This window comes from Pseudomonas sp. NFACC43 (assembly GCF_900119645.1).
GTDB lineage: Bacteria > Pseudomonadota > Gammaproteobacteria > Pseudomonadales > Pseudomonadaceae > Aquipseudomonas.
In genome coordinates, this window is the sequence record NZ_FPKK01000008.1 from 114349 (window position 1) to 229691 (window position 115343).

Sequence of the window (115343 nt, forward strand, 5' to 3'; positions counted from 1 at the left end):
CGGGGCTGTCCACGTGCAACGGCGTCGGTTCGCTGAAGCCGGCCATCTCGGCCTGCCAGAACGCGTGGGCGGCGGCCATGTCGTGACGCTCCAGCCAGCTCATGTAGCCACGGAACGAGCGCAGGCGAGGGCGAGCCACCGGCTCCTGGCGCACGATGGCCTGGTAGATCGCCAACAGGTCTTCCATCAGCAGGCCGAAGCACCAGGCATCGGTGAGGATGTGGTGGAAGCTGCGCACCACGGCAAAGCGACGCTCATCCAGCTGGAACACCCGCAGGTGAGTCAGTGGTGCGCAGGCCATGTCGAAGCCTTGCAGGCGTTGCTCTTCCAGGGCCTTGTCCATCGCCAGGCGCTGCTGTTCTTCGTCGAGATCACGCAGGTCCTGCCAGTCGAATGCCCGATGGGTCTGACGGTACACGCACTGCAGCGGCTCATGGTCGTCCTGCCACCAGAACGCGGTACGCATCATCGGATGGCGCTCGAGGAACAGTTGCCAGGCCGCTTCCATCGCCGGACGCTGCATTACGCCGTCCCAGCTGTAGCGTTGCTGCATCAGGTAGATCCCGCTGTGAGGTTGCAGCAGGGTGTGCAGCAGCATGCCCTGTTGCATGGACGACAGCGGGTAGACGTCCTCGATGTTCGCCCAGTCCAGGGGCTCGGCGGCCAGGGTCGCCGCCTGCTTGTGGCACAGTGGGAAGGCCTGGCTGGCGGGGCGCAGGTCAGGCGTGTCGGTCAGTTCGGCGAGTTCGATCAACCGTTGCACAAGCCTTGGCGCCCAGTCGGCCGCCAGCGCCCCTTGGCTGCGCAGGTGCAGGCAATCGTCCTGCCACCAGGCGTCCAGGGTCAGGGGGCACGAGGCCGCCGGTGACGGCGCCGCCTCGACCCGGGCCAGGATGCCACGCTCTTCGCGATGGCTGTCCAGATCGCCCTGCCAGCGGATGGCGATGGCGGCTGGCGGGAGGTCGCGCAGCGGTTCTTGCAGGTAGGTATTGTCCGACAGATAGCGCAGGGCACCATAGTCGACACCATGCTGAGGATACGCCCGCATCTGCCCGACCAGGGCTTGCAAGCGTTGCAGCCGGCTGTCGCCTTCGGGCTGGAGGAAGTACGGCACCGCCAGGGTCAACGGCCCCAGGATGCGCGCCGGGTCGAAGTCGGCCACGGCAATCGGTGCGTTGGCGGGCAGGCGCTCGACCCGGGGACGAGCCGCCTGTACGCTCAGGGCCAGCAGGCCTTCGCCGCACACTTCACGGCAGTGCTCGGCCACGGCGCTGGCCAGCAGGCTGTTCCAGTCCAGTTGCAACACCTCGCCCAGGCGCTTGAGGGCCGTCGAGGTGGCGGCCGGCAGCGTCTGTTCGACCACGCTGGGCGGTTGTTGGCCGTCAGGCAATTGAAGTGGCTCCATGCCGGCGTATTGCAGCCAATGCTCCCAGGCGTCGTCCAGTCCATCACCCTGGGCATGGGTCTGCTGGTGGCGGGTCCACTGGCTGAAATCACCGCCGACGTGGGACAGGCGCACCGGCCGTTGGTAACGCAGTTGGGCCAGCGCCAGGTTGAGGTCGTTGAGCAGCAGCTCCCAGGAGGCTTCGTCCAGGCACAGCGGGTGCGCGGCCAGCAGCAGGAATGGCTTGCCCGCCACCTCCAGCAGGCTGGCATGCAGGGTCTGGCCGGCGTCCAGCGCCAGTGCGTCGACGCCGGCCTGGGCCAGGGCCTGCAACTGTGCCGGGTCGTTTGCCGCGAGTGTCCCGGTGGTGACGGCCGGGGCCTTGGCCGTTGCCAGCACCCGTTGCTGCCATTCCCCATCCGGTTGGGCCTTGAGTGCCAGGCGCAATGCCTGGTGGTGATGTTGCAAGGCGCCGATGGCCTGGCTCAGCAGCTCGCCGTCGACCGCCTGGCTCAACGCCACGCAACGCCAGGTCGCCTCCAGCGGCCCCTGTTGCAAGCGGGCCAGTTGCCCGGCGGCCAGTGGCAGCTCATGACCATCGGCGTTGCTTTCGGCCACGCCATGGCCGGCGTCGGCGCCCAGTACACGGGCGATGTCGGCGATGGTGCGGTTCTCGAACAACTGGCGTGGAGTGAGCTTCAAGCCTTGCTGGTTGGCCCGGGCGATGATCTGCAGGTTGATGATCGAATCGCCGCCGAGGGCGAAGAAGTTATCGTGTACCCCGACACGTTCGAGCTTGAGGACATCCTTCCAGATCTGCGCCAGCAGCGCCTCGACTTCGTTGCGTGGGGCCACGTGGGTGGCGCTGTCGTCGCTGGACTTGTGGGGGATCGGCAGGCGCTGTACGTCGACCTTGCCGTTGCGGGTCAGGGGCAATTCATCGAGGGTGATGAAGTGCGCCGGCACCATGTAGTCCGGTACTCGCGCCCCCAGGTCGTTACGCAACTTGGTGGCGGACAGCGACTGGCTGGCCACCAGGTAGGCCACCAGGCGCAGGCTGCCGTCCAGTTCCACGGCACGCACCAGGGCTTGCTCGATCAGCGGCGACAGGCGCTTGAGCTGCGCTTCGACTTCGCCCAGCTCCAGCCGGTTGCCGCGGATCTTGACCTGGCTGTCGATCCGGCCGAGGAACGCCAGTTGACCGTCCACCTGCCAGCGTACGCGGTCACCGGTGCGATACCAGCGTTGCTGGTCTTCATCGAGCAGGAAGCGTTCGGCGGTGAGGTCCGGCCGGTGCAGGTAGCCCCGGGCCAAGGCGCCGTTGATCAGCAACTCACCGCAGACGCCGGTCGGCACCAGACGACCGTTGGCATCCACCACACGCACTTGACGATTGGGCAGCGGCCTGCCGAGAGCAATGCTGCGCAGGCCTGCGGGCAGTTCGGTGGCAATCGCCCCGACCGTCGCTTCGCTCGGGCCATAGTGGTTGAACACCCTGAGCCCTGGCGCCAGGTGGTTCACCTGTTCCAACAACCCCGGGCTGAGAGCGTCGCCGCCAAACACCAGCAGGGTGCGGGGCAGCAACCGGGCATCGGGAAGCGCCTGCAACAGGCCGGCCAGGTGGCTCGGGGTGATCTTCAGCACATCCACCGGGTGCCGGTCGAACAGTTCAGCCAGCGCCAATGGGCTGAAACCGCTGTCTTCATCCACCAGCAGCAGGCTGCCGCCGTTGCACAGGGCACCGAACAGCTGGGTGTGACCCAGGTCGGCGGCGATGCTGGACAGCAGGCCATAACGGGCCGCCGCCGGAGGGTTGAGCACCGCGTGCACGGCTGTCAGGTAGTCGACGATGGACTGGTGTTCCACCACCACTCCCTTGGGTGTGCCGGTGGAGCCCGAGGTGTAGATCACATAGGCGGCGTCCGTCGGGCTATGGGCCACGGCGGGTGGCGTAGCCGGCTGGCTGGCGATGGCCGCAGCCTGTTCCTCCAGCCAGAGGGCCGGCGTGCGTTCGGCCAGGCCTGCGAGCAGTGGCGAAGGGGCGGCGCCTATCAGTAGCGCGGCGCGGCTGTCCACCAGCACATCGGCCAGACGTCCGGCGGGCTGCTTGATGTCCAGGGGCAGATAGGCCGCGCCGGCCTTGAGGACACCCAGCAAGGTGACCACGAAATCGACACTGCGCTCCAGGGCCAAGGCCACCACGCTGTCCTGGCCGATACGCCGGGCGCGCAGATAATGGCCGAGGCGGTTGGCCTGCTGATCCAGCTCACGGTAGGTCAGAGCCACCTGACGGTCCCGGACCGCCAGCGCCTCGGGGTTCGCGGCCGCCTGCTGTTCGAAGCGCTGGTGCAGGCAGGCCAGGGGCACCGGCAGTTGCACACCACGTCCCTGGACCCGCAACTGCTGGCTTTCCTCCGAAGCCAGCCATTCCAGCTCGCTGACGCGGCGCTGTGGCTGCGCGGTCATCGCCAACAGGATGCTGCGCAACTGCGTCGACAGTATCGTCACCTCGGCATCGCTGAAGCGGCTGCGGTCGTAACTGATCAGGTAGTGCAGCTGCTTGTCCGGCATCACGATCAGCGACAGCGGGAAGTGGTTGCGGCCCTGGGTGAGGGTCAGGCCTTCGACCTGCTGGTCGTTGGCCGGCGCGCTGAAGCTCAGGCCACCGGTGTCCTGGTTGAGGGCATCGGTCACCGGGAAGTTTTCGAATACCAGGATCGAATCGAACAGCGCCTGTTCAGCGGCAATGCGCGACATGGACTTGAGCTTGCCCAGGGGCAGGTAGGCGTGGTGGCGCAAGTCGCTGTTGGCCTGCTGCAGCTGTTGCAACCAGTCCACCAGGGCCGGGCCCTCGGACCATTGCACGCGCAGCGGTAGGGTATTGATAAACAGCCCGACGGTGCCGTCCACCGCGGCCAGGTTTTCAGGACGGCCGGCGACGGTGACGCCATAGACCACGTCGTCACGCCCCGCATGCTGGCCCAGCAGCAGCGCCCAGGCGCCCTGGATCAGGGTGTTGATGGTCAGGTCGTTCTGGCGCGCGAAGTGCGACAACCGCTCGGTTTCGCTGGCGTCCAGACGGCTTTCCCGCTCGGCGAAGGGGACGCCCGAGGGCGCTGCCTGGCGTTCGGCGAAATGGGGCAGCGGGGTCGGCTCGCTGACATCGTGCAATTGCTCGCGCCAGAAGCCTTCGGTGGCGGCCATGTCCTGCTCCGCCAGCCAGGCGATGTAGTCGCGATAAGGCCGGGTCGGCGCCAGGTTGGCAGGGCGGCCGTGAGCCTGTTCGTAATAGAACGCCAGCCACTCCTGAACCGCGATGCCCACGCTCCAGCCATCCATGAGAATGTGGTGGAAGGTCCAGATCAGGTGCCAGCGCTCGGGGGCCAGGCGTACCAGGCACACGCGCATCAGCGGCGATTCGTTCAGTTCCAGGGGCTGGGCCCGTTGCTCCAGCGCCAGTCGCTCCAGGGCTGCCTGGGGTTCGGCCTGGTCCTGCCAGTCCAGTTCGGTCAGGGGCAGCGCCACGTCCTGCTGCACCACTTGATAAGCATCGTCCAGCTCTTCCCACAGAAAGGCACTGCGCAGCACGGCATGGCGCTGCATCAGCGCCTGCCAGGCGCCGCGAAACGCGTTCAACTGCAGCGGACCGTCCATTTCCAGGCTCAATTGCTGGTAATAAACCCGCGAATCCGGTTCATAGACGCTGTGGAACAACAGGCCGTGCTGGGTCGGCGAAAGGGAGTAGATGTCTTCGATGTTGTTCATGCTTGCTTGGTCCATTTCAAAGGCTTGAAACACAGTGAGCGTCAGTCAGGGGGCCGCGGTGGTCGAGGACCCCGCGGCCGCATCGCTCGCTAGCTTTGGGAATTCGGTTTGGTCTTGAGCTTGCCCAGCAGCTTGTCCAGGGATTTCTGGTTCAGCGCCTTGGCCAGCGGGAAGTCCGATGGCATCAGCGCACCGGCCTGGGGATCGAGGCAGTGCTCGACCAACACCTGCAAACGTTCCAGCAGGCGAGCGGGCAACTGGCGGTCGATGGCTGGCGTGACGCTGTGCCACTCGACGCGCAATACGCCTTCCTCCAGCCAGGCCACCACTTCCCGGCCATGGGTCACCCGGTTGGAGGGAGCCACGTCCGGTGGCGGAGTCAGGCTGCTGGGGCGCAACCAGCCCTCGGGCGTCTGCTCATGGCCCAGGTAGTTGAACAGTACGTCGCCGCTGCTGGCCGGCAATTGACCCCGCTGGCGCAGCAGCCCGTAACCCAGGCCCTGGCCCGGCACGGCGCGCAAGGCTTCCTTGGCGTTACGCACCTGGTCGCCCGGGGCGCCGCTGGCATTGACCCGCAATGGGTACAGCGTGGTGAACCAGCCGACGGTGCGGCTCACGTCCAGGCCGTCGAATGGCGCATCCCGACCATGGCGCTCCAGGTCCACCACGATGTCGCTGCGGCTTTCCACCTCGGCCAGGGTCGCGGCGAGGGCGGCGATCAACAGTTCTTCCGGTTGCGTGCGGTAGGCCGCGTGGGCCTCGGTCAGCCATTGATGGGTACGAGTGGCATCCCAGCGGGCTGACAGGGTCTGCCGTTCGGCCACGGTGGCCACAGGCGCCGGGTTCGCTCCCGGCTGGGTGCTCCAGTAGCGCTGTTCGGCGCTGACCTTGATGGCATGGGCCTGCAAACGCTCCGCCCATTGACGGTAGGACGTGGTCTTGGCCGGCAACGTCGGGTTTTCGCCGCGTTCCAGGGCCGGGTACAGGTGCTGGAAGTCTTCCAGCAACGGCGTCCAGGAGACCGCGTCCACCACCAGGTGATGGGCCACCAGGTACAGGCGTTGCGGTGCGCCTTCCAGCAGTGCGGCGGCAAACAGCGGACCGTCCTGCAGGTCGAGGCTGCGGGCCACGTCCAGCAGCTGTTCGGGATGTTCGCAGCAGGTCAGTCGTGCAGGTGCCACGGGCGCGATGCGCACTTGCCATTGTCCCTCGACCTGGGCGAAACGCAGGCGCAGGGCGTCATGGTGGGCCACCAGTCGGTCCAGGGTGGCCTGTACCACGGCCGCGTCGAGACGTCGCTCGCTGTCGGCCAGCACCGACTGGTTCCAATGGCCGGCCTCGGGCTGCTGTTGATCGAAGAACCACTGGTGCAGCGGCATCAGCGGCATCGTACCGGTCACATCACCCTGTTCGGCCTGGCTCAGCAGGGCCGTGGTCACCTGGGCCAGCGCCGCCGGGGTCGGCGAGCGGAACAGGTCCCTCGGGGTGAGGGCATAACCCTGCTCGCGCAGGCGGGAGATCAGTTTCAGGCCAAGGATCGAGTCACCGCCCAGGGCGAAGAAGCTGTCCGAGGTGCCGACCTGCTGTCCACCGGTCAGGGTTTCGCCGAGCAGTTCGCCGAACAGTTGGCAAAGCAGGCGCTCCAGGTCATTGCGCGGTGCCGCGTAGTCTTTCTGGGTCTGCGGCAAGGGCAGCGCCGCCAGGGCCTTGCGGTCTATCTTGCCGTTGCTGTTCAACGGCAAGGCCGGTACTTCGACCCATACCGAAGGCACCATGTACGCCGGCAACTGGGCCGCCAACAGGTTGTCCAGTTCCGATTGCACGGCGCTGCCGCTGTAGAACGCCACCAGGCGGTTGTCGATGACCAGGGTGCAGGCAGCGGTGATCGCCGGCAGGTCCAGCAGGGCCGCATCGATTTCCCCCAGCTCGATGCGCTGGCCCCGCAGCTTGACCTGATGGTCGAGACGTCCCAGGTATTCGATGTTGCCATCGGCCAGGAAACGGCAGCGGTCGCCGGTGCGGTACAGGCGGTCGCCGGCCACGAACGGGCTGGCGAGGAAGCGTTCTTCGGTCAGGTCCGGGCGTTTCAGATAGCCACGGGCCACGCCGACGCCGCCGATGTACAGCTCGCCGATGCTGCCGATGGGCAATGGCTGCATGGCTTCGTCGAGGATGTACAGGCGCAGGTTGGCGATGGGCTTGCCGATCGGCACGATTGTGTCGTCTGCCGAGCAACGCCAGACCGAGACGTCGATGGCCGCTTCGGTGGGGCCATACAGGTTGACCAGGGCGGCCGGGTGCTGGCCCATGAAACGCCGCACCAGGTCCACTGGCAAGGCTTCGCCGCTGGCGAACACCTGGCGCAGGCTGTGGCAATTCACCAGGCTCGGTTCCTCGACGAACGCCCGCAGCATGGACGGCACGAAGTGCAACGTGGTGACCTGTTCCTGCTGGATCAACTGGCTGAGGTAGGCCGGGTCACGGTGGCCGTCCGGACGGGCCACCACCAGGGTGGCGCCGGTGATCAGCGGCCAGAAGAACTCCCATACCGACACGTCGAAGCTGTACGGGGTCTTCTGCAGGACCCGATCATTCGGGCCGATCGGGAAGGCGTCCTGCATCCAGTACAGGCGGTTCATCAAGGCGCCGTGTTCGTTCATCACGCCTTTTGGCTGGCCGGTGGAACCGGAGGTGTAGAGCACGTAGGCCAGGTCATTGGCGGCGACGCTGATGGGTTCGAACGCCGGGGCCTGGGGCAGGGCGTCGAGGGTCCAGGCCAGGTGCCCGGCCGGCAGGCGCTCCAGCCACTGCGCCTGGGTCAGGGTGACCTTGGCATCGGCGTCCTGGATCAGGAAGGCCAGGCGCGCGGCCGGCATTTGCGGGTCCAGCGGCAGCCACGCGGCGCCGGCATGGACGATGCCGAGCAAGGCCACGACCATTTCCACCGAGCGCTCCATGCACACCGGCACGATGTGCTCGGCGCCGATACCGACGGCGCGCAGGGCGCGGGCGACGGCCTGGGCACGCTGGTCCAGTTCGGCATAGCTCAGGCGTTGGCCTTCGAACACCAGCGCCGGGGCGTTGGGGCTCAGGGCTGCCTGCTGGCTCAGGGCCGTGTGCAGGTTGGTCGGGCCGCTGTAGTGGCGGTCAGTGGCGTTCCATTCGACCAACTGGCGTTGGCGCTCGGCTGCCGCCATCGGCGTCCATTCCCCGAGACGGGTCTGTGGCGCGTCGAGCATGGCTTCCAGCAGTTGCTGCCATTGCGTCAACCAACGCCGGGCGGTGGTTTCGCTGAACAATGCGGCACGGTATTCCAGCAACACCGACAGCACTTCGCCGTCGTGCACTTCCCAGTTCAGATCGTACTTGGTGGCCTGGGCGGTCACCGCTCGTTCGCTGACGTGCAGTCGCGGCCAGTGCCGGCCGCAGGCATCGGCGTTCTGCATGGCGAAGAGCACCTGGAACAGTGGCGTCTGGCCGAGGCTGCGGGAAGGCTTGAGGTGGTCCACGACCTGCTCGAACGGCACGTCCTGGTGCTGCTGGGCGTCCAGTACGCGGTTGCGCACCTGGCTCAGCAAGCCTTCGAAATCCAGGCTCGGATCGAGATCGGCGCGCATGACCACGGTGTTGACGAAGCAACCGATCAAAGGCTGCAGCTCGGCGAACGGCCGCTGGGCCACCGGACTGCCGACCCGCACATCGCGCTGGTTGGCGTAGCGGCCCAGCAGCAGTTGTGCCGCACTCAGCATCAGCATGTACAGGGTGGCGCCGCGTTGCTGGGCGAATAGCCGCAGACGCGCTACCAGCGCTGGTGGCAGTTGCAGTTGGACGGCACCGGCGGCCGGCGCGAGGTGGTCGGGACGACCTTGCTCGGTGGGCAGGTCCAGCAGGTAATCGCCATCCTCCAATTGGTTGCGCCAGTATTCCAGTTGCTGGCTGAACAGGCGCTGCTGGGCGGGTTCGCGTTGCCAGAGGGCATAGTCCGGGTATTGCAGGGCCAGCTCTGGCAGTACTGTCGCGGTGCCCTGGCATTGGGCGGCGTAGAAGCGACCCAGCTCATCCAGCAGGTTCTGGCTGGACGCATCGTCGGTTGCGCAATGATGCACGGTGAGCAACAACAGCGACTGGTCACCGCCACTGCGCTGTATCAAGGTGGCGCGCACGGGGATTTCGCGGGCCAGATCGAACGGACGTCCGGTTGCTTGGCGCAGGGCATCGTCGGTCAACTGCTGCCAGGCGGCGTCGCAGGCAGCTTCCAGCACCGTTGCCTGCAGCGGGACGTCGACCTGCCCATCGACCACCAGCATCAGCTCGCCGTCGGTGTCGCGCACGATGCGGCTGCGCAGGATCTCGTGACGTTGGATCACGTTGTTCAAGGCTACCTGCAGGGCCTGGGTATCGAGTTCGCCGTCCAGCTGCACCGCGCTGACCACGTTGTATTCACCGCCACCGGCGCTCAGTTGTTCGAGGAACCACAGGCGCTGCTGCTCGAACGACAACGGCAAGCGCGCCGGGCGTGGCGCCGGGACGAAGGCCGTCGCCGCTTGCAGGGGATCGCCCAGCAAGGCGGCCAGGGCTTGGAGGGTCGGGTGTTCGAAAACGGCCCGCAGCGGCGGTACCGTGGCGAACTGTTGGCGCAGGCGGGCGAACAGTGTCGCCGCCAGCAGCGAGTGCCCGCCAAGGTAGAAAAAGTGGCTGTCGCGACCGATCTGCGCCGCCGGCACCTTCAGCAGTTCGGACCACAGGGCCGCCAGTTGCCGCTCGGCACCGCCGCGTGGCGGATCCAGCGCCTCCGGCGCGGCCTGGATGTCCGGCGCCGGCAACGCCTTGCGGTTGAGCTTGCCGTTGTCGGTCAACGGCAGTTCATCGAGCACCACGAAGGCCGAGGGCACCATGTAGTCGGGCAGGGCTGCGCCAATGGCCTTGCGCCAGGCATCGATATCGGCCTGCTGTTCGCAAGTGACGTAGGCCACCAGGCGCTTGTCGCCGGGCACGTCTTCGCGAGCCAGCACCACGGCCTGGCGCACGCCTGGTTGCGCGCCGAGCAGGGTTTCGATTTCCCCCAGTTCGACGCGGAAGCCACGGATCTTCACCTGATGGTCCATGCGTCCGAGGTATTCGAGCTGGCCATCGGGCAACCAGCGCACCAGGTCGCCGGATTTGTACATCCGCGCACCGGACAGGGACGAGAACGGGTCTTCGATGAAGACCTTGGCGGTCTGCTCGGCGCGGTTGAGGTAACCCAGGGTCACGCCGGCACCGCCGATGTGCAGCTCCCCCGGGACGCCCACCGGCATCGGGTTGAGGAAGGCATCGAGCACGTAGGTGCGCACGTTGGCGATAGGGCGGCCGATGATCGGGCGCTGGGGGAAGTCGTCCACCGCGCAACCGGTGGCGTCCACCGTGCATTCGGTGGGGCCGTAGGTGTTGAAGAAGCGGCTGCCGGCAATCGCTGGCAGGCGTTGCCACAGCTGGGTGTCCACGGCATCGCCACCGAACAGCACGAAGCGGGGCAGGTACACCTCGCCACGTCGCACGCCTTCGCTTTCCAGCAAGGCCTTGAGCTGTGCCGGGGTGCACTCGAAGGCCTCCAGGCGGGTCTCGCGAAAGAACTGCGCCAGCGCCTCGGGGTCGTAGCGCACGTCTTCCGGCGTCAGGTACAGGCTATGGCCGTCGAGCAGCAGGATCAGCTCGGCCACCGAACTGTCGAAGGCGAAGGAGTAGTTGAAACTGGTACGCATCGGCTGGTCGGTGTAGCGCCGGTACAGGCCATGGATACGTGCCCAGGCCAGGTTGACCACCGAGGCCTGGGTAACCAGGGTGCCCTTGGGCTTACCGGTCGAGCCGGAGGTGTACATGATGTAGGCCAGGTCTTGCGGGCCGGAAAGCGGCGCCGGGTTGCTGTCCGGCTGGTGAGCGAACAAGGCCGCGTCGCTGTCCAGATGAACGCGTGGCAGCCCGGCCCCCAGTTGTTCCAGCAGCCCGTGCTGACCGAGGAGCAACGTCGGCTGCGCGTCTTCGAGCATGTAGGCCAGGCGGTCCGCCGGGTAGCTCGGATCCAGCGGCACATAGGCGCCCCCGGACTTGAGGATGCCCAGCAGGCCGATCAGCAGTTCCAGGGAGCGCTCGACACACAGCGCCACCGGGCTATTGGCGCCCACGCCACGCCCGCGCAGGTAGTGCGCCACCTGGTTGGCCCGGCGGTTCAGTTCGCCATAACTCAGGCAGCGTCCTGCGAAGGTCAGTGCGTCACGCTCCGGAGTTCGCTCGGCCTGTTGTTCGAACAGTTGGGCGAAGGTCAGGTGGCGCGGCACCTCCATTTCGGTGCGGTTCCACTCGACCACGGTGCGCTGCCATTCATCCGCCGTCAGCAACGGCAACGCTGCCACCGGACGTTGCGGTTCGGCGAGCATCCGCTCCAGCAGATGCTCCAGGCGGGCCAGGGTCTGGCGGGCGCTGTCGGCCACGAACAGGTCCAGGGCGAACATCAGTTCCAGCTGGATCGGCGCATCGGCCGGACACAGCACATGCAGGTCCAGGTCGCATTCGGAGTGGCGCAGCGGGGTGTCCAGGGCCTCGAATGCCAGCCCGGGGAAGCGCAGGCGCGATTCCATGGCCAGTTGCTGGGCGACCATCACCTGGTACAGCGGTGCATGGCTGAGGCTGCGGGGCAGTTGCAGGCTGTCCACCAGTTGTTCGAAAGGCAGGTCCTGGTGCCGCAGGCCGTTGCGCAGCCGCTCGGCCACTTGTTGGACCAGGGCGGTGAAGTCCGCTTGTGGCTCGAAGTCGGCGCGGATCGCCAGGTTGTTCAGCAAAATACCCAGCAGGCCTTCGGTGCCCGGCTGTTCACGGTGGGTCACCGGGGTGCCGACCAGCACCGTGGCGTCGCCGCTCAAGCGGTGCATCAGTACGGCGAAGCCAGCGAACAGAACGGTGAATGGCGTGGTGCCGAGGCGACTGGCAAAGGCCTGAACTCGCTTACTGAGGTCGGCGCTGAGTTCGCGCTGGACGATCCCGGCGCGGTAGCTCTGCACCGATGGCCGCGGATGGTCGGTGGGCAGGGCCAGCAGTGGGCTGCCTTCGCTGTCGCGGCGATCCAGGGTGGCGGTCCAGTAGTCCAGTTGGCGCTTGAGTTCGGCGCCCTGCAAATGCTCCCGCTGCCAGAGGGCGAAGTCGGCGTATTGCACCGGCAGCGCCGGCAGCTCGGCGGCGGCACCGTTGCAGCGGGCTTCGTAGCCCAGGGCCAGCTCGCGCAGGGCGATGGTGGCCGACCAGGCGTCGGAGACCATGTGGTGCAGGGCGATGCCCAGCACATGTTCATCCGGCGCCAGGCGCAGCAAGCGGGCGCGCAGCAACGGCGGGCAGGCCAGGTCGAAAGGCTGTTCGAAGGTCTCTTGCAGGGCATTGAATTGCGCACCCGCCCGAGCGGTGGCGGTCAGGCCCGACAGGTCCTCGAAGGGCAACGCGATGTCCAGGGTTGCGCTGATGCGCTGGCACGGTACGCCGTCGACGCTGTGGATGCCGGTGCGCAGGATTTCGTGGCGAGCCAGCAGGTCGTTCAGGCTGGCGTGCAGCGCCTGGACATCGAGTTCACCCTTAAGGTGCAGGGCGAACGGGATGTTGAACAGGGTAGTGCCCGGTGTCAGTTGCTCGATGAACCACAGTCGTTGCTGCGAGAACGACAACGGCAGCAACGCCGGACGCGGCTGGGCCTTGGGGGCACTGATGGGCGCGGCTTGCGGTTCGGCGGCCTGGGCCTGGCGGGTGGCGATGGCCACGGCCAGCAGGGCCACGGTGGGATGCTCGAACAGCACACGCAACGGCAGGTCGAGTTTGAAATGGGTACGCAGGCGAGCCACGATCTGGGTCGCCAGCAACGAATGCCCGCCAAGGGTGAAGAAGTTGTCTTCCACCCCCACTGTGTCCCGACCCAGCACCTCGGCCCAGATCTTCGCCACGCTGCTTTCCAGGTCGTTGCGCGGGGCGATGCTTTGCCGGGTGTCGCCCTGCCAGTCCAGTTCCCGTGCGGCGAGGGCCTTGCGATCGACCTTGCCGTTATTGTTCAGGGGCAGTTTGTCCAGGCAGACGAACGCGGCCGGCACCATGTACGGTGGCAGCTGCGCCCGCAGGTGTTCACTCAGGCCGTCGCTGCCCTGGGCCTGGTCATGGGCCGACCAGTACGCCACCAGCCAGGCTTCGCCGACGGTATTTTCCCGCAGCAGGACTGCGGCTTCGCGCACGTTTTCATGCTGCGCCAGACGGTGTTCGATTTCGGTCAGTTCGATGCGGTGCCCACGCAGCTTTACCTGCTGGTCACGGCGGCCGAGGTATTCGATCACGCCATCTGCACGCCAGCGTCCCAGGTCACCGGTGCGATACAGGCGTCCTTCGAGTTGCGGATGGTCGATGAACGCCTGCGCGGTGCGCTGTGGATCGTGCAGGTAGCCACGGCCGACGCCGACGCCGCCGACACAGATTTCCCCGGCCACGCCAACCGGCACCGGGCGCAGGTAATCATCGAGCACATACAGGCGGTTGTTGGCCGTCGGACGGCCGATGGGCATGTGGCTGACTTCGGCCGCCGGTGCTTCGAAAATGGCCTGGAACGCCACGTCATCGGCGCATTCGGCCGGCCCGTAGGCGTTCATCAAGGCAATGTCGGGAAAGCGCGCGAACCAGTCCCGGGCCACGGTCGGTGGCAGGGCTTCGCCAGTGGGCAACACCCAGCGCAGATCGGGCAATTGCAGGTCGCACGGGCACAGGGCGAGCAGGGTGCGCATCAGGCTCGGAACGATCTCCAGCACGCTCAGGCGCTCCTCGGCCAGGACCTGTAGCAGGCGCTGCGGGTCGTGGGCGACTTCGTCCGCAAGGATATGCACGGTAGCGCCGAGCACTGGCGCGGCGAGGAACTGCCACACCGAAATGTCGAAGGCCACCGAGGCGGTCTGGGGAATCCGGTCGTCGGCGCCAAGCCCCAGGGCCGGCACTTTGCCGAAGATATTATTGAGCATGCCCCGTTGCTCGATCATCACGCCCTTGGGCGTACCGGTCGAGCCCGAGGTGAACAGCACGTAGGCCAGGCTGTCCGGGCCGGCGAGGGCCGGCAAGGGCGCGTCGTTGCCAGATGCCCAGCAGGCTTGGGCGAACAGGGCTTCGGGGGCCTGGTCGAGGCCGCTGAGCAATTGATCGAGCAGGCCGCTGCAACCTTCGCTGGCGATCAGGAACGGGGCACGGGACAGGCCAAGGATTTCCCGCAGGCGCTCCGGCGGATGATTGACTTCCAATGGCAGCATCGCCGCGCCGGCCTTGAACACCGCCAGCATCATGGTCAACAACGCCAGGCCCCGGGGGGCCAGCAGCGCCACCAGGTCACCCTCGCTGGCGCCGGCGGCGCGCAGGGCATGGGCCAGGCGGGTGGAAAGCCGGTCCAGCTCGGCGTAGGTCAGGGATTCACCGGCGCAGACCGCGGCCACCTGCCCACCTCGCTGGGCGACCTGGGCGGCGAACAGTTGCGCGTAGCTTTGATCCAGGGGGAACTCATGGGGATTGACCGCCCATTCGCCCAGCAGTCGCTGGCGCTCTTGTGGGGCGAGCAGTTCGAAGCTGCCTAGGGGCGCGTCGGGCGCGGCCAGCATGCTGTGCACCAGGCTGGCGATGTGACCCAACAGGCGCTGCACGGTAGCGGCATCGAAGCGCTCACGGTCATAGGACACCCGGATACCCAGCTGTTCACCGGGCAGGATCACCACGGTCAGGCCGTAGTGGGTGTGCACGCTGTGGTCCATGCCTTCGAGGCTGAACTGGAAGCCCCCTTCGAGGATCTGCTCGTCGATGGGGGCGTTCTCGAACACCAGGATGCTGTCGAACAGGGTTTCGCCGCGAGGGAAATCGCTCCAGCCCTGGATGTCGGTCAGCGGTGTGTGCTCGAAGTCGCGCATGTCGACATTGAGCCCCTGCAAGGCTTGCAGCCAATTGCCGAGGGCAGCGTCCGGGTCCACTGAAACCCTCAAGGGCAAGGTATTGATGAACAGGCCGATCATTTCAGCCACACCGGTCAGGTCGGCGGGCCGACCGGCCACGGTGACGCCGAACACCACGTCCCGTTGCCCGCTGTAGCGCGACAGCAGCAACGACCAGACCCCTTGGAAGAACGTGTTCGCAGTGATGCGGCGCTGGCGGCAGAAAGTGGCCAGCGCCTGGGTTTGCTGTTCGTCCAGGTGGATCAATTGATCGTCCACCAGCACCGCATCGGTGTAGCGGTCGCGGCTCACGCCGTTGTCCACGGTCAGCGGCGTGGGCGCACTGAGACCTTGCAGCTGGCCGCGCCAGAACTGCTCGGCCTTGCCGGCATCCTGGCGCTGCAGCCATTGGATGTAGTCGCGAAAAGGCCGCGGGCTTTTGAGTTCCGGCGTGCGGTCGTTGCACAGCGCTTCATAGACCTTGAGGAAGTCCACGGTCACCAGGGAAATGCACCAGGCATCCATCAGGATGTGGTGGAAGCTGCGAATGAACTCGTAGGACTCGTCGGCCAGGCGCACCAGGCGGAAGCGGATCAGCGGTGGCTTCGACAGGTTGAAGCCAACTTTCTGTTCGTCCTCCAGCAGTGTGCGGATCCGCGCTTCCTGCTCGTGGGGCGCCAGGCCGCGCAGGTCGAGGGTGTCCAACGGCACCTTGACCTCCCGGTGGATCACCTGCACCGGTTGCTTCTGGCTTTTCCATTGGAAGCTGGCACGCAGGGACGGGTGCAGCGCTACCACCCGACGCCAGGATTCGAGGAACGCCACTTCGTCGATGGCCCCGCCGATGCGGTAGCGATCCTGCATCAGGTAGACGCCGGAGTCTTCATGCAGCAAGGAGTGAAACAGCATCCCCTGTTGCAGTGGCGACAGCGGGTAGATGTCTTCGATCGGATTGCTGGTGGTTTTTTCGGTGGTCATTGAAAGCGTCCTGCGTAAAAAGGGGCGACGGCGGCACGGCGGCGCAAGGAACCGGTCACAGGTCGGCCTCGTTCAGTTCGGCCATCAGGGCTTGCATTTCGTCATCGGACAGGCCCGAGGCGCTGAATTCGGTGCTCTCGGCCACGGGCTCGACGGCGTCGGCGGCCAGCGGTTGCGCAACTTCGGCCATGGCCGCGATGGTCTGGCGTTCGAAGACTTGCTTGGCCGACAGCGCGATGCCTTGCTCGTGGGCCTGGGCCACCACTTGCAGGCTGAGGATCGAGTCGCCGCCGATGGCGAAGAAGTTGTCGGTGACGCTCACGGTGGACAGCTTCAAGACCTTGGCGACGATGGCTTGCAGGGTGGTTTCCATGGCATTGCGCGGGGCCACGTGGGCGCTTTCGTCGAACTGGTCCGGATCAGGCAACCGGCGAATGTCGAGCTTGCCGTTGGGGGTACGCGGGAAGGTCGGCAGGGTCAGGACCTGGGCCGGCACCATGTACGAGGGCAGGCGCTCACCGAGGAAGCGCTTGATCGCCTCCGAGTCCGGGGCGTAGCCGTGGGCGGCCAGGATGTAGGCGAGCAGGCGCTTGCCGGCGGCGTGCTCCTGGACGATCACCGCGGCTTCGCGTACGTCGCTGTGGCTGCACAGCTGGCGTTCGATTTCTCCCAGTTCGATGCGGTAGCCGCGAACCTTGACCTGATGGTCCTTGCGGCCAAGGAACGCCAGGCGCCCATCCGCCAGCCAGCAGGCCAGGTCGCCGGTACGGTAGGCGCGGGTGCCGTCGGCCAGGGTGACGAAGGCCTTGGCGGTTTCTTCGGGTTTGTTGCGATAGCCACGGGCCAGGGTCGGGCCGGCGAGGACGATTTCACCTGGCTCGCCGATGCCGCAGGCAACGTCCTGTTCGTTGAGCAGGCGCAAGTCCATGCCGGCGATGGGACGCCCGATGCTGACACTGCGGTTGGGTTCCAGAACTTCGTAGGTGGCCCATACCGTGGCTTCGGTGGGGCCGTATTCGTTGACCATTCGGGCTTGCGGCAGGATCTTTCCGTGTTGCGCCACCAGGGACGGCGGACAGGCTTCGCCGGCGACGATCCAGCATTCGAGGCTGTCGCTCCCGCCGCTGCGCTGCAACTGATCGAGCAAGGCCTGGTACAGCGATGGCAGCGACAGGCCGTGGCTGACCTGGTGCTCTGTGATCAATTGGGCCAGGCGCGCCATTTCCAACTCTTCGCCGGTGGCGGGCAATACCAGGCGTCCGCCCTGGGCCAGGGTCCAGAAAATCCCGGCGACCGAACTGTCGAAGGCGAAGGAGGACAGCAGCAGATAGGCCCGCACCGGCGTCTCATAGGCGGCCATGCGCACCTGAGTGGAGAAGCTCAGGGCACCGTGAGTGATTTCCACGGCTTTGGGCGCACCGGTGGAGCCGGAGGTATAGATCAGGTAGGCCAGGTCGTCCGCTCCTGGCGTCGGCAGGGCTGGCAGATGGCTGGCGTCCTCGGCGCTCAGGTCGTCGAGCACGAAGCGTTGCAGGCTGGCCGGTACGCTGTCGGCCAGCTCGGCGCTGACCACGATATGGTCGATGGCGCTGTCGGCGAGCATGTAGGTCCGTCGGTCGGCCGGGTAGGTCGGGTCGATCGGCACATAGGCTCCGCCGGCCTTCAGGACCGCGAGCATGGCGACAATGGCGGCATTGCCGCGCGGGAACACAATCCCCACGGGCACCCCCGGGCCGATGCCGGCGCCGACCAGTCGATGAGCCAGGTGTGTGGCGCAGGCATCCAGGCGGCTGTAGCTCAGCTCGCCGTCCTGGTCGCTGAGGGCGATGGCATCCGGCTGCTGGCGAACGCGGCGGGCAATCAGTTCCACCAGCGTCAGCGGTTCGATGTTCGGCCGGTTCGGCTCGTTCGCCACCACCTGCGACTGGAGCGGTCCACCAAGGGGCAGATGGGCCCAGGCCCGTTGCGGTTCCGCCAGGGCACCCTGCAGCAATTGCAGCCACTGCTCGGCCAGGCAGGCGGCGGCTTCGGCGCTGAGTGTGTGGCGATCATAGACCAGATGCGCCTGCACGCGGTCGGGGAGCTGGCGTACGTTCAGGCAGGCCTTTGCCGGTGCCATCACCGCCCCGGCAAAACGTTCCCGGGCATCGCCGCAACGCCAGGCGAAGGCGTAGTCCGCAGAGAGATCGTGGGTATAGTAGTCCTGCCAGCCCATGGCTCGTTCGACGCAGGCACCGACCTGGGTGCTCTGCTCCAGCAACGTCGCCTGGGCATCCAGTTCGAGGCTGACGGGCAGGCATTGCTCGAACAGGCCCAGGGCGTTTTCCAGTTCCGGGCCACGGCTTTCATGGACCACGGCAAGGGGAACCTGTTGCTGGCCCGCCAGCCGCCCGAGTACGACGGCCCATGCGGTCAATGCCAGGTTCGCCGTCAGGGTCGGGTGGGTGGCCAGGACGGCGGGCAATGTCAGGTCGTAGCGGGCAGGGGCGAAAGCGCCGGCGCTCGCCGCTTCGAGGGACAACTGCAAGGCCGCCTGTTCGGTTTCGCTCGATGGTTTCCAGAAGCTGACGCCGGGATGATCCGGTTCGTCTTCCACCAGGCTCCAGCGCCATTCGGCGTAATCGGCATATTGCAAAACGTCCGACAGCGGCGCGGTGCTGTCCTGCAGCAATGCACCGGCCAGCCACTTCAGGCTGGCCAGATCCAAATGGCTGCTGGCGGCCGCCAGGTCCAGCACGCTTTGCTCACCGGGCAGGCGCACCAGGGTCACGTACAAGGGCGTCGCCCAGTCGCGGGCCTGGATGGCCAGTCGCTTCAAGGCGCTGTCCTGTTCGGCGGGGCTGTGTTGTTGCAAGTCCAGCAGCTCCACTTTCAGGGAGCCAGTCTCGTCGATCACCTGCACCGGATGGCGCAACCCCGGCACCGGCATCAGGCGTGTGCGCAAGATCTCGTTGTCGGCCACGAGCGCGAGCAGGCGCTCGTTCAACGCATCGACCTCCAGCGGCAGGGACACCGCCCACTGTAGATGGCAGCTGAACGAATGGGCGGCCACGCCGTTGAGGTGGGGATATACCGATGCCTGTTGCGGCGAAATGCGAAAACCTTGAAGTCCGTTCATGTTGATCTCGACTGAAAAAGGGCTTGAACCTGGGGTGCGGCACAGCGCTCGGGGCTTGTCGACAGGTCGGCCAGGCCTCCGGGGAACGGTGGGTGCCCCCTTGAATGTCAGACGGCGACGTCGCTCGACAGCAGGGCTTCAGCCATGCCGGTCATGATTGCGCGCTTGCCGGTAAAGGGTTCACGACCGTGGACGGCGAGCATGTTGTCGATGAACAACACGTCGCCCTGTTGCCAGCTGAACCGCACCAGCGAGTCGAGATAGGCCGTGCGCAGGGACTCCAGCACGTGCGGCTCGATGGGTTCGCCGTCGCCATAAAAGGTGTTGGTCGGCAGGTCCAGGTCGTTGAAGTTGCTCTGCAGCGAATCGCGGATCGCCGGGGGCAGGGTGCTGATGTGAAAAAAAGTCGCGTGGTTGAACCAGACTTCCTCGCCGGTGCGTGGATGACGCACCACGGCCGGGCCGCGCTGGCGAGTGCGCAGGCGATTGTTTTCCTTCCATTCCACTTCGATGCCAACGCTGGCGCAATACGCCTGCACCTCGTTGCGGTCTTCGGACTGGAACACGGTTTGCCACGGCAAGCCGAAACCGTCGCCGTAGTTGCGCACGTACAGCACGCCCTTTTCCCGGAACCGCGCCTCGATCTCGGGACTGATCCGGGCTTTCACGGCTCGGGTGGAACCGATCGGGGTTTGCCCGCCAGTCTCGGACGGCTGCTGGCAGTAGAAGAACAGGCGCAGCGGAAAGCGTGGCGAGTAGGAATGTTCGTTGTGGGGAAAGATCATCTGGTCGGCCGGGTAGTCGGTCGAGGTATAGATGTTGCCGCCGACCCGGGTACGGGGCGAAGCCCGGAACATGTATTCCAGCGCCCCGGGGGAGAGGGCGGCAATCACCTGGTCGAACTGTTCGACAGACGTTACGTTGAAGCCGCGAAACAGCAGTGCGCCGTACTGCAGCACTTTCTTTTCCAGCGACTCGCGTTCACGGGCAGCCCAGGCGGCCAGATCGACGCCACTGACAGCCGGCTCGATCACCAGGGGCAGGGCATGTTCCGGGCTGAGCAGGCGCTCGCTGACCAGTTGTTGTTCAGAGACGTTCATGGCTTTACGACGCACGGCGCCCAGGGCGCGTGGCGATGAGGGCAGGGTAGACATAACGGCATCCGACTCGGTTAAAGGGACAATGAGCGACGTTTGGCTTGCATCATCTGGCTGCGACCGGCCAGCGCCTGGGACTGTTGGCGTTCACGCTGAAAAGCCTGGTCCCAGCCATCGATGCGCTCGGCCAACGCCGGCAATGGCTCATCCAGCAGGTTGCGGGTCTGCTCCAGCAGGCACATCCACAGGTGTTGCAGCCGCGCGGCGCGATCCTGGTCGAAGTATTCGCCGCGGTACTTGAGCGTCGCGTCGAGGCCTTCGGCGCCATGCACCAGGTCGAGGACCAGATGGAAGTCCCCCGGCGCCTGGGCTACGTCCAGCGCCGTTAGCTGCGCGCCGGCGATTTCGGTCGGTGTGACGCGTGACGGTTGATAGTTGAGTTTCACCTGGAACAGCGGCGAATGGCCGGCACGGCGTTGCGGCGAGAGGGCCGAGACCACCAGGTCGAACGGCAGGCCCTGGTGGGCGTAGGCCCGTCGGGCTTCATCGCGGACACGTTCGAGGAAACCGGCCAGGGTCGCTTCGCCGTGCAGGTCGCAGCGCAGGGTCAACTGGTTGACGAAGAAACCGATGACATCCGCGTGTTGCGCCAGCGGCCGGCCGCTGACATCGGTGCCCAGCAGGAACTGCTGCTGGCCGCCCAGTTGCCGCAGGACCAGTTGGTAACTGGCCAACAGCAGCATGAATAAAGTCATGCCCCGGTCGCGAGCCAATGCCCCCAGCTGGTCGCAGGTGGCCTGGGGCACCTTGAAATCCAGGCTGTGCTGGCCCGGATTCCTGCCGCTGCCGCCCAGCGCCAGGGACTGAGGCACGCCGGCCAGGTACTCGCGCCAGAATGCCTGCTCCGTGGCAATCCGTTGTTCGCTCCAGTGCAAGGCTTCCCATTGTGCGAAGTCCAGGTATTGCACCGGTGGCGCGGTGTCTGCCGAACCGGCCAGTTCCTCCAGCAATACTTGCGCCGAGCGCCCATCGAAAGCGATGTGATGCAGGGTCAACAGCAGGTCGTGTCGCTGGTCATCCTGGCTGAGCAACTGCGCGCGCAGCACCGGCCCGGCGTCAAGATCCACGGGCGTGGCATGTTCGTGGGCCAGGCGGTCACGCATCGCCTGCTGTTGCTGCGCCTCGCTCAAGCTGCGCAAGTCATGCTGCTCCAGCGCTACCGCCGTCACCGGCAGCACCCGTTGTTGCGGGCCTTCGACGCTGTCGCGGTATACCGTGCGCAGCACGCCATGGCGCTGGACCAGGGCGTTCAGCCGCGATGCCAGCGTCTCGATGTCCAGGGGACCGTGCAGTTGCAGGTGCAGTACCAGATTGTGCTGGGTGTCGTCCGGGTTCAGTTGACGCAGGAACCAGAGGCGGCTCTGAGCGAACGACTGGCGACCGGCCTGGAGGTCGGCGCGCTGCATCGAAGTGGTGGCGCTCGGTGCCGGGGCGCGGAGAAACTCCTCCAGGGCCAGGGCCCATTGCCCGAGGGTTCGTTCGCCGAACAAGTCCTGGGTGTCGAGGTTCCAGCCCAGGTCGTTGTACAGCCGAGCGGCGAAGTCGGCCACGCCGATGGAATCCAGGCCCTGGCCAACCAGGCTGAGTTCGAAGTCTGCCGAGCAATAGGGATTGACCTTGTGCAGGGTCTGCTCCAGCCACTGACGGCATGCGGTCGGCGCCAGTCGAGCGGTTTCGGCTACCAGGCGCTTGAGGTCCTTTGGTTCGAGCGTCTCGCCGCATGCGGCGAGGCTGCCACCGCTCTGGGCAATGATGCTCAGCGTTCCCGCCGCCAGCTGCTTGCGTGCGCCCTGTCGGGCAATCTTGCCGCTGGTGGTCATCGGGATAGTGCCGGCTTCTACCAGGACAATCTGGTCGATGCCACAATCGGCGGCTTCCCGCACGGCGTTCTGCATCGAGGCAAACAGGGCTGGGTGGCGCGCCGGGTCGACGAACCTGCGCTGTGGCTCGGCGACGATCACCAGCTTCTCGCGGCCCAGCACCGGGTCCATTTCCGAGAACGCGGCGATGCGCCCGGTGCGGATGCCCGGCTCGGCATCAGTGATGGCGAACTCGATGTCGTGGGGATAGAGATTGCGACCGTTGAGAATCAGCAGGTCCTTGAGCCGTCCGCAGATCACCACCTGGCCTTCGTGCATGAAGCCCAGGTCGCCGGAGCGCAGGTAATGTTCCGATGAGCCGACAATGCGCGCCTCGAAGGCTTCGCGAGTGGCCTGGGGATTGTTCCAATAGGATTCGGCGTTGCTCGGGCCCTTGAGCCAGACTTCGCCGATGCGATCGGCGGCGCAGCGCTCGAAGGTCTGCGGGTCGACGATGGCAATGCTGTGCAAGGGCTGAGGGAAGCCGCAGGCGACGAACTCCACGGCGGGGGCATCGTCGGCGGCCAGTGCGACGCGACCGGTTTCCAGCATCGCCTTGTCCAGGCGCAAGACCACCGGCAGCGCATCGGCCGGCGTGGCGCTGACGCACAGCGTGGCTTCGGCCTGGCCATAGCCGGGGCTGATGGCCAAGGGGTTCAGGCCGCAGGCGGCAAACCGTTCGGCGAACGCTTCGAGGGTGCCGGGGTGGATCGGTTCGGCGCCGTTGATGGCGTGCTTCCAGTTGCTCAGGTCCAGTTGGGCGATCAGGTTGTCACTGACCACCCGGTTGCACAGGGCGTAGGCGAAATTGGGGGCAAAACTGGCGGTGGCGCGGTAGCGGCTCAGCGCCTGCAGCCAGGTGGATGGCGCGTTGACGAAGGTCTGGGAGGCTATCAGGTAGCACGGCATGCCGCTGTAGAGCGGCGCCAGCATGCCGCCGATCAGGCCCATGTCATGGTACAGCGGCAGCCAGTTGACCATGGCGCCGTGTTCATCGAAACCGTAGGCCTGGCGCATCAGTTCGACGTTGGCAATGAGATTGCGCTGACGCACTTCGACGCCCTTGGGCGACCCCGTGGAACCGGAGGTGTATTGCAGGAATGCCACGGTGGATCCGTCGATGGCCGGTGGTTGCCACTGGCTGGCCGGCGGCGTGCCCAACTGCTGCACGGTCAACACATCGACCTGGCCTTGCACCAGCTCCCGCAGGCCTTCGCAATGATCCGCCGGTGCGAGGATCAGGCCCGGCTCGGCATCCACCACCACATTGCGTACGCGGTCCAGGTGGCGTGGCTTGCGCGACGGTGGCGGAAACAGCGGCACGGCGATCATCCCGGCATATAGGCAGGCGCAGAACGCCCGGGCGTAGTCGAGGCTGGTCGGCAACATCAATAGCACGCGGTCGCCCGGCGTGTAGCGCGATTGCAGCGCCGCGGCCAGTGACCGGGCTTGCTCGTCGAGCTGGGAAAAAGTCAGGGTTTCGCCGATCTCTACACCGTCCGGCAGAAAGTGCAGGGCAGCACGCTGGGGGAAGTGCTGAGCGTTGGCTTGCAGCACCTCGATCCAATGTTCGAATGAAAACATGAGTCAGTTCACGCCATGGCCACGATGACCTTGCGGTCACCGGTGAAAGGATTGCGACCGTGTGCCACCAGTCGGTTGTCGAGCATCAGGATGTCGCCGGGCTGCCAGGGGAAGCTGATGGCAGTCTGGCGATAGACCTCGCGCACGGTGTCGAGCATCTCGTCGGCGATCGCCGAGCCATCGCCGAAGTAGACATGGCGCGGCAGGTTCTCTTCACCTACCGCCGCCAGCAGGCTGGCGCGTACGCTCGGCTCGATGGCCGACACATGGAACAGGTGCGCCTGGTTGAACCAGACCCACTCACCGGTATCGGGATGCTGTTGCACCGCGGCGCAACGCTGGCGGGTGCGCAGGTCACCATCGGCTTTCCATTCCCACTCGATGTCGTTGTCCTGGCAATAACGTTCGACCTGGGCACGATCCTCGGTGTTGAAGACTTTCTGCCAGGGCAAGTCCAGGGCGCCGCTGTAGTTGCGCACGTAGAGCAGTTCGCGGCTGGCGAACAGCTCGCGGATCTCGGCGGGCATGCGCTGGTAGACCAGGCGGCTGTCGGCAATCGGCGTTTCGCCGCCCGTGTCGCTGGCTTTCATGCAGTGGAACCAGATGCGCGAAGGCCAGGGCCGGGTGTAGGCCTGTTCGTTGTGCAGGGGAATGAATTGATGGGCCGGGTATTCGGTGGAGCTGTAGACCCCGGCAAAGACTTTGCTGCGAGGCGTGGAGCCGAATTCGTAACTGGCCAGCGGCGCGCCGAAACTGGCGGCGAAGCGCTTGAAGTCGATGGGCGTGGCGACAGTGAAGCCGCGAAACAGGACGCCACCCACCGTCGCCAGGGTATTGGCCACGCTGTCGCGAATCGAGGCGTCCAGATCGTGGATCGACTGTCCGGCTGTCGCGTGCACCACCACGGGGAGAGTCCCCGCGCTTCCTTGCGTGGATGCGATTGAAAACGGCTCGGAACGCCCGTGCAGGTGTTCGATTGAGGTCATCCTTGTGCTTCCTCTTTTATCTTTTTCGACCCATCAAAGACCGTGAAAGCAAGGCAGTGGTCTATGGTGCGAGACGGGGCGGCAAATGTATCCAGATCAATACACGGCGGCATATTAGGTACAAATGAGATGGATTATCAATACTATTTATTTAAAATTTTTTTTGGATTAGACTCCGCTCCGCTGGCCCGAGATGGGGTTCGGCTGGCTCAAAAAAACCAAAAAAATCTGTCGCAGGGGACGGGGCGTGAATTTCAAAAAAAATACAATTGCGTTGGCGGTGGGGTCGGCGATCGGTCTGCTCAACTGCGCATGGGCGGCTGAAGAATCCGATGCTTCCAACACTCTGGAAATCGCTCCGATCACGGTATCGGGGGAAAAGATCGACCGTACCCTTGAGCAGACTCAGTCCAGTGTCGTGGTAGTGACTGAAAAGAACCTGCGCGAGCATGCCGACAAGGACCTGGTGGATGTATTTGCCCGCACGCCAGGCGTCTATAGCCAGGCCGGCAACGAGAACTGGGGTATCCGTGGCGTGCCGGTGTCCGGTTTCGACGACCAGGGCCCGGCGGCCCTCAACGGTGCGGTATCGGTGTATGTCGACGGTGCCGTACAGCCCAACCGCGCACTGACCCTCAGCCCGGTCCCGCTCTGGGATGCCGAGCAGGTCGAGGTTTTCCTGGGGCCGCAGTCCACCACCCAGGGCCGTAACTCCCTGGCGGGTGCGGTGGTCATCCGGACCAAGAATCCCACCTTCGAACCGAGTTTCTCGGCGCAGACCAACGTGGGCAACTACGGTGAGCACGGTGCTGCCGTGGCGGGCGGCGGCTCGATCATCGACGACAAGGTCGCGGGCCGTATCGCCGTGGACTATGGCGAAGGTGATGGCTACATCCGCAACACCGCCCTCAATGACGACGCCAACCCGCGTCGCACCAGCAACGTGCGCGGCAAACTGCTGATCCTGCCCAATGACGACACCGACGTCCTGCTGACCTACGCCCACAGCGAACACCGCCAGGGCGACCGTTCTACCATGCGCGTCAACGGCAAGCCGAGCTATTACGACATCTCTTCCAACACAAAGGCTTTCGACAACCTCAAGCAGGACACCCTCAGCGCCAAGGTGGACTATCGCCTGAACGACGCGTGGTCGCTGACGAGCATGACGGCCAATACCAGTACGGACTACAGCAACCGCCTGGATTTCGACCAGAATGCCGTGGACAATCAGGTCGTTCTGCGTAAGCAAGACGGAAACCTGTTCAGTCAGGAGCTGCGCCTGAACTACACCTCGGACACGGTGAAGAGTTTTGTGGGCGCTTACTATGGCCACAACAGCAACGATATCCACGACCGATTGCTGTTCGATGACGCGTTGTTCGGTACGGTCAAGGGCGATACCACCATCGAGAACAAGGCCGTGTTCGGTGAAGTCAACTGGACGTTCGCACCACGCTGGACCTTGATCACCGGCCTGCGTTACGACCACGAAACGAACGACACCGAGATCAAGCAGGACGATTTCTCCGAAGCGGCCGATGTCAGCAAGTCGTTCGATGCGGTGCTGCCGAAGCTCGGTATCGACTACGAATTGGCGACTGATCAATACCTCGGTTTCATGGTGCAAAAAGGTTACCGCGGTGGTGGCGTCAACCTGCGCTCCGGTAGTGGTCACCAGGCCTACGACCCGGAATACACCACCAACTACGAGCTTTCCTATCGCGGTTCGTTCTTCGACAAGACCCTGCGTGCCCGCGCCAACCTGTACTACACCGACTGGAAAGACCAGCAGGTCAGCGTACGGCAGAGCGGCAGTTCGGTTATCGATGTCTTCAACGCCGGTCGCAGCGACATCAAGGGCCTGGAAGTCTTCGTCGAGAAAGACATCACCGAACAACTGACCCTGAACGTCGGTGGCGCCATTACCGATAGCAAATACAAGGACTTCATCACGGGCAGTGGCCAGGACATGAGCGGTGAGTCGTTCCTTTACTCGCCTAAATACAAGGTGTCCGTAGGTGGCGTCTACCGCTTCGACGACCGCTTCATTTTCGGTACGGATGTCACCTATCAGAGCACTGCGCCTTCGGAATACGAGTTCGACGCCAGCGGCAAGGTGAGCGGTGAGCGCCGTAGCGACAACTACGTGCTGGTGAACTTCAACACCGAGTACAAGGTGACCAAGAACGTTGCCGTGTCCGCCTACGTGAAGAACGCTTTCGACAAGGAGTACGTCACCAACAACCGCAGCGACGACATCATCGACGTCGGCGCGCCGCGCACGGTGGGCATGGCTCTGCGTTACGACATGTAAACCCACGAGCGCGGGGAGGCAATCTCCCCGCGCCTGGTTTGCAACGTCACGGATGTTTGTTTTCAGGCTGTTTGTTCCCTTCCAAACCCAGCCTCCATGGAGGAAATCATGAATACTTCTTCGAATGCCACGGCGGGTGGCGCGCAACAGCTACGTCTGTTGCACACCGGTCTGTCGACCCCTTACTGCCTCGATCCGACCCCGTTGCTGGAGCGTCAGCAACAGCAGGAATCCAATGCCCGCAGTTATCCGCGACGCATCCCCCTGGTGCTCGAAAGGGCCCACGGCATCTATGTACAGGACAGCCGAGGGCAAGTATTCGTCGATTGCCTGGCCGGCGCCGGGACCCTGGCGCTGGGCCACAATCACCCGGTCATCATCCAGGCCATCACCCAGGTCATGGCGGCGGGTGTGCCGATGCATACTCTGGACCTCATGACTCCGGTCAAGGACGCATTCGTCCAGGAAATTTTCGGGTGCCTGCCGGCCGAGTTCGCTCGTAACGCACGCATCCAGTTCTGCGGCCCCAGCGGGGCCGATGCGGTCGAGGCCGCCCTCAAGCTGACCCGCACCGCGACAGGGCGTCACTCGGTCCTGGCGTTCGAAGGCGCCTATCACGGCATGACCCTTGGCACGCTGGCCATCAGCGGCAACCTGTCGCCGAAAAACGCCCTGGGCGCCCTGATGGCGGGGGTGCAGCGCCTGCCATACCCCAACGATTACCGTTGCCCGTTCGGCGTCGCCGGCGAGCAAGGAGTCACGTTGAATGTGCGTTACCTGGAGCACCTGCTCAACGACCCGGAAAGCGGTGTGACCGCGCCGGCGGCGATGATCCTCGAACCGATCCAGGGGGAGGGCGGCGTGATCGCCGCGCCTGACCGCTGGCTCCAGGAACTGCGCCGGCTGACCCAGGCCCACGGTATTCCCCTGATCGTCGACGAAATCCAGTGCGGCATCGCCCGCAGCGGGCGCATGTTCGGCTTCGAGCAATCGGGCATCACGCCGGATGTGATCACGTTGTCCAAGGCCATCGGCGGCGGCCTGCCGCTGTCGGTCGTGGTCTACAACGATTCCCTGGATGTCTGGCAGCCGGGGGCCCACGCCGGAACATTCCGAGGCAACCAGCTGGCGATGGCGGCGGGCACGGCGACCTTGCGCTTCATCCGCGATGAGGGCCTGGTGAAGCACGCCGAATCCATGGGGGCGCATCTGCGCAAGCACCTGCTGGCCCTGCAAAGCGAGTTCGCCTGGATCGGCGATGTGCGTGGTCGTGGCCTGATGCTCGGCATGGAAGTCGTCGATCCCCAAGGCACTGCGGACGTCCAGGGCCATCCGCCGGTGGACACTGCCAGGGCCAAGGCCTTCCAGCAGGCTTGCCTGCGACATGGCCTGATCCTCGAACTGGGAGGCCGTCATGGCGCGACCGTGCGCTTCCTGCCGCCGCTGATCATCACCGAGCAGGAGATCGATTTCGTCGCGCAAATCCTGTTCCGTGCCGCCAGCGCGATCAACGAGCGTCCGGCTCGCTGATCGGACACCGTACAAGGCCTGCCTGCCATGGCAGGCCTTTTTCATGGACAGGGAGCGACGATGCCCAGGGTTCTTGCCTCGATGAAACCCGCCTGGCTGATGCTGGCGGTGCTAGGGATAGGCGGTTGCGGCGAGCCGAAGCCATCCACCGAACGTAACGTGCCGGTACCCCGGGTCAAGACGCTGACGGTACAGCCGCAGGCGTTGGCCATGACCACGGAGCTGCCCGGCCGTATCGAGCCGGTACGCATTGCCGAGGTGCGCGCCCGCGTGGCCGGTGTGGTGCTGACCCGGCACTTCCAGGAGGGCGCCGACGTCAAGGCGGGGCAGTTGCTGTTCAGCATCGACCCGGCGCCGTTCAAGGCCGCGCTGATGCGCGCCGAGGGGGCGTTGGCCAGGGCCGAGGCGGATGTCTATCGGGCCAAGGCCCAGGCAAGGCGCTTCAAGGCACTGGTGGCGATCAATGCCATCAGCCCACAGGCCTTCGACGACGCGGTCTCGGACCTCAAGAGTGCCGAGGCCGATCGCCTCACCGCCCGGGCCGACCTGGACAGCGCCCGGCTCAGCCTGGGTTACTGCCAGGTGCGGGCGCCGATCGATGGTCGTATCGGCCGGGCCCTGGTCAGTGAGGGATCGCTGGTCGGGCAGGACGAGGCCACGCAGATGGCGCGGATCCAGCAACTGGACCCGATCTATGCCGATTTCACCCAATCGGCCGATAAAGTCGTGGCGCTGCAGCAAGCCCTGGCCGACGGCCGCCTGACGCATGATGGCAGTGGCTCGGCGCAGGTGACCGTACAGGTGGGCGACCCACCCCAGGTGCGACATGGCAAGTTGATCTTTTCCGATATTTCCGTCGATCGCAGTACCGGCCAGGTCACCCTGCGTGGCGAATTTGCCAACCCGGACAACCTGCTGTTGCCCGGCATGTATGTGCGCGTCAAGGCGCCGGCCGGCGTCGATCCGCAGGCGTTGTTCGTTCCGCAACAGGCGGTGCAGCGCGGTGCCGATGGCCAGGCCCGGTTGATGCTGGTGGACAGCGGCGCGGTGGTGCGCGAGCGGGTGGTCAGCACCGGTGTGATGCAAGGTTCCAACTGGCAGATCACCCAGGGGTTGTCGGCCGGCGAGCGGGTCGTGATCGAACGGGCCGACAAGCTCGGCGCCGGGACCCAGGTCAGCCCTATCACGCTGGCCGAGCAACAGGCCCAGCACTGACGGTCAAGGAACAACAACCGTGCCGCAATTTTTCATCAATCGTCCGAATCTTGCCTGGGTCATTGCCCTGTTCATCGTGCTGGCGGGGCTGCTGACCCTGCGTACCCTGCCGGTCAGCCAGTACCCGGACGTGGCTCCACCGCAGATCAGTGTCAGCGCCAATTACCCCGGGGCGTCCGCGCAGATCGTCGGCCAGAACGTCACCAGCCTGATCGAGGAGGAGCTCAACGGCCTCAAGGGCTTGATCTATTACGAGTCCACCAGCGCCAATGGTGGGGCCGATATCACCGTCACCTTCACTCCGGGGACCGACCCCGACATGGCACAGGTCGATGTGCAGAATCGCCTGCAGCGAGTGATCGGGCGGTTGCCTCAAGCCGTCATCGAGCAAGGCCTGAAGGTGGAACAGGCGCGCTCCAACTTTCTCCTGGTGTATGCCCTGTCCTATGTCGACGGACAGGCCGACTCCGTGGTGCTGGCGGATTATGCGGCCCGGGCCATCAACAACGAAATCCGCCGGGTGGCCGGGGTCGGGCGGGTGCAGATGTACACCTCCGAACGGGCCATGCGGATCTGGGTCGATCCCGCCCGCCTCGTGGCGTACAACCTGTCGATGGCCGATGTCGGCCGGGCCATTGCCGCGCAGAACGTGCAGGTGCCCGCCGGCAGCACGGGAGAACGGCCGGGGCCCGCCGAGCAGCACATCACCGCCACCGTGATGGTGCAGGGGCAACTGGAGTCGGTCGAGGCGTTCGGCAATATCGTGTTGCGGGCCAACGACGACGGCTCCAGTGTGCGAATCCACGACGTGGCGCGGGTCGAGCTGGGGCGCAAGGACTATCGTTTCGACGCTCGCCTGAACGGCAAGCCTGCCGCCGCCATGTCGGTGCAGCTGGCCCCCGGCGCCAACGCGCTGCAGACCGCGCAAGCGATCAAGGCGCGGCTCGGGCAACTGTCGAGTACATTGCCGGCGAACATGGCCCTGAGCGTGCCTTATGACACTTCCTACTTCGTCGATGTGGCGATCGAGCAAGTCCTCTACACCCTGGCCGAAGCCATGGTCCTGGTGTTCCTGGTCATGCTGCTGTTCCTGCAGAACCTGCGTTACACGCTGATTCCCGCCGTGACCGTGCCGGTCTGCCTGCTGGGAACGATCGCGCTCATGGCGCCGTTGGGTTTCTCCATCAACATGATGACCCTGTTCGGCATGGTCCTGGCCATCGGCATCCTGGTGGATGACGCCATCGTCGTGGTGGAAAACGTCGAGCGGCTGATTTCCCGCGAGCACCTGTCGCCCGGGGAGGCGACCCGCAAGGCCATGCAGCAGATCAGCGGGGCGATTGTCGGCATTACCCTGGTGCTGTCCGCGGTATTCGTGCCACTGGCGTTCATGGGCGGATCGGTGGGAGTGATCTACCAGCAGTTCGCCATGACCTTGTCGATATCCATCCTGTTTTCCGGGTTCCTCGCCCTGAGCCTGACGCCCGCCCTGTGCGCGACCCTGCTCAAGCCCCACGACCCGACCCGCCGGGCCGGCGCTCATCGCTGGGCGCACGCCTTCAATCGGCGCTTCGATGCCCTGGCCGAGCGCTTCGAGGGACTGGGAGCCAGTTGGGTCCGACGGTCCGGGCGCAGCATGGCTGTCTACCTGGTGTTGCTGCTGGTACTGGCCTTGGCCTACCTGCGGCTGCCAACCTCGTTCCTGCCGGACGAGGACCAGGGCTACATCGTCACCGATATCCAGTTGCCGCCTGCGGCGTCCGCCTCTCGTACCGATGTCACGGTCCGGGCGTGGGAGGACTATGCCCTGGCGCAACCGGCCACCGAGCACGTGCTGGCGATCATGGGCTTCAGCTTCTCCGGGGAGGGCGCCAATGCGGCGCTATCCTACGTCACCCTCAAGGACTGGTCGTTGCGCGGCAGCGGCCAGGCCAGCGACGAAGTGGCCGAGCGGGCTAACGAGGCCTTCGAGGACATTGCCGACGGTACGCTCTACAGCGTGGTGCCGCCGCCGGTGGATGGGCTCGGTACGTCCGGTGGTTTCGACCTGCGCCTGCTGGACCTGGCGGGCCGGGGGCACGAAGCGCTATCGAAGGCGCGTGACCAGTTGCTCGAGGGCGCCAAGGCATCGCCGCAGATCGGGCATCTGTCGGAAGACGGCCTGGCTGATGCGCCCCAGATCAATGTCAGCATCGACCGTGAAAAAGCCGAGGCCCTGGGGGTGAGTTTCGACGTGATCAGCTCGGCATTGGCCGCCGCCCTGGGCTCGGAGCAGATCAACGAATTCGCCAATCAGGGGCGGATGCAGCGGGTGATCATCCAGGCTGACGGCGTCAGCCGGCAGACGCCCGAAGCGCTGCTGCGCCTGCAAGTGCCCAACCGGCAGGGGCGCCTGGTGCCGCTGGATGCCTTCAGTCGTTTCGAGTGGCAGGTCGGGCCCCTGCAGATCGCCCGCTACAACGGCTCGGCGTCGTTGCGTTTTTCCGGAGAGCCGGCGCCGGGGTACAGCACCGGCCAGGCGATGGAGGCGTTGCAGGGCATCGCGCGGCAGTTGCCGTCCGGGTTCAGCCTGGAGTGGGCGGGGCTTTCCCTGCAGGAACAGCAAGCCAGCGACCAGGTCCCCTGGCTGGTGGGCTTGGCATTGACCATGGTCTTGCTGGTGCTGGTCGCGTTGTATGAAAGCTGGTCTATTCCCTTCGCCGTGTTGCTGGTGGTGCCGCTGGGCATGCTCGGTTCGGTATTGGCGGTGACGGTGATGGGCATGCCCGATGACGTCTATTTCAAAGTAGGGCTGATCACCATCATCGGCCTGTGTGCAAAGAACGCCATCCTCATCGTCGAGTTCGCCAAGTCCCTTCATGGCCAGGGCGTCAGCCTGGCGCAGGCGGCGGCCCGGGCGACCCGCCTGCGCTTTCGGCCGATTGTCATGACGTCCCTGGCTTTCATCCTGGGGGTATTGCCCCTGGCGTTGGCCAGCGGCGCCGGAGCGGCGAGCCAGCGTGCAATCGGCGTCGGTGTCATCGGCGGCATGCTGGCGGCGACGGTGCTGGGCATTCTGTACGTCCCGGTGTTTTTCGTCTGGGTGCTGTCCATCGCCCAACGGCGACGTGATCGCCGGGGGCCGGTCAGCGCGCCAGTGCCCGGGGAAGCGGGGCCATGACTCGCACCGCAGGCTGACAAGGGCAACGCGACGGCCGGGAGCGGTCGTTTCCGGTTTTACCAGGTAGGTGTTGAAAAGGATTTCTCATGAACGACCCATCGGCCTCGTTGCCGCGTATCAGACCACAGCAACCCTCCCTCGGCGTCGGCCGAGGGCTTGCCGAGGATGATCGCGACACGAATCGACGTATCCGTGAATTGCTGCGCTTCTATGGGCTGCGCACCAGCCTGATTCGTTTGAAGGTGATCGAGGCCATGCTGGTCGCGGCCAGGGCGGATCATGCCCTAGAGGTGCGTGAACTGCATGCCGCCCTGGGCGAGCCTTGCGCACAGCTGTCATTCATCAGCGTGAGGGAAGTGCTGCGGCGCTTATGCGAGGAGGATGTCGTTCTCCTGCGGGACAAGCGTTACAGCTTCACCGTCGACGCCCGGGCGATGTTGCACCTGGACACTGGTCAAGCGTTCGGATGAGGTTGTTCACTGCACAAAGTGCAGCGCCGGCGCCCTTTTTACGGGGCGCGGGCGCTTGAGCGGACCGGCGTGCAATCACAAGCGCATGCCCTGGAACGGGTTCCAGCCTTGCTCGCCTTTGACTTCCTTGAGGTAGTAAGCGTAGTTGGTCATCATCGCGTAGGTCATGGAGAACGCGATGCTCAGGCCGGTATTCAGAGGCCTTGGCACCTCCATGCCCATGATGGCGAAAAGCACGCTCAGCGCGATGTTGATGGCGATGATGAGGCCGATCATGGCCAGGTTCTTCTTCCACAGCCCCAGGACGAAGAGATAGATCGGGCCAAAGAAGAAGGCGATGATGTTGGCGTTGATGAGGATCTTTGTCCTGAAGTCGGGCAGCTTTTTCATCGCTTCCTTGTAGCGCGGGTCGCTCGGCGCTCCGTAGGTGTCGAAGAAGTTGAAGCGCTCCTGCCACTTGGCACTGTATTTGCCGCTATCTTGCAACTGTTCGGTGGTGCTCATCCGGGGCTCCTTGGGGTCCATGAGGGGGCAATCGTTCTTCCGGGATTTTCCTGTGCTTGCGCTGCAAGCTTTATAAGCGTTGGGGCGAAAAAATACTCCACCGCCTGCCCGTGGGACCGCCTGATCTGTGACCCGTATCACTTTCCTGCGCACACCGGCCCGCCCTCATTCGGAACGTGCCCATTGTCTGGCACGGCAATTACGTCTAGTTTGCTGCCCGACCCTTAAATAAAAACCAGCGTACAAAAAAATCAGGAGTCCCAGATGCAACCGATTCGTCTCGGTCTGGTGGGCTATGGCAAGATCGCCCAGGACCAACACGTTCCCGCCATCCAGGCCAACCCCGCCTTCCAGCTGGTGGCCGTCGCTACCCAGGGCAAGCCCTGTGCCGGCGTGGAGAATTTCCAGTCCCTGGGCCAGTTGCTCGATAACGGCCCGCAGGTCGATGCCATTGCGTTCTGCACGCCGCCCCAGGGTCGATTCGCGTTGGTGCAGCAAGCGCTGGCCGCAGGCAAGCATGTCCTGGTGGAAAAGCCGCCGTGCGCCACGTTGGGCGAAGCCATGGAACTGGTGAGCCAGGCGCACAAGCACGGTGTCAGCGCGCTGTTCGCCTGGCATTCTCGCTACGCGCCGGGAATCGAAGCCGCTCGCGACTGGTTGGCCACCCGGACGTTGCAGAGCGTGCAGATCGACTGGAAGGAAGACGTGCGCAAGTGGCATCCCGGCCAGGCGTGGATCTGGCAGCCGGGTGGCCTGGGTGTGTTCGATCCCGGAATCAACGCGCTGTCCATCGCGACCCATCTGCTGCCCTTGCCACTGTTCGTCGAATCTGCCGAGCTGCGGGTTCCGGACAATTGCCAATCACCTATCGCCGCCAGCATCAGGATGTCGGATGCACGCCACCTCGATGTCCGGGCGGAGTTCGATTTCGACCATGGTCATGATGAGCTCTGGAGCATCGAGATTCGCTGCGCCGAGGGTGTCCTGCGGCTGGACAACGGTGGCGCGTTGTTGAGTATCGATGGCGTGCGCCAGGCCGTTTCGGAGGAAGGGGAATACCCGGCGGTGTATCGGCATTTCCAGCAGTTGATCACGGACAAGGCCCGCGACCTGGACCTGCAGCCCTTGCGGCTGGTGGCGGACAGCTTCTTCGTGGGCAGCCGGACGCTGGTCGAACCGTTCTACGATTGAAGATCGGGCAACGGCACTGCACCCGTTGGCGTGGCAAGGTCATCGCCAGGCCCCATGTGAGGCTGCCGGACACTGCGACTCGCTCGCAGAGCCGGCAGCCTTTTTCACGTCATGCCAGCTGGAACGGCAACTGGCGTAGCGGCTTGCCCGTGAGGCTCGCGATGGCGTTGGCAAAAGCAGGTGCCAGGGCCGGCAGGCCGGGTTCACCCATCCCCGTGGGAGGCTCGGCGCTGGGTACGACATGGACGGCGATGTCCGGCATGTCGGTGATGCGCGGCACGCTGAAGTCGGCGAAGTTGCTCTGCTGCACCACCCCGTCCTTCAAGGTGACAGCGCCGCCTGGCAGGCACATGGACAAGCCCATCACGGCCGCGCCCTGTACCTGGGCTTCCACGCTGCGCGGGTTGACCACCAGGTTGCAGTGCACGCCAGCGGTGGCGCGATGCAGCACCGGGCGACCGTCTTGCACGGAGGCCTCCACGACATAGGCCACCACGGAACTGAACGACTCATGGACCGCCACGCCCCAGGCATGGCCGGCGGGAAGCTGACGCTTGCCATATTCGCTCTTGTCCACGGCCAGTTGCAGGGCCGCGCGATGGCGAGGGCTTTGGTCGCCGAACAGCTTCATCCTGTAGGCCACCGGATCCTGCCGGGTGGTGCGGGCGATTTCGTCGATCAAGGTTTCCATGACGAAGGCGGTGTGGGTGGAACCCACGCTGCGCCACCAGAGCACCGGTACGTTGAGTTTGGGATGATGGACCGTCAGGCGCATCGGCAGCGGGTAAGGGTTGCGCATGCCCTCGGTCGCGGTAGGATCGATGCCGTTTTTCACCCGGCCACCGAACAGGGTGCCGCTGAGGATCGACTGCCCGACCAGGGCGTGGTCCCAGGCCAGTACCTTGCCGTTGTCATCGAAGCCTATTCGCGCGCGGTGCAGGTGCATGGGCCGGTAGTAGCCGCCCTTGATGTCGTCTTCCCGGCTCCAGAGCGTGCGTATCGGGACCTCCAGCCCACTGGCGCGGGCAGCCTTGGCCACCTCGCAGGCCAGGGCGACGAAATCGCCGCTGGGGACACCACGCCGGCCGAAGCCTCCGCCCGCCGTCTGCACGTTGACCAGGACCTGTTCCGGCTTGAGATTCAGCACCTTGGCGGCCACGCTCCCATCGCCGCCGGGAAACTGCGTGCCGACCCACAGGCGGGCGCCATCGTCGGCAAGCTGCACGGTGCAGTTCAGGGGCTCCATGGGGGCATGGGCGAGGTAGGGGAATACGAATTCGGCTTCGAGCTTGTGCGGTGCCGTGGCCAGGGGCGCCATGTCGGCCTCGAAATGCAACGGGCCGGGCTGGCCGGCGAGTTCCCGGTACTGGACCAGTTGCTTGTCGCTGTCGACTTTCTCCAAGCCAGCCAGGTTCCATTCCAGCTTCAAGGCGTCTCGGGCGAGCTTGGCTTGCCAGTAGCCATCGGCGATGACCGCCACGCCTTCGGCACCGCCATCCAGCGGCACCCGCACCACGGCTTTCACGCCCTTGGTGGCACGCGCCGCGCTGTCGTCCAGGGAGCTGATTTTCGCGCCGAATACCGGTGGCCGGGCGACGACGGCCGTAAGCTGCCCAGGCAGGTGCATGTCGATGCCGAAATCCTGCTGGCCGCTGCTCTTGGCCTTGGCATCGATGCGGGTGGTGGCCTGGCCGATGATGCGGAAGTCCTTGGGGTCCTTGAGCGTGATCTGCTCGGGCACGGGCATTTTCATTGCGGCTTCGGCCAGTTCCCCATAGCTTGCCTGGCGTCCTCCAGGCCCCAGCACCTTGCCAGATTGCGTGCTCAGGCTCGCCACGTCCACGTTCCAGCGCGCGGCCGCGGCGGCAAGCAGCATGGCGCGAGCGCGGGCGCCGAGTTCGCGGTATTGGATGTAGCTGTTCTTGATCGAATTGGAGCCGCCGGTGAGGTGGATGCCGAAGATCGGGTCCTGGTAGGCGGCGTCGCCGTTGCCGTTGCGACTGCGCACCAGGCTCCAGTCGGCATCGAGTTCTTCGGCGAGAATCATCGGCAGGGCGGTCTGCACCCCTTGGCCGAACTCCAGGCGATTGATGGTCACGATGACCTCTCCGCTGGGGGCGATCTGCACGAAGGCAGACGGTTGCTGGGCCGGTTTGAGAGGGGCGCCGGCAGTGTCGTTGGCCTGTTGGGCCATGGCCAGGTGCGGAAAGGCACCCAGCGCCAGCCCGCCGATGCCGACGATCTTAAGGAAACTGCGACGGGGCAGGGTGGTGGGGCCGTCGGCAAGATCGCGCTCGAACATAGGCTGCAAGGCGCGGGGAACCTCACCGGGAAAGATGTCGTTCAGCATGACGAGCTCCGATCAGGCAAGGGCCTTGGCGGCATCAGCCACCGCGGCGCGAATACGGGCATAAGTGCCGCAACGGCAGATATTGCCGGCCATGGCTGAGTCGATTTCAGCCACGGTGGGTTGCTTGCCCTTGGGTTGGGCCTTGAGGAAAGCGGTGGCGCTCATGATCTGGCCGCTCTGGCAGTAGCCGCACTGCGCCACGTCGTGCTTGACCCAGGCTTCATGGACCGCGGTGCCGACCGGATCGCTGCCGTTGGTGGCCGCTTCGATGGTGGTGATGTGCTTGCCTTCGGCGGCGGCAATGGGCGTCACGCAGGAACGAATGGCCTGGCCATCGAGGTGAACGGTGCAGGCGCCGCACAGTGCCGCGCCGCAGCCGAACTTGGTGCCGGTCATGCCCAGCGTGTCGCGCAGGGTCCAGAGGATGGGCGTTCCTGGGTCTACGTCGACCGTGTATTCACGGCCGTTGATAGTGAGTGCACTCATGATGGGCTAGCTCTCCGGACAAGAGTGGGTCAGTGCTTGGATACGACGCGTGTTGAAGACAAGGGGAGGCCGGTAGCGGAAGGTCAATCTGGCCCACTTCCGCTGTGGACACACCGCATCATCAGGCTTTGCACGAAAAGCCTTGATACTCGCTCATGCTGCGTTGAAAACAGTCTCGCCTGAACTTCGTCTCAAGACTTTTCGTACAGAGCCTGGCGCCGTGACTCGATCAGATACCGATTTGATGTGAATGACTCTAACCCACTATAGAAGTCATTGCGTTAGACCGGATTGCCTGATCCTCTCGAATAATTGCCTGATCTGGCAAATTGGCGGGTCAGTCGAATCGAAGTTGTCGATAGCCGCTTCGCCTCATCCAGGGCTCCTGAGGGCGCTAGGCTCGGTACGGAAAGCCTTGACACTCGTTCAGGCTGCGTTGAAAACCGCCTCGCCTGATCTTCGCCTCCAGACTTTTCGTACAGAGCCTGACTCTCAGGATTCAGCGCGTTGAGCGTCTGTTCGATTCGTGATCGGCCGTTGCGGCCGGGGCAAGTTCCGGGAACTGCGCCAGCAGCGCCTTGTTCCCGGCGGCGATGAGTTTCTTCACTGCCTGGGTGATGTTGAGTCGGACCATTCCGGTGGAAATGGAATACATGGCCCAGGCTTGTTCGGGTGTGCAATGGATGATTTGCTCTTCAATTTCCTTATAGGCCTTGCGGTCGTCTGACTCCGGATAGCCCTGGTGGTTACTTTGGTGCATGAATGGATTCCTTCCCTCTATGACAGCCCTGGCGTCGGGCTGTCTTTTCCCTGGGTGACGTTCATGGCTTCAGATAGCCGCGTCAGAACTGCAGCGGTTCTCCCACCCTGGGCGCTGTCTGAAAAGCCTCAAACAGAGCCTGATTCAAGCGTTGCAGGAGGCGTCAACGACAACTCCGTCAGATCAAGTGCCGCTCTTTACCTTGGTCCAGACCCGGGTGCGGATGCGCTCCAGTTTCAAGGGCAGGGGTTCGAGGGGAACCAGTGTGGCAATCGTCTTTTTGTCCGGATAGATCCAGGGATTGTCGCGCAGCTGTTGCTCGACGAATTCCGTGGCGTCTTTATTGGCGTTGGGATAGAGGGTGTGATTCGAGGTCTTGGCGATGACTTCCGGACGCAGCATGTAGTTGATGAATGCCATGCCTTCCTTCGGGTGGGGGGCGTCTTTCAATAGAACCAGGTTTTCCGACCAGACCAGCGCACCTTCGCGGGGAAGGCTGTAGGCGATCTTGCGACCAGTGTTGTTCTTTTCGTTGATGGCCTGCGCCGCAAGCGCACCGTTTGCCCAGCCCACGACCGCGCAGATGTTGCCATCGGCCAGGTCGGCGTCGATTCGCGACGAGTCGAAATAGAGGACGTAGGGACGGATTTTCAGCAGCAGCGCCTGGGCCTTCTGGTAGTCGTCCGGATTCTTGCTGTTGCTTGGCAGCCCAAGGTAATGCAAGGCAATGGAGATGATCTCGCTGGGAGAGTCGAGCATCGCCACGCCACACGACTTGAGTTTGCTGATGTTCTCTTCCTTGAAGATCAGGTCCCAGCTGTCCACCGGCGCATCGTCGCCCAGGGCGGCCTTGATCTTGTCCACGTCATAACCAATGCCGGTGGTCCCCCACAGATAGGGCACGGCATAGCGGTTGCCTGGATCATTGACTGCCAGTTGGGCCAGGATGTCAGGGTCGACATGGGACAAGTTTCCGAGCTGGTTGCGATCCAGCGGTTGCAGCACACCTGCCTGGATGAGGCTTGGCAATACATTGGAGGTGGCCACCACCACATCGTACCCTGTACGCCCGGCCATCACCTTGCTCTGCATGATTTCGGCGCTGTCGAATGGGTCCATGTGGAATCGGGTGCCGGTTTCCTGCTCGAACTCTTTCGGAGTCTGCGGTGCGATAAACCCGAACCAGTTATACAGATACATCGTCGGTTCTGCGGCACCCGCCGAGCTGTTTATCCCGATACAAAGAAGCGAAGCTGAAAGAATGCGGCGCAGGCGCGACTTGCTCATACAACTATCCTTGTCAAGGCGATGGCCTTCATGGCCGTCGTAACCCGGGACCGAATATACCCCGCATTGACGAATAGTAAATACCTACGAATACTTATCCGCGCCCGACGAATCCCTAACCCTAAAGGGGTAGAAAATGCCGCTCGACCTTCACAGCCTGGCTTGGCATCGATCGATCGGACAACTGATCATGCGGTTGAATCGTCCAGAGTTCTGGAGCTCTCTTGTCCGTCTTTTGAATGAACATGTGCAGGTCGATAACTGGGTCGTATTGATTTTCAGCAATCAGCAAGTTCAAGTGGTCAGCCTTCCTGAAGTGGCCGACACGGAAGAAGTCGATGCGTTCATTCATCGCTATGTAAAAGGGCTCTACATGCTGGACCCGTTCTATATAGCCGATCGGGAAAATCCGCAGACCGGTTTCTTCCATATGTTGGATGTGGCGCCGGAGCACTTTCTCGAGACAGAGTATTACCACCAGTATTTTGAACAGTACATCTCGGTGGATGAGGCGCAATACAACGTCAAGCTCGATCCCGAAAGAACGCTATGCGTGTCCTTCGGCAGCAATGTTCGCTTTACCCAGGAACAAATCACGACGCTCGATATCATCAAGCCCTGGGTGACAGCGTTGATGCACCAGCGCATGGCTTTTGAAGTTGACGTGGCAAAACATCCTGGCGAGCCAGCACCCTGGCCAGAGACCATCGCCTCGCTGGGGGCACAGATCACCGTGCGTGAAAAAGATGTGCTCAAGTTGTTATTGAGTGGCTTTTCAAACAAGGAAATCGCAGGAAAGCTTTCCCTGTCGGCGGAAACCATAAAAGTGCACCGTCGTAACATCTACGCCAAGTTGAATATCAAGTCACAGTCCGAATTGTTTGCACGATTCTTTACCTCCAAGCAGGACGCCATGGCGTTGAGTTGAGGCCGGTATGCCTTTGCAGAATGAGCAGAGGCACCGCTATTTCCCTCACGGCTTGCCGAAGAAATCAACCAACAGGTCGGCCACGCGGTTGGCCGCTTCCTCTGGCAGGTAATGCCCGGCATCGAGGATCACCTCGCCTTGCACATCTGCCGCCAGAGGCTTCAATGCATCGATGATGTGATTCGCGACACCTCGCTGCGCTCCGAGGGCCAGGACGGGGATGCCGAGTGGCGTCTCGGCGCGGCGACGGTTCGCGGCGACCCCTTCGCCGGACAATGCAGATTGGTAGTAGCCGGTCACCGCCCGTAATGCGCCAGGGGCCGCAAGCTGGCGTGCATAGACGGCGATGTCTTCAGGCGTGATGGTCCAGGGCTGAAGGGCCTTGGCCCTGAACAGCCAGGTGAGAAAGGCCTCTTCGCGCCCGGATATGAGTAGCTGGGGGAGGTCATCGAGCTGGTTGAACGCAAAGTGCCAACTGCGTCGGTTGGCCTCATCGACAGGCAGGTCGGTGCGAGGCGTTGAAAGGCCGGGTATCAACGCGTCGAGCAGTGCGACGCGACGGATGTCCGAGCGCCAGTCCGCGGCCCAGGCGTAGGCGATCCAGGTGCCTACGTCATGCCCCGCGACATCGATGGGGCCGTTTTCGAACAATCCGAGGACCTGGGCGAACTGGTGCAGTTCGGTGGCGACAGTGGCCAGGTCATAACGACCGGCAGGCGCATCGCTTTCACCCATGCCGCGAGGGTCGAGCGCGATGACCCGATAACCGGCGTCCACCAGTTGGGGCATCACATAGCGCCATGCATACCAGCTTTGCGGCCAACCTGGGATCAGCAGGATGGGTGGGCCTTCGCCGCCCTCGACGTAGTGAATATTGACGTCACTTACCTGTGTGCTGGCATGGCGAAAACGCTGCCAGAAGTCGGTGCGGAGCAGGAAATCCTGACCGACGAAATCAGGCTGTGCTGATCGAGTGTTCATGTGGTTTCCTCAAATGGAACTGAATGTTTCCTAATTGGGCAAAAAAATCATTCGAGCAAGCGCATCAACTCCAAAACCATGCCAGACATTGCCTCGCTGCTGGATCCGGTCTTTCCCAATACCCGCATGCCTTGCTGGAGTGCCAGCAGGAGTTTGGCCAGGGGAGCGGCATCGATCTGTGCATTGACGGACCCGTCGAGCTGCCCTTCTTCGATCAGGCGACGCAACTGTGCCTCCCGCCTGTTCTGCTGTGCAGCGATCCGGTCTGCCACGTCCATATCGGCCTGGGAAAGCTCCACGGCGGCTTCGACCACCAGGCATCCGGTGCGGCCCGGGATCTCGCCGCTCAGCTGCGCGTATTGAGTGAGCAAGGCCTGGATTTTGTCGCGGCCCGAATGCCTGTCCAGCAACTGAGCGGCGATGGCTTCGGCGCGCAGCGCCATATAGCGATCGAGCGCCGCCAGAAAAAGTCCGCGTTTGTCGCCCCAGGCCTTGTAGATGCTGCCCGACGTCAGCCCCAGGCAGGCGTTCAGGTCGGCGATGGAGGTGCCGTGATAGCCATATTCGCTGAAGCGCTTGATTGCCTTGTCCAGCACCGCATCCGTATCGAATTCGCGGGGGCGGCCTGGGCGGATGGATATTTCGGATTGAGTCGTCATGGTGACAGCATAGGAAACATTTGTTTCCAAATAAAGGGGGGGGAAAACAAAAAATACCGTTGCCCCCACAGAAAGACAGGCGGGTCCAGGCGAACCCGCGCCTCCTGATGCATGGCTCCGGGGCGTCTCACTGCTGCCGGATAAGCTGGAACCGTAGCCCGGGATCCGCTCGCTGTACGGACAGTGTCCAGCCGTGGGCCGTGGCGATTTCCTGGCAGATGGCCAGGCCCAGCCCAGCGCCGTGATCACGCCGATGGGCCCCGCGCCAGAACCGCTCGAAGAGATGCACCAGATGCTCCTTGTCCACGCCCGGACCGTGATCGCGCAATGTCAGGGTGTCGGCATCCACTTCGATATGAATGTCGCTGCCTCGAGGCGCATGCTGGAGAGCGTTTTCCAGCAGGTTCTTGAGTAGCGTGAAGAGGGCGCCTCGATCCGCCAGCCACTGTGTGTCGGCATCGCCGCCGACGAGCAGTTTCACCTGTGCCGTGTCGGCCATTCGTTGCAGGTAATCGACGGTTTCCCTGACCACTTCGCGGACGTTGACCGTAGCGAACCGGTAGCTCTGGATCTCGCTCGCTTCGGCCAGGTGCAGCAATTGATGGACCTGGCGGGTCATGTGCTCGACGTCGTTGAGCAGCGCTCCGCGTTCATGGCCTTGATCCAGTAATTCGATCTGGGCACGGATCAAGGCCAGCGGCGTCTTCAGCTCATGCGCCGCTTTGGCCAGGAATTCCTGCTGCACGCGATAACCACGTTCCAGGCGCATCAGCACGTGGTTGAAACTCTCGACCAGGGGCGCGATTTCCGCCGGAACCGAAGCGGTTGGCAGGCGTGCGTGAATGGACCGGGGGGAAATGGCGGCGGCCAGGTTCGATATGTCGCGCAGTGGCTTGAAGGTGTATTTCAAGGTGACGTAGACGCAGGTGCCGAAGACGAACAGCAGCACCAGGCTGAACAGGGCGATTCCCAGCCCGGTGAAAGGCAGTGCGAAGGCCCGGTAGACCAGGTGCAGGAACCTCGTGCTGGCGGCGAATTGCAGATACCAGACGCGTCCCTCGTGTTCGACGACCGCGGTGGCGCCGTGCATCCGCACGTCAGCATGCGTGAACACGAAGCGCTCCGGTGGCGGCAGGCTGGCCGCGCTGTAGGGCGGCCATTGGACTTCGCTGGCGGAAGCCAGCGCGACCTTGCCGGAATCGTCCAGCACGCGGTAAGCCGTTTCCTGTTTAAGGCTGTCGAACACCCATTCGACGTCGAAGTCGGTGACGTCCAGGTCCACCGGATTGCCCTGGCTGTCGAACACCAGGTCATCGACCATGTCGTGTGTCGTATCGGCCACTTCTGCGCCCGAGAGCAGGTCGCTCTGGGAAGAGGACATCGAAACCACCACCAGCACCACCAGCGCGGTGGTCAGCGCTGCCCCGGCGACATACGCGAGCAACACCTTAACGGCGAGGCTATTGAACCTGATCATGCGTGCCCAGGGCATAGCCATGTCCCCTGACGTTCACGATGGTGTATTGCGACCCCACCATGATCAATTTACGACGAATGCGGTGCAGGGCGACGTCCAGTGCATTGGGTGTGACCGCATCGGTCAATCCCCAGGCTGCCGCCTCCAATGCTTTGCGTCGCACCACATCGGACTGATTGCGCACCAGAAGCAGCATGATCTGCATTTCCGCAGCGGACAGGGCCACGCTCCTGTCCCCTCGGCACAGTACGCCGGTGTCGGGTCGCAAGGTCAGGTCGCCATGGCTGGGATTGAGGGTGCTGAGCTGGACGGGGCGGCGAAGCAGCGCCTTGACCCGTGCCACCATCTCATCCATGGCGAAGGGTTTGGGAAGATAGTCGTCCGCGCCGGCGTCCAGGCCTTCGACGCGATCATGCAGCGCATCCCGCGCCGTCAAGACCAGGCACGGCAAGCCCAGGGCGACCCTGCGCATTTTCTGCAGCAGCACGAGCCCGTCGCCATCCGGCAGCCCTCGGTCCAGGACCATTGCCTGGTAAGGAAGCCGCTGCACGGCCGCCCAGGCGGTGTCGATGCGGCCGACCACATCCACCGCGATGCCGACGCCGGCCAGGCCCTTGCAGATCAGCTGCGCAAGCCGTTCGTGGTCCTCGACCAGGAGTATGCGGCTCATCAGAAACGGTACAGGTAACCGAAGCGCACGCTGTTTTCGGTAGAAGCATCCACCAGCGGGCTGTCCTTGATCTCATTGGCCAGGCGTACCGCTTCCAGGTCGAGAAATACCGAGTGGTGTCGATCGAACAGGTAGGTACCACGCAGGCCGAATTCAGTGTTCATAGCGGACTTCCCGTCATAGGCTGGGCGATCGGAACGGGCTTCCTCGTCGCGAACCCCGAAATAGTAGTCGACATAGTCCTTGTCCTGCCAGACGGCGGCCAGCCGCGGAGTGAGCCTGATCCGGTCGCCCAGCTCCCAGGTCCTGTCCAGGCCGAGGGTGAAGCGCTGTCCATCGCTGTTGCCCGAGGCGTCGGCCGTCCACTGCGCCGTGACGTTCGCCCATGGGTTTTCCCATTTCACGTTCCCCCCGGCCCATAGGCCGCCGTCCCGGTCATCCATACCGTCGAGAATCCGTGCGTCGTCGTCCTCATAGCCGCTGGAGTCGTAGTGGATCACTGCGTTGAACTTCAGTTGCTGAGTGTCATCGAGGCGCAGGCTCGGCAGCTTGATCTCGGCAGTGGTGCCGAACACCTCAAGATAATCGTTCTCGAAATAGATCAGCGGTATGACCTGGTTATCCCGATCGATATCGGTATAGGGCTGTTGGCTGCTGGCGACACCGATCCCCAGCCCCCAGGATGAACTCCCTTCGGCGCGTTCCGGTTCGGCGGCGCGGATCGCCAGGGACGTACTCGACCCAACCAGAGCGGCTGAAATGACCATGCAGCGCGTCAGCGCCGTCAAGCGTTTCGGAGCAGGGAAGCGTGAAAGAGACATGCAGCTCTCCAGAGCGAGGATAAGGACGCCGCGATGATCGGCAGCTTCGTCTTACCGAACACTTACCGGGCGACATCTTTCGCTCCTTGTTCCTGGTAAGGATCTGGAAAGGTTTCCCGCTGGATAGTGGCCGCCTTGCAGCGATTTGCGCACAAGCCCCATCAGCATCGCGCCGACAGCGCTGTGTCCAGGAATACCACCCGCATGAAATCGATCTCCCGCCAAACGGCTCTCGTGGCCGTGAGCACCGCCGCAGCGATCATTTTGGTGATCGTCGCCCTTGCAACGAGCCCCTCTGAATCCACGCCGGATGTCAGCCAGGCAGCCCCCGCGGCAAAGCCTGCGCTTTCGGTCGCGGTCACCACGCTGCAGCCGTTGCGGCTTCCCGTGCGGATTCATGCCAACGGCGACATCATGCCGTGGCAGGAGGCGAGCATCGGGACCGAGGCGGACGGGCTGCGCCTGGCGGAGGTCAAGGTCAATGTCGGCGACCAGGTCCGGCGCAACCAGTTGCTCGCCACCTTTGCCCCCGACACGCCTGGCGCCGAGCTTGCGCAAAGTCAGGCCGCCACGGCGGAGGCGCGGGCTGCCCTTGTCGAAGCCGAGGCCAATGCCAAGCGGGCGCGCTTGCTGGAGGTCGACGGTGCGATGTCAGCGCAGCAGATCACCCAATACCTGGTGGCCGAGCGCACCGCGCAGGCCCGGCTGAAGTCCGCCGAGGCCACCGAGCAGTTGCGGCGCCTTCGACTGGCCCACACTCAGGTACTGGCCCCGGACGACGGTGTCATCTCGTCTCGAACCGCCACCGTGGGCGCCGTGCTGCCGGCTGGCCAGGAACTGTTTCGCCTGATCCGTGGCCAGCGGCTCGAATGGCGGGCCGAAGTCGCGGCCGCCGATCTTGCGCGGTTGAAACCCGGCCAGGTGGCCAGGGTACGCCTGGCCGATGGCCAGGTGGCGCAGGGCACCCTGCGGATGATCGCGCCCACGGTGGATACGCAAACCCGCAACGGGATGGCCTATGTCGATCTGCCGGCCGGTGGCGTCGCCCGTGCCGGCATGTTCGCACGAGGCGAATTCGAGGTGGGTGCCGATCGGGCGATGACCTTGCCGCAGAGCGCGGTACTGTTGAGCGATGGCTTCAGCTACGTGCTGCGCGTAGGGCCGGACGCCAGGGTCATGCGAAGCAAGGTATCGGTCGGGCGCAGCGTGGGCGAGCGGATCGAAATCATTCATGGCCTCGACCCTGCTAGCCCCGTGGTCCTGGCCGGTGGCGGCTTCCTGAACGAAGGCGATCATGTCCGGGTCGTTGAGGCGCTGCCGGCTCCCGACCCTGACCAGGTGACATCCAGTTCGAGGGCGGGTGCTGGCAGCCTGCGTTTGCCGGAGAGCCAGCCATGAGCCTGAACGTGTCGTCCTGGTCGATCCGAAACCCGACACCGGCCATTCTGCTGTTCATCCTGCTGACGTTCGTTGGCCTGATGAGTTTCGCGATGATGAAAGTGCAGGAGTTTCCCGATATCGACTTGCCGGTGGTGACGGTGACGGCTGAATTGCCGGGCGCTTCGCCGGTCCAGCTGGAAAACGACGTCGCCCGCAAGATCGAGGATTCCCTCGCCACGGTGCAGGGCGTCAAGCACATTCGCAGCACCCTGTCCGACGGCACCGTGGACATCTCCGTCGAGTTTCGTCTGGAGAAGTCCAGCCAGCAAGGGTTGGACGAGGTTCGCGACGCCGTGGCCCGTGTGCGCGCGGACTTGCCCGCCGACCTGCGGGACCCGGTGATCAGAAAGGTCGACATCGCCGGCTCGGCGATATTGATCTATACCCTGGCATCGACGCGCCTGGACGATGAAGCCCTGTCCTGGTTCGTCGAGCACGAACTCAGCAAGGCGCTGCTGGCGGTTCGGGGTGTCGGGGCGGTTTCCCGCGTCGGTGGGGTCAGTCGTGAGGTGCGCATCGACCTGGATCCGGTGAAACTGCTCGCCCTCAATACCAGCGCCCTGGATATCTCCCGCCAGCTGCGGCAGATGCAGCAGGAGGCGTCCGGCGGCCGGGCCTATCTGGGCGGCGCGGAACAGTCGATCCGCATGCTGGCCAACGTGCAGTCGAGCGAAGAAATCGCCCGTTTCGAAATCACCCTGAGCGACGGTCGCCGTGTCAGGCTCGACGAAATCGCCTCCGTGGCCGATACGGTGGCCGAACCGCGTTCAGCCGCACTGCTCAACGGCCAGCCAGTGGTCGGTTTCGAGGTGCTGCGCGCGCGCGGCGCCGGGGAGGTCGAAGTGGGCGAAGGCGTCCAGGCCGCCCTCGACGCCCTCAAGACCAGGCATCCTCATATCGTGGTCACAGAGGTATTCAACTCGGTGGAGCTGGTGGTGGAGAACTATGACGGTTCGATGCGCCTGCTCTACGAAGGTGCCGCCCTTGCCATCCTGGTGGTGTTTTTCTTCCTGCGTGACTGGCGAGCGACCGCCGTTGTCGCCGTCGCGCTACCCCTGTCGGCCATTCCGACCTTCGCCGTGATGCACTGGATGGGATTCACGCTGAACACCGTAACGCTGTTGTCCTTGTCCCTGGTGATCGGTGTGCTGGTGGACGATGCCATAGTCGAGATCGAGAACATCGAGCGCCATATGCGGCTGGGCAAGACTCCTTATCAGGCCGCGCTGGAGGCCGCTGATGAGATCGGGTTGGCAGTGATAGCCACCACGTTCACCTTGATCGCGGTATTTTTGCCGACGGCGTTCATGAGCGGGACCGTCGGCAAGTTCTTCGTCCAGTTCGGCTGGACAGCTGCCATTGCGGTGTTCTTTTCACTGCTCGTCGCGCGAATGTTGACCCCGATGATGGCGGCCTACCTGCTCAGAGCACCGAAGTCGTCGAACCGACAGTCTTCACGGTGGATGAACCTGTATCTGTCCTGGGCTCGCTGGTGCTTGCGTCATCGTCTGTTGACGGTGACGATCGCGGCGGCCTTTTTCGCCGGTGGCCTGATGCTCGCGGTGTCGTTGCCAGGAACGTTCATTCCTGCCGATGACGATTGGCAAACCCAGGTCACGCTGACACTCGCTCCGGGCAGCAAGATGGCCGATACCCTTTCCCTCGCCGAACGGGCACGCCGGATCGTCGAACAGAACCCCCAGGTAAAGCGGGTTTACACCGCCATTGGTAAAAGCGCCGCCGAGGATGATCCAGGCGAACCGCCTGCCAGTTCCGCCGGGGACGTGCGTACCGCCGTACTCACGATCAGCATCGCACACCGCAATGACCGCCCCGGCCTGAGCAAGCAACAGATCGAGGGCGAACTGCGCGAAGCGCTGGGCGTGTTGCCGGGAGTGCGGGTCGGGGTCGGCATGGGCGGTTCGGACAACTTCGTGCTGGTGTTGGCGGGTGAAGACGCTCTGGTGCTGACCCGACATGCGCAGCAGGTAGCGCGCGAGCTGCGTACGCTTCCAGGGGGCGGCGCGGTCACTTCAACCGCCAGCCTGGTGCGACCCGAGTTGATCGTGCGTCCTGACTTTGCGCGCGCCGCCGACCTGGGCGTCACCTCCGCTGCGATCGCCGATACCCTGCGGGTCGCTACCCTGGGGGATTACGACCAGGCGCTCGCGAAGTTGAGTTTCAGCGAGCGACAGGTGCCGGTGGTGGTAAGGCTTGCCGATGCTGCCCGGGCAGACATCGAGGTGCTCAAGCGGCTTCCGGTTCCCGGGGCCAGGGGGCCTGTAGCGCTGGAGAATGTCGCCACGCTGGAAATCGGCAGCGGCCCGGCTGAAATCGCACGCTACGACCGCATGCGCAACGTCGACATCGAAGTCGAGCTCAACGGCCAAGCCTTGGGAGACGTCGAGCAGGCGGTGCTGGCGTTGCCCAGCCTGCGGACGTTGCCGGCAGGGGTGGTGCAAACCTCCGGTGGCGATGCCGAGGCCATGGGCGAGCTGGCCATCGGCTTCGGCCTGGCGATGCTGACGGGCGTCCTGTGCATCTACATGGTGCTGGTCTTGCTGCTGAAGGATTTCATGCAGCCGTTGACAATCCTGGCGGCGCCGATGCTATCGATCCCCGGGGCATTCGTGGCCTTGTTCTTCACCGACACCGAGATGTCGATGCCGGCGATGATCGGGCTCATCATGCTGATGGGCATCGCCACGAAGAACTCTATCCTGCTGGTCGACTACATCATCCTCGCTCGCCGGGATCATGGCCTTTCCCGCTGGGATGCGATTATCGATGCCTGTGGCAAGCGTGCCCGTCCCATCATCATGACCACGATGGCCATGGGGGGTGGGATGCTACCGGTGGCCCTGGGTATAGGGGCCGATCCGAGTTTTCGAGCGCCCATGGCCATCGGCGTATTGGGCGGCCTGATGACGTCGACCCTGCTCAGCCTGCTGGTGATCCCGGTGGTCTTTACCTATGTGGACGACGCCGCCCAGTGGATCGGCAGACTCACCGGCACCTTTGGCGGGCGGCCGATGGCGGGCAAGGAAGGGCATGCCGATCTTTCTGGTGGAGGTGCTGGGTCATGAGTGGACGATGCCGCCCGAGAACCATACGCCTTACGAAAAACCGTGATACTCGTTCAGGCTGCGTTGAAAACAGCCTGATCTTGGGCTCAAGATTTTTCGGACAGAGCCTAAGGCTGCCTTTTGGTGTCGGTCGAGACCACGTTCTCGAGACCGGCCGCATGGGGTATGTGGTTCGGCACGATCAATTGCACTTGCTGACGGCGGCATTTGAATTTCACGCCCTTGCGGGGCGCCATGCCCCTGGCCGTTTCCATGCATATTTCCTTGGTGGCATAGGTCGGTCCCGGCTTGCGTTCTTCCACGCAGCCTTCCTTGCCACTGCAGATCGCCATGACCATAACGTATACAGTCATCATCCCGGTGTTGCTCCCATAGAAGCGATGCGATTGTTGCGTCCTGCGCCAGCCCTTGAAGGGGCAGACGAGTAGCAATGACACGCGGATGATGAGCCTTCATTCGAACGCCCAGCAATGGCATGGTGATGCCATTTGTCGGAAAAACGTCACTATTTTAGTCTTTGGTATTTTTGCCAAAAATGGCGACAGTATATTGGCGTTATTGCTTGGAGGGCTGGGTTAATACTATGGGTTGAGCTGAGGTGAAGGTCGGTAAATAAAGGGCTGTAAGTGACGCTGCGGCTGGTTGGGGGACTGCTGTTTCGATCACTGGATTCTGCTCAAAAATGATCGTGCAATACCTTGATTCGAATCACTTTTAAAGGGCCCAGGGCTGCGATGGCGGGGGAACATGCCGCTGTCAACGCGATCTGGATGAGGGCGATAAGGGTGGGGCAGCGCGGCGGGTCTCGAAGCAATTCACCCTTCGCAAGCCTGACCTGATTGACGAGTGGATTGTTTTCTCGCGCCGGGGCGAGAAACTGGCGACAGCAAGCGCTCGATGGCACCGCCCACCATATTTGTCATCATCAGGCCGCGTGCTTGTTCATCCAGCGCATATTGACCAAGCCAACTGGGCGCGCTGTTGAGCAAGGCGGCAATGGCATGAGCGGCAGCCATCTGGCCTTGTTCGTCGAGTTGCAGGCGCACGCCGAGCAGCAGCAAGAGCTTGCTCTCATACTGTTCGCGCAACTGCCGGACCCGTTCCTGTTGCGCCTCGTTCAGGCAACCGCTGTCACGTTCCGCCAGACGGAAGTGCCAAGGCATCTCCTGATGCAGGTTCAGGTGCGCGCGGATCACAAGGTCGAGCCTGTCGCGTTTCGCCGGGGCGGTTCGTTCGACGCGTTGCAGGGTGGCGAGCAACTCTTCGTAGAACTCTTCGATCAGGTCGAGCAACAAATGCTGCTTGCTGGGGTAATGGTGATACAGCGAGCCTGGGGCGAGCCCCAGGCAGGTTGCGAGCTCACGCATGCCGACCTGACCGAAACCCTTGCAGGCAAAGAGCTCCAGCACCTTGTCCCGATATTCGGCGAAGCGTGAGCAGCGTTCAGGCATAGGCATGGAAGCCACGCCCCGTCTTGCGTCCCAGGTAACCGGCGGCGACCATTTCCTTGAGCAACGGGGCAGGGCGGTACTTGCTGTCGTTGAAGCCCTCGTAGAAGGCTTCGAGGATTGCCAGCACCGTGTCCAGGCCGATCAGGTCCGCCAGGGCCAGAGGGCCGATCGGCTGGTTGCAGCCCAGGCGCATACCCGCGTCGATATCCTCGGCACTGGCCAGGCCTTCCTGGAACACCAGTATCGCTTCATTGATCATCGGCACCAGGATCCGGTTGACCACGAATCCCGGACGGTTGCCGGCGGTGATGGCGGTCTTGCCGAGGGCGGTGGCCATGTCCAGCGCCAGGGCGTGGGTGGCGTCGCTGGTCTGCAGGCCACGAATCACTTCGATCAGGCCCATCACCGGCACCGGATTGAAGAAGTGCAGGCCGATGAAGCGCTCAGGTCGGCTGACGCTGGCGGCGAGCTGGGTGATGGACAGTGACGAAGTGTTCGAGGCGATCACGCAATCGGCGCTGACCTGGGCCGCGATCTGTTGCAGGACGCGCAGCTTCAAGTCGAGGTTTTCGGTGGCGGCCTCGATCACCAGTTGCGCATCCTGGAGGCTGTCGTAATCGCAGCGGGTGCGGATCCTGTCCAAGGCTGCGCATTTTCGCTCGGGGGTCAGCGTGTCCTTGGCGACCTGGCGGTCGAGATTTTTATCAATCGTCGCGATGGCTTTCTGCAGGGCCGTCTCGCTGATGTCGATCAGCGTTACGTCGAAGCCGGCCAAGGCGCAGACCTGGGCAATACCGTTGCCCATGGTGCCGGCGCCAATGACGCCGATATTTCGTGGATTCATGCGCATCTCCTGGATCACACCCGTTCGAACAACACGGCGATGCCTTGGCCGCCGCCAATGCACATGGTTGCCAGGGCATAGCGGCCCTGGCAGCGATGCAATTCATGGATGGCCTTGGTGGCGATGATGGCGCCGGTCGCGCCTACCGGATGCCCCAGGGAAATGCCCGATCCGTTCGGGTTGACCTTCTGCGGGTCGAACCCCAGCTCTTGCGCGACGGCACAGGCCTGGGCAGCGAAGGCTTCGTTGGACTCAATGACGTCCAGGTCGGCGACGGTCAGGCCGGCGCGCTTGAGCACCAGGCGGGTGGCGGGAATCGGTCCCAGGCCCATCATCGAAGGCTCGACGCCGGCATGGGCGTAACCCACCAATCGGGCCATGGGCTTGAGGCCTTGAGCCTGGACGACTTGGCCCGTGGCCAGGATCAATGCACCGGCCCCGTCGTTGAGGCCGGACGCATTGCCGGCGGTAACGCTGCCGTCCTTCTTGAAGGCGGGTTTCATGCGGCTCAATTGCTCGACATCCACCTCACCTCGGACATGCTCATCCGTGGCAAAGGAAACCGTTCCTTTGCGGGTGCTGATTTCGATCGGCACGATCTGCCCATCGAAACGCCCTTCGGTAATCGCCCGGGCGGCCCGCTGCTGGCTGAGGACCGCCAATTCATCCTGGGCCTGACGACTGATGCCGTAGTGCTCGGCGATGTTTTCAGCGGTGATGCCCATGTGGAACCCGCCAAACGGGTCCTGCAGGACCCCAAGCATGTAGTCGATGGCCTGCATGTCGCCCATTCGTGCGCCCCAGCGGGCCTGCGGCAGCAGGTACGCGCCTCGGCTCATGGACTCGACGCCACCGGCCAGCGCCGCGCCGGCATCTCCCAGCATCAGGCTTTGCGCGGCGCTGACGATTGCCTGCAGACCCGAACCGCAAAGGCGGTTGACGTTGAAGGCAGGCGTCTCTTTCGGCAGGCCCGCATTCATCGCCACGGCCCGTGAAATATAGGCATCACGCGCTTCGGTGGGGATCACATGGCCCATCACCGCATGGCCGATGTGTTCGGGCGCCAGGCCCGACCGCTCGATAGCGGCGCGGCAAATGTCGGTTGCCAGCTGCACAGGCGGCACATCCTTGAGCGAACCGCCGAAGCTGCCGATGGCAGAACGGACGGCGCTCATCACAAAAATATCGGAAGGGTTCATGGCGACTCTCCAGGCAGGTCTTTTTTGTTGGCCAGGAGTCTAGAATCTGCAGCGCCACTGGCCTATGCCAAAACTGTCCAGGGGTGATGGCGTTTTTTGCCATGTCCAGGGGTGACGAGAGGGGCGTTCAACAATGCGGGAAACGGACTCGGTGGCGGTCTACTTCATGTACCCCATGCTTCATGCACTGCGTGACGAGCCGCAGCGCCTGCGCTCGGTGCTCGAGCAGGTGGGGATCGATCCGGCATGGGTGGATCAGCCGACGGCACGGGTACCGGCCAAGGCTTTCGCCGCGTTGTGGCTGGTGCAGATTCGTGAGTTGAACGACGAGTTTTTCCAGCTGGACTCCCATGGCATGCCGCCGGGCAGCTTTGCCTTGATCTGCCGGGCATTGATCCAGGAACCGACGCTGGAAAAAGCCATGCGCCAGTGCCTGGCCAACTTCGGACTGTTCCTGCGTGATTTCCGTGGCACGTTGAGTGTGCGGGGCAAGCGCGCGGTCATCAGCTTGCAGACCCGTTCGCAGAGCCGTGAGCTCGGCAGACTGGGGGAGGAAACGTTCATGGTATTGATGATCAGCCTGCTGTGTTGGCTGGGCGGACGGCGCATCCCCATCGACCGGGCGGATTTTCACCATAACCGCCTGTCACTGCAGGATGATCCCTTGCTCTGGGGGCCGAACCTGACCTTTGGCACCGAACACACCGAAATCGAGTTCGCCAGTCACTACCTGCGGCTGCCGGTGGTCCAGGACCTGGCCTCGCTGAAAGCATTCTTGCGTACCGCTCCCCAATGGCTGGTGATTCGCTTCCGCAACCAGCATGGGCTGGCATCCCAGGTCTACCAGCGCCTGCGCCATAGCCATTACAGCGAATGGCCCACCTTGCAGGCCTTCGCCCTGGAACAGCGCCTGAGCCCCAGCACCTTGCGCCGCAAGCTGGGGCGTGAGGGCTGTTCATACCAGGAAATCAAGGACGAGGTACGGCGCGGGGTGGCGTTCGAACGGCTGCGCCAGGGCCAGGCGAACATCAGCGAGATCGCCGAGCAGCTGGGGTTTCAGGAGCCGAGTGCTTTTCACCGGGCATTCAAGAAATGGACCGGAGAGAGCCCCGGGCAGTACCGGTTGCGGTTTCAGGGGCGCGAAACAGGTGGCCACTCTCTGCAACGGCGTGCTTCGGGCCCATGACGTGTTCGGCAGGCTTGGAGGAGAGGAGTTCGGGGTGGTCCTTCCTCATACCAGCGGGGTCGATGCGCTGGCGGTGGCCGAGAAGCTACGCGTGACCATCGAAGCGGCCATTATTCAAACGGACCGAGGCCCATTGCAGATCACGATCAGTTGTGGAGTCGCCTCCCTGTCGCTGGCGGGAGACAGTCCGAGCCAACTGATCGTCCGTGCGGACGATGCGCTATACAGCCAAGCACGCAGGCCGCAATCGAGTACGAGCTGCTCCTGCCTGTGTCGAGCAGCCGACGCAATCCCAAGGGCGATCTGCAGGCTGATAGCAGGTCGTCAACGGTCAGGATCGAGGCCTGTCTCAACCGGTAGCAACCCACTGCTGCGGTTCGTTGATTTGAGTCAAGGGAGGAATGTCGGGTAGTGGCACATTGGTATTCATTCGCCTGTGCTTCTACCAATAAGAGATACGCCCGTATATGCCAGCCTGCAGCCGTGTTCGCAGAGGTTTCTTGCCGACCCGACGTCTTGCTTCAGTTCTTCCCGCCACCCCGTCACCCTTGGCTTGCAGCTCCATTGCAACGTCTTCGCAGGATCGCAGCGAGGCTGGATTCGCCTCGCCAAGCATCAAGTACTGGAAGGGATTCTGCTCATGCCCATCTCCTTCAGTAGATCACTGCCATGCCGGATCATAAGGATCTTTCGCAAGTCTTCATCCAGACCCTGGAGCAGAGTGTCGACAGCGTCGTCGTCATCGACAGCCATAACTCCATCATCTTGTTCAACGAGGCTGCCCAGAAGCTTTGGGGGTACAGTCCTGACGAAGTCATGGGCCGAAATGTGGACCTGTTGGTCCCGCAGAAGATTCGCCCTCATCACGATGGGTTCATCGATGCCAACCGCCGCACCGGCATCAACAAGATCGTCGGCACCAGTCGCACTGTGCCGATCGAGCGCAAGGACGGCTCTCGTCGTTGGGGGGCGATGTCCATTTCGAGGGTCGAGACTCAAGGGCAGATCCTGTATACCGCCTTCATCAAGGACATTACCCAGCAACATGAAGAACAGCATCGCCTGTATCTCTTGTCGCTGGTCGTCGACACCACCGAAAACGCCATCCTCATAACGGATGCCTCCTGGCGGATCATTTTCGTCAATGACGGTTTCGTCCAGATGTTCGGCTATGGCGCTCAAGAGGCTGCCGGCAAGACGCCAATCGAGCTGCTCGCGCCGCACCTTGAACACCGCCAGGTCGCAGGGATTCGCCACCAGGTGGCCAGACACCATGTCTATCACGGACAGAACTATGGCTATCACCGGGAAGGGCCGCGGGTGTGGTGCAACATCACCAGCCATTCGGTCCACGATGCCCATGGACAACTGGCCAACACCGTAAGCGTGTTGACGGACGTGACGCATACGCGGATGCATGAGGTGCTGCGCCACAAGATTCTCGAGGCGATGGTGCGCGAGGAGTCATTGAAAACCGTCTTGAACCTGGCATGCCTCGAAGTCCAACGGATCGCCCCTGAAGTCACTGCTTCGGTCCTGCATGTCGATGACCGCGGGTGCCTGCAGACATTGGCTGCCCCTGGCTTGCCGTCAGGCTTTTGCATGGCCCTGGACGGCACGGCCATGGGAGCCGGGCTCGATGCCTTGGCTGCGACGGTATTCAGCGGCGAGGCCGCCACGATAAGCGAACTCGACGCTCATCCGTTCTGGGCGCGATTCAAGGAGCAGAAGCAGCCACTGGGCCTGACGAGATGCTGGGCGACGCCCGTCAAGTCCAACGACGGACGAGTGCTCGGCCTGTTCGCTTTCTACTACCGCGACTCAGGCCAGCCAAGCAGGCTTCATCAGTTGCTTGTCGACGCCTGCATTCATTTGTGTGCCTTGGCGCTGGAGCGGGAAGAGTCGCGCCAGCACATACGCAAGCTGGCGTTCTATGACGAACTGACGGGGCTGGCCAATCGCAATCTGCTCCACGCCCGGGCCGAGCAGGCGATCGCCGATGCGTCCAGACATCAGTCGAGCCTGGCTGTGGTGTTCATCGACATGGACCGGTTCAAGCAGGTCAACGATTCGTTGGGGCATCCGGCCGGCGATGAGTTTCTGCGTCTGGTCGCCCATCGCCTGTCCGAGGACCGGCGTGAGCACGATATCGTCAGTCGGTTATCGGGCGATGAGTTCGTGCTGGTGCTGCCTCAATGCGACTCGGCGCAGGCGATCGACCTGATCGAGAAACTGCGGGCACGCCTGAATGTTCCTAGCCAGGTGTGCGGTGTGACCCTCAGGCCCTCGGCGAGTATTGGCGTCAGCCTGTTTCCCGAGGATGGCTGCACCATGGAGGTGCTCCTGCACCGCGCCGACATGGCGATGTACCAAGCCAAGACTCGTGCGCGGGGAAGCGTCTGTTTCTTCAACGATGGGCTTAGCCAACTGACCCAATGCCGGTTGCGCCTGGAAGCGGCGCTGCGTGAGGCGATGGATCAGCGATCCCTGCACCTGGCCTATCAGCCGCAGATCGATCTGGGCCGGTCGGCGTTGTATGGGGTGGAAGTGCTCGCGCGTTGGACGCATCCCCAACTGGGAGAGATTTCGCCCGCTCGTTTCATTGCGCTGGCGCAGGAGTGCGGGCTGATCAGCGAGCTGGGCCTCTGGGTGCTCAGCGAGGCCTGTCGTCAATTGGCCGCGTGGCGCAAGCAGGGACTGTTGGTGCCGGCGGTATCGGTGAACATGTCGCCCACCCATTTTCATGACCGTGACCTTCCGACGATCCTGATGCGGACGCTGCGGGCCCATGGCCTGCAAGCCAGGGACCTGACGTTGGAGATTACCGAAAATGTGCTGATGGACATCAATCCGGACACGCTGACCACCATCGAGCAGGTTCATGCCTTGGGTATAACCCTGGCAATGGATGATTTCGGTACCGGTTATTCAAGCCTCAGCTACCTGCGGCGCTTGCCGATCCAGGAGCTCAAGCTTGATCGAAGCTTCGTCCACGACCTTGAGTGCGATACGACCAGCCAGGCCTTGAGCGAGGCCGTCATCCGTATCGGCGAAAGCTTGCAGATGAGAGTGGTCGCCGAGGGCGTCGAGACGTTGGCGCAACAGCAAGTCTTGCAAAACCAGGGGTACCGGATCGTTCAAGGGTTCCTGTATTCGAGGCCCTTGGTGGCCGAGGAAATAGGCCCCTGGATCAGGGCGCGCTACGTGTAGATGTGGTTGACCCGGCCCACGAGCCGGGTTTTTTATGGCCACCTGCTCGGGGCGCTGGGAGCGAACCGGCTTCAAGCGTGCATCGGCCTGCACTATTTGAAGCGTGCCGCATAGGTCGCCAGATTGTCTGCGGTGATCAGTTCGTAGGGGACCCAGACGTCTCCCTGCACCGGCTCCTTGCGGATCATCTTCAGCGCGGCCTGCACGGCCTGCAGCGCCTGGCCCCTGGGATCCTGAAACACCGAAGCCGCCAACAGGCCGCGCTTGATGGCCGCCTGGCCATCGGGCAAGCCATCCACACCCACCACGGGGACGTCCTCCCTGCCAGCCTGGCGCAACGCCATGGCAGCGCCGATCGCCATTTCGTCGTTGTTGGCGACGACGGCGTCGAAGTCTGTACCAGCGGTCAACCAGTTGCTCGTCAGGTCCATGCCCTTGCTGCGATCCCAATCGGCGTTCTGCTGCACCACCACCTGAATGCCCGGAAAGGCCTTGAGGCCCTCCTTGAGGCCTTCGGAACGGCCCCGGGTGGCGTTTTGGGTCAGTTCACCCATGATCAGGGCGATGCTGCCCTTGCCGTTCAACCGCTTGGCAATGAACCGGGCCTGCAGCTGGCCGGCCTGCAGGTCATCCGAGGCCACGGCAACCACGCCGTTGGGAATGCCGGGATCGTCGGGGCGGCGGTTGACGTAGACCAGCGGGACCTTGGCGGAGGTGGCGGCCTGGGTGATGTTGACGGTGGCGGCGGTGTCCACCGGCAGCACGATCACGGCGTCGACGTTCTGGGCCAGGAAACTCTGTACCTGGTTGAGCTGGCGCACGACATCGCCCTGGGCGTCCTCGAATTGCAGGGAGACCTTTTGCGTCTTGCCGGCTTCCTCGAGGTTACGGCGAACGTAGGTCATGAAGTTGTCGTCGACCTTGGCAATGCTGACACCGATGCGGTAGTCGGCCAGGGCCAGGGGAGTGAGGGAAAGCGCGAAGGCGGCGCACAGCAGTTTGCGAAGTAGCATGTCCGGTTCCTTTTGTTGTTATGCAAACGGGATGAAAACCTGGATCTATAACGTGAAGGCACTTTTGAAACGCTGGAGCGCACGTTCGCAATTGCCATCCGCCGCCCAGCCCTCCAGACCGACCACGCCTCGATAACCCAGCTCGGCAAGCGTCCGGGCGATGGCGGGGTAATGGATTTCGCCGGTGCCGGGTTCGCAGCGGCCCGGCACGTCGGCCACCTGGATCTCGCCGATAGCCGCCCCGGCGCGCCGGATCAACTCGATCAGATTGCCCTCGCCGATCTGGGCGTGATAGAGGTCCAGATTGAGCCGCAGGTGTGGGCTGTCCACGGCCTCGATCAGCGCCAGAGTGTCTTCGGCACGCGCAAAGGGAACCCCCGGATGATCCACCGCGGTGTTGAGATTCTCCAGGAGGAAGACTTTGCCAGCGGCCTCGCCCAGGCGCGCGATCGCCATGAGGGTGTCCCGCGCGGCCAGCCATTGCGCGCCAGTCACGGTGGGCAGGGGCCTGACCGGCAGGCCGTTGCTGTCCAGGCCGGTGCCATGCAGGTTGAGGGAGGGGCAGCCGAGCCGCTCTGCGACGGCCAGAGACTCCCGGGCACTGGCCAGCAGCGCGGCGCGTCCCTCGGCGGTGACCAGGTCGCCCGAAACATACCCGGTCATGGAGGTGAAGCGGGCGCCGGTAGCGGCCAGGGCGTCGATGTCGTGGCGCGTCCAGTCCCAGATTTCCACTGCGAAACCCAGGGCGTGCAAGCGACGAACCCGCTCGACGAAGGGCAGGTCGATAAAGACCATCTCGGCGCTGACGGCCAGTACAAAAGGTGTGGTAGAGGTCATGGCATCACGCTCCGACGGCGACCGGCTGGCCGGATTTCACCGATTCGATGGCCGCCAGAGCGATGGCCAGGGCGGCCCGGGCGTCGGTTCCGTCCACCGGCACGGGGGTGCCGCCGCGCACGGCGTCGACGAAGGCGCGCAGCTCGGCCAGATAGGCGTCGCGCAGCAGCTGCGCATCCGAGCGCTGGGTGGTCTGGCTGATGCCTTCGGCTCCGTAGCAGACCAGCTCGCTGGTGCGCACGTCGCCGGCGGTGAGCATGCCTGCGCTGCCGAACACCTCGCCACGTACGTCATAGCCGTATACCGCCTGGAAGTTGGCCTCGGCGGTAGCGATGGCGCCGTTATCGTAGCGGACGGTGACCACTGCGGTATCGAGCAACCCCTGGTCGCGCAAATCGGGTCGTACCAAGGCGTCGGCCACCGCATACACCTGGGTGGCTTTGGCGCCTGGGTTGAAAAAGTTGAGGGTGTCGAAATCGTGGATCAGGGTTTCCAGGAAAATGGTCCAGGGTTTCACCGCGGCGGGATTGTGCAGGGCCGGATCCCGGGTGAGCGAGCGCAGCAGTTGCGGCGTGCCGATGCGACCCGCGAGGATCAAGTCGCGCGCCGTACGAAAACTGGTGGCGAAGCGCCGATTGAAGCCAACCTGCAGGGCGACACGGGCTTGGGCGCAGGCCGCGATGGCCCGGTCGGCTTCTTCCAGGGTCACTGCCATGGGTTTCTCACAGAATACCGGCTTGCCAGCGCGGGCGGCCGCCACCACCAGTTCGGCGTGACTGCGTGCCGGAGCGACGATCACCACCGCGTCCACGGCGCGGTCCTCGATCAGTGCCTGGGGATCGGTGTAGATGCGCTCGACATCCAGGGTCTCCCCAAGTCGAGCGGCGGCACCCGGGGCTGGATCGGCCAGGGCAACCAGGCGGGCGCCGTAAAGATGCCGGGCGAGGGCGGTGGCGTGGAATGTGCCCATGCGACCGGTACCGATGAGGCCGAGGGACAGAGGTGTCTTGGAATGCGGCATGGAAGGGCGTCCTTTTGTGGTTGTTATAGGCGGCCGTGGGCCTTGATAGCCCGGGAGCAATCGCCATGCCACTCCTCCAGCCCCCGTTTCCAGGCGCTTTGGCGGCTTGCCTGCTACTGTCTATGTCTAAGAAAAAGACATGTCTAGCTGGACATGTCCAACCTCTGGACAAGACTGACCCATGACGCCCCTGACCGCCGCGACCGACCTTGAACAAGAGCTGCTGTTCGTCGCCGAGCTGCAGCAGCCTTCATCCGCCGACGCCACCCAGCATTCCCTGCACGCGGCATGGGAAGCCTGCCTGGCTGGCGATTGCGATCTGGCCGCTGTACGACCGGTGATTCGCGCGTCCTGGCTACGCAGCCGGGAGGCAGGCATTGCCGCGGATGAATTCCACTATGAATTCGTCTCCCCCGAGGATCTGGCGAGCCGTCTCGCTGCCCATCGCGAGCTGCTGGACATCGCCGCACCGATCATGGCCGACCTGTTGCGCTACAACCCGGACGGCCACCTCAATCTGGCGGACGCCGATGGCGTGACCCTCAGCGCTTGTGGGGTGGACCTGACCCCGTTGGGGAGCCGCCTGCTGGAGCAGGTTCAAGGGACCAATTGCACGGGTTTGGCGCTGCGCGAGCAGCGCCTGGTATTCGTCCTGGCCGCAGAGAACTTCAAGCGGGAACTGCGCGAGCGACACATGCATTGTGCTTCGGCACCGGTGCGCGATACCCAGGGACGCCTGCTGGGCGCCCTGACGCTCACAGCGGCCGTGGGCAATTTCCATTGCCACACCCTTGGCACCGTACAGGCAGCGGCCGAGGCCATCTCCCGGCAACTGGCGCTCAAGGCGTTGCTGGAGGAGCAACAGCGGGTACTGGAGGTGCTCAACGAAGGGGTCATCCTGCTGGACGATGACCGCCGGATCCGTAGCCTGAACGGCTATGCCCGGCGGCTGTTGCAGCTCGACGAGCCGCAGCAGGGCCGCCCCTTCGCCAGCCTCATCACCCAGGACACCGACCTCGATGTCTGGTTGGACCGGCGCTGGGAGCGCCAGGATCGCGATCTTACGCTGCTGCTGCCCGATGGCAGCGGTCTGCCGTGCCTGGCCTCGGCCTGTCCCATCGCCCAGGGCGGCTGGGTGCTGTCGCTCCGTGAAAACCGCCGCATCCGTGAGATTACCCGCCAGTTGCTGGGGACCCGGGCGCGCTACAGCTTCGCCGATATCCAGGGCCGTTCGGCGGCGCTGCAGGCCAGCCTGCAACTGGCACAGGCGGCCAGTCGCAGCGAAGCCACGGTGCTGGTGCTGGGGGAAAGCGGGGTGGGCAAGGAACTGTTCGCCCAAGCCATCCACAATGCCAGCGGACGTCGCCACGGTCCTTTCGTGGCGGTGAACTGTGGCGCCATCCCAAGGGATCTGGTGCAGAGCGAGTTGTTCGGTCATGTCGAGGGGGCCTTCACCGGTGCTGCGCGGGGTGGCGCGGCCGGCAAATTCGAACTGGCCGACGGCGGGACCCTGTTTCTCGATGAGATCGGCGACATGCCCCTCGAGGCCCAGATCAGCCTGTTGCGGGTGTTGCAGGAAGGCGAGGTCACCCGCGTCGGGGCGAGGAAGGCCCAGGCGGTGGACGTGCGGGTCATCGCCGCCACCCACCGCGACCTGGCCCAGGCCGTGGCGGAAGGAACCTTTCGCGAAGACGTCTTCTATCGCCTCAACGTCCTCACCCTGCAGGTGCCTGCGCTGCGCGAGCGCCGCGAGGATATCCCGCTGCTGGTGGCAACACTGCTCAAGCGCCTGGGCCGCAACCTGGAGCGACCGCCGCTGGCCATTTCCGACGAGGCGCTGGCGCGGTTGATGGCTCACGACTGGCCCGGCAACGTCCGGGAGTTGGAAAACGTCATCGAGCGAGCCATGAATCTCGCCCAGGGTGCGTTCATCGAGCCTGCAGACTTTCCCCCCGCGCTGCTCGTCGATACCGCAAGAACAGCGCAGGACGAGGAGCGCCTGACGCCCTTGGAGCAGGGGCAGCGCGAACTGATCCGTGCGGCCTTGAAAGACTCGGGGGGTAACTTGCGCCAGACGGCGAGTCGCCTTGGCATTTCGCGGGCGGGACTCTACGTCAAGCTCAAACGCTACGGGCTTAGCGCGACCAACTTTCGAGGGGCCTCGGCGCCTTCGCCACGAATGTCAGGCCGGCGCCACGAATAGGAGGGCGTCGGCGCCTCGTCCAGCCGCGGTTCATATCGGTTCGGTCAATGGCGTGTAGCTTCGCCGGTACAGCAGATTGCCCGCCAGCTTGAGCACAGACGCGCGGCCCCAGCCAGGCAGCCTGCGCATCTTGTCCCGGGCGATGCATTGCTTCTGGACCCAATCGACGCGTGGCTTGCGTCGTTGCGTATAGCCAGCAAGGGCATCGCCGATGCGCTCACTGGCGGATAGCATCTCAGCCAGCACCAGCGCATCCTCCATCGCCATCGCAGCCCCTTGTGCCATGCTCGGAGAAGACGCGTGCGCCGCATCGCCGATCAGCACTACATGCCCCGAGACCCAATCCTCCATGACCACCTGCTCCAGACGACCAGCATGGACCTGGGTGTGTGCAGGCATCTGCTCGACAAGCGCGGACAACGGTGCCGGGAATGTCTCGAGCAGGGCATTGCGGGGTAGTTGGGCCAGGTCCTGCTGCGCTTCCCGTTCGCTGGCGCTCCTATCGGCATACATGTAGACCTGCCCGTCACCGATGGGCAGCGCCAGCAGGCTCATCGAGTCCCCGAGCATCACTGTCCAGGCATCGATGCCCACGGTGTCGGCGGTGATGAAGCGCCAACAGACGTTCCCGACATACTGGCTCAAGACCTCAGGGAACACGCTTTGACGTACCTTCGAATGAACGCCGTCGGCGCCGATGACGAGGTCGTACTCGACCATGGTCCCGTCGGAAAAGGTCGCCAGGCTGGTCTTTTCGAGGGGTTCGATCTCGCTGATCGAAGTCCCGAAACGCAGGTGTGTTTCACGCAGCGATTGGCGCAGCGTCGCGTGGAGGACGCCACGGGGAAGCGCCAGGCACGGCCCGCAGGATGCCCAGACGTCCTGGGTCTGGGTAATGCTCAACGGTCGGCCTTTGTGGTCCAGGATGCGCTGGGTCTTGATCGGTGTCGCCAGCGCTGAGGTCGCATCCAGCAATCCCAGGGCTTGCAAGGCCCGGGCTGCGTTGCCTGGCAAGTAGAGCCCGGTCCCGCCTTGGGGCACGTCGGCCTTGCGTTCGATCAGGTCGGGGCGCAATCCCTTGAGTTCCAGCGCCCTGGCCATTGCCAGGCCAGCGATACCGCCGCCCACGATCAGTATTCTCATTGCATTACCCGATGGTTGCTGTGGTTGGCGCGATCATACCGTGCGCGGCGAGGAGGAGATCTGCGGCTCGTTCGCCGATGACCACGCAAGGGGCCATGGTATTGCCGACGGTGATCCTGGGCATGATCGAGGCATCGGCGATGCGCAGTTTCTCGAAGCCATGCACCCGCAGCCGATGATCGACCACGGACATCTCGTCGCGGCCCATTCTGGCGGTGCAGCACGGGTGCCAGTAGGACACGGCGGCGTTGCGGATGAATTGCTCCATGGCGCGGTGATCCCTGGGGCCGGGTACGACTTCGCGCTTGACCAGGCCGTCGAAGGCTTCGCTGTTGCCCAGTGCCCGGCAGAGATCGACCGATGCGAATGCCGCCGCCATGTCCTCGGGCGCGCTCAGCGAGTTCGGCTCGATGAGCGGGGCATCCAGGGGGCCGGCCCCCGACAGGCGCACGGCCCCTCGGCTGACGGGACGGGCCAGCCCGGCGAACATCGTCCAACCCTGTGGCGGTGGCTGGATGTCGACTTCGGCTGGGGAGGGCACCGCGAATTCCAACTGACAGTGCAGAAGGTCCGGGGCATCCAGGCGGCTGTCGCTTTTCCAGTACAGCGTGGTCTCACAACCACCGCCGCCCACCGCCTGGGGATGCAGGTACTCCCAGGTGCAGCCAAAGGCGATATGGTCCTGGAAATTGCGACCCACGCCGGGCAGGTGACTGATCGGCGCGATGCCATGGGGGCGCAGTTCGCTTTCCGGGCCGATACCTGACTGCATCAGCACCTTGGGCGTGTTCACCGCGCCCATGGACAAAGTGACCTCGGCGTGGGCATGGAAGCGCTGGCGCTGACCATCGACCACCGCTTCGACTCCGATCGCCGTTGTGCCGCGCAACAGCACCCGGCAGACCCATGCGCCGGTGAGCACCGTCAGATTCGGCTGCTTCAGCAATGGTCGAAGATAGGAGTCGTAAACGGATTCGCGCCTGCCCTGGTTGATGCGCAGATCGGTGATCGCGACCCCGCCCGGGCTTTCCATCATCGCTCCGTTGGGACTGTCATAGCGGGGAATGCCCAGGCGATTGGCCGCTTCCAGCGTTGCCCAGGCCAGGGGCTGGGGCTCGGCCGGTTGCTCGACGTGCGCAGGACCACCCGAACCGCGCCGTGCGGCGTCCGGTATGCCTTGCCAGTTCTCGATCCGCCGGTAGTAGTCCAGTACCGAGTCGTAACCCCAGGCAGGATCGCCGGACTCGGCCGCGAAATGATCCCAGTCCGTTCGATGCCCGCGGGCCCAGACCATCACATTGATGCTGGAGCCGCCCCCCAGGCCCTTGCCCATGTTCAAGGCCAGGCGGCGACCGTTGAGATGGGGGTTGGGTTGCCCGGCGAAGGCCCAATCGCGCTCGGAGCCGAGGTTCAACGGCCATTGGCCGGGCTCGACCACCTCAGGGCCGGCGTACGCCTGGCCGGCTTCGATCAGCAGTACGCGTACGTTGTCCTGGCGAGCGAGGCGGGCCGCGACCACGCAGCCCGCCGTACCTGCGCCACATACGATGAAGTCATAGTGACGATCATGCAGATGATCCATGCGTCCGTTCCGTACAAATGCAGCGGTTGAGTTCAGGGCTGTGAAGAGGCGGCGATCACTGTTTGTCGACGCTGTTCACTGCCTCGAGGATCACCTTGGCCACTTCGGCTGGCTGCGACTGCTGGGGAACATGGCTGGTGCGCAGCTCCGTCAGGGTGGCGCTGATACGCTTGGCGGCGGAACGCTGGACATCGGGATGGATCATCCGGTCTTCGCGGGCGAGCAGGTACCAGGACGGCTTGGTCTTCCAGGCGGAGACGGTCGTCTTGTCCTCGAAGGCGGAGGCCTTGATAGGGCCTTGCGTCGCAGTCATCACGGCGGTCTGTGCCGCGGGGAGATCCTGGGCGAAGTCCTTGGCCATGCCTTCTGGCGTGAGGTAGAGGAAACCGTTGCCGTCCGCCTTGATCTGACTGATACCAGGGGGCGTGGGCGCGCCTTTGCCCTGTTCGCCGCTGGTTTGTCCGGCATCGGGCGCGAAGGCGGCCACGTAGACCAGGGCGCGGACTTTCTCGTCGTTGCCGGCCTGGGTAATGACAGTGCCGCCCCAGGAGTGACCGACCAGCACGACGGGGCCCGACTGGTTGTTGAGTGTTCTCTGCGTGGCGGCCACGTCGTCGGCCAGGGAGGTGAGCGGGTTCTGCACCACCGAGACGGCCACCCCTTTGGCCTGCAGAAGCGGCACGACTTTGGCCCAATCGGAGCCGTCGGCGAACGCGCCGTGTACGATGACGACCGAAGGCGTTGTATCTTTGGCCTGGCTGACACCGGCGGCGAATGTGCTTGCAACGGCAAAGGCGACGGTGATGGCTTTCAATCTGAACGTTTTCATGGGATGAGCTCCTGTGTAGGTGCTCGAATTCTGCTGACTGGCCTGCTCGCTGGGCATCGGTCATTTATCCGACCCCAAGGTTTTTCCATGGATAGTGCGTTGCGGCTGGACATTTCATTGAGCGGAGCGCTGCGGGCGATCGGCCAGGTCGGCGACCTCAGCATGGGACAACCCCTGGGGCACTCCCGCCGCGTCGCCACGTTGGCGCAGAGGTTGGCGCAGGCCGCGCACGGCGAAGGCGAGCACCTGGCAGTGGCGGAGCAGGTCGCCTTGCTGCGCTGGTCCGGCTGCACCGCCAACGCCGAAGGTTTTGCCGACCTGCTGGGCGATGACGTCGACGGCCGCCGCGCGATGCTCGACCTGACCTTGAGCCGCGAGGAAATGACCGCGGTGCACCAGGCGACCCCGTTGGCGGTGGTGCACTGCGAGGTATCCGGCGAAGTCGCCAGGACCCTCGAACTGGGTGAGGCGGTGCAGGCAGGCTTGTGTCGTGTATTCGAAACCTACGATGGGACTGGCCGGCCGCTGGGCCTGACCCATGAGCACATTCCGGAAGTCGCTTATCAGGTGGTGCTGGCCGGTGACCTGGATATCCTCAGCCGAGCCCATGGCCTGGACGCCGCCCTGCGCTGGATCCGGGACCAGTCGAATCGACGTTATCCCGCCGCGCTCGCATCGTTGCTGGCGGATAACGCCAATGATTGGCTGACCGAGCTGGAAAATTCTTCTCAAGCCCCGGCCAGTGAGCATGCCGAGCGTTCTGTCTCACTGACGTTGGTGGGGGATGTGATCGACTTGAAGCTACCCTGGCTGGCTGGCCATTCGCGGCGGGTGGCCCTCCTGGCGATGGAAGCAGCCCGTCTGTGGGGGGTGAGCGAGCCCGCCCTGACGGCGCTCGGGAAGGCCGCGCTTGTCTACGGGCTCGGTCGGGCAGCAGTGTCCAACCAGCTCTGGAACACCGCCGGGGCACTGCCTTATGGCGCCGTGGAGCGGGTGCACCTGGTTCCCTACTGGACGCAACAGGCGCTCAGGCCGATCAGCGAACTGGTCGTGCCCGCGCAGATTGCAGCCCATGCCTACGAGCGGCTCGACGGCAGTGGTTATTTTCGAGGCGTAATGGGCGATGCGCTGTGTGCCGAACATCGGCTGTTCGCTACTACCGTCGCCTGGGTCGCGCTGAGGGAGGCCAGGCCGTGGAGGGCGGCCCATGGAGAATCGGAAGCGGCCAGGCTGCTCGAACAGGAGGCCGTCCGTGGCTTGTTCGACAAGGATATCTGCGACGCGGTGATCGCCGCCGCCCGTGGCGAGCGTCGAGCGCATCAGCCCAAGGCGTCGTTACTCACCGCGCGCGAGTGTGATGTGCTCCAGGAGATCAGTCGCGGCGCCAGTAACAAACAAGTGGCGCGACTGCTGGACATCAGTCCGAGCACGGTTCGCACACACATGGAGAGCATCTTTCGCAAACTGCAATGCTCGACCCGAGCCGCCGCGACCCTCAAGGGATTGACGCTGGGGTTGATCTCCTGAAGTCGGACAATAGCGTCAGTTCTCCATCAGGCTGGAAGTGCCATGGAAGATCGTCCCATTCGGCTGGCGAACACGAACGCACCGATGGCGTCAGCCCTCAAAGCTGCCCCCCTCGATATGGTAGACCTGCGGTTCTTCGGAAAAATATTCCTCCAGGCCCATCATGAACAACCGATGGTCTTCACTCGCTTCGAAGCCTGGCGTGTGATCTTCCAGTGATTGCCATCTCACGATCAGATTGAACACCTCGGGACTTTCGATCCCTTGTGCGAGCAGATGGCCGCCGTAACCTTTCGCACGGCTGAGCAAAGGGGCGACCTCGGCAAATGCGCCTCGGAACATTTCAATGCGTTCTTTGTGAACGGGAAGTCGAGCGATCTCGTAGATCATGGCGTTTCCTCTGGCTTGGCTTGATGATTGAAATTACCCACTCAAGGAATCAGCGATGGCTCCACTGCGATCGCGATTTTTCCTTGGAGACCGTTGTTGGGCGTTTCCAAACGGGCATGGGCGAGGGCAATGTCGGCGAGCGAATAGACGGCGCCGACATGAGGCCGCAGCTGACCGCGCGTTATCAATGCACTGAGCTCATCCAGCTTGCCGCGGTTTTGCCGGGTGAACACGAAGTGATAACTGGCGTTCTTGCCCCAGGCCTGGATGAGGTTTTGTGGCTGTGCGATGTCCACGATGGTGACGACGCGGCCAAGCTGGGCCAGCACGTCGGAGCTGCGTGACAATGTGTTGCCGCCAATGGTGTCGAAGACGACATCGACGCCGCGACCATTCGTTTCCCCCATGACGGCGTCGACGTAATCCTGTTTTTCGTAATCGATGGTCACGTCGGCCCCCATGCTGCGGGCGAATGCGGCGTTTGTCTGGCGTACGGTGGTGAACACCCGGGCTCCCATGGCTTTGGCCAGTTGAATCGCGACATGACCGACGCCGCCCGCGCCGCCGTGGACAAGAATGCTTTCCCCGACCCTGAGCGCCGCACGCACCACCAGCGCTTCCCATACTGTCCCGCCGACCAGGCTCAGGCTTGCCGCCTCGAGGTGGCTCAGCGAGGAGGGCTTCTTACCGACAATGCTTTGGGCGGCGACGTGGTACTCGGCATAACTGCCTGGGCCTTCGAATATCTGTGGCGTGTACCAGACTTCGTCTCCCGGAACGAAGGCCGTCACCCCTGGCCCCACTGCTTCGACAACGCCCGATACGTCGTGCCCGGTAATGGCCGGCAGTGGTACCAGGTCGGGATAGTCGCCACGTCGAACCTGGTAATCCAGCGGATTGATGGACGTGGCGTGGACCCGCACCAGCACTTGCCCGGCTTGCGGTACAGGCTTGGGTACTTCGCAGAGCTCGAACGATTCAGGACCGCCGAATGCCTTGAGAATCATCGCTTTCATGGTTGAAAACCTCGTATCGATAAAAAGGGATATCGAGATATCTCGATATATTGCGGCAAAAAAATCTACAGCTCTTTCCCTATGATCTCGGCCAGTGCACCGATGGCCGCTTCATTGCGCTTGTAGTACGTCCACTGGCCGATGCGCCTGACTTCCACCAGGCCGACTCGTTGCAACGTAGCGAGGTAACCCGACACCGTCGACTGCGACAGCCCGATACCTTCCTGGATACTGCTGACGCAGACGCCGACCGTGAGAACGTCCCCTTCATCCTGTGGAGGGAAGTTCTTTACGGGGTCCTTCAAACCTTTCAGGATCTGAAGACGCGTAGGGTTCGAGAGGGCTTTGAATATTTCGATCAATTCCATGCGCCGAGGATATCGAGATTTACCGATATGTCAATACGAAAAAATTGGTCCGCCCGGTTTTTCCTCGGCCGAAGCATGCCGCTCTTCAGTCGAGGCGGCCGATGGCGTGGGCAAGGTTCGCACGTGCCTGTGTTTCAAACGCGTCGAAGTAAGTGGCAGTCGTATAGAGCCGCCCCCGGGCCAGAAAGCCCTCCAGCACCTGGCGCCGCTTTTGGCGGTAAAGGGGCAGGGGCACGTAGCTGTATTCCTGACGGATTTGCCGGTCGTACTCCTCGAAGCGTTCGGGCGGCGCCCCGAGAATCGCCAGATCCGTGTCCACCAGCACTGCCTGGTCTGCCGAAGCAGGGGCTGCGTCGTGCCGCGTCACCATGACCAGGTCGTACAGCCTGCGCTGTGTTTCGGCACACAAGCCGTGATCCCGAGCGACCTCGGCCAGCCACTGGGCACTGCGCAGCTCGTTGTCGTTGCGAAGTGGATCGTAGATCGCATCATGGAACCACAGGGCGAGGTCGACCTCGGCGGCTGCCTGGCAGCTGGCGCCGACGCCTCGTCTCACCCGCAGGCACTCAGTCAGGTGCTGGCGGTTGTGGTAAGCGCGATGTGGTTCGTCGTAGCGCCGAATGAGTGCTTCGTATGTCTCGTGCGACGCCGCTGTGACGCCCAGCACCGACCAGGCACGAGCCCAGGCCGAAAAGTCCATCGCGCCGGTGTCTTCATGTGTATTGGCTGGAAACGGGGTGCTTTTTTCTGATGATGCCGTCATTTCGTGTCCTTACCATCAATCCAGGGGCTTAGCTGCATGTGCTGGCAATAACCAGAGGAGGCGATACCTGATACAAGGATTGATTCGCCGGTCAAACCGAGCGATCTCGATCAGCCTCCTGAACTTTCAATCAGCATGGCGCGCAAGCGTTGGCGTTGTTCTTCGAGTGCATCGATCTGTCGTTCGAGCCTCGCCAGCCGCTTGCGTTGAGTCTCGGTGATGTCCGCGCAGGCTTTCGCTCCTTCGATCAACAGCATGCAATCGGGAAAGCTGCGGATTTCATCCAGGCTGAAGCCCGTGGCGATCAGGCGCTGGATCTGCTTCACCTGGGTGATGGCTTTTTCCGGGAACGCCCGGTAGCCATTTTCGCTTCGCGTGGAGGCCAGCAGGCCATGCTGATCATAATGACGAATCGAGCGCACGCTGACGCCGGTGGCCCGGGCCAGGGCACCGATCTTGAGCACGGTGGGGGGCGATATCTGGTTCATGGGCGAACGATAGCATTGCGGCTTGACTGTGACACTAATGTCAGGGTCCAGGATGTGCTCTTTCAATACTGGAGGAGCTTGAACATGATGTCGTTCAAATGCTTCAACCACGGGCGCAGCTGGCTGGCTGGCCTGCTGCTGATGGGCGCGTCCTGGCTGGCACAGGCCGCCGTGCAACCGTATACCGTGACGGCGCCTGACGGTGTGTCCATCGCGGTGCAAGAGGCGGGGGACCCGAACGGTCAGCCCATCATCTTCATTCATGGCTTGCTGGGCAGTCATCTGAGCTGGGAAAAACAAGTCGAGAGCCCTGAGCTTCAGCGTTATCGCCTGATCACCTACGACCTGCGTGGGCATGGGCGTTCCGGCCAACCCGGGGAGGGCGATGCCTACAGCGACGGAAGACGTTGGGCCGATGACCTGGCGGCGGTGATCGCAGGATCAGGCGCCCGACGCCCCGTCTTGGTGGGATGGTCCCTGGGGGCTGCCGTAGCGACCAACTACCTGGCCGCCTATGGCGACGAGAAGATCGCCGGCGCCGTTTACGTCGGCGGCGTCATTGAGCTCAAGCCTGATCAGATCGTTGCGCACCCCTCTGTGTACAGCGGCATGACGTCGCCTGATCTCAAGACCCACCTCGATGCCGAGCGTGAGTTCGTCGCGCTGTGTTTCGCCACACGGCCTGATGCCGATACTTTCCAGCGTTTGTTGGCCAATGCGGCCATGGCTTCCGAAAACATGCAGAAAGCCGTGCATGGCATGTCGCTGGACGCCCCCAAGGGCCTGGGTGCGATGCACAAGCCGTTGCTCTTGATTTATGGGGCGCGTGACGCCCTGGTACAGGCCGAACCGTCTTTCAATCGTGCCAAGGCGTTGAACCCCAGCATCCTCGGCAAGTTCTACCCGAGTTCGGGGCATTCTCCCTTTCTGGAAGAGGCGGGGCGGTTCAATCGTGACCTGTCCGCGTTCGTTGACGCTGCGATGCGCGCTCGGCGATGAAGCCGGCCGCTCACAGCTTCAACGGGTATTCGATCACGATGTAAATCCGGTCGATGTCATCCCCGCCCTGAGCGCTGTTGGCCCGATGGGACACGTGGGATACCTGCATGGACAAATCCTTGGCCGGCCCGGAGGGCACGATGTAGTGCAGGTCTATATCCCGTTCCCAGTGGCGTCCGCCATCCCCTTGTTGCGGGACGAACTGGCCGGTGTCCGGGTCGAGTGGGTTATACGCTCCACCTTGGGGGGCATGGGTGCCGTCGATACCGCGGCCGGTGACGTAGCGGGTCATGAATTTCAACCCCGGGACGCCGAATGCGCCCAGGTCAAGGTCGTAGCGGGCCTGCCACGAACGTTCGCCGGCACCGTTGAAGTCAGCGTATTTGATGGAATTGGCGAGGTAGATCGAGTCGCCGCCCACAAAGTCGAATGGCGTGTCGCCCTGGATCTTCTGATAGGCCAGCGTGAATCCCTGGGCGCCAAGGGTGTATTTGCCAGACAGGCTGTACGCAGTGTTATCGATCCTGCCGGACGTAGCGTTGCCGTAATCCCGGGTGTGGTAGACGTTGCTGTCCAGGAAGAACCCGGATCGCTTCAGATGTGCATTGGCGTAGTACTGACGCCAGGTGTCGGTCAGCTCGGAAGCGTACAGGGCGCCGCCCAGGGGCTGGTCTTCGAAAAATTGGGTACCGAGAAAACTGATGCTGCCTGGGTCAGTGCTTGACCCGTAGCCCGTGAAGTCCCCTTCGCTGGTGGAGGCGTCCTGATTCTTGAACGCGGTGAACCGCCCGGCCTGCAAGTGCACATCGTCGAACTCCCGACTGTCGAGCAGAAACCCTGTGGCATATTCCGGTTGCAGGCGTTTGTCGGCGGTGTCGAACACCGGGGTTTGCACGGTCATTTCACCGTAGGCCAGGGTGGTTCTGGACGAGCGCAGTTTCAACGCGCCACCGGCACTGGAGTATTCGCGCTCACTGCGGCCTTGCGAATCCAGCGGCAGCAATCCCGTTCCGGAATGCCCTCGGCCGCCATCCAGTTTCAATCCGAGAAAACCATGGGCATCGACACCGAACCCGACAGTGCCGGAGGTAAAACCGGAGGAAAACGAGGCGATGAAACCTTGGGCCCACTCCTGTTTGTAGTTTTTGTTCGCCGGGGAGGGGGATCGGTAGTCGTTCTGCAGGAAGAAATTTCGGCTCAGCACGCCGAAGGTCGAGCCGGCCATGACATCCTGCACCGAAGACTCGGCAGCCAGGGCCGTGGTGCTGGAGCCGATCAGCACCATGGATAACCAGAGTCTGTGCATGGGTTGTGGCCACCGTTGCGTGCAAGCTTCATTGCTGCAAAGGCGCCGGGTTTTCACCGCGTGATTTGTCGTGTGCATGCTACAACCGGTTCGGTGGCTTCAAAGGGGGCGTCGGGCCATGTATGCGGGCGTGGGAAAGGCTCGCGCAGAGGGCTTGATTATTGGCTGCGGGGCTCTGGCGAGTGAGTTAAACGTTGTTAATTTCAAGCGGAACGCGTCGGGGCCTCAGATCAGGATGTAATCGCTGCGTTGGCCAATCCCCTTATGAGCGCCTGGAACCAGATGCACGTAACGGCCATTTACCAGGTCGACCGGCAAGCAATCGTCCACCTCGAGTACCGCGTCGGTGTGTGACTTGAGCCACCCGGCCGGCATGCGTTGCCTGCCCAGTTGTCTGGCCTGGGCCTTGTTCTGCGCCACCACCAGCAGGTAACGATGTGCCTCGCCAAACACACCGGGTTCGTAGCCCCCAAGGTTGATGAAAAACAGCCTCGGATCGTCGGGCCCCGGGGCCAATTGGCCGAGTTCGACACGGTAGGAGTCGATGCCGTCGACCTCCAGCCACGAGTCGATGTGCAGGCCCTTGGGGCTGCCGAACCAGGCGTCGCGCAGTTGCGGATACGCCTGTTGCAGTGAGTCCGCCTGGGCGAACAGCACATCATGTACTTCAATGCTCGCCCTTGGATGACGGCCACCGAGCATGACGATGTACAGCATGGATAACTCCTTCGGGACGCGTAAGGCGCGACATTCTGCGGATGATGGGGCGTTTATTCAAAGTCGTGAAAAACCTATACATGGTTTGAAATTATCTGTACAAGAAACTAGTCTTGTACAAGTATTTCTCTCGCCCTGATAGGTGCCTCATGGCAAATCCGGCTCGTTGGGCCTGCCTCTGCTTGCTGTTGACGGTGATGTCGTCGGCGGCAGCGGACTGGCGCACGACATTGCCCACGGCGCAACGGCTGGGAGGCGGTGATTTCACCTGGTTTGGCCTGCGCCTCTATACCGCACGGTTGTGGACTGTCGGTCTTGTACATGACTGGAACCAGCCTTTCGCCCTGGAACTGCTTTACCACCGATCCATGTCCCGGGACACGCTGGTGCAGGCCAGCCTCGAGGAGATGCGCCGCCTGGGTTCCGGTAGCGTGCTCCCGCAAGACATCACGACCTGGACTGAAGCCATGGAAGCGGCGTTCGTGGATGTGCGCCCCGGCATGCGGATCACGGGACTGTATCTGCCAGGAGAGGGCTGCCGCTTCTATGTCGACGGCAAGCTCAGTCGGGAAATTGCCGACCCGGTTTTCGCCCGGGCGTTCTTTTCCATCTGGCTGGATCCCCAGGCCCGAGACCCACAACTGCGTCAACGCCTGCTTGGCCTGGCTGACAACGACTGAGGAACATGAACATGTACAAAGCGCTTGTGCTGGTAGCCTGCCTGTTTCTGGGCAGTTGCGGCAATGTCGGGGTCGAGCATTACGCCGGGGAGCAGCCACGTCTGGACCTGGCGGCTTTCTTTTCTCGACCGGTGCAGGCCTGGGGCATGTTCCAGAAGCGCTCCGGGGAGGTGGTCAAGCGCTTTCATGTGCGTATCGACAGCCGTCGGGAAGGCGAGCAGCTGATCCTCGACGAACATTTCCTCTACAGCGACGGCACGCGTCAGCAACGCACCTGGACGCTGGTGCCGGATGGCCCGGGCCGGTGGAGCGGCACGGCGGGGGATGTGATTGGCCAGGCCCGCGGCGAAGTAGCCGGCAATGCCCTGCGTTGGCGTTACCGATTGGACCTGCCGGTGGACGGAGAACACTGGCAGGTGGATCTGGATGACTGGATGTACCTGATGGATGAGGACACCCTGATCAATCGCTCGAGCATGAGCAAACTGGGCGTGGAGATCGGTCAGATCACCTTGTTCTTCCGCCGCCTGCCGGAGGGCACACCATGAACCTGAACAATCTCGCCGAGCGAGTCACTGCCGGGGAAGTCCAAGAGCTTGAACTGCTGTCGCTGGAAGGAGGTTTCTACATCCTGCGGGCCCTTACTGGCACGGGGCCGATCACCCTGAGCGATGCGCAGGGGCAACCCCTTCGATTGCGCTCCACCACCGAGCTGCGCCAGTTACTGGCGGACATGCCTGCGGTGCCGTGCATGCTGGTGCAGCAAGTGGTGCATGACGAGATGTGCGGCCTGCGTGATGGCCCCGTTGCACCGCTGCGGGTACCGGTGTCGCTGACGACCCAGTGGTAACCGGTGGATGCTGGGGCTCAGCGCCACGCCGCGATGCGCACCAGCAGCATAAAGACCAATGCCCACACCACGGATAACAGCAGCGCTGTTTCCACGGTTCCCAGGGGCAGGCCCACATTCGCCAGCCTGGCGCCGCCCAGATACGCCAATGGCCCCCCAAGGGCACCCAGCAGTGCGCCGCGCCAGATGGGCCGGCCTGCCCAGGCCAGGCTGTGACGCAAGCCGCTGGCCAGCACCAGCCACAGCAACCCCAGCCACAAGGGCAGCGGCCTGGCGTCGAAGCTGAACACACCCAGTGCCCCCAGCACGCTGTCGAGCACGCAGCCGGCCAGTGCGACGCGCAACAGTGCCTTGGCCTCGGCAGCCAAGTCCGGGCAAAGCCACAGGTGCACTGCCAGGCCAAGGGGTACCAATAGCAACAGCCAGGGGCGCTGCGCGCCCAGGACGCAGATCCACCAGCCGGCCTGCAGCCAAAGGGCGTTGCCGATCAGCCAGTATCCGGGCATCAGGCTGGCCCGGACATTGGCGCGCGCCGTGCCTGGGGCGCCGCCCACAACAGTTGTGCCACACCGATGGCACGCTCCTCGAAGCCGCCCTGGCAATAACACAGGTAGAACTCCCACAGGCGCTGGAATGTATCGTCGTAGCCCAGCGTGGTCAGCTCGGCACGGGCATGACGCAGGTTATCGCGCCAATGTTCCAGGGTGCGGGCGTAGTCCAGGCCGAAGTCCTCCAGGTGCACGAGGTTGAGCGGGGTGTGCCGGCTGGCGGTGTCCAGCATCACGCTCAGCGAGGGCAGGGCGCCGCCAGGGAAAATGTAGCGCTGGATGAAATCCACCGAGCGCCTTGCCTGGGCGTAGCGCTGGTCGCGGATGGTGATGGCTTGCAACAGCATGAGTCCATCGGGCTTGAGCAGTGCCGCACACTGGCGGAAATACACCGGCAGATAGCGGTGCCCGACAGCCTCGATCATTTCGATCGAGACGAGTTTATCGAAGGTTCCTTCAAGGTCACGATAATCTTCACGCAGCACCGTCACCCGCGCCTCCAACCCCAACGCCTGAACACGCTGCAGGGTATGAGCGTACTGCGCCTCGGAAAGCGTCGTGGTGGTGACCCGGCAGCCATGGCGGGTGGCGGCGTGGATCGCCAGGCTGCCCCAACCACACCCGATTTCCAGCAGATGATCGCCGGGGTGTAATTCGAGTTTCTGGCAGATGCGCTCCAGTTTGTTCAACTGGGCCTGTTCCAGGGGCTGCCCGGGGTGTTCGAACTGGGCGGCCGAATACATCATGGTCGGATCCAGCAGCCGTTCGAACAGGGCGTTGCCCAGGTCGTAGTGGGCCAGGATATTGCGTCGTGAACCGCGCTTGCTGTTGCGGTTCAACCGGTGCAGCAAGCGCAGGGCCGGACGGCCGAAGCGTGCCAGGCCACCTTCCAGGGCATCGAGCACGTCCAGGTTGGCGACGAACAGGCGAGTCACCCGTGCCAGGTCCGGGCTGCGCCAGTAGCCATGGATGTAGGCCTCGCCGGCACCGATCGAGCCATTGCCGGCGATCATGCTCCAGGCGGTGTCATCCAGGACCTCCACTTCGGCCTGCAAAGCGCTGTCGGCATCGCCAAAATTCCACTGCTGTCCGTGGCTGAGCAGGCGCAGATGACCGTGGCGCAGTTTGCCCAGTTGGGCGAGCACAGCGGTTCGCGCGAGGCCGCCGAGCAGAGGCGCCAGGCCTGCGGACTTGCTAACGCTCAGGGTAGGATTCGACATGATCGGGATTCTCGCAAGGTTGGCCGAGCGCCAGGTTGCCCCGGCGGGTCGTGTGGTCATGGATAGGGGTACGTTTGAACAACAGGCGCAGGGCTTGCCAGTAGATGGCCGAGACGGTGCGCAGGCTCATCCAGGGGAAGGCCAGGATGTATCGATGCAGTGCCTTTCGCTCCAGCGGTTGGCGGTGCAAGGCGAGGTCGGCCTCGAAGACCTTGTCGGCGCCTTGCCAGTTCTCCATGTGGATGCGGACGCGCTCCTCGTCCAGGACGAATCGCAGGCGATACTCCATGTCCAACGGCATGAACGGCGACACATGGAAAGCCTTGGCCATGGCGAATGACTTCGCATGAGCGTCTTGCACCGGCAGTACATAGTGAAAACGTTCATGCCAGGGGGTGTTGCGCACTTCCAGCAGGATCGCCGTCAGATGCCCGTCCCGGTCATGGCAAAAATAGAAACTCACCGGGTTGAACGACAGCCCCCAGCAACGCAGTTGGGTGAGCAAGCGGACCGGGCCCTCAGGCATCTGTCCCGTGGCCTGACCGACCAGCAGGCGGGCAGCCTGGGCCAGCGATTCACCCTGGCGGGTCAGCGCCGGCAGGTAGTCGGTCTCGCGCCAGCTCAGGGGCGCCAGGCGCCGACGCCCCAGCCACCGAGACAGGCCCAGCAGCCAGGTTTGCTCGTCCAGGTCCAGGTAAAACATGCCGGTCCGGTAGCGAAAAGCATGGCGTCGCGGCGACAGGCGCCGATGGCTGATCCAGCCCAGGCAAAGGCTGCTGTTCACAATGATTCTCCGAAGTGCTCAGCCACCTTCAGAGCACTGACCACACTGTCTTCGTGAAAACCGTTGCCCCAGTAGGCGCCACAGTAATAAGTGAACTGCTGGCCCTGCAGCTCCGCCTGGCGCGCCTGTGCGGCGGAGGCCGCCAGGCTGTACTGCGGATGGGCGTACTGGAAGCGGGCGATGATTTTCGCTGGATCCACGAGCGCCGTCTGGTTGAGGCTCACGCAGAAGGTCTCCGGCGCCTGGAGGCCTTGCAGGATGTTCATGTTGTAGGTCACTGCGGCCGGAGCCTGCTCGGTGCCGCCGAGGCGGTAGTTCCAGCTGGCCCAGGCCCGGCTTCGGCTTGGCAGCAGGCGGGTATCGGTGTGCAGCACGACATCGTTGTCGGCATAGCCGATGGCGCCCAGCACGGCTCGTTCTTGCAGGCTGGGCGCTTCCAGCAGCGCCAGGGCCTGGTCGCTATGGCAGGCGAACACCACGTTGTCGAAGCGTTCGGTGCCGGCGGCGCTGACAAGAGTGACGCCTCCTTCGTCACGGCTGACGCGCAGGACTTTGCAACCGAGGCGGATCCGTTCGGCAAACGGCCGGCACAGCGGGGCTACATAGCTACGCGATCCGCCCTGGATAACCCGCCATTGCGGACGATCATTCACCGACAGCAAGCCGTGGTTGCGACAGAAACGCACGAAGAACTGCAAGGGGAAGCCGAGCATGTCAGCCCGAGACATGGACCAGATGGCCGACCCCATCGGCACGATGTAATGGTCGATGAAGCGGTGCCCGTATCCTTGGGCCTGCAGGTACGCACCCAGGGTGGTGTCGGTATCGATACGCTGACTGTCCAGGTCGGCCAGGGCCTGGCGGTTGAAGCGCAGGATATCGCGCAGCATCCTCCAGAACCCCGGGGATACGAGATTGCGCCGTTGGGCGAACAGGGTGTTCAGGTCGTGGCCGTTGTATTCCAGGCCTGTGAGCGGATCATGGACAGAGAAGCTCATCTCGGTCGGCTGTGAGGTCACCTCGAGCTGATCGAGCAAGCGGATGAAGTTCGGATAGGTCCAGTCGTTGAATACGATGAAGCCGGTATCTATGGCATAGGGCTGGCCACGCCAGATTACATCGACGGTATGGGTGTGGCCGCCGATCCATTCGGCGGCCTCGAACACCGTCACCTCGTGTTTGCGTGACAGCAAGTGGGCACAGGTCAGGCCCGCGATGCCACTGCCAATAATCGCTATGCGCATTGATCGTTATTCCTGTTCATGACGGGCCAGGCGTTGACCGAGAGCCAGACGCAGGCGCGCGGGCAGCGCCCCGAGCAGGCGCAGCACCAGGGTGAAAATGCCGGGGAAATTGATCTCCAACGGGCGTCTGGGCAGACGCCGGGCGATGTGTGTGGCGGCACGCTGCGCCGACCACAGCTGGGGCATGGGGAAGTCGTTGCGACGCGTCAGCGGCGTGTCGACGAAGCCGGGGCTGACCAGGGTGACGTCGATGCCCTCGCGGGCCAGGTCGATGCGCTGTGACTCCACCAGATAGCGCACCGCGGCCTTGGAGGCCCCATAGGCACCGGCCCGGGGCAAGGCCAGCCAGGTCACGGAGCTGCCCATCACCACCAGGTGGGGGCGTTGGCCGGCGCGAAGCAAGGGGAGGGCCGCCGCCAGACAGTAGCTGACGCCCAGCAGATTGGTGCGCAACACACGCTCGACCACGGCCGGGTCGAACTGGCCCGGCTCCAGGTACTCGCAGGTGCCAGCGTTGAGGACCGCCATGTCCAGCGCCCCCCAGGCCTGCTCGATCCGGGCGGCGATTCCGGCAACCTGCTGCGGGTCGTCCAGATCGCCGATGGCCAGCAATACCTGCCCCGGAAAGCGTTCAGCCAAAGGAGCAAGGCGATCGGCGCAGCGACCACCCAGTGCGACCTGATGACCTTGCTCCAGCAGGCTTTGCGCCAGGGCGGCACCGATACCGCTGCTGGCGCCGGTCAGCCAACAGCGGCTCATGCCAGCCTGCCTTTGAGCCAGCGGATTGCGCCGCCCATGACGGGAATGTGTTCGTAAAGCAGGGCGCCAGCGTCGAAATAATCCTGGTGGAAGTGGACACGGTCATGCCACTGCAAGTGACTGCATCCCTGCAAGGTGATCTGTTGTCCATGGGCCAGGCGTGGATGGCGGAACTGCAGGGTCCAGCGCAGGTAACCCTGCCCGGGCTGCACTTCGTCCGTGCCGCTGATGAGGTAGCGGATATCCTCTGCGTTGGCGTACAACTGGGCGAAATAGGCCCGCAGGTCCTGCAATCCGCGAATATGGTGCAGGGGGTCGCAGAAGACGACATCTTCACTGTACAGCTTTTCCAGCGTGTCGAGGTTATCCCCATCGAGGCTGGCGAAGCGCTCGGCGAATTGCTGCAGATAGGCTGACATGGGTGGCTCCGGGCAATCTTGTACAAGAAAGAATATCTGTACAAGTATTGCTGAAGCCTAAGGCTAAATCTGTACAAGTCAATGGCTTTGTACAGTTATTTTGAGTCAGCGTTTGACTGCGTCCAGTTGGCGGCGCAATTCAGCGACTTCTGCCTCCAGTTCGCGGACCTTCTCTTCGGCCGATATCTGCGCGGTGACGTCACGCTGGATGCCGATGTAATAGGTCAACTGATCCGCCTCATTGTGCACGGGCGTGATGGACAGTTCGTTCCAGAACAGGCTGCCATCCTTGCGGTAGTTACGCAGCACCTGGCGGCAGGGCCGGCGTTCGCGAATCGCCTGGCGGATGGTCGCGATGCCCGCCTGGTCATGATCCTGGCCCTGGAGAAAACGGCAATCCTGATAGAGGATGTCGTCGGCGCTATAACCGGTGAGGCGCTCGAAGGCAGGGTTGGTGTAGATGAGGATGCTCTCGTGGCCCTCCTGCTCGGCGACGACGATGCCATCGTTGGAGTGCTCGACCATCAATTGCAGGAGTTTGGCGTCGATCATGGGGGTCACCTACAGGATTATGCGGCGCTATGCGAAGCGCCGAGGCGGTTCGCTACATGATGACCTACGCAGGCTCGCCGCAAAAGGTATCTATGGGTTTAGAATGTGCCACCCTTCGGAAAACCACTATGACTCAAACCCCTTCACCCGATCTGCTGCCCATGCGGGATGTGGTCAGCCTGACCGGCATCAATCCGGTGACGCTGCGTGCCTGGGAGCGGCGCCATGGGCTGATTCGCCCGCAACGCACCGACGGTGGGCATCGGCTGTACACGCCCGACGATGTCCAACGGATACGCGATATCCTGCGCTGGACTTCCGATGGCCTGCCCATCAGCAAGGTCGGCGAAATGCTCCAGGGCGAACGCGATGAGCCCCCTCGGCAACTCAATGCCATCCAGGATTGGCGCGCCGCCGTATTACGCGCCACGAAGGCATTCGATATCCAAGCGCTGGAAGAGACTTATCAGCAACTGTTCACGCTCCTGCCCAGGGCAACGGCATTGCGTGAAGTGTTGATGCCGGCCTGGCACGAGCTGTCATCAGGAAGCGCGTTTGGCGAGTGCAGTCAATGGCTGCTGCTCGATACCTTCCTGCGCGCTCGCCTCATGCTGCGCTTGCAGATGAACCAGGTCGAAGCCCCGCGCGTACTGCTGGCGGGCACCGAAGGGCATGCCGAGTTGCAACTGCTGTGCGCCGGTGTGCTGTTGAGCGGCAGGCAACAACGCATCGAAGTGCTCGGCTGTGGGCAACCACTGGAGGAGCTCCCCTTGCTCTGCGCGGCGATCCAGCCTGCTGCGCTGGTCATTGCGGTACAGGCACCAGTGAGCCCGATCCTGGCCAAGCGGCTGCGTTCGTTGCAGATGGAAATCGCCTGTCCACTGGCCCTGACAGGGGCGGGATCGGCGGGTTCGCAGGCTGCCTTGCAAGGTATTCCGCTGTGTCTGTTGAACGAGCAGGACGCCGATGTGGCAGGGGTGCTCAGTGCCTTGATCAAGGGCACCCTGGACCTTTGATTTGCATGGCCTACAGTGGCTCCGCTACGTATAGCCCGCCAGTATTGCTCCTCCTGGCCCGAAAAAAGACCGTAGGCCTGCACGCCTTGCCAGCGGATATCTGGGTGGCGATCACTACGACGCTGGTTCTTGCCATGGAAAAAATGATGGTAAAGTGATGGCGTTGTCTGAGGGTCAATCGAGCTACGCTGGACGTTTTCAAGAGCCAATTCGAGCAAGGAAGCCAAATGAATCAAAATGCATCCGCCACTGATTTCCAGCTACCTGAGCGCATAGGTATCGCAGCTGACCTGTGTTTTTCAGTTTCAGATCATGTTGGCTACCTGGCGGATTGTCTGCTCGTTCATGACGAAGTCGTGATTCCACTCGACGCTGCGGTATTGAACCGACTGGAGGCAGCTTTTGATACGGGCCCCCTCCATCTGCTGATACAGAAAAAACGTATTCGTTTTTGCCCGTCCTACTCGTTAAGTCATGCAAACGGCGTCGAGCCGCAAACGTATGATCGCGATCGATTTTTCGCCAGTGTCCGCGACAGTGACATGCATAAGCATGGCAGTGATCGCGATGCGCTGTTCAAGGACATAGAAGACACGTTCGTTGACCCGATTGGATTCAACTACTCAACCTGGTTGCCAGCCAGGGATGTCATTGAAGATGCCTTCGCTTATTACGCAGGACGTCCAGGTTATGAGTTTCTCTTTCCCAGCGCGCGGTACTATCTGAGTGGTGCAATAACCGGGGTCGCCAGAATGAATGACCTGATGCTGGCCGGGGTCCCATCCATGGAAATGGATCTGGAGTTACCTCAGTTATTGGAATTGTGCTACCCCATCAAACGATTGAAAGGCGCCTCCCCAGAAGCTGACCATTTCGCGGCAAAGGGTGTAATCGAGCAACTTCATAAGGTTCAGAATCTTCCAACGTTTGAAAAGCTCGCTTCAAGTTCACTCAGGCGAGAAGAGGAAATCAAAGACATCGTGGACATCATCTTGAGTGATGAAGCCCACGACCTGAGGTCTTGGCTGGCAAGAAATCTGAAAGCCGATCTTGATGTACGTGCAGCCTATGATTCGGCTGAAAAGCGGCTGCCGTCCAAAAAGTCATGGACGAATTGGGTCAGGTTCGGGATGTCCACCGGCGTCGGTACGGTTGCCGGTTTGTTCCTGGCTGGACCACCAGGTGCCATAGCGGGGGCAGCGATAGGAGCAGCAGATCTGGCCGGAGGTGAAAAAGCAGTCGCTCTTTTTGATGGCTATCACCCTAAATTATGGCTGTCGCACATACAACGAACCGGGCTACTGAAAAAAATCTGATCCCGATCGCATCGGGTGCGTATGCCTTGAGCAAACGCCTCCAGCGATGACAGGCGAAAGTTCATGTTTGCCTGCAAGCAGCGTTCGCGCACCGTAGCCGGACGCTACCGTCCTACCTCAGACGTCCTCGACCAGCCACAGGTCGTTTCTGGAATATCGAGGCGCCCAGCTAAGGGGCAGTGTGCTGATGACCTGCTGACGCCGATGGATTCTCATGAGTGACCCAATGGAACGCATACCCTTGGCGCAGCAGGTGCCTCGCCCGCAGCTGGGGATTGTCCTGTGCCTGCTGTCGATGATGATATTCGCGTTCCAGGACGCGATCACCAAGGTCATGGTGAGGGACCTTCCGGTCACCCAACTGGTGATGGTCAGGTATTGGGCCTTCCTCGCGTTCGCCATCGTCTACAGCCTTTGCAAGGGTGGTTTGCGCGCCGCGTCCAGAACCCGTCACCCTTATCTGCAGGTCATCCGCGCGCTGATCGGCATTGGCGAGATCGCCTTGTTCGGCATCGGCCTGCGTTATCTGGGACTGGCGCAAACCCACGCACTCTTTGCGGTATTCCCGTTGATGACGTTGGCTTTGGCCGGCATTTTCCTGAAGGAATTCGTCGGAATCCGCCGATGGCTGGCGGCAGCGGTAGGCTTTGCCGGCACCCTGGTCATCCTGCGCCCGGGTAGCGGGGTATTCGAGCTGGCGGCGCTTATTCCCCTGATTGCAGCGCTGTGCTTCGCTGTTTTCAACGTCCTGACGCGAAGAATCAGCCAGGGCGACGCCTTCGCCACCAACATGCTCTATATGGGGTTGGTGGGAGCGGCCGCCATCACGCTGGTGGGATTTCCCGGCTGGGTCGCGCCAAATCCGTTGCAATGGGCATTGCTGGGCGTCCTTTCGATCACCGGCGTCGTGGCCCAGCTGCTACTGTTCCAGGCCCTGCGCTATGCGACGGCTTCTACTTTGCAGCCTTTCAATTACACGCTGCTGGTGTTCGCTACGCTCATTGGATTGTTGTTCTTTGGCGAGCTTCCCGATATCTGGACGGTGACAGGAGGCTGCATGGTCATTGCGGCCGGCTTGTACGCGGCGCGGGTCGCGAGGTAAAGCCCAGGCGAGGGGAGAGAGCCTAGAGATGATGGCCTTTTGATTTCAGCTGGATCCGGCTAGAATTCGTGCCCCTCTCAGTGAGCGGCATGTAGAAATTCACGCAAGGAAGTTGATATGCAATTTGCAAAAGCCATAGGCCTCGCCTTGGCCCTGAGCCTCAGTGGATGCGCCAGTTTCACCAAAGATGAAGTCGCACCCGTGAACCTGCCTTCAATGGCCAGCTACTCGAACAAGCCAAACGTTTATGTCGACTTCGATTTCTATCAAGGCGAACCTGGCAATGCCAAGGCCACCGAGGTGCCACAGGCGCGTGACATGCTCAAGCCCGAGCTGAAACGAACCTTCGATGAATCGGGGCTCTTCGGGCGGGTGGTCTTCGACGAGTTCCAGAAGCAACCAGGCGACTACAGCCTTCGACTGAAGGTCTATAACCATGCGCCAGGCGGCGGACAGCTGGTATTGGCGTTCATCAGTGGTTTCACACTGGGTGTGATACCCGCGGTAGGAACCGACCAGTACACCATGAGCCTTGAAACCCTGGACGATCAAGGACAGCCCCTGGCCAAGTCCAGCAATCATGATGCGATCAATACCTGGATCGGCATCTGGTTCCTGCCGCTGGCAGGCAACACGCCCAAGGCTGCGGTCACCGATACCTTCAACCGGCAGGTCAATGCGCTGTTGAAGAACTGGGTCGACACCAACCGCATGAAATACTCCGCTGTCGACACCCGCATTCCAAGGGGCTGACACTGATGAAAAAAAGAGCCGCAATCGCGGCTCTTTTCTTTATTACTTCAACGCTTGAGTGAACTGTGGGTCGCTGTACAGGCTCTTGAGAAGATCGTGCACCATCGGGTTGTAATTGTTCGCGGCTGCCGGAATGGCGATTGCGCCAATGAAACTACTGTCCCATTCACGTTGCACGTCCTTGGTGGACTCGTACAACACCTGATCACCTTTACGCAGCGTGAAGCGTGCCGCCAGTTGCCCGTGCCCAGTGCCCATGCCTGCGGTCAGCTGACTCTTGACCAGCTGAACCTGCAGCTGCCGGTCAGCACGTGGGTCCAACAGACCCGCCTGGCGAAGCTCATCGTTGATCGCGGCCTGGATATGCAATGGAACGCTGCCTGCGGGGGAGGAAATCGGGTTCATGCGCACCATCAGCGACCCTTGGCCGGAATCGGCATTTACCTGTGCTTCGCGCAGAGGCTGCATGGGTTCGTTTTTCTTGAGCTGCTGAACGTTCTGGAAATCGGGTTCATAGCGGGTCATGGTGACACCACAGCCCTGGAGCAACAGAGCGCAGATTGGTAGAGCCAGATAGAGCTTCTTCACAGCAAATCCTTATGTGCTTTTTTGAAGGGAGGGGATTATCGGCAGATAGCTATTGGCCATCAAGGAATAAGTTCTGCGGCAGCAGATACGCCTGACGTCGTGGTAGCTGCGATGTGCGATGAACCTTGCTCATTGCCGGAGCCGAAACGGTTCAAATGAGGGCCAACCGACGAGACGGCCGATCTGGAGCAGACCGTGATCCAGACCTCTGAATCCAGTCACCATGTCCTTTCACGGCACCGGAAAAGGAATATTGCCGTTCAGGGCCGCAGTTCTCGAGAACACCTCAGCCATGAAGTCCATGAACACGATTGCCCGCGTGGGGAGCAGTCTGTTGGCGACATAGACGATCTGCACCGGGACGGGCGGAGCGACGTGGTCCGCCAGGATGAGTTGCAATCGACCACTGCTCAAGCCTTCCTCAAACAGCCACGCGGGCCCATGTCCCACCCCCAAGCCTGCCGTGACCGCAGCACTCACGGCGTCGGGCGAGTTGACCCGGAACCTGCCGGAAACCGCAATTTCAGCGTCACGCAAGCGCCAGGTCGCCCCGGACGCCAGCAGGGTGTAGATGACGCAGTCGTGGTCGCGCAGGTCATCCGGTGTCAGCGGGACTCCGCGTTTGCCCAGGTAGTCCTTGCTGGCCACGAAGACGCGGTCGTACCATCCAAGACGCCGGGCGCGCAGGGCGCTGTCTTCCAGGTGTCCGATGCGAATGGCAAGTTCGGTTCCTTCATTGACCAGATCCACGTAGCGATCGTTGAGCTGAAGATCCAGGGTCAGTTGGGGGTAACGCTCCAGAAACGCCGGTACGTGCGGCAGCACGAACGCGTGTGCAAGCGCTGTCGGGCAGGCTACACGCAAGAGTCCCGACGGCTCGATGATGTTTCGCAAGGACGACTCGGATTCATCCACCGCATCGAGGATTCGCCGCACGTCCGCATAGTAGCGTTCACCCTCCGGCGTCAAAGACAGCTTTCGCGTCGAGCGGTGAAGCAGACGCGTCTGCAAATGCTCTTCCAGCGCCGCCACGTAGCGACTGACATTGGGTTGCCCCAGTCCCAGGTCGCGGCCCGCAGCGGAAAAGCTTCCGGTTTCCACGGCGCGTGCGAAGCATGACATCAAGAGAAACCGATCCATACCACTCCCTGGATTCATGTAATTTCTGCATGAATCATATTCAAAAGCTGGATCTTATCTATTTGTTGGCATGAGCGCACATTCTCCATCCCGACCGTGTGGGTCGCTATTCCCAGGAGAAACCAAATGTCGCGCTTGCAAGGTAAACGTACTCTCATCACTGGCGGCACCAGTGGCATCGGCCTGGAAACCGCAAAGCAGTTTCTGGCCGAAGGCGCCCGGGTCATCGTCACGGGCGTCAATCCCGATTCGATCGTCAAAGCTCAGGCTGAACTGGGATCCGAAGTCCTGGTACTACGGGCCGACTCGGCCAGTGTCGCCGCGCAACAGGAACTGGCACAAGCCGTCAAGGACCACTACGGCCAGTTGGATGTTGCTTTCCTCAATGCCGGGATATCTGTCTGGCTGCCCATCGAGCAGTGGACACCAGAGATGTTCGAGCGCTCTTTCGACATCAATGTCAAAGGCCCTTACTTCCTGATGCAGGCGTTGCTGCCGGCCTTTGCGAATCCTGCTTGCATCGTACTCAACACCTCCATCAGCGCACATGTGGGCGCGGCCCGCTCGTCCGTGTATGCCGCCACGAAGGCTGCATTGTTGAACATGTCGAAGACACTTTCGACTGAACTGCTGGGACGCGGTATCCGTGTCAACGCCGTCAGCCCCGGACCGATCGACACCCCCCTGTACGATAAGCTCGGGGTTGCGGATGCGTATCGCGAGCAAGTCAACAAGGAGATCACGGCAAGCATTCCGCTTGGCCGCTTCGGTACGGCCGAGGAGGTTGCCAAAGCGGTGCTGTATCTGGCGTCCGACGAGTCGCGCTGGACCGTGGGTTCTGAAATCGTCGTTGACGGTGGCCGCCTGCTCAATGGGTAAGCGCACCGCCCGGATGTTGGGCGAAAGCGACTTGGCATCGGGCCGATGCAACGAGGCGCTGAAGGTTTGCTTCAGCGCTGAGCGACGCGCCGACCTACTGGCGAACAAAGCGCGCGCCTTGCGCACTACAACGCCAGCTGCAACAGTGCCTGCGCGTGCCCTTTGCTGACCTGCTGCGCTCGCTCAGTGCCTAACCCCATTTTTTCAAACCACAGCAAGCTGTCTACCTGCCATTGTTCGATATCAGGCTGAGAGGTCTGGCCCAGGTCGGAACTGTAGAGCGCCCTGGGGACTTCGCACAGGACCTTGCTGAAGTCTCCCCAGGGCTGGTAGCCGAGCAGATAGGTCAGGGCGGTTTGTTCGGTGTAGACCATGGGCGCTTGAGCCAGCTCCAGCAGAGCGGTGGCGTCCAACCCGGTCAAGGGATTGGCCGGCTGGTTGAGCATAAGCCTGGGCACATCCAACCGCACCGCCGCGTCTACCAAAAGACGTACTTCCCGGGCGTCGGCATGACCGGTGGAAATGACGATCGGATAGTCCCGGGCCATCCGCAGCACATCCAGGGTTTGCGCATTGAGTTTCCCCTCCTGACTGACGGTGAGCGGCCGGATGGGGTATTTATCCAGAATCCAATGACTACTGTTGCGTTTGAGGCGGGACTGGTGGGAGCGACCTGTGACGGTGGGAAGGTGCACGATCAGCCGGGCTTCGCTGTCCCCGTGGTGGCACAGCGAACGCTGCACCACCCTGAAATCGATACCGCCGGCGATTTCATTGAGAACCACCGAGCCTGAAACCGGAAGCCCTTCCTGCCTGGCCTCCCAGGCTTGGGACGCGCTGCAGCCAAGGTGGTTCTTCAGCACCACCCAGCCGTTCAACGAGCGGTAATGCCGACCGGCCTCCATCACGCCATGGCGCCGCAGGTACGCGTCGGGACCGGCGTGATAATGCACATCGATGAAGTCAGCCTCGAACAAACCCAGCGGGCGGCTCATGCGGCCACCTCCAGGTTGATGCCCAGGTGATCGCGCACGGTGCGCATGACCAATGCCGGCGCGTCGAGCAATGGACGCATGCCGCCATCGGGAATGGATAACCGGCAGTGGCGGGCCTGATCGTTGACATGCACGTTTATACCCCGCACCAGCTGCGACTGTTCGCCATAAACCGCCAGCAGTGCGCCGGAAAAACCGTGGCTCGCTTGTCGCAGGTCGAGGCGATTAAGCAGCCGGAAACCCAGGTGCAGGCGCCTGGCCTGGCGTGCGGCGCTGGCCTGGTCGATGGCGATTGGCCCGCTGGGACGTATCCGGGTCGCCGGTTGTACAAGCTGGTCGAGTAGCTGGAGCGCTTGTTCGAGATCGCCGAGCAGGGCCAGGTCAGCCATCTTCCCCAGTCGACCGTCGAGGATTCCATCGGCGAAGGCAGGGGAGGACAGCAATAGCACTTTGCTGATGTGCGGGGCGAGGCTGGTGCCGAGTAGCGCCTGGACGACCGCGCCACCCAAGGCCGATCCCACCAGCAGATCGATCTGGCCCAACGCCGACAACTCTTGGCGCCAGCGCTGTGAAAACTCTTCAAGCGATTCGTTTTCGTCGCCCAGCAGCGATAGCGTGTCGAAGACCACTATCCGGTAACCCGCTTTTACCAGTGGTGCGATCATGGGTTGGAAGAACTGCCCTTCATCCCATACGGGCATGACCGGCGACATGACCACTGCCAGTTGATTGCCGTTGCCCCAACGGCGGCTGACTGCATTGGACGTTTGCATAATCCTTCTCCGGATGATCAGGCGATTTTGCCGAGAGCCAGCAGTTGCTGGCTGTTGCGCAAGATGCGCGTGGTTTCGCTTAACAGGTCATGGACGATCTGGCGGGCGGGCTTGATGTCGCCTACCAGGTCCAATACTTCACCTGCCCAGATCGCCCGGTTGTCGAGATCATCAGCGAGCACCGCCCTGGCGTAGTCCTGGCGAATCGAATCCGGCGCCTCTCGCAATGCCTCGTCGCGCCCCAGCCAAGCTTGCGAGAAGCGGTTGGCAATGGCCCGGCCGCTGTAGTGCTCAGGCCATTCGATGCCACGCACCAGATCGAAGATCCGGGTGCGCACGGTGTCCGACGTGCTGGATTCGATCAGGCGCTTCTTGAACGCGGCCGAAGGCAGGGCCTCCTCGGTCGCGAGCAAGCGTGTGCCCAGCATGACCCCATCGGCACCCAGCATCAGCGCCGCTGCCACGCCACGCCCGTCTGCGATGCCGCCGGCCGCAATCAGCGGGATTTTGTCCCCGACCCGATCCTGCACCGCAGGCAACAATGGCATCAGGCCCCGGCGCAAGCTGTGCCCGCCGGCTTCGGCACCTTGGACGATCAAGGCATCAGCCCCGGCGTCCAGGGCCGCAGTGGCCTGGTCAAGCTCATGAATCTGTACGATGGCTTTCGCGCCGGCCCGATGGATGATCGGCACGAATGCGGCAGGATCGCCAAACGACAATGCGACGGCGTCTGGTCCGTATTCCAGTGCCAGGTCCAGCAGCGCCATGTTTCGGGCTACGGTGAACATCACCAGGCCAACGCCCCATGGTTGCTTCAGGTCCCGCATGGGCGCCAGCTCGGTGCGCATCCACCGCTCCTCGCCATAGCTGGCGCCGACCAGGCCCAGCCCTCCGGCCTGGGATACCGCAGTGGCCAGCCTGGCCCCAGAGGCTCCCCCCATGGGCGCGAGGACGATCGGGTGGGAAATATTGAAGGCCTGTGTAAGGCGCGTGTTGAGCTCAGCCATATCGATACTCCTGTTCTCGTGCGGGCAGGCCGTTTCGGCCTGCCCGTTCTGGCTTTGGGATTTATTCAGCGATGAGCGCCGCGGCCAGGGCCTGAGGAATGAAATCGCTCACCTGGTAAAGGTGGAACTCCCATGTCCCGGTGTCCTTGAGCCCTGAATAACGTGACATGAATGACTCGTCCTGAAACAACGAATCAAAGGCATCCTTACTGCTCCATTGGGCCTGGTTGATGACCGTTTTGCCATCGAGGCTCTTGTACAGTCGGCTCCACTGGAAGGCAGGGTAGGTTTGCGCCACGTACTGGACGGTTTCGCGCAGGACGGCGAGGGCGGCATCTTGCTGGCCCGGGTTCACATGGACGACGTTCACCAGGAAGATGGCCTGGTCTTCGCCCGATTGCGGTGCCTGGAATTGTTCGATTTGTGTCATGAGTCATTCTCCTTGGGATTGGGGCGGGTCATTGCGTCAGGCGGGCGGATATCGCCGGGCTGCCGTTTTCCCAAAGCAGTGGATTGATGCAGTCGGCGAACCGGACTGCGTCGACGCGACCGATGATCACGTCGTGGGTGCCGTAGCTGAGGTGACTGTCCAAGGTGCAGACAAGGCTCGATTGCGCATCCGCCAGGCAGGGCAGGCCTTGAATGTCTTCCCATTGACCATGGGCGAAACGTTCGGGCCCTTTGACCTGGCCGGCGAACACCGGCACCAGGTCGCTATGGGTCGCGCTCAACAGGTTGACGCTAAAGCGCCCGGATAGCATGAGCGGGCTGTGGAGGCTGGCTGAGCGGTTGATGCATATCAGCAGAGCAGGGGGGCTGGTGCTGACTGAGATCACAGCGGTCGCGACCATGCCCACCGGGGCATCGCCGTCGCGGCTGGCAATGATCGCCACGCTCGATGTCAACCTGCGCATGGCGTGCTTGAACTGATCCGCCAGTTCGCCAGAAACCACGTCCGTGGTGATCGGCAGGACCGCGACATTGCCCGTAGCACTGCGGGCCTGGGAATATCTGCTCATGCCACGGCCTCCATGATCCTGCCCGGCTTGTGCGGCGCGCGTTGGCCGGCTTGCTCCATCAAGGGCAATACCTCCTTGACGAAGCGCTGAAGCCCGCTCTGGTAGTCCAGCCAGGTCAAGTTGATGCCGTCCACCCCCAGGTCGGACCAGCGCTGCATCTGGTCGACGATCATCTGGGCGGTGCCCACCAACGGCACGCCGGCAAAACCGGCCTTGAAATGGAAGCGAAAACGCTCGGCATCGGCGGCGTCCTTGAACATGCCGCTTTGTACGCCGATCTCGCGGGTTACGTTATCCAGCGCCGCGTCGTCCCCATGCTGGGTCACGTAGTAGTCGAGTTGCTGGTGCGCCTGGTCCAGTGTGTCTTCGTGGACGACGTAGGCGTAGACCCAGATCTGCAGTTCCCGGCCATGTTCCAGGCGTGCCAGGTCGCGATAGGCCTTGATCTGCGCGCGGATGGTGTCATCGTCATCTTCATGCTTGAGGATCAGGAACGCGGCATCGCAATGTTGGGCGCAGAATTGCCGACCCCTTGGGGAGCCACCAGCGTTCATCAGAAACGGCCGGTTGATCGGCTTGGGCTCCGCGTAGCCTTGCTTGACGTTGAAGAACTCGCCCTCGTAGTCAAAGTACCCGTTGGCCTCCCACGCTTTTTTAGCGATCGCTATCCACTCATCGGCATGGTCGTAGCGTTTATCGTGGTCACGCTGGTGACCATTGAACATGCCCATTTCCTGGCCGAACCAACCGCAGATCATGTTCAACCCGAAGCGACCGCCGCTGATGTGATCGATGGTCGCCGCCTGCTTGGCGGCAAACAATGGGTGGACGGTGGACAAGTGTGATGTAGTGAACAGCGCGATCTGCTCGGTGACCGATGCCAGGCCTGCTGCCCAGGTGTAGGTTTCGTAGGAAACGCCCATCGGATTGCTGGCGCCTTCCCAGCCTCGCCAGCGGCCCACGGGTAGCAAAAGCTCAAGGCCTGCGCGATCGGCCAGTGTGGCGATCGCCAGGTTGCTTTGCCAATCGGCTGCCCTGTGGCGCTCTGGAACGGTGGTCAGTGTGCAACCGCCTTCGATGTTGAAACCGAACACGCCGAGTTTGATTTTGTTCTGGCTGTCGCGAACCGGATTAGGCTTGCGAATGGACACGTTTGCAGTGGTCATGTCTTGAATACTCTTTCGAATGGGGAAATAAGTCGAAATCAAGCGTTCGCCTGCTTTTCCTTGGATGACAGCCAAGGCTGGTCGTAGCGGTGCAGGGCGCGGGCCTGTTCCAGGGTGTAGCCATTGCTCACGCTCTGGATAATGTCCTTCTCTGTCTGCTCGACAGCCTGGGCACGCCGGATGACCTCTTGGGCCTTGTCTGCCGGAATTGCCAGGCAACCGCTGCTATCGCACACCACCACGTCGCCCGGATTGATCGTCACCCCGGATATCTGCACGGGTATCTGGGTTGCCTTGAGCTGCACTCGGTTTTTCGCCGATTGCATGAAGCGGGCTCGACTGAATAACGGGTAGTTCAGGCGCTGGACCGTATCGATATCCCGCGCGGCCCCGTCGATCAGCGTTCCTCGAATGCCTCGGCTTATCGCCACATGGGTCAGGATGTCGCCCCAGGTTGTGCAGTCCGTGCGCCCGGGATTGCTGGAAACGATGACCGCGTCGGGCGGCACTTCATCGATGTAATTGGCGGCGGACCTGAAGCCGTTCCGTTCCTGGACTGGCTCGTACAACACGGTGTAGGCGAAGCCGATACAACGGGTCCCTGGCACCTGCTGGTTGAGGCCGGCCAGGCCCCCGGCCAGCCCCAGGCTGTCGAGTGCATCTGACAGGCTGGCGGTGTCGAGCGCCTCGCAGGCCTTGAGCAGCGCATGGTTGTTTTGCAAAGCGGGAGAAATGATGGCGTTCATGCATGGGCTCCTTTTTTCAGGCCGTGCTTGTCCTGGTCTCCGGACTGCCGGGATGTCAGCCCGTCAAGCCGCGCCACCCATTCGAGAGCTTGCTTGACGATGGCGGCCGCCACTTCGAAGGTATTGGCCGTTCCGCCCAGGTCGTAGGTGCGGCAATCACTGCGTGCGACCTGGGAGACGGCGTTGCGAATCGCCTGGGCGGAGTGCCGATGTCCGAGGTGCTCGAGCATCAGCGCGACTGACAGGAACATTGCGCTCGGGTTGGCCCGACGTTGGCCGGCGTAGGCGGGCGCGCTGCCATGGACCGGTTCGAAGTAGGCACCCTGGGCCCCGATGTTTGCGCTGGGCGCCAGGCCCAGGCCACCCATGACCCCGGCCCCGAGGTCGGAAAGAATGTCGCCAAACATGTTTTCCGCCACGATCACCCCGAAGCGCTCGGGCCGTCGGACCATCCACAACGCAACGGCGTCGACGTTATCGATGTTGCACTGGATGTCGGGAAAGTCCGCGGCAACCGACTCCAGGATCTCTCGGGCAAACGCGCCGCTGTACCGCAGGACGTTGGGTTTGTCCGCCAGCGTGACGCGCTCGTGGCCCTGCTGGCGTGCGTACTCGAAGGCAAAGCGGAACAGGCGCAGTAGTCCTGCGCGGGTTTGCAGGCGCACCGTCATCGTGGCATCGGTGCAACTCTCTCGCGACCATGGCGCGCCATTGCGTTCGCGCTCAGCCAGTATCGGTTCGAACGCCTGCGGAATGCTGGCAAAATCCAGCCCAGCATACAGGCCCTCGGTATTCTCTCGAATCACCGAAAAACGATAGCGGTTGTTGCCCAGTACATCGGTGACAGGCCGTACATTGGCAAACAGTCCAAGTTTTTGGCGAAGCTGGATAACCGGAGAAACATAGACTCGCCCGGTTCCCCTGAGTATCGATGAAAGTTCCGCTTCCGCTTCACGAAGAGGCTTGCTGGTAATCGCTCCTAATAACGTGGCGTCACTTTCATTGATCAAGTCCCAGGTTTTATCTGGAATGCAATTTCCTTCTTTCTGCCAACAGCTCCAACCGATATCCCCAAACTTTAGATCGATGGGCAATCCAAGGGCTTCGAATAACGGCAGTACCGCGTCGGTAACTTCGACGCCAATGCCGTCACCTGGCAATACACATACTTGTTGTCGCCGGCTCATTAGCGGATACCTCCGCTTGCCAGGGAGGGCGATAGAGTCGTCGGCAATGGCTTTATAGACTTTTCCGGCTTGCGGCTACCCTGTTCGTGCAATATCTGCAAAGCGTGGAAAGTTGAAGCGGGGCTGTACGCCTTTATCACATCATCCAGGCGTTGCTGAACATCGAAGGGCATGTTGTAGGTGCCCATCATGACATCTGTCAGCGACAATGGCAGGCTGCTGGCGGGCACGGTGTCGGCGGTGAGCTGGGATAAATGCAGGGCACTCACCAGGTCATAGTCATTGCGAATGCCGGCACGGTGCAGGTAGGCGACAAAAACACCCAGGTGCAGATTGCCCGCCCCCTTGCCCATGCCACAGATTGAAGCATCGATGTATTCGGCGCCGGCATCCATGGCGGCAATGGAATTGGAAAGCGCCAGGGAAAGGTTGTTGTGGGCATGGAAGCCCAAGGGGATCAGGACCCGGCTGGATATCCGAGTGATCAGCCGGTCTACATCGGCAGGTATCATGTTGCCGTTGGAGTCCGCGAACACCAGCAAGTCTGCCCCGGCGTTTTCCGCGCGCAGGCTCATATCGGAAATTTCCCCAGGACCCAGGGTTGTGACATGGGTGATATTGGCGCTTACCTGGAAGCCATGAGCCTTGGCCAGTCGCACGGTGGCCAACCCGTCGTCCAGACGGTCGCGGCGCAGGCAAACCCTGATCATCGACACGCCATATTCCTGAAGCAGCTGGAAGTCGCTGGCATCGACATTGTGCGGATGCACCATGACGCACAAGTCGATCCGCCCCGCGGCGGCGTCATGGACCGCACTCAGGTACTGGGCGTCGACAGCGCTGGTGAGCCCATGCTCGTGCTTGCGTACGAACGAACCGTTGCGGTAACCGATTTCGCAGTACGGAATGCCGGCTTCGACCATTTGAGAAATTGCAGACTGGGCGTAATCAACGGTGAAGTTGAAATCATTGCGGTATCCACCGTCTCGCAGCGTGACATCGATAATCTTTATCTGGCTCATGAATACAGTCCCTTTTTCATGTTTCGAAGGCACGCAAGTGTGCCGCTTTAACTTCGAATAAGCAGAGGTAACCAGGAGTAACAATGTCTTGCGCAGCCGTATACGCATAACGATCAGCCGACAGTGGCGGCGTTATTGGCGTAAAAGGCAGGGGGATTATTATTATAGGAATGTAACGGTTTTCTACGAGGTCATGATTTCAGCGAAAACTCGTTCGCCTGACCTGATTCGATACTGGACAACATTCCGCAGATTGTAAACAGGTTGTTTTTAACAGCTGCTGTTAAAAAATTCCCAGTCGGGTCGAACCTTTTATTAACGATGTTGCTGTGCAAAGCAATGAATGATGAAGTCCATCATGGCCCTTATTCCGGGAGCCGTTCGCATGTCGCGATGGACCACCAGCCATAGCTCAGCATGTAACGGCCGCTCTTCGATCGAGACCCTGTGCAGGCCGCTTTGAGGATTGGCCATGAATACGGGGAGCAAGGCGATACCGGCGCCGGCCCTGGCCGCTTCGGCCTGTACATCGAAGGATTTGACCCTTAGCACCACTGGCCTTTGGCCCGCGGCATTCTCCAGCCAGATGCGCTGAGGGGAGGGTTCTTGTTCATCGTCATGGGCGATGAATTCATAGGCTGAGGGGGCACGGCCCTGGAGATAGGATTGCGCGGCGAAAAAACCGAAATCCAGGGTGCCGATCTTCCGCACGACCAGGTCCGTCTCGGTCGGTCGTCCGACGCTGATCGCGATATCCGCTTCGCGCCTTGCCATGGAGGCCATGCGGGGGTTGGACAGGATCCGCACGTTGACGCCAGGACATTGCTCCCTTAGCTGACCGAGACGGGGCGCAATGAAATGCGTCGTCAGGTGGGGAGGTGAGCTGAGGGTAATGTCTGCGACTTTATCGGTGCGGATCGCGCAGACCGCGCGGCTCAGCGCGCAGGCAGTTTCCTGCATGCGGTTACCCAACTGGGCGATCCGCTCGCCGTTTTCGGTCAATTCGTATCGGTGGCTGCGCCGGTCCACCAGGCGTATTTTCAGTGCCGTTTCAAGGGCCGCTATCCGCCGTGAAACAGTCGCGTGTTCGACGTTTAACGACCGCGCTGCGGCAGCCAGGGAGCGTATTCTCGCGAAGGCGATGAAATACCGAAGGTTCTCCCAATCGAACTGGGTGCTGTCCACAGGGAAATCGACGGCCTGCGAGGCGGTGAGTGAAGTGCTGCTAACATCCATATCGTAACTCCGTCCGAGTGGTTCTGACCGATAAAAACTCCGCTGAGTTCGAGAAAGACCGTGGCAGGCCACGGTCTCCGAGGAATGACTTTAGTGCAAAACCGCCTGGGTTTCCGACGCAAGGCCTGGTTGTCGGGCTCCATACACAAGCACCTTGGTCGCGATTGTCGCAGCTGCCAGCGCACAGAAAACCAGCCCGCTGACGATGGTTCCTTCCATTCCCAAGCGTGCGAGGAACCAGCCGCCGGCGGTTGCACCGAGCGTCACGCCCAAATTGATGAATGAAATGTAGAGTCCCGTCACAAACTCGGGAGCCTCCGGGGCTTCGGAGGTCAACCATACCTGCGTTACGATCAGGCCACTGGTGTGTGTGGCGCCCCACAGCACGACGATCAACACCATCGGCAAAATGGCTGCACTGGCGAAGAAATGGAGGATCAGGTAGGACGCACCCAGCATGATCGGATGCATCAGCGTGGTACTCACTTTGTTCCTGGACAGCAAGCGGCCCGCCAGCAAATTACCGGCTACACCTCCCACACCAAAGAGGATCAACATGGCGCTGATCACCTCACCGCTCATGCCGGCTTCACGAGACAGGTATTCGGCGCTGTAGGAGTACACCGAAAACATCGCACCGAAGATCAGGGTGGAGGCCAGGATATTGAGCCACAGCGTCGGTTTGCGCAGGATAGCCAGCTGTTCCCCATAAGGGGTTCGCTGTCCGGCAAAGGTATCGGGTAGCCGGGCGATGATGCCGAGGCCGGCGATCACATTGACTGCGGTGCAGAACAGAAAGGCCGCCTCGTAGGAGAAGCGTGCGGCGATCCAGGTGGTGATAGGCACGCCCAGGACCATGCCCATGCTGGTGCCGACAAACGCTTTGGCCGTCGCTTGCGTAGCCTGTTCCTTGGGATAAAGAGACACCGCTGCGACAAAAGCCAGAGAGAAATACACCGGATGGAAGAACGCCGGAATGATCCGCAGGACCGCAAGCGATCCGTAATCGGGCGCATAGGCCGACAAGGCGCTGGAACCGGCAAAAATGAACAACGACAGGGTCAGGATCCGCTTGCGGTTGTAACGTGAAAACAACAGCACCATGAAGGGGCCGAATACCGCAATGATCAGGGCGAACAGGCCCACCAGATAGCCCGCCTGAGAGGCGCTGACGCTGTAGCGTTCGATGATCACTGGCAAGATACCGACTACGCCGAACTCGATGGTGTAGACCCCGAACAAACCCAGCGCGATGAAGAACAACGGGTTGAACATTTTCATGGCCGGTCCTCCAGGGTCACGATGACTTTGCCGAACTGCTCACCGGCCTCCAGGTATTCATGGGCCTCGACGATCTCGTCGAAGGTAAAGGTTCTGGCGATTACAGGGGACAGGCTGCCGTCGATCAGGCCGCTGGAGACGAACGCCTTGCCTTGGGCAAACAGGACCGGGTCGTTGACGATTTCGTGCAGCAGGTAGCCTCGCAGCGTGAGGCTTTTCCCTAGCACGGTGAACAGCGGAAAGGGCGAGGGCTCGCTGCTCAAGGCTCCGTACTCGATGATAATGCCGCCGCGACGGGTGGCATCCGCCAACGGCTCGATAGCCGGACCGCCCACTGGATCGAAGACAACCCTGGCGCCATCGCCGGCCGTGATCTCCCCGACACGTACCGCCAGATTTTCCTTGTCGCTGACAATCACATGAGCGGCACCGGCCGCCAGCAGCTTGCGGACCTTTTCCTCGCCACGGGTCACCGCGATAGGTATCGCCTTTACACGGTTGGCAATCTGAATGGCAGCCAGGCCTACACTGCTCGAAGCGGCGGTTATCAGCACGAAGTCACCTGCAACCAGTCCGGCGACGGGCAATAACGCGCCCCAGGCCGTGAGATATTGCATCCAGACGCCAGCGGCCTGTTCGAGGCTGAGGCTGTCCGGATGTTTGACCAGCATCGCCGCCGGCACCACCGCCTGCTCGGCATAGGTTCCCCATCGAGCGATGCTCGAAGGGGGAACGAGGCTGACCGGATCGCCTATCTCAAAATCGTGTACGGCATCGCCTAAGGCTTCGACAAAACCGGCTGCTTCGTACCCCAGCCGGCTGGGAAACTCAGCCTGCTCAAGGTACTGGCCGCGCCTGAACATGGATTCGGCGCGGTTGAGACCGATGGCTTTTACCCGGATGCGGACCTCATCAGGGCCTGGCTGGGCGACCGGTAAATCCTCGATTCGCAGGACCTCTGGATCACCATACTCATGGAACCGAACGACACGTGTCATGGCATTTCTCGCAAGGGTTGGGGACGTTTGCAGTCTAGAGGCGCGCCGAATGCAGAAAAACGCGCTGGAGTTCCGGTGTTAACGGATGTATGTGTCCGCAATGGGAATTGACCGGGCCTGGGGTAGCCGGCGGCCAACACTGCGAACCAGGACGTAGAAGAGCGGGGTGAAGAGCAATCCGAATGCGGTCACGCCCAACATGCCGAAGAACACCGCGACGCCCATCGCCTGGCGCATTTCCGCTCCGGCTCCGGTGGAAATCACCAGGGGGACGACGCCCATGACAAAGGCAATCGAGGTCATCAGGATCGGCCTGAGCCTCAACTTGCTGGCCTCCCAGGCGGCGCTCGACGGGGTGTGCCCCTGGCGTTCCAGATCCCTTGCAAATTCGACGATCAGGATGGCGTTCTTGGACGCCAGGCCCACCAGTACCATCAGGCCTATCTGGGTGAAAATGTTGTTATCGCCTCCGGTCAACCAGACGCCCGCGAGCGCCGAAAGCACCCCCATCGGCACGATCAGGATCACCGCCAGCGGCAGCAGGAGACTTTCGTACAGCGCCGCCAGAACCAGAAAAACCAGGAGCGTGCTGACCGCCAGCACCCAGGCGGTCGTGTCACCGGCCAGCCGTTGCTGGTAGGTCAGGTCGGTCCATTCCATACGTACGCCCTGGGGCAGGGTCTGCCGGGCGATGCGCTCGATGGCTGCTTCTGCCTGGCCCGAAGAGTAACCGGGGGCGGGGGCGCCGTTGACGTCCGCCGCTGTAAAAGCGTTGTAATGCACGACCATTTCCGGCCCATAGCCGGGATCGACCGACAGCAGCGTCGACAAGGGCACCATGTCGCCGTAGGCATTACGAACCTTCAAGCGTTTGATGTCTTCGGGGTGGGCCCTGAACGGCGCATCGGCCTGCGCCCTGACTTGGTAAACACGCCCGAAAAGGTTGAAATCGTTGACGTATAGAGATCCCAGGTAAATCTGCAGGGTCTCGAATACATCGGTTACCGAGACGCCGAGCTGCTTGGCTTTGACCCGATTTAGATCGACGTCCAGTTGGGGCACGTTTATCTGGTAGCTGGAGAAAAGGGGGCCTAATTCCGGCGCCTTGGCAGCCTCGGTCATGAAGGCTTTGACCGCGCTGTCGAGTGCGACATAACCCAGGCTGGCGCGGTCCTCGATCTGGAGTTTGAACCCGCCCAGTGTTCCCAGCCCAAGGACGGGGGGCGGCGGGAAGACCGCAGTGAAGGACTGCGCAATCTTGCTGAACTCGGCATTGAGTTCTGCCGCTATCCGGTTCGCCCCCAACTCCTCGCCGGAACGCTCGGCAAAGGGTTTGAGGATGACGAAGATGATCCCGGAGCTTGAAGAGTTCATCAGACCGTTGACGGACATGCCGGGAAACTCGAGGGTGTGGGCAACGCCAGGATGTTTCAGCGCGATGTCGTTCATTTGCTGGATGACCTGCTCGGTTCGATCCAGCGAGGCACCGGCGGGCAGTTGAGCGAAACCCACCAGGAACTCCTTGTCCTGGGCCGGAACGAACCCCGTCGGTAGCGTGTGGCTCAACCAGGCGCAGGCACACAGCAGAACCGCGAACACCGCGAACGTCCTGCCCTTGTGCGCCAGCACACCGTGTACGCCGGCACCATAGTGCTCCTCGGCTTGCTTGAATCGACGATTGAAACCTTTGAAAAAACGCCCCATGACTTTGTCGATTCCACGTTCCAGCGGATCCTTTGGCGCGCCGTGTGGCTTGAGCAGCAGGGCGCAGAGGGCCGGGGAAAGTGTCAACGAATTGAATGCCGAGATCACCGTGGAAATGGCTATGGTCAAGGCGAACTGGCGGTAGAAACCGCCAGAAAGGCCGGGCATGAACGCCAATGGAATGAACACGCAAACCAGCGTAAGGGTGATGGCGACGATGGGTTTGCTCACCTCTGCCATTGCCTGGTAAGTGGCCTGGTGCGGTGACAACCCTTGGCTGATGTTGCGTTCGACATTTTCCACCACGACGATCGCGTCATCCACGACGATGCCGATCGCCAATACCAGGCCGAACAGTGACAACGCGTTGATGGAGAATCCGAACGCCAGCAAGAACGCCAGTGTGCCGACGATGGATATCGGCACAGCCAGCAATGGAATGACCGAGGCGCGCCAGGTTTGCAGGAACACGATCACCACCAGCACCACCAGCACGATGGCTTCGAACAGAGTGCTGATCACCGCATCGATACTGGAACGGACGAACTGGGTCGGGTCGAAGACGATTTTGTAATCGACGCCTGCCGGCATATCGGCCTTGGCTTGAGTCATGATTTCCCGAGCCCGGGCTGAAATGTCCAGCGCGTTGCCGCCCGCCATCTGGAAAACTCCGAAGCCTACCGCCGGCTGCCCGTCGACTAGCGAGCGAAGCGCGTAGGTGGAAGCGGCCAATTCGATCCGGGCCACATCGCGCAAGTACGTCACGCCCCCGTCCGGTACCGTCTTGATGACGATATTGCCGAATTCCTCTTCGGTTTTCAGCCGACCTTTGGCGTTGACCGAAAGCTGCAGTGGAACGCCCGCGTTCATGGGCGACGCGCCTATGACGCCGGCCGCGACCTGAATGTTCTGTTCTCGTATGGCCGCCACCACTTCGCCGGCGGTGAGGCCTCGCTGTACAACGCTGTCGGGGTCGATCCAGATACGCATGGCGTAGTCGCCGCCGCCCCAGATGCGCACTTCGCCGACGCCAGGGATACGTTCAAGCTGGCTCTTGATGTTAAGGATGCCGTAGTTGCGAAGGTAGTTGGCGTCGTATTCGTTGTTGGGCGACACCAGATGAATCGCCAGGGTCTGGGTCGATGACGATTTGCTGGTGGTGACGCCAAGGTTCAACACGTCGGCCGGCAGGCGTGGGAGCGCTTCGGAGACACGGTTCTGTACCAACTGCTGAGCCTTGTCGGGGTCGGTGCCCAGCGCGAATGTCACATTGATCGCCAAGGTGCCATCGCTGTTGGCCTGCGATTGCATGTACAGCATGCCTTCCACGCCGTTGATACGCTCTTCAAGCGGCGCGGCGACGCTCTCAGCCACCACTTTGGGGTTGGCACCTGGGTATTGGGCGTTCACCACGATCAACGGCGGCACCACATCGGGGTACTCCGACACTGGCAGCCGCGTTAGCGAGAGTATCCCGGCCAGCAATACAAGAGCGCTGAGGACGCCGGAAAAAATCGGACGGTCGATGAAAAATCCGGAAATGTTCATCATTGTTGCGCCTGTGGTTGGGAAGGCGCACGTACCGGAGCAACCTGGGAGCCCGGTGTCGCCAGGTGCAGGGAACTCACGACCACCTGCTCCTCGGGTGAGATGCCCTGATCAATGACCCGTAGCGCACCCTGACGTATCCCGGGCTTGACCTGGCGATACTGGACGCGGCCCTCGGCATCGACCACCAGTACGTACTTTTTGTCCTGGTCGGTGCCGATGGCGCTGTCGTCGACCAAGGTTGCCGGGCGGCTGGCACTGCCTGGCAGCAGGACCCTGGCAAACAGGCCCGGGCGCAGCTCTCCGTTGCTGTTGTCGAAACTGGCCCTGACGCGGATAGTGGCTGATCGAGTATCCAGCCGGTTGTCCAGGGAGCTTAGGTTGCCCTTGCGTGGATAACCCTCTTCGTGGGCCAGCCCGAGCATGACGGGTACCGGATCGCCTGCGGGGCGGTTGCCCAGGTAGCGCAGGAAGGTTTGTTCATCCACGTCGAAGTCCGCGTAGATCGGAGAGATGGACACCAGGTTCGTCAGGGCTGTGGAGCGCTCTCCCACGTCAACGATATTTCCCGGTGTCACCTCCACCCGTGAGGCGCGACCGTCAAATGGCGCGAGGATGCGGGTGTGCTCCAGGTCGAGCCGGGCCAGTTCGACCCTGGCCTGGGCTTCATTGACCCTGGCCTGAGCTTCGTTGGCGCTCTGTATGCGCTTGTCCAGGTCGGTTTTCGCGATGGCATTGCTGGTGATTAAATGCTCGTAGCGCTGCAGCTCTTTCTGCGCAAACAGACTCATCGACCTGGCGGCCACCAGCGCGGCTTGGGCTTGTTGCAGCGTCGCGGCATAAGGACGAGGGTCGATCTCGAACATCAGGTCGCCTTTGCGCAGCAGCGCGCCGTCCTTGAAGTGCACACTGATGAGCGTACCGGCCACCAGAGGCTTTATGACTACGGTGTCGGTGGCGACCAAGCGACCGGTGTAGCTCTGCCAGTCGACGACATCTCGCGTGATGGCGCTCATCACTTGCACCTGAGGCAGCGGAGCGGGGGCGCTTTTAGCCTGGGCTACCGGGGCCCGCATGCTGATTGCGAAGCCGGCGATTAGCGCCAGCGCCAATAAGCCGAGTGCCCAAACGGGCACGCCGCTCAACCTGCGAATAAACGATGACATGGCTAGCATCCTTTCCAGTGGAGAAATCAAACCTGAGGAACACTCATTGGTCGCTCGATCGGCTTGGCTTTGCCCCAACGTCGCATGGCGGGCCGCTCGACGAAGGCGAAAAGCAGCCAGCCCCCCAGGATCGACAGGCAGAACGTGGCCGCGAGAATCAGAGAGGCCGGTACTACTGCGAAACGTTGTCCATCCAACAGCGAAGTCACGCACATCATGATCAGCAGGTGGACCATGTAGAACCCGAACGAGATCTCTCCCAGCCAGACCATCAGTGGATGACGAAACCAGGACTTGAGCTGCGCGACGTCGGCGGCAGCCAGGCTGGTGATCAGCAAGGCAATCGGAATGACGGTGGTGAGTGACAAGCTGTAGATGAAGGGCATTTCTCCTGCGAGGAAGTATGTCGCCGCCGCCAATGCCAGCGTCGGTGCGACCGGGATCGCAATCCAGCGTCCCGCCATCAGGATGCGGGCCATCAACATGCCGAGAACGAACTCGAACAACCGTAGCGGCGGAAAGTAGTAAGCCAACCACCACTGGCTCAGGGAGATGGGGTATTCGGCGATCTGCGGTGCATCGTCGACAACCTCGGCGATGAGCCAGTGGGTCACAGCCATCGCACAGACTGTGAGGCCCGCGGTCAGCCAGAGGCGGTCCTCGCCGACCTTCCACAAGGCGCGCAAGAGAAACGGAAACGCCAGGTAGAAAACCAGTTCACAACACAGGGACCAGGAAGGCCCGTTGACACTCAGGAACACCGACATGTCCGGGACCCAGGCATGAACCAGCAGCAAGTTGGGCAACCAGGCACTCACGGCTGTCAGCGGTACAGCGAACAAGATCATCGCCAGGACGAAGGTGACCAGATGATTGGGATAGATCTTCACCAGGCGACGGCGCCAGAACGCCCCAAGCGTATCGTCCCTGCGGGCCGACCAGGTTATGACGAAACCACTGAGGACGAAAAAAAACGATACGCCAAGCCAGCCCCCCACGCTGAACAAGCGCTGGAAGCCGGCGACAATGTGCTGGTCGGCAAAGGGGTTGAATCCGATGATCTTTGTCAGTGAGGCGTGAAAGAAGAACACCAAGGCAGCCGCGACAAATCGAAACCCCGTCAGGGAGTCCAGGCGTACGTTGGCATGGTTGTGATACAGGCGTGAATGCGTCATGAGTCGATACCTTTCAATAAAGATCCGCGGCGCTGTCGAAAGCCCAGGCGCCTGGTCAATTCCATGGGGCAGGTAGCCAAAAAAAAGCTGGACAACTCAAACTGCATTCGCATGAAGGCCGGCTCTCAAGCCGGTCTTTTCATCATGAACTCCTTATCGCCGCGTGAACCTTTGGCCATTCAGGCACCGTATACGGCGTTGCATAGATCGACGGTGAACTGCCCGAACATGCCTTCGAACGCCGTGTTGGTGAAGGCCACCACGCAGATCTGTTGCACCGGATCGACGAACCAGGAATGACCGAAAGCCCCACCCAGACGCCACGTGCCAACGGACTCGGTCGTTTGTGCGGCCTGCGGGTCAGTCAGCACGGTGAATCCCAGGCCGAAACCACGGCCAGGCCAATTGGCGAGTTCCAGATTGCCGGTCTGGACACTTCCCATTTCTTTCGCAAGGGCCGCTGGCATGAGCGGCCCACCACCCTGGCGCAAGGTTTCGAGCAGGGTCAGGAACTCTTCGGCGGAGCCGATCATGCCGGAGCCTCCCGATGGATAGGCACTGCTATCGAGGGCCCGATCCGCGTCCATCCGGATACCTGCAGTGTTCTCGAATACTTCGATCACTTCGACGCCATTCATGCGGCGTGGAACGGGATCGGCATTGAGGTAGGCGGCTGTCAGGCGGGAGGTGTCGACGACGTTGAAGCGGGTGTCGGACAGGCCGAGAGGCTCGCACACCAGTTGATTGACTGCTTCAGCCAGGCTACTGCCGCATACCCTGGCGATGAGGGCACCCAACACGTCGGTGGCAATGGAATATCCCCAGTTGGTGCCGGGGCGATAGAGCAACGGCGCGGTCGCCAGCCGCCGGATGTTTTCCTCCAGGGTCAGCGGTGCGCTCTCCAGCCCGTCACACACACCGGCCTGCGCGTAGGCGCCGCCACCCTGGGCTTCGAGAAAACCATAATTCAGGCCTGCTGTATGGCTGAGCAATTGGCGCACGCTGATAGACACCCGAGTGCCGTCCGCCAGGGTCGGCTGGAACTCCGGTAGCCAGCGGGCGATAGGGTCATCCAGGCCAATGCGGCCTTGGGCAACCAAGGCCAGGGCGGCCGCCGAGGTGATAGGTTTGGTGACCGAGGAGAGCCGGAACAGGGCGTCGGTGCGCATCGGTATCCCGGCCTCTCTGTCGGCCAGGCCCACCGCGTTTCGATAGGTGATTTCGCCACGGCGGGCAACCAGTACGACAGCTCCCACCAGGCGTTTGTCTTCAATGGCGCTGCTCAGCGCAGCGTCAATTCGGGCCTGCATAGGGTCAGTGGCGATAGCGCTGGATAACTGAATGGATGCTTTGGCGGTCATGATCGCGATTCCCTGCTGTGATAGACGGTTGTCATGCTAGGTCGCAGACGGCAGGGGAAACAGAGGCTAGAATTCCGGACACATCGGACGTTTCGTTCCGCAATCAAAGCGCCAATACTCAAGGAGAGAGCGTGGACAACCTCAGCGGTATCTCGGTTTTCGTCCAGGTCGCCGAAACCCGTAGTTTTGTCGCAGCCGGTCGGCAATTGGGTGTGTCGTCATCGGCCGTTGGCAAAAGCGTCGCGCGCCTGGAGCAGCGCCTGGGAGTCAGGCTGTTTCATCGCAGCACTCGAAGCATCAACCTGACAGCGGAGGGCATGCTTTTCCTGAACCGCTGCCAGCGTGTGCTCAATGAACTGGAAGCAGCGGAGCTCGAGCTGTCCAGCTCCAGCAGCGAACCCCGTGGCAAGCTGCGCGTGAGCCTGCCCTTGGCAGGGCAGTTCCTGTTCACTTTGTTGTCCCGCTTTGCCAAGCGATACCCGGACATCCATTTGGAGCTGGACTTCAGCGACCGTCTGGTGGATGTCGTGGAGGAGGGCTTTGATGCCGTGGTCAGAACCGGCGAATTGAACGACTCTCGTCTGGTGGCGCGGCGATTGGGCGCCTTCCGTTTCCTGCTGGTGGGTGCTCCGGCCTATTTCCAGGCCCAGGGCGTGCCCTTGGACGCTGGCGACTTGAGCAACCATGACTGCTTGTTGTACCGAGTGCCTTCCACCGGGAAGCTCGAGCGCTGGCCGCTACCGGATAAAACTCACAATGGCGCGCAGGATTTGCCGGCAGTGCTGGTTTGCAACAACATCGACATGCTTTTCAACGCCGCCATGGAAGGTCGGGGCATCGCCTGCCTGCCGGAATTTGCCGTCAAGGATGCCCTTGAGTCCGGAGAGTTGCAGGCGGTGCTGACCCAAGATGTCACCCGCACCATCCACTTCAGTGTGCTGTGGCCGCCGAACCGCTTCATCACGCCCAAGCTGCGTTGTTTCGTAGATTTCATCTCCCTGCATATGTAAGTGATCAACCGTCTAGATCCGATGACAGTTCCTTGAGGAAATCCTGGATCTCGTCTTCGTCGATTTTGACGTTCAGCGTCTTGCAGAGATGATCGGGTCACCCTGCACGTGAGCGTAGCTGTCACCGAATGCGTGGATCAGGAACCCCGGTTCCCAGCCAGGCACCTCGAAGTTTGGCCATCCTTGCCGTAGTAGGGGATCAGTACACCCAAGTTGCCCGCCGACAAAGAGTGGACCTCGGATTGCCGGCCTGGATCGGCCCGGGGCACTTTGAGCCTGTGAATCTCTGGCGACGTTGAAGAACAGCCGTATAACAGCGCAAAAGCAACCTTTCCATAACTATCGAAATAACCGGATTGGTTGACCAATTCGCCCAGCGTTTCGCACGTGAGGCAGGGTTTGACGGTGTTGAAATCCACGGCACCATTGGCTGCGAAGATAAGTATTCCTTTGACTGGTCTTGCCGGGGCTCGATGGAGGCAGCTGCAATCCTGCCGCGCAATATGCTCCAATGGCATCCTTCCTTGAATATCGAGACCTCATCATGGCTGACGCCTCCGACCAAGCCTTCTACGACCGTGCAGACGCCCATATCGAACTGTCCAACGAACAGATCAAGACCCATGGAGATCTCGGTGGGGTCAGCGCCTCAATGATGTTCGGCACCACTCGTTTCAATGCTTGGGCGAGCGCGCAGAACTTCAAGTCTGATGCCGAAATGGCTGATGCTCGAGAGGCGCTGTTGAAGTATTTCTGCGATCAGTACCGGATGATGCTCGAGGATAATCTTGATGATCACATCAACAATTTCAGTCAGTACATGCAGGTGAAATAGGTTCAGGTTCAGGTGCCGGCACATCCAGACCTACTCGCATCTGCACTCAATCCATTACCATTGAACCGCTTTTCAACAGTCCCAAGTCTCTGACTGGCTAGGGCACCCGATGGAACCAGGGAGAAAGGGATGTACGTCAAACAAAAGTATGGCCGGTTCATCTTGCTGGCCGGCGCGTTACTGGTCAGCGGTTGCACTTCGTTTCTACAGGGCAAGCAATATGTCGTCCCCGGACCCGCTGACCCTTCAGCAACGGTTCGCCTCAAGGCTGGAGGAGGGGCGAGGCTGGATGCCATGACCTTCAGCGATAATGGATGCTATGCCGGTTATACGGTCCTGCCCTCCAACGGGGAACATATCGAATCACGGGTTGCCGTGGACAAAGAGCTGATCCTGACCTATTGGCAAGTCGCGGGTAGCAGCGCTTGCAAGATCCCGTTCTCCTTCAAGCCACAGAACGGAGCCACTTATACCTTGATTTCGGGCTCCTGGACCGAGCCTAAGGCTGGCATTCTTCCGATCTTCAACCGTGACGAGTCTTTCTGCGGGGTGGCCGTCATCAAGAAGGTCGGTGAACAGGAAAATATCGAACCCATTCAGCAACTGCGGATCAAGACCGGGTTCGGGTGCCTCAGGTTCGTCAAATAAAGACATTGAGGCCAGTGGCAAAGCAGAGGGGGAGTGCAATGACAATAACCATGGCACTGCGCCCCCAAGATCGAAACTGCCCGACATTAAGCCGGCTCAGCCATTACGGTACGGAAACCCCGAGTTCGGCGAGCTTGGCCTTATGTTTCTCCAGCAGGTATTTCTTGTCGACCAGCGCCAGGAATTTCTTGAAGTCGGCCCTGGCATCATCCTTCGCCCCCAAATGGTCGTACGCGACCCCGCGGGTGTAATAGGCCCAGGCATAGTCCGGCTGGCGTTCAAGGCCGGCGCTGAAGGCTTCGGCGGCCTCTCGGTATTGGCCCAGGTCCGTCAGGGCCAGGCCTAGATGATAGTAGGTCGGCATATGGAAGCCGGAGCCCTTACCGGCTTCTCCCAGTCCGTTGTCGAGGTTGTACTGCACAAGTTCGAGTGCTTTCTTGGGGTTGCCGGCCTCACGATACATCGCGCTCAAATCCAGGTTCGCCCGCGGATCTGGCTTGACTGCCAATTGGATGGATTTTTCCTTGGCAGTCACGGCTTGGGAAAATTGGTTGAGGTTGCTGTGGGCTTCAGCCTGCACCGCATAAATCACGCTTTGCAGCGAGGCGGGCAGTGTATTTTTCTGCAAGCACAGATCACCTTCCTGCAGCACCAGGGTGTAGTTTTCGGCCTTGAGCGCCTTCAATTGATTGGAGCAATGGGCGAGATTGGCTCTTTGCGGATTCTGCATCCCGGCACATCCTGTGAGGAGGAGGGAACAAGCGATCAGTGCGGACCAGCGAGCATTCATGGAAAACATCCTTGTCAGTCGAGCAGATGAGCGTTGAGGTCAGGGCGATAGACCTGCAGCAACGGCGCGGTCACGGTGCCTTGTAGCGAGCAGAACACGGTGGTACGTCCTGCGAGCGGCGGTTTCATGTCGCCCGTATCGACCATCAAGGCGCGGTCTACGAAACCAAACGGAGTAGCAACCCCCGGGCCGGTCAACCCTTCGGTGCGCCATTGGCCGATCGGATCACCGATGCGACGGATTTCGGCGCGGGTGATGGCTTGGCCCTGGCTGGCGAAACGTGCGTTATCGACAATGAGTGGCTTGAGTTTCGTGGCCACCTCTTGTGGCGAGCCATCTGCCACGAATCCCCAAAACAGAAAATTGCCGACGCTTTTGATGGTTTGGGCCTGGTTGTAATAGCCGACCATACGCACGCCATTGATGATCAGGGGTGTTTCTAAGTGCTGGTAAGTGCCACCTTCCTGCAACGGATCCCTGACGGTCGGCGCCTTGACCGAGCCGTAATCACTCAGGCGCAAGGTAGCTGCAGGGAGACGGGCGTCGCGCAGGCTTTCGAAGAAATGTGCATCGCAGCGAGAAAATTCGCTAAACAGTTGCTCGGGCGTGGTGTCGGGCTGAGCCTGGGCCGTACAGGCACCGGCGACGGCGAGCAAGGCAACGCCGGGGAGAACAGAGCGGAACATTGAAATCATCCGTGAGACAAGAATGAAGGCTGTCGGCCTATCAGGGGCGAACTTTAGTAAGACGGGGCGGAGGAGGGGTTAGCGTCGGCGTCTCAGAATAAAAGATCGGGTCTGGTCGAGGATGGCACAGCAGAAATTTTCAATAGATCACTACACATCGTTGGGGTGGCCAAGCCACCTTGGATGATCATGGTTGAGCTCATTCTCGTCGCGTCTTGCCGCGGGGCGAGACAGGCTTCTCGCGATCTTGACCCGACATCCGTCGTGTTCCTGTCGCTTGCGAAACGCCGAGCCTGACCTAGCCTGACGAGGTGGCTTCATCGTCTCCAGCAATATCTTGTGAGAAACAAAGCATGCCTACAGACTACATAGTGACAAAGAGACAGGCACAATTGCTGAGGCTTGGCAACGCAGTGATCGACATTATCAAGGGGTTAACTCCCTACGGTAGTGGCAATCAGTTGGATGAGGAGTACGCCGCCTCACACATTCGTACTGCGGCCACCTACAACTTCATGGAAAATCCAGTCAACAGCGCCATGCTAAGACCTCGGCGTATATTAGAAATCGCCAAAAGAACAGGTGCGGGCAATTGCGATCAGCTGGGGGCAATGGCTTACGCAATCTGCAGGGATTATCTGTCGTCAGATTATTATTCAGCGTGGGTCGGCACCAACGCCCACACGTTTGCTTTGATTGGACATAACTCTGGAGATGCTGAGGACGCCATAGCGGTGGACGCTTGGCCTCAGCGGCCGCAAGCGGTGTTGTATAAACACCACTTCTGTTACGGCATGCAATTCGACACCCATGCCGCAAAGCCAGGTACAGGGCGAGGGAGGTACAAGGAATCAACGGCAGCTGAAGGCCTTAATTTCAAAATATCGAATCAATGGGACGCCGTATTCAACAATGCTGAGATTCAAAACTGGAGATATGAGAATAATAACGTTGTGACCCCATGGAGGGGCCGTCAATATCGATACGTTACCGTCGGTTAACACATATCGCTGTCGCATCGAGTCTCGCGTTTCCACACAATCTTATAGACACACATAAACATTGAATCGCCCCGGGTTTCGTAGACCACTACATGCGTGTCGACGAGCTAGCTGCCCATAGGTAGCCACTGTGAAGTGTCCTTAGAAATAAGAAGTGGCTACCCAAGGCAGTGTATCGTTCACGCTATTGCAACGGAACATACACGTCAGTTTTCCACTGGTCCTGCGGCGTCTCGGGAAAGAGGCTCAGGTAATGGAAGAACAGTGGCTGGTCACGCAGTTCCTCTTCACTGGCAGGAAGCCAATCGCGGTAAATCGGATAGATCGTTTCGCCGATGTGATCCGGTGACCCCACATGTCGCACCACGGCGCAGCGCCCGCCTGGAATCACGGTCTCCCGCACCCCGAACTCATTTGGCGCCACGGCCTCGTGAATTTCGCCGCAGATTGCGAAGCGAAATGCCTGCGCAGGTGTCGTATCGGGGTTGCCAAAGGGAATGCCGAAGCTGCGACTCGAAGCTACCGGCGACTGTCCGCTTTGCTTGCGCCACTCGATGAACTTGCGCACGCTCTCATTGAGAAGCCCGGCGGGCCCGCGATGTTCAAATGCCGCGACCCTGACTTCAGGGAATTGCACGACTCGTATCTGCATCATGATCGTCCTGGAAAAATGAGGGATTGCGAACACCGTATTCCAGACCTGCCAGTTCGGCTCTTTTCTGAAAGCACTCGGCGACATACCGAACGCCCGGCTGAAGGCCCTGCAAAATGCCTCCGGACTTTCGAAGGCAGCACCCAGTGCTGCCTCCAGTACCGAGTGCTCCGCGACGGTTGCCAGGCGATGCGCCGCGCGTCGTAATCGCATCAGTTGCACATAACGTGAAACAGGCACACCTACGAACGCGCTGAATTGCCGATGGAAGTGAAATGCCGAAAAGTTCGCCACACGGCTCAACGTATTCACCGACAGATCACCTTCGAGATTCTCATCAATGTAGGTGAGGACGGCGTTGAAGCGTTTTGTGTAAGCGACGTTGGTCGACATGTCGGGCACTGGGTAAATGCTCCTGGAGGTACGGTCGGCGATAGAGTCGACTATAGCAACGTGAACGTGCCTAGCCGCGTTTGCTCAATGCACGGATCGGATTGACTCATGTAGCTCAACGCAGCTCAAAGGTCGAGCATGTCAATTCAGCAAGGCTGAGCGAGGCATTGCGAGGGTGCTTGTCCGAATCTTTCCAGTGCTTGCGCGAGGTGGCATAGAGGGAGGCAGGGTGGGAAGGTCGTTGGTTTGGCTGGATTACGGTAATGGCGGCAAAGTTCGGTTTTCAGGTACAGGTGACAGCTAGTGATAAACAGGAAAACACACACTGTTTAACATAATATACATTATGCGTAACTATTTGTTTCAGAGCCGGACCGCAACACCCGGTTTGAAACCCATCCCGTGATCAACCTCTGTAGCGTTTGTCTGGACCTCGGAAACATAACCCAGGAACCCAGGAACCCAGGAACCCAGGAAGAGTTTCCTGGAAACCGCGCTCCTTGTGACAAGCGATCACGCTGACCAGAGTCCACCGTTACGGATAACGGTCTCTGGTGAACACATCACGGTAACGCTCGAACGAATCTTCCGCTGCCCAGTGCCGCCGTTCTACAGATCTGCAGGCGCGGTATGAAGCCACTTCAACAGGTCGTGACCGTCAAGCTGTACTTGCGACTTGCCGATTGACTGAAGATGCTGGTGCGCCGCTCTGGGTGCATCAACGTCAGGATCTACCTTGGATGCTGAGATCGGGCACGGACATGAAACTCTTCAGCTGGATCTCCATACCGATCATTGAGCGACGCTTCTTTTACTTGAAGATCGGCACCGAGCCCGACCGGTTCCGAAGCTGTTCCTGCTCCCGCAGCCTAAGACCGATTTCGGCGATTTTCTGCTCGCCGGCGCGCAATGCCTCGGGGCTGGTGTGGACCGAGTAGTAACCGAGATGAAGATCGAACGGGTGCGCAATGGCTGAGCCAATGACAAACACCGCATCGCCCTCTCCCGCCGTGATGCGTATCGAAGCGCTGCCTGGCTCGAACACCACCATCTCTCCCGCTTCGACAACATCCGGCGATGTCAGTTGTCCACGGGCGACGCTCAGCCACAAGGCGTCATGGCCTGCTGGTGGGGTGTATTCCCAGCTGGTGCCTTCTGAAAGAGTAACCAGCAGGTAGTTGATACCCTCGGGGGCCCGAACCGGACTTCGGACCCCCGCATAGTGGCCGAGAATGACCCGGGCTGGGCCCGCTTCAGGCATCGCAGCGGCCTCCAGGTATTGGCTGTCGACGGCCGCGTTCTCCAGGTCTGGAGGTAACGCGATCCATAGCTGAAAGCCCTGGACGCGTTCAGAAGTGCCGGCGCTCATCTCTTTGCCATGCCAGACACCGCCGCCGGCTCGCATCCATTCGACGCCGCCATAGGCGATTTCGCCGCTGCCGGACTCAGGATCATCAAAGTGCAGATTGCCTTCGGTGATGACCGTGACCGTGGCGATTCCTGAATGAGGGTGCATGGCCATCTGGCCGAGAAACGACCTGTCGCCTTCGAACAAGTCGAGGAATACGAAGGGTTTGATCAACTGGCCCAAGTCCGACGGGCTCATGAGCCGGACAATCGGCCCATGCTTGTGCCCCCGGGTGCGGTGAGTGATCCGACGGGAAACCATTGCATTGCCAAGCGCTGAAATACCCATGACAACTCCTCGAAGAATGATCGGTCCGCCCGTACAAAGCCTGGCGGCGGCGTATGTGCAGTGATCATAAGGAATCGGCATTAAGCTGATTAGAGCCTACAATTGCTTTTCACTCGGCCATTTTTGGAGTAATCGAATGTTCGATCTGAACGACGTGGCCATTTTTATCCAGGTCGTCGAATCCGGAAGTTTCGCCGGCGGCGCACGGCGCATGGGCGTTCCGCCCAACACGTTGAGCCGGCGGATCAAGCAGTTGGAGGACACGATGGGCGTGCGGCTGTTACACCGTTCGACCCGCAAACTGGCACTGACCGATGCGGGCCGGGCGTTGTTCGAACAAAGTGCCTCCCAGATCGGAGAGCTGCTGGAAGTGAGCCGACGCTTTGCCGACCGCAGCCAGGAACCTGCGGGACGGGTGCGTGTGGCCGTGACGGCAGATTTCTTCGACGTGTTCCGCATGGAGTTCGTTGCCGGTTTCCTGGCTCAATATCCCAGGATCCAGCTGGATTTCCTGCTGAGTGACCATCGTGTCGACCTGATTGCCGAAGGCATCGACCTGGCGTTCAGATCGGGAATGCTGCCTGATTCCAGCCTGGTCGCACGCAAGATATTCATTGGTAGCCGCATGCTTGCCGCCAGCGCAGGTTATCTGGAGCAGCATGGATCGCCTTCGCATGTTTCCGAACTGAACCAGCACCTGTGCATTTTCCCTTCCAGCCCCTCAGGTCAAGCCACGTGGCGCTTTTCCGGGCCGGGCGGCGCCGCGGACATCGTGGTGACCGGGCGAGTCTGCGCAAACACCGCTCAGGCGCAATTGAAGGCGGCGGTCGCGGGCCTGGGCATCTGTTTCTTGCCGGGGCCCATCCTGCATGCCAGCTTGAGGAACGGAGCGCTCGTCGAAGTGCTTCCCGAGTTTCGCCAACAAGACATCGACCTGTACGTGGTCTATCCGAGTCGACGCCAGATTCCGTTGGCGGTAAGCACGTTTGCCGATCAGGCCGTCACTCATTTGCTCGAAGAAATGGCCTTCCAATAGCGGCTGGATGATCAGGCCACGGCCAAGGACAAGCAATACTCGGGCTGCCGCTCAAGATGTCGGGCGAAGCAGGAGCGCAGCCAGCGTTCTCGAGGATCGGCATGGCTGGTGCCCCGCCATGCCATTGCCAGATCGGGACTTGAAAGCT

The 115343-nt window shown here is 62.1% G+C and carries 91 protein-coding genes (2 of these 91 only partly in view); 28 read left to right on the plus strand and 63 right to left on the minus strand.

All coding sequences use genetic code 11. The annotated features are described in order from the left end of the window. From BT179_RS15620 to BT179_RS15645, 6 genes are all read right to left on the minus strand, one after another. Nucleotides 1-5149, minus strand: the 5' portion of a protein-coding gene (locus tag BT179_RS15620; RefSeq protein ID WP_072431192.1) for a non-ribosomal peptide synthetase. The gene continues 5057 nt to the left of window position 1, outside the view; the window shows 5149 of its 10206 coding nt (coding positions 1-5149); it begins with the start codon at nucleotides 5147-5149; its stop codon lies off the left edge, out of view. A gap of 89 nt (nucleotides 5150-5238) precedes the next feature. Further along, nucleotides 5239-16086 carry a non-ribosomal peptide synthetase gene (locus BT179_RS15625; protein ID WP_072431193.1) on the minus strand — a complete coding sequence of 3616 codons (10848 nt, stop codon included), beginning with the start codon at nucleotides 16084-16086 and terminating at the stop codon, nucleotides 5239-5241. Nucleotides 16087-16141: 55 nt separating this feature from the next. Next, nucleotides 16142-19204: a non-ribosomal peptide synthetase gene (locus BT179_RS15630; RefSeq protein WP_072431194.1), complete on the minus strand. Its 3063-nt coding sequence runs from the start codon at nucleotides 19202-19204 to the stop codon at nucleotides 16142-16144. Nucleotides 19205-19311: 107 nt separating this feature from the next. Further along, nucleotides 19312-20358, minus strand: a complete 1047-nt coding sequence (locus BT179_RS15635) for a TauD/TfdA family dioxygenase (RefSeq protein ID WP_072398401.1) — start codon at nucleotides 20356-20358, stop codon at nucleotides 19312-19314. Nucleotides 20359-20375: 17 nt separating this feature from the next. Further along, nucleotides 20376-23804, minus strand: coding sequence for a condensation domain-containing protein (locus BT179_RS15640; RefSeq protein WP_072431195.1), 3429 nt, complete (start codon nucleotides 23802-23804; stop codon nucleotides 20376-20378). Between the two features lie 8 nt (nucleotides 23805-23812). Continuing rightward, nucleotides 23813-24790: a TauD/TfdA family dioxygenase gene (locus BT179_RS15645; RefSeq protein ID WP_072431196.1), complete on the minus strand. Its 978-nt coding sequence runs from the start codon at nucleotides 24788-24790 to the stop codon at nucleotides 23813-23815. A gap of 247 nt (nucleotides 24791-25037) precedes the next feature. On the opposite strand from BT179_RS15645, the gene BT179_RS15650 reads away from it, so the two are divergent. The 5 genes from BT179_RS15650 (at nucleotide 25038) to BT179_RS15670 (ending at nucleotide 33482) form a co-directional block, all read left to right on the plus strand. Then, nucleotides 25038-27107 (plus strand): TonB-dependent receptor, encoded by a 2070-nt coding sequence (locus BT179_RS15650; protein ID WP_072431281.1) that lies wholly within the window; start codon nucleotides 25038-25040, stop codon nucleotides 27105-27107. A gap of 108 nt (nucleotides 27108-27215) precedes the next feature. Next, complete coding sequence (locus BT179_RS15655; RefSeq protein WP_083526357.1) at nucleotides 27216-28637, plus strand: diaminobutyrate--2-oxoglutarate transaminase; 1422 nt, start codon at nucleotides 27216-27218, stop codon at nucleotides 28635-28637. A 60-nt stretch (nucleotides 28638-28697) separates the two neighbouring features. After that, a complete protein-coding gene (locus BT179_RS15660) occupies nucleotides 28698-29852 on the plus strand; it encodes an efflux RND transporter periplasmic adaptor subunit (protein WP_072431197.1) in 1155 nt (384 codons plus the stop codon). A gap of 19 nt (nucleotides 29853-29871) precedes the next feature. Further along, nucleotides 29872-33012, plus strand: a complete 3141-nt coding sequence (locus BT179_RS15665; protein WP_072431198.1) for a multidrug efflux RND transporter permease subunit — start codon at nucleotides 29872-29874, stop codon at nucleotides 33010-33012. A gap of 86 nt (nucleotides 33013-33098) precedes the next feature. After that, nucleotides 33099-33482 carry a hypothetical protein gene (locus BT179_RS15670; protein WP_072398396.1) on the plus strand — a complete coding sequence of 128 codons (384 nt, stop codon included), beginning with the start codon at nucleotides 33099-33101 and terminating at the stop codon, nucleotides 33480-33482. A 75-nt stretch (nucleotides 33483-33557) separates the two neighbouring features. On the opposite strand, the gene BT179_RS15675 is transcribed toward BT179_RS15670, so the two are convergent. After that, nucleotides 33558-33986, minus strand: coding sequence for a DUF2628 domain-containing protein (locus BT179_RS15675; RefSeq protein WP_072431199.1), 429 nt, complete (start codon nucleotides 33984-33986; stop codon nucleotides 33558-33560). A 264-nt stretch (nucleotides 33987-34250) separates the two neighbouring features. Here BT179_RS15675 and BT179_RS15680 point away from each other — a divergent pair, with 264 nt between their 5' ends. Further along, nucleotides 34251-35177, plus strand: a complete 927-nt coding sequence (locus tag BT179_RS15680; protein ID WP_072398394.1) for a Gfo/Idh/MocA family protein — start codon at nucleotides 34251-34253, stop codon at nucleotides 35175-35177. Between the two features lie 109 nt (nucleotides 35178-35286). Here BT179_RS15680 and BT179_RS15685 read toward each other — a convergent pair whose 3' ends face one another. From BT179_RS15685 to BT179_RS15700, 4 genes are all read right to left on the minus strand, one after another. Beyond that, on the minus strand, nucleotides 35287-37527 hold the full coding sequence (locus tag BT179_RS15685; RefSeq protein ID WP_072398393.1) for a xanthine dehydrogenase family protein molybdopterin-binding subunit: 2241 nt from the start codon (nucleotides 37525-37527) through the stop codon (nucleotides 35287-35289). 12 nt (nucleotides 37528-37539) lie between these two features. After that, the gene (locus BT179_RS15690) at nucleotides 37540-38013 is read right to left on the minus strand and encodes a (2Fe-2S)-binding protein (protein ID WP_072398392.1); all 474 of its coding nucleotides are present in this window, start codon (nucleotides 38011-38013) and stop codon (nucleotides 37540-37542) included. Between the two features lie 499 nt (nucleotides 38014-38512). Further along, nucleotides 38513-38773 (minus strand): hypothetical protein, encoded by a 261-nt coding sequence (locus tag BT179_RS15695; protein ID WP_072398391.1) that lies wholly within the window; start codon nucleotides 38771-38773, stop codon nucleotides 38513-38515. A 183-nt stretch (nucleotides 38774-38956) separates the two neighbouring features. Next, nucleotides 38957-40060: a polyamine ABC transporter substrate-binding protein gene (locus tag BT179_RS15700; RefSeq protein ID WP_072398390.1), complete on the minus strand. Its 1104-nt coding sequence runs from the start codon at nucleotides 40058-40060 to the stop codon at nucleotides 38957-38959. Nucleotides 40061-40196: 136 nt separating this feature from the next. Here BT179_RS15700 and BT179_RS15705 point away from each other — a divergent pair, with 136 nt between their 5' ends. After that, on the plus strand, nucleotides 40197-40988 hold the full coding sequence (locus tag BT179_RS15705) for a helix-turn-helix domain-containing protein (protein WP_072398389.1): 792 nt from the start codon (nucleotides 40197-40199) through the stop codon (nucleotides 40986-40988). A 45-nt stretch (nucleotides 40989-41033) separates the two neighbouring features. On the opposite strand, the gene BT179_RS15710 is transcribed toward BT179_RS15705, so the two are convergent. The 5 genes from BT179_RS15710 to BT179_RS15730 form a co-directional block, all read right to left on the minus strand. Continuing rightward, entirely contained in the window at nucleotides 41034-41969 is a 936-nt protein-coding gene (locus tag BT179_RS15710) for an alpha/beta fold hydrolase (RefSeq protein WP_072431200.1), read from the minus strand. Nucleotides 41970-42016: 47 nt separating this feature from the next. Beyond that, entirely contained in the window at nucleotides 42017-42628 is a 612-nt protein-coding gene (locus tag BT179_RS15715; RefSeq protein WP_072431201.1) for a TetR/AcrR family transcriptional regulator, read from the minus strand. Between the two features lie 127 nt (nucleotides 42629-42755). After that, nucleotides 42756-44126, minus strand: coding sequence for an ATP-binding protein (locus BT179_RS15720; protein ID WP_243750386.1), 1371 nt, complete (start codon nucleotides 44124-44126; stop codon nucleotides 42756-42758). Beyond that, entirely contained in the window at nucleotides 44089-44775 is a 687-nt protein-coding gene (locus tag BT179_RS15725; RefSeq protein ID WP_072431203.1) for a response regulator transcription factor, read from the minus strand. The genes BT179_RS15720 and BT179_RS15725 overlap by 38 nt, the downstream gene beginning before the upstream one ends. Continuing rightward, nucleotides 44775-45596, minus strand: a complete 822-nt coding sequence (locus tag BT179_RS15730) for a MipA/OmpV family protein (protein WP_256343843.1) — start codon at nucleotides 45594-45596, stop codon at nucleotides 44775-44777. The genes BT179_RS15725 and BT179_RS15730 overlap by 1 nt, the downstream gene beginning before the upstream one ends. Nucleotides 45597-45800: 204 nt before the next feature. Between BT179_RS15730 and BT179_RS15735 the strand changes: the two genes are divergently transcribed. Together BT179_RS15735 and BT179_RS15740 are read left to right on the plus strand one after the other, a co-directional pair. Next, nucleotides 45801-46994 carry an efflux RND transporter periplasmic adaptor subunit gene (locus tag BT179_RS15735; RefSeq protein ID WP_072431204.1) on the plus strand — a complete coding sequence of 398 codons (1194 nt, stop codon included), beginning with the start codon at nucleotides 45801-45803 and terminating at the stop codon, nucleotides 46992-46994. Then, nucleotides 46991-50122, plus strand: a complete 3132-nt coding sequence (locus BT179_RS15740; RefSeq protein ID WP_083568893.1) for an efflux RND transporter permease subunit — start codon at nucleotides 46991-46993, stop codon at nucleotides 50120-50122. The genes BT179_RS15735 and BT179_RS15740 overlap by 4 nt, the downstream gene beginning before the upstream one ends. Before the next feature lie 107 nt (nucleotides 50123-50229). Here BT179_RS15740 and BT179_RS15745 read toward each other — a convergent pair whose 3' ends face one another. The 4 genes from BT179_RS15745 to BT179_RS15760 form a co-directional block, all read right to left on the minus strand. Further along, nucleotides 50230-50475, minus strand: coding sequence for a hypothetical protein (locus BT179_RS15745; RefSeq protein WP_143147073.1), 246 nt, complete (start codon nucleotides 50473-50475; stop codon nucleotides 50230-50232). A 462-nt stretch (nucleotides 50476-50937) separates the two neighbouring features. Then, complete coding sequence (locus tag BT179_RS15750; protein ID WP_072431205.1) at nucleotides 50938-51579, minus strand: TetR/AcrR family transcriptional regulator; 642 nt, start codon at nucleotides 51577-51579, stop codon at nucleotides 50938-50940. Then, entirely contained in the window at nucleotides 51566-52417 is an 852-nt protein-coding gene (locus BT179_RS15755; RefSeq protein ID WP_072431206.1) for a 3-hydroxybutyryl-CoA dehydrogenase, read from the minus strand. The genes BT179_RS15750 and BT179_RS15755 overlap by 14 nt, the downstream gene beginning before the upstream one ends. A 14-nt stretch (nucleotides 52418-52431) precedes the next feature. Further along, nucleotides 52432-53616 carry an acetyl-CoA C-acyltransferase family protein gene (locus BT179_RS15760; RefSeq protein WP_072431207.1) on the minus strand — a complete coding sequence of 395 codons (1185 nt, stop codon included), beginning with the start codon at nucleotides 53614-53616 and terminating at the stop codon, nucleotides 52432-52434. Nucleotides 53617-53749: 133 nt separating this feature from the next. Between BT179_RS15760 and BT179_RS15765 the strand changes: the two genes are divergently transcribed. From BT179_RS15765 to BT179_RS15775, 3 genes are all read left to right on the plus strand, one after another. Continuing rightward, nucleotides 53750-54802 (plus strand): AraC family transcriptional regulator, encoded by a 1053-nt coding sequence (locus tag BT179_RS15765; protein WP_072431208.1) that lies wholly within the window; start codon nucleotides 53750-53752, stop codon nucleotides 54800-54802. Nucleotide 54803: 1 nt separating this feature from the next. Next, complete coding sequence (locus BT179_RS27225) at nucleotides 54804-55214, plus strand: GGDEF domain-containing protein (protein ID WP_371264401.1); 411 nt, start codon at nucleotides 54804-54806, stop codon at nucleotides 55212-55214. Nucleotides 55215-55471: 257 nt separating this feature from the next. After that, nucleotides 55472-58012: an EAL domain-containing protein gene (locus tag BT179_RS15775; protein ID WP_072431210.1), complete on the plus strand. Its 2541-nt coding sequence runs from the start codon at nucleotides 55472-55474 to the stop codon at nucleotides 58010-58012. A gap of 92 nt (nucleotides 58013-58104) precedes the next feature. Here BT179_RS15775 and BT179_RS15780 read toward each other — a convergent pair whose 3' ends face one another. Genes BT179_RS15780 through BT179_RS15790 form a run of 3 tightly spaced genes read right to left on the minus strand, consistent with a single transcriptional unit; the run spans nucleotide 58105 to nucleotide 60883 of the window. After that, nucleotides 58105-59025 (minus strand): sugar ABC transporter substrate-binding protein, encoded by a 921-nt coding sequence (locus BT179_RS15780; RefSeq protein WP_072398377.1) that lies wholly within the window; start codon nucleotides 59023-59025, stop codon nucleotides 58105-58107. A 45-nt stretch (nucleotides 59026-59070) separates the two neighbouring features. Beyond that, the gene (locus BT179_RS15785; protein WP_072398376.1) at nucleotides 59071-59862 is read right to left on the minus strand and encodes a TIM barrel protein; all 792 of its coding nucleotides are present in this window, start codon (nucleotides 59860-59862) and stop codon (nucleotides 59071-59073) included. A gap of 4 nt (nucleotides 59863-59866) precedes the next feature. Next, nucleotides 59867-60883, minus strand: a complete 1017-nt coding sequence (locus BT179_RS15790; RefSeq protein WP_072398375.1) for a Gfo/Idh/MocA family oxidoreductase — start codon at nucleotides 60881-60883, stop codon at nucleotides 59867-59869. Nucleotides 60884-61064: 181 nt separating this feature from the next. Between BT179_RS15790 and BT179_RS15795 the strand changes: the two genes are divergently transcribed. Beyond that, a complete protein-coding gene (locus BT179_RS15795) occupies nucleotides 61065-63086 on the plus strand; it encodes a sigma-54-dependent Fis family transcriptional regulator (RefSeq protein WP_072431211.1) in 2022 nt (673 codons plus the stop codon). A gap of 30 nt (nucleotides 63087-63116) precedes the next feature. On the opposite strand, the gene BT179_RS15800 is transcribed toward BT179_RS15795, so the two are convergent. The 3 genes from BT179_RS15800 to BT179_RS15810 are packed head-to-tail and all read right to left on the minus strand — an operon-like array spanning nucleotide 63117 to nucleotide 66640. Next, the gene (locus tag BT179_RS15800; protein ID WP_072431212.1) at nucleotides 63117-64229 is read right to left on the minus strand and encodes an FAD-dependent monooxygenase; all 1113 of its coding nucleotides are present in this window, start codon (nucleotides 64227-64229) and stop codon (nucleotides 63117-63119) included. Nucleotides 64230-64233: 4 nt separating this feature from the next. After that, a complete protein-coding gene (locus BT179_RS15805; RefSeq protein ID WP_072431213.1) occupies nucleotides 64234-65811 on the minus strand; it encodes a GMC family oxidoreductase in 1578 nt (525 codons plus the stop codon). Between the two features lie 55 nt (nucleotides 65812-65866). Next, the gene (locus BT179_RS15810; protein ID WP_072431214.1) at nucleotides 65867-66640 is read right to left on the minus strand and encodes an alpha/beta hydrolase; all 774 of its coding nucleotides are present in this window, start codon (nucleotides 66638-66640) and stop codon (nucleotides 65867-65869) included. 87 nt (nucleotides 66641-66727) lie between these two features. Here BT179_RS15810 and BT179_RS15815 point away from each other — a divergent pair, with 87 nt between their 5' ends. Continuing rightward, nucleotides 66728-68167, plus strand: a complete 1440-nt coding sequence (locus tag BT179_RS15815; RefSeq protein WP_072431215.1) for an HD domain-containing phosphohydrolase — start codon at nucleotides 66728-66730, stop codon at nucleotides 68165-68167. Nucleotides 68168-68257: 90 nt separating this feature from the next. Here BT179_RS15815 and BT179_RS15820 read toward each other — a convergent pair whose 3' ends face one another. From BT179_RS15820 to BT179_RS15840, 5 genes are all read right to left on the minus strand, one after another. After that, on the minus strand, nucleotides 68258-68557 hold the full coding sequence (locus BT179_RS15820; RefSeq protein ID WP_072398369.1) for an antibiotic biosynthesis monooxygenase family protein: 300 nt from the start codon (nucleotides 68555-68557) through the stop codon (nucleotides 68258-68260). A 41-nt stretch (nucleotides 68558-68598) separates the two neighbouring features. After that, nucleotides 68599-69573, minus strand: coding sequence for a zinc-dependent alcohol dehydrogenase family protein (locus BT179_RS15825; protein WP_072431216.1), 975 nt, complete (start codon nucleotides 69571-69573; stop codon nucleotides 68599-68601). Between the two features lie 65 nt (nucleotides 69574-69638). Beyond that, nucleotides 69639-69941, minus strand: a complete 303-nt coding sequence (locus BT179_RS15830) for an ArsR/SmtB family transcription factor (RefSeq protein ID WP_072398367.1) — start codon at nucleotides 69939-69941, stop codon at nucleotides 69639-69641. An 85-nt stretch (nucleotides 69942-70026) separates the two neighbouring features. After that, the gene (locus BT179_RS15835) at nucleotides 70027-70704 is read right to left on the minus strand and encodes an HD domain-containing protein (protein WP_072431217.1); all 678 of its coding nucleotides are present in this window, start codon (nucleotides 70702-70704) and stop codon (nucleotides 70027-70029) included. A gap of 110 nt (nucleotides 70705-70814) precedes the next feature. Further along, nucleotides 70815-71192, minus strand: coding sequence for a MerR family transcriptional regulator (locus BT179_RS15840; RefSeq protein ID WP_072398365.1), 378 nt, complete (start codon nucleotides 71190-71192; stop codon nucleotides 70815-70817). 84 nt (nucleotides 71193-71276) lie between these two features. On the opposite strand from BT179_RS15840, the gene BT179_RS15845 reads away from it, so the two are divergent. After that, nucleotides 71277-72191, plus strand: a complete 915-nt coding sequence (locus BT179_RS15845) for an alpha/beta fold hydrolase (RefSeq protein WP_371264398.1) — start codon at nucleotides 71277-71279, stop codon at nucleotides 72189-72191. A 10-nt stretch (nucleotides 72192-72201) separates the two neighbouring features. Here the strand turns inward: BT179_RS15845 and BT179_RS15850 are convergent, their stop codons facing one another. Beyond that, nucleotides 72202-73497 carry an OprD family porin gene (locus tag BT179_RS15850; protein ID WP_072431218.1) on the minus strand — a complete coding sequence of 432 codons (1296 nt, stop codon included), beginning with the start codon at nucleotides 73495-73497 and terminating at the stop codon, nucleotides 72202-72204. Nucleotides 73498-73722: 225 nt separating this feature from the next. Beyond that, nucleotides 73723-74214, minus strand: coding sequence for a DUF1543 domain-containing protein (locus BT179_RS15855; protein ID WP_072431219.1), 492 nt, complete (start codon nucleotides 74212-74214; stop codon nucleotides 73723-73725). A 149-nt stretch (nucleotides 74215-74363) separates the two neighbouring features. Here BT179_RS15855 and BT179_RS15860 point away from each other — a divergent pair, with 149 nt between their 5' ends. Genes BT179_RS15860 through BT179_RS15870 form a run of 3 tightly spaced genes read left to right on the plus strand, consistent with a single transcriptional unit; the run spans nucleotide 74364 to nucleotide 75744 of the window. Further along, nucleotides 74364-74894 (plus strand): chalcone isomerase family protein, encoded by a 531-nt coding sequence (locus BT179_RS15860; RefSeq protein ID WP_072398362.1) that lies wholly within the window; start codon nucleotides 74364-74366, stop codon nucleotides 74892-74894. Between the two features lie 11 nt (nucleotides 74895-74905). Next, a complete protein-coding gene (locus tag BT179_RS15865; protein WP_072398361.1) occupies nucleotides 74906-75442 on the plus strand; it encodes a DUF3833 domain-containing protein in 537 nt (178 codons plus the stop codon). Further along, entirely contained in the window at nucleotides 75439-75744 is a 306-nt protein-coding gene (locus BT179_RS15870) for a DUF6482 family protein (RefSeq protein ID WP_072398360.1), read from the plus strand. The genes BT179_RS15865 and BT179_RS15870 overlap by 4 nt, the downstream gene beginning before the upstream one ends. A gap of 17 nt (nucleotides 75745-75761) precedes the next feature. On the opposite strand, the gene BT179_RS15875 is transcribed toward BT179_RS15870, so the two are convergent. The 7 genes from BT179_RS15875 to BT179_RS15905 all read right to left on the minus strand — a co-directional run bounded on the left by BT179_RS15875 (nucleotide 75762) and on the right by BT179_RS15905 (nucleotide 81270). Next, complete coding sequence (locus BT179_RS15875; protein ID WP_072398408.1) at nucleotides 75762-76250, minus strand: DUF2878 domain-containing protein; 489 nt, start codon at nucleotides 76248-76250, stop codon at nucleotides 75762-75764. Next, nucleotides 76250-77512 (minus strand): SAM-dependent methyltransferase, encoded by a 1263-nt coding sequence (locus BT179_RS15880; protein ID WP_072431220.1) that lies wholly within the window; start codon nucleotides 77510-77512, stop codon nucleotides 76250-76252. Before BT179_RS15880 ends, BT179_RS15875 begins: the two co-directional genes overlap by 1 nt. Further along, the gene (locus tag BT179_RS15885; RefSeq protein ID WP_072431221.1) at nucleotides 77487-78296 is read right to left on the minus strand and encodes a DUF1365 domain-containing protein; all 810 of its coding nucleotides are present in this window, start codon (nucleotides 78294-78296) and stop codon (nucleotides 77487-77489) included. The genes BT179_RS15880 and BT179_RS15885 overlap by 26 nt, the downstream gene beginning before the upstream one ends. Further along, a complete protein-coding gene (locus BT179_RS15890; protein WP_072431222.1) occupies nucleotides 78293-79540 on the minus strand; it encodes an NAD(P)/FAD-dependent oxidoreductase in 1248 nt (415 codons plus the stop codon). Before BT179_RS15890 ends, BT179_RS15885 begins: the two co-directional genes overlap by 4 nt. A 6-nt stretch (nucleotides 79541-79546) precedes the next feature. Further along, nucleotides 79547-80299 (minus strand): SDR family NAD(P)-dependent oxidoreductase, encoded by a 753-nt coding sequence (locus BT179_RS15895; protein WP_072398356.1) that lies wholly within the window; start codon nucleotides 80297-80299, stop codon nucleotides 79547-79549. Further along, on the minus strand, nucleotides 80296-80718 hold the full coding sequence (locus BT179_RS15900; protein WP_072431223.1) for a nuclear transport factor 2 family protein: 423 nt from the start codon (nucleotides 80716-80718) through the stop codon (nucleotides 80296-80298). The genes BT179_RS15895 and BT179_RS15900 overlap by 4 nt, the downstream gene beginning before the upstream one ends. A 105-nt stretch (nucleotides 80719-80823) precedes the next feature. After that, a complete protein-coding gene (locus BT179_RS15905) occupies nucleotides 80824-81270 on the minus strand; it encodes a PAS domain S-box protein (protein WP_072431224.1) in 447 nt (148 codons plus the stop codon). A gap of 128 nt (nucleotides 81271-81398) precedes the next feature. Between BT179_RS15905 and BT179_RS15910 the strand changes: the two genes are divergently transcribed. The 4 genes from BT179_RS15910 to BT179_RS15925 all read left to right on the plus strand — a co-directional run bounded on the left by BT179_RS15910 (nucleotide 81399) and on the right by BT179_RS15925 (nucleotide 85457). After that, a complete protein-coding gene (locus BT179_RS15910; RefSeq protein ID WP_072431225.1) occupies nucleotides 81399-82286 on the plus strand; it encodes a MerR family transcriptional regulator in 888 nt (295 codons plus the stop codon). 227 nt (nucleotides 82287-82513) lie between these two features. After that, the gene (locus tag BT179_RS15915) at nucleotides 82514-83602 is read left to right on the plus strand and encodes a hypothetical protein (RefSeq protein WP_072431226.1); all 1089 of its coding nucleotides are present in this window, start codon (nucleotides 82514-82516) and stop codon (nucleotides 83600-83602) included. A 214-nt stretch (nucleotides 83603-83816) separates the two neighbouring features. After that, entirely contained in the window at nucleotides 83817-84704 is an 888-nt protein-coding gene (locus tag BT179_RS15920; protein WP_072398351.1) for a DMT family transporter, read from the plus strand. A 117-nt stretch (nucleotides 84705-84821) separates the two neighbouring features. Beyond that, on the plus strand, nucleotides 84822-85457 hold the full coding sequence (locus BT179_RS15925) for a hypothetical protein (protein ID WP_072398350.1): 636 nt from the start codon (nucleotides 84822-84824) through the stop codon (nucleotides 85455-85457). A gap of 42 nt (nucleotides 85458-85499) precedes the next feature. Here the strand turns inward: BT179_RS15925 and BT179_RS15930 are convergent, their stop codons facing one another. Continuing rightward, complete coding sequence (locus tag BT179_RS15930; protein WP_072431227.1) at nucleotides 85500-86045, minus strand: hypothetical protein; 546 nt, start codon at nucleotides 86043-86045, stop codon at nucleotides 85500-85502. Nucleotides 86046-86276: 231 nt separating this feature from the next. Beyond that, complete coding sequence (locus BT179_RS15935) at nucleotides 86277-87185, minus strand: LysR family transcriptional regulator (protein WP_072431228.1); 909 nt, start codon at nucleotides 87183-87185, stop codon at nucleotides 86277-86279. 126 nt (nucleotides 87186-87311) lie between these two features. Between BT179_RS15935 and BT179_RS15940 the strand changes: the two genes are divergently transcribed. Continuing rightward, on the plus strand, nucleotides 87312-88064 hold the full coding sequence (locus BT179_RS15940; RefSeq protein ID WP_072431229.1) for an SDR family oxidoreductase: 753 nt from the start codon (nucleotides 87312-87314) through the stop codon (nucleotides 88062-88064). A 125-nt stretch (nucleotides 88065-88189) separates the two neighbouring features. Here the strand turns inward: BT179_RS15940 and BT179_RS15945 are convergent, their stop codons facing one another. From BT179_RS15945 to BT179_RS16020, 16 genes are all read right to left on the minus strand, one after another. Further along, entirely contained in the window at nucleotides 88190-89059 is an 870-nt protein-coding gene (locus tag BT179_RS15945; protein ID WP_072398346.1) for a DUF6282 family protein, read from the minus strand. Next, nucleotides 89056-89832, minus strand: a complete 777-nt coding sequence (locus BT179_RS15950) for an alpha/beta hydrolase (protein WP_072431230.1) — start codon at nucleotides 89830-89832, stop codon at nucleotides 89056-89058. The genes BT179_RS15945 and BT179_RS15950 overlap by 4 nt, the downstream gene beginning before the upstream one ends. A 17-nt stretch (nucleotides 89833-89849) precedes the next feature. Beyond that, nucleotides 89850-90839: an NAD(P)H-dependent flavin oxidoreductase gene (locus BT179_RS15955; RefSeq protein ID WP_072398344.1), complete on the minus strand. Its 990-nt coding sequence runs from the start codon at nucleotides 90837-90839 to the stop codon at nucleotides 89850-89852. A 61-nt stretch (nucleotides 90840-90900) separates the two neighbouring features. Beyond that, on the minus strand, nucleotides 90901-91269 hold the full coding sequence (locus BT179_RS15960) for an antibiotic biosynthesis monooxygenase family protein (protein ID WP_072398343.1): 369 nt from the start codon (nucleotides 91267-91269) through the stop codon (nucleotides 90901-90903). Nucleotides 91270-91297: 28 nt separating this feature from the next. Next, on the minus strand, nucleotides 91298-91858 hold the full coding sequence (locus BT179_RS15965; protein ID WP_083526354.1) for a flavin reductase family protein: 561 nt from the start codon (nucleotides 91856-91858) through the stop codon (nucleotides 91298-91300). Continuing rightward, the gene (locus BT179_RS15970) at nucleotides 91855-93024 is read right to left on the minus strand and encodes an LLM class flavin-dependent oxidoreductase (RefSeq protein ID WP_072398342.1); all 1170 of its coding nucleotides are present in this window, start codon (nucleotides 93022-93024) and stop codon (nucleotides 91855-91857) included. Before BT179_RS15970 ends, BT179_RS15965 begins: the two co-directional genes overlap by 4 nt. Nucleotides 93025-93062: 38 nt before the next feature. After that, entirely contained in the window at nucleotides 93063-93770 is a 708-nt protein-coding gene (locus tag BT179_RS15975) for an RraA family protein (protein WP_072398341.1), read from the minus strand. Next, complete coding sequence (locus BT179_RS15980; RefSeq protein ID WP_072398340.1) at nucleotides 93767-94957, minus strand: isocitrate/isopropylmalate dehydrogenase family protein; 1191 nt, start codon at nucleotides 94955-94957, stop codon at nucleotides 93767-93769. Before BT179_RS15980 ends, BT179_RS15975 begins: the two co-directional genes overlap by 4 nt. After that, on the minus strand, nucleotides 94957-96087 hold the full coding sequence (locus BT179_RS15985) for an aldolase catalytic domain-containing protein (RefSeq protein ID WP_231991073.1): 1131 nt from the start codon (nucleotides 96085-96087) through the stop codon (nucleotides 94957-94959). Before BT179_RS15985 ends, BT179_RS15980 begins: the two co-directional genes overlap by 1 nt. 207 nt (nucleotides 96088-96294) lie before the next feature. Then, on the minus strand, nucleotides 96295-97215 hold the full coding sequence (locus tag BT179_RS15990) for a LysR family transcriptional regulator (protein ID WP_083526353.1): 921 nt from the start codon (nucleotides 97213-97215) through the stop codon (nucleotides 96295-96297). A gap of 90 nt (nucleotides 97216-97305) precedes the next feature. Then, on the minus strand, nucleotides 97306-98496 hold the full coding sequence (locus BT179_RS15995; RefSeq protein WP_072398338.1) for an MFS transporter: 1191 nt from the start codon (nucleotides 98494-98496) through the stop codon (nucleotides 97306-97308). Further along, the gene (locus tag BT179_RS16000) at nucleotides 98493-99494 is read right to left on the minus strand and encodes a zinc-dependent alcohol dehydrogenase family protein (protein WP_072398337.1); all 1002 of its coding nucleotides are present in this window, start codon (nucleotides 99492-99494) and stop codon (nucleotides 98493-98495) included. The genes BT179_RS15995 and BT179_RS16000 overlap by 4 nt, the downstream gene beginning before the upstream one ends. Nucleotides 99495-99572: 78 nt before the next feature. Beyond that, nucleotides 99573-102746 (minus strand): efflux RND transporter permease subunit, encoded by a 3174-nt coding sequence (locus BT179_RS16005; RefSeq protein ID WP_072431232.1) that lies wholly within the window; start codon nucleotides 102744-102746, stop codon nucleotides 99573-99575. Further along, nucleotides 102746-103762 carry an efflux RND transporter periplasmic adaptor subunit gene (locus BT179_RS16010; RefSeq protein WP_231991074.1) on the minus strand — a complete coding sequence of 339 codons (1017 nt, stop codon included), beginning with the start codon at nucleotides 103760-103762 and terminating at the stop codon, nucleotides 102746-102748. The genes BT179_RS16005 and BT179_RS16010 overlap by 1 nt, the downstream gene beginning before the upstream one ends. 176 nt (nucleotides 103763-103938) lie before the next feature. Beyond that, on the minus strand, nucleotides 103939-105087 hold the full coding sequence (locus BT179_RS16015; protein ID WP_072431234.1) for an acyltransferase family protein: 1149 nt from the start codon (nucleotides 105085-105087) through the stop codon (nucleotides 103939-103941). A 179-nt stretch (nucleotides 105088-105266) separates the two neighbouring features. Next, nucleotides 105267-106397: a serine hydrolase domain-containing protein gene (locus BT179_RS16020; protein WP_371264402.1), complete on the minus strand. Its 1131-nt coding sequence runs from the start codon at nucleotides 106395-106397 to the stop codon at nucleotides 105267-105269. Between the two features lie 182 nt (nucleotides 106398-106579). Between BT179_RS16020 and BT179_RS16025 the strand changes: the two genes are divergently transcribed. The 3 genes from BT179_RS16025 (at nucleotide 106580) to BT179_RS16035 (ending at nucleotide 108941) form a co-directional block, all read left to right on the plus strand. After that, nucleotides 106580-107458 carry a LysR family transcriptional regulator gene (locus tag BT179_RS16025; protein WP_072431235.1) on the plus strand — a complete coding sequence of 293 codons (879 nt, stop codon included), beginning with the start codon at nucleotides 106580-106582 and terminating at the stop codon, nucleotides 107456-107458. A gap of 544 nt (nucleotides 107459-108002) precedes the next feature. Continuing rightward, nucleotides 108003-108293: a DUF3144 domain-containing protein gene (locus tag BT179_RS16030; protein ID WP_072431285.1), complete on the plus strand. Its 291-nt coding sequence runs from the start codon at nucleotides 108003-108005 to the stop codon at nucleotides 108291-108293. A gap of 129 nt (nucleotides 108294-108422) precedes the next feature. Then, nucleotides 108423-108941, plus strand: coding sequence for a hypothetical protein (locus tag BT179_RS16035; protein ID WP_072398331.1), 519 nt, complete (start codon nucleotides 108423-108425; stop codon nucleotides 108939-108941). Between the two features lie 103 nt (nucleotides 108942-109044). Here BT179_RS16035 and BT179_RS16040 read toward each other — a convergent pair whose 3' ends face one another. Together BT179_RS16040 and BT179_RS16045 are read right to left on the minus strand one after the other, a co-directional pair. Then, nucleotides 109045-109731, minus strand: a complete 687-nt coding sequence (locus BT179_RS16040) for a tetratricopeptide repeat protein (RefSeq protein ID WP_177305120.1) — start codon at nucleotides 109729-109731, stop codon at nucleotides 109045-109047. Nucleotides 109732-109745: 14 nt separating this feature from the next. Next, complete coding sequence (locus BT179_RS16045; RefSeq protein WP_072431237.1) at nucleotides 109746-110426, minus strand: hypothetical protein; 681 nt, start codon at nucleotides 110424-110426, stop codon at nucleotides 109746-109748. 344 nt (nucleotides 110427-110770) lie between these two features. On the opposite strand from BT179_RS16045, the gene BT179_RS16050 reads away from it, so the two are divergent. After that, a complete protein-coding gene (locus BT179_RS16050) occupies nucleotides 110771-111418 on the plus strand; it encodes a hypothetical protein (RefSeq protein WP_072398328.1) in 648 nt (215 codons plus the stop codon). Nucleotides 111419-111602: 184 nt separating this feature from the next. On the opposite strand, the gene BT179_RS16055 is transcribed toward BT179_RS16050, so the two are convergent. Further along, nucleotides 111603-112463 (minus strand): AraC family transcriptional regulator, encoded by an 861-nt coding sequence (locus tag BT179_RS16055; protein WP_371264399.1) that lies wholly within the window; start codon nucleotides 112461-112463, stop codon nucleotides 111603-111605. Between the two features lie 811 nt (nucleotides 112464-113274). Next, nucleotides 113275-114159: a pirin family protein gene (locus BT179_RS16060; RefSeq protein WP_072431239.1), complete on the minus strand. Its 885-nt coding sequence runs from the start codon at nucleotides 114157-114159 to the stop codon at nucleotides 113275-113277. Between the two features lie 136 nt (nucleotides 114160-114295). Between BT179_RS16060 and BT179_RS16065 the strand changes: the two genes are divergently transcribed. Then, on the plus strand, nucleotides 114296-115195 hold the full coding sequence (locus BT179_RS16065) for a LysR family transcriptional regulator (protein ID WP_072391912.1): 900 nt from the start codon (nucleotides 114296-114298) through the stop codon (nucleotides 115193-115195). 11 nt (nucleotides 115196-115206) lie between these two features. Here the strand turns inward: BT179_RS16065 and BT179_RS16070 are convergent, their stop codons facing one another. Next, nucleotides 115207-115343, minus strand: the end of a protein-coding gene (locus tag BT179_RS16070; protein WP_072391908.1) for a LysR substrate-binding domain-containing protein. Its footprint extends 796 nt past the window's final position; the window shows 137 of its 933 coding nt (coding positions 797-933); the start codon falls outside the window, past its right edge — the gene reads right to left on this strand; it ends in the stop codon at nucleotides 115207-115209.

Coding starts and splice junctions, on each gene's coding strand:
- BT179_RS15680 (WP_072398394.1), top strand. CDS start 34,251: ATGCAACCGATTCGTCTCGGTCTGGTGGGCTATGGCAAGATCGCCCAG.
- BT179_RS15780 (WP_072398377.1), bottom strand. CDS start 59,025: ATGCTACTTCGCAAACTGCTGTGCGCCGCCTTCGCGCTTTCCCTCACT.
- BT179_RS15905 (WP_072431224.1), bottom strand. CDS start 81,270: ATGATCGACGCCAAACTCCTGCAATTGATGGTCGAGCACTCCAACGAT.
- BT179_RS16000 (WP_072398337.1), bottom strand. CDS start 99,494: ATGACACGTGTCGTTCGGTTCCATGAGTATGGTGATCCAGAGGTCCTG.
- BT179_RS15690 (WP_072398392.1), bottom strand. CDS start 38,013: ATGAGTGCACTCACTATCAACGGCCGTGAATACACGGTCGACGTAGAC.
- BT179_RS16030 (WP_072431285.1), top strand. CDS start 108,003: ATGGCTGACGCCTCCGACCAAGCCTTCTACGACCGTGCAGACGCCCAT.
- BT179_RS15900 (WP_072431223.1), bottom strand. CDS start 80,718: ATGTCAGCCTATCTGCAGCAATTCGCCGAGCGCTTCGCCAGCCTCGAT.
- BT179_RS15980 (WP_072398340.1), bottom strand. CDS start 94,957: ATGAGCCGGCGACAACAAGTATGTGTATTGCCAGGTGACGGCATTGGC.
- BT179_RS16050 (WP_072398328.1), top strand. CDS start 110,771: ATGCCTACAGACTACATAGTGACAAAGAGACAGGCACAATTGCTGAGG.
- BT179_RS15870 (WP_072398360.1), top strand. CDS start 75,439: ATGAACCTGAACAATCTCGCCGAGCGAGTCACTGCCGGGGAAGTCCAA.
- BT179_RS15970 (WP_072398342.1), bottom strand. CDS start 93,024: ATGACCACTGCAAACGTGTCCATTCGCAAGCCTAATCCGGTTCGCGAC.
- BT179_RS15750 (WP_072431205.1), bottom strand. CDS start 51,579: ATGCCTATGCCTGAACGCTGCTCACGCTTCGCCGAATATCGGGACAAG.
- BT179_RS16065 (WP_072391912.1), top strand. CDS start 114,296: ATGTTCGATCTGAACGACGTGGCCATTTTTATCCAGGTCGTCGAATCC.
- BT179_RS15935 (WP_072431228.1), bottom strand. CDS start 87,185: ATGGATCGGTTTCTCTTGATGTCATGCTTCGCACGCGCCGTGGAAACC.
- BT179_RS15740 (WP_083568893.1), top strand. CDS start 46,991: ATGAGCCTGAACGTGTCGTCCTGGTCGATCCGAAACCCGACACCGGCC.
- BT179_RS15875 (WP_072398408.1), bottom strand. CDS start 76,250: ATGCCCGGATACTGGCTGATCGGCAACGCCCTTTGGCTGCAGGCCGGC.
- BT179_RS15640 (WP_072431195.1), bottom strand. CDS start 23,804: ATGTTTTCATTCGAACATTGGATCGAGGTGCTGCAAGCCAACGCTCAG.
- BT179_RS15655 (WP_083526357.1), top strand. CDS start 27,216: ATGAATACTTCTTCGAATGCCACGGCGGGTGGCGCGCAACAGCTACGT.
- BT179_RS15735 (WP_072431204.1), top strand. CDS start 45,801: ATGAAATCGATCTCCCGCCAAACGGCTCTCGTGGCCGTGAGCACCGCC.
- BT179_RS15915 (WP_072431226.1), top strand. CDS start 82,514: ATGAATCAAAATGCATCCGCCACTGATTTCCAGCTACCTGAGCGCATA.
- BT179_RS15850 (WP_072431218.1), bottom strand. CDS start 73,497: ATGCACAGACTCTGGTTATCCATGGTGCTGATCGGCTCCAGCACCACG.
- BT179_RS16015 (WP_072431234.1), bottom strand. CDS start 105,087: ATGACGCATTCACGCCTGTATCACAACCATGCCAACGTACGCCTGGAC.
- BT179_RS15880 (WP_072431220.1), bottom strand. CDS start 77,512: ATGTCGAATCCTACCCTGAGCGTTAGCAAGTCCGCAGGCCTGGCGCCT.
- BT179_RS15940 (WP_072431229.1), top strand. CDS start 87,312: ATGTCGCGCTTGCAAGGTAAACGTACTCTCATCACTGGCGGCACCAGT.
- BT179_RS15760 (WP_072431207.1), bottom strand. CDS start 53,616: ATGAACCCTTCCGATATTTTTGTGATGAGCGCCGTCCGTTCTGCCATC.
- BT179_RS15805 (WP_072431213.1), bottom strand. CDS start 65,811: ATGGATCATCTGCATGATCGTCACTATGACTTCATCGTATGTGGCGCA.
- BT179_RS15960 (WP_072398343.1), bottom strand. CDS start 91,269: ATGACACAAATCGAACAATTCCAGGCACCGCAATCGGGCGAAGACCAG.
- BT179_RS15725 (WP_072431203.1), bottom strand. CDS start 44,775: ATGAGCCGCATACTCCTGGTCGAGGACCACGAACGGCTTGCGCAGCTG.
- BT179_RS15775 (WP_072431210.1), top strand. CDS start 55,472: ATGCCGGATCATAAGGATCTTTCGCAAGTCTTCATCCAGACCCTGGAG.
- BT179_RS16040 (WP_177305120.1), bottom strand. CDS start 109,731: ATGAATGCTCGCTGGTCCGCACTGATCGCTTGTTCCCTCCTCCTCACA.
- BT179_RS15955 (WP_072398344.1), bottom strand. CDS start 90,839: ATGGCTGAGCTCAACACGCGCCTTACACAGGCCTTCAATATTTCCCAC.
- BT179_RS15835 (WP_072431217.1), bottom strand. CDS start 70,704: ATGACGGCATCATCAGAAAAAAGCACCCCGTTTCCAGCCAATACACAT.
- BT179_RS15975 (WP_072398341.1), bottom strand. CDS start 93,770: ATGAACGCCATCATTTCTCCCGCTTTGCAAAACAACCATGCGCTGCTC.
- BT179_RS16055 (WP_371264399.1), bottom strand. CDS start 112,463: ATGTCGACCAACGTCGCTTACACAAAACGCTTCAACGCCGTCCTCACC.
- BT179_RS15675 (WP_072431199.1), bottom strand. CDS start 33,986: ATGAGCACCACCGAACAGTTGCAAGATAGCGGCAAATACAGTGCCAAG.
- BT179_RS15695 (WP_072398391.1), bottom strand. CDS start 38,773: ATGCACCAAAGTAACCACCAGGGCTATCCGGAGTCAGACGACCGCAAG.
- BT179_RS15645 (WP_072431196.1), bottom strand. CDS start 24,790: ATGACCTCAATCGAACACCTGCACGGGCGTTCCGAGCCGTTTTCAATC.
- BT179_RS16005 (WP_072431232.1), bottom strand. CDS start 102,746: ATGAACATTTCCGGATTTTTCATCGACCGTCCGATTTTTTCCGGCGTC.
- BT179_RS15865 (WP_072398361.1), top strand. CDS start 74,906: ATGTACAAAGCGCTTGTGCTGGTAGCCTGCCTGTTTCTGGGCAGTTGC.
- BT179_RS15785 (WP_072398376.1), bottom strand. CDS start 59,862: ATGACCTCTACCACACCTTTTGTACTGGCCGTCAGCGCCGAGATGGTC.
- BT179_RS16035 (WP_072398331.1), top strand. CDS start 108,423: ATGTACGTCAAACAAAAGTATGGCCGGTTCATCTTGCTGGCCGGCGCG.
- BT179_RS15920 (WP_072398351.1), top strand. CDS start 83,817: ATGAGTGACCCAATGGAACGCATACCCTTGGCGCAGCAGGTGCCTCGC.
- BT179_RS15630 (WP_072431194.1), bottom strand. CDS start 19,204: ATGAACGGACTTCAAGGTTTTCGCATTTCGCCGCAACAGGCATCGGTA.
- BT179_RS15635 (WP_072398401.1), bottom strand. CDS start 20,358: ATGTCTACCCTGCCCTCATCGCCACGCGCCCTGGGCGCCGTGCGTCGT.
- BT179_RS15950 (WP_072431230.1), bottom strand. CDS start 89,832: ATGCAAACGTCCAATGCAGTCAGCCGCCGTTGGGGCAACGGCAATCAA.
- BT179_RS15800 (WP_072431212.1), bottom strand. CDS start 64,229: ATGAGAATACTGATCGTGGGCGGCGGTATCGCTGGCCTGGCAATGGCC.
- BT179_RS15985 (WP_231991073.1), bottom strand. CDS start 96,087: ATGCGTATACGGCTGCGCAAGACATTGTTACTCCTGGTTACCTCTGCT.
- BT179_RS16045 (WP_072431237.1), bottom strand. CDS start 110,426: ATGATTTCAATGTTCCGCTCTGTTCTCCCCGGCGTTGCCTTGCTCGCC.
- BT179_RS15720 (WP_243750386.1), bottom strand. CDS start 44,126: ATGGCTATGCCCTGGGCACGCATGATCAGGTTCAATAGCCTCGCCGTT.
- BT179_RS15660 (WP_072431197.1), top strand. CDS start 28,698: ATGCCCAGGGTTCTTGCCTCGATGAAACCCGCCTGGCTGATGCTGGCG.
- BT179_RS15685 (WP_072398393.1), bottom strand. CDS start 37,527: ATGCTGAACGACATCTTTCCCGGTGAGGTTCCCCGCGCCTTGCAGCCT.
- BT179_RS15860 (WP_072398362.1), top strand. CDS start 74,364: ATGGCAAATCCGGCTCGTTGGGCCTGCCTCTGCTTGCTGTTGACGGTG.
- BT179_RS15945 (WP_072398346.1), bottom strand. CDS start 89,059: ATGAGCCGCCCGCTGGGTTTGTTCGAGGCTGACTTCATCGATGTGCAT.
- BT179_RS16020 (WP_371264402.1), bottom strand. CDS start 106,397: ATGCAGGCCCGAATTGACGCTGCGCTGAGCAGCGCCATTGAAGACAAA.
- BT179_RS15855 (WP_072431219.1), bottom strand. CDS start 74,214: ATGCTGTACATCGTCATGCTCGGTGGCCGTCATCCAAGGGCGAGCATT.
- BT179_RS15715 (WP_072431201.1), bottom strand. CDS start 42,628: ATGACGACTCAATCCGAAATATCCATCCGCCCAGGCCGCCCCCGCGAA.
- BT179_RS15625 (WP_072431193.1), bottom strand. CDS start 16,086: ATGACCACCGAAAAAACCACCAGCAATCCGATCGAAGACATCTACCCG.
- BT179_RS16060 (WP_072431239.1), bottom strand. CDS start 114,159: ATGGGTATTTCAGCGCTTGGCAATGCAATGGTTTCCCGTCGGATCACT.
- BT179_RS15890 (WP_072431222.1), bottom strand. CDS start 79,540: ATGCGCATAGCGATTATTGGCAGTGGCATCGCGGGCCTGACCTGTGCC.
- BT179_RS15830 (WP_072398367.1), bottom strand. CDS start 69,941: ATGGAATTGATCGAAATATTCAAAGCCCTCTCGAACCCTACGCGTCTT.
- BT179_RS15925 (WP_072398350.1), top strand. CDS start 84,822: ATGCAATTTGCAAAAGCCATAGGCCTCGCCTTGGCCCTGAGCCTCAGT.
- BT179_RS15840 (WP_072398365.1), bottom strand. CDS start 71,192: ATGAACCAGATATCGCCCCCCACCGTGCTCAAGATCGGTGCCCTGGCC.
- BT179_RS15910 (WP_072431225.1), top strand. CDS start 81,399: ATGACTCAAACCCCTTCACCCGATCTGCTGCCCATGCGGGATGTGGTC.
- BT179_RS15825 (WP_072431216.1), bottom strand. CDS start 69,573: ATGAAAGCGATGATTCTCAAGGCATTCGGCGGTCCTGAATCGTTCGAG.
- BT179_RS15755 (WP_072431206.1), bottom strand. CDS start 52,417: ATGAATCCACGAAATATCGGCGTCATTGGCGCCGGCACCATGGGCAAC.
- BT179_RS15820 (WP_072398369.1), bottom strand. CDS start 68,557: ATGATCTACGAGATCGCTCGACTTCCCGTTCACAAAGAACGCATTGAA.
- BT179_RS15965 (WP_083526354.1), bottom strand. CDS start 91,858: ATGAGCAGATATTCCCAGGCCCGCAGTGCTACGGGCAATGTCGCGGTC.
- BT179_RS15845 (WP_371264398.1), top strand. CDS start 71,277: ATGATGTCGTTCAAATGCTTCAACCACGGGCGCAGCTGGCTGGCTGGC.
- BT179_RS15810 (WP_072431214.1), bottom strand. CDS start 66,640: ATGAAAACGTTCAGATTGAAAGCCATCACCGTCGCCTTTGCCGTTGCA.
- BT179_RS15815 (WP_072431215.1), top strand. CDS start 66,728: ATGGATAGTGCGTTGCGGCTGGACATTTCATTGAGCGGAGCGCTGCGG.
- BT179_RS15795 (WP_072431211.1), top strand. CDS start 61,065: ATGACGCCCCTGACCGCCGCGACCGACCTTGAACAAGAGCTGCTGTTC.
- BT179_RS15790 (WP_072398375.1), bottom strand. CDS start 60,883: ATGCCGCATTCCAAGACACCTCTGTCCCTCGGCCTCATCGGTACCGGT.
- BT179_RS15995 (WP_072398338.1), bottom strand. CDS start 98,496: ATGAAAATGTTCAACCCGTTGTTCTTCATCGCGCTGGGTTTGTTCGGG.
- BT179_RS15700 (WP_072398390.1), bottom strand. CDS start 40,060: ATGAGCAAGTCGCGCCTGCGCCGCATTCTTTCAGCTTCGCTTCTTTGT.
- BT179_RS15705 (WP_072398389.1), top strand. CDS start 40,197: ATGCCGCTCGACCTTCACAGCCTGGCTTGGCATCGATCGATCGGACAA.
- BT179_RS15745 (WP_143147073.1), bottom strand. CDS start 50,475: ATGACTGTATACGTTATGGTCATGGCGATCTGCAGTGGCAAGGAAGGC.
- BT179_RS15895 (WP_072398356.1), bottom strand. CDS start 80,299: ATGAGCCGCTGTTGGCTGACCGGCGCCAGCAGCGGTATCGGTGCCGCC.
- BT179_RS15990 (WP_083526353.1), bottom strand. CDS start 97,215: ATGGATGTTAGCAGCACTTCACTCACCGCCTCGCAGGCCGTCGATTTC.
- BT179_RS15670 (WP_072398396.1), top strand. CDS start 33,099: ATGAACGACCCATCGGCCTCGTTGCCGCGTATCAGACCACAGCAACCC.
- BT179_RS15710 (WP_072431200.1), bottom strand. CDS start 41,969: ATGAACACTCGATCAGCACAGCCTGATTTCGTCGGTCAGGATTTCCTG.
- BT179_RS16010 (WP_231991074.1), bottom strand. CDS start 103,762: ATGAGCGCCATCACGCGAGATGTCGTCGACTGGCAGAGCTACACCGGT.
- BT179_RS15765 (WP_072431208.1), top strand. CDS start 53,750: ATGCGGGAAACGGACTCGGTGGCGGTCTACTTCATGTACCCCATGCTT.
- BT179_RS15730 (WP_256343843.1), bottom strand. CDS start 45,596: ATGTCTCTTTCACGCTTCCCTGCTCCGAAACGCTTGACGGCGCTGACG.